Origin of the sequence: Pseudomonas sp. G34 (genome assembly GCF_031119625.1) — a bacterium.
GTDB lineage: Bacteria > Pseudomonadota > Gammaproteobacteria > Pseudomonadales > Pseudomonadaceae > Aquipseudomonas.
In genome coordinates this window covers 282951-395933 of the sequence record NZ_JAVHZV010000030.1, presented here as the reverse complement: position 1 = coordinate 395933, position 112983 = coordinate 282951, and the positions used below count along the sequence as shown (strand labels likewise).

The 112983-nt window shown below is 64.4% G+C and carries 107 protein-coding genes and 1 riboswitch (2 of these 108 running past the window's edge); of the genes, 50 read left to right on the top strand and 57 right to left on the bottom strand.

Going from position 1 to position 112983, the window contains the following annotated elements; translation table 11 throughout:
* From hemW to QYS36_RS23330, 10 genes are all read right to left on the bottom strand, one after another.
* On the bottom strand, positions 1-704 hold the 5' portion of the coding sequence (gene hemW, locus QYS36_RS23375; RefSeq protein WP_374990492.1) for a radical SAM family heme chaperone HemW. The gene continues 493 nt to the left of window position 1, outside the view; only the first 704 of its 1197 coding nucleotides appear in the window; the start codon lies at positions 702-704; its stop codon lies beyond the left edge, outside the window.
* Between the two features lie 229 nt (positions 705-933).
* Complete coding sequence (rdgB, locus tag QYS36_RS23370; RefSeq protein ID WP_308841744.1) at positions 934-1527, bottom strand: RdgB/HAM1 family non-canonical purine NTP pyrophosphatase; 594 nt, start codon at positions 1525-1527, stop codon at positions 934-936.
* Positions 1524-1928: a DUF4426 domain-containing protein gene (locus QYS36_RS23365; RefSeq protein WP_308841743.1), complete on the bottom strand. Its 405-nt coding sequence runs from the start codon at positions 1926-1928 to the stop codon at positions 1524-1526. The genes rdgB and QYS36_RS23365 overlap by 4 nt, the downstream gene beginning before the upstream one ends.
* An 8-nt stretch (positions 1929-1936) precedes the next feature.
* Entirely contained in the window at positions 1937-2557 is a 621-nt protein-coding gene (gene metW, locus QYS36_RS23360) for a methionine biosynthesis protein MetW (protein ID WP_308841742.1), read from the bottom strand.
* Between the two features lie 2 nt (positions 2558-2559).
* Positions 2560-3699 (bottom strand): homoserine O-acetyltransferase, encoded by a 1140-nt coding sequence (locus tag QYS36_RS23355; RefSeq protein ID WP_308841741.1) that lies wholly within the window; start codon positions 3697-3699, stop codon positions 2560-2562.
* 121 nt (positions 3700-3820) lie between these two features.
* Positions 3821-5803, bottom strand: coding sequence for a dynamin-like GTPase family protein (locus QYS36_RS23350; protein WP_308841740.1), 1983 nt, complete (start codon positions 5801-5803; stop codon positions 3821-3823).
* 108 nt (positions 5804-5911) lie between these two features.
* Complete coding sequence (locus QYS36_RS23345) at positions 5912-6208, bottom strand: DUF167 domain-containing protein (protein ID WP_308841739.1); 297 nt, start codon at positions 6206-6208, stop codon at positions 5912-5914.
* A gap of 4 nt (positions 6209-6212) precedes the next feature.
* A complete protein-coding gene (locus tag QYS36_RS23340; protein WP_111461365.1) occupies positions 6213-6803 on the bottom strand; it encodes a YggT family protein in 591 nt (196 codons plus the stop codon).
* An 11-nt stretch (positions 6804-6814) separates the two neighbouring features.
* Positions 6815-7633, bottom strand: coding sequence for a pyrroline-5-carboxylate reductase (proC, locus tag QYS36_RS23335; RefSeq protein WP_308841738.1), 819 nt, complete (start codon positions 7631-7633; stop codon positions 6815-6817).
* A 36-nt stretch (positions 7634-7669) separates the two neighbouring features.
* Entirely contained in the window at positions 7670-8356 is a 687-nt protein-coding gene (locus QYS36_RS23330) for a YggS family pyridoxal phosphate-dependent enzyme (RefSeq protein ID WP_308841737.1), read from the bottom strand.
* A gap of 135 nt (positions 8357-8491) precedes the next feature.
* Between QYS36_RS23330 and QYS36_RS23325 the strand changes: the two genes are divergently transcribed.
* Entirely contained in the window at positions 8492-9526 is a 1035-nt protein-coding gene (locus QYS36_RS23325) for a type IV pilus twitching motility protein PilT (RefSeq protein ID WP_070885862.1), read from the top strand.
* Positions 9527-9590: 64 nt separating this feature from the next.
* Positions 9591-10736 (top strand): PilT/PilU family type 4a pilus ATPase, encoded by a 1146-nt coding sequence (locus QYS36_RS23320; protein WP_308841736.1) that lies wholly within the window; start codon positions 9591-9593, stop codon positions 10734-10736.
* Between the two features lie 90 nt (positions 10737-10826).
* Here the strand turns inward: QYS36_RS23320 and QYS36_RS23315 are convergent, their stop codons facing one another.
* Positions 10827-11684: a TIGR03915 family putative DNA repair protein gene (locus tag QYS36_RS23315; RefSeq protein WP_308841735.1), complete on the bottom strand. Its 858-nt coding sequence runs from the start codon at positions 11682-11684 to the stop codon at positions 10827-10829.
* On the bottom strand, positions 11684-12895 hold the full coding sequence (locus QYS36_RS23310; protein WP_308841734.1) for a putative DNA modification/repair radical SAM protein: 1212 nt from the start codon (positions 12893-12895) through the stop codon (positions 11684-11686). The genes QYS36_RS23315 and QYS36_RS23310 overlap by 1 nt, the downstream gene beginning before the upstream one ends.
* Positions 12896-13031: 136 nt before the next feature.
* Here QYS36_RS23310 and QYS36_RS23305 point away from each other — a divergent pair, with 136 nt between their 5' ends.
* Complete coding sequence (locus QYS36_RS23305) at positions 13032-13433, top strand: TM2 domain-containing protein (RefSeq protein ID WP_308841829.1); 402 nt, start codon at positions 13032-13034, stop codon at positions 13431-13433.
* 115 nt (positions 13434-13548) lie between these two features.
* Here QYS36_RS23305 and QYS36_RS23300 read toward each other — a convergent pair whose 3' ends face one another.
* From QYS36_RS23300 to gshB, 7 genes are all read right to left on the bottom strand, one after another.
* Positions 13549-14820, bottom strand: coding sequence for a dihydroorotase (locus QYS36_RS23300; protein ID WP_308841733.1), 1272 nt, complete (start codon positions 14818-14820; stop codon positions 13549-13551).
* Positions 14820-15827 (bottom strand): aspartate carbamoyltransferase catalytic subunit, encoded by a 1008-nt coding sequence (locus tag QYS36_RS23295; RefSeq protein ID WP_308841732.1) that lies wholly within the window; start codon positions 15825-15827, stop codon positions 14820-14822. The genes QYS36_RS23300 and QYS36_RS23295 overlap by 1 nt, the downstream gene beginning before the upstream one ends.
* Positions 15824-16345, bottom strand: a complete 522-nt coding sequence (gene pyrR / locus QYS36_RS23290; protein ID WP_308841731.1) for a bifunctional pyr operon transcriptional regulator/uracil phosphoribosyltransferase PyrR — start codon at positions 16343-16345, stop codon at positions 15824-15826. The genes QYS36_RS23295 and pyrR overlap by 4 nt, the downstream gene beginning before the upstream one ends.
* A gap of 21 nt (positions 16346-16366) precedes the next feature.
* Positions 16367-16810 (bottom strand): Holliday junction resolvase RuvX, encoded by a 444-nt coding sequence (ruvX, locus tag QYS36_RS23285; protein ID WP_308841730.1) that lies wholly within the window; start codon positions 16808-16810, stop codon positions 16367-16369.
* A complete protein-coding gene (locus tag QYS36_RS23280) occupies positions 16810-17379 on the bottom strand; it encodes a YqgE/AlgH family protein (protein WP_308841729.1) in 570 nt (189 codons plus the stop codon). The genes ruvX and QYS36_RS23280 overlap by 1 nt, the downstream gene beginning before the upstream one ends.
* 91 nt (positions 17380-17470) lie before the next feature.
* The gene (locus QYS36_RS23275) at positions 17471-18367 is read right to left on the bottom strand and encodes an energy transducer TonB (protein ID WP_308841728.1); all 897 of its coding nucleotides are present in this window, start codon (positions 18365-18367) and stop codon (positions 17471-17473) included.
* 101 nt (positions 18368-18468) lie between these two features.
* Positions 18469-19431 carry a glutathione synthase gene (gene gshB, locus QYS36_RS23270; RefSeq protein ID WP_308841727.1) on the bottom strand — a complete coding sequence of 321 codons (963 nt, stop codon included), beginning with the start codon at positions 19429-19431 and terminating at the stop codon, positions 18469-18471.
* Between the two features lie 228 nt (positions 19432-19659).
* Here gshB and pilG point away from each other — a divergent pair, with 228 nt between their 5' ends.
* From pilG to QYS36_RS23225, 9 genes are all read left to right on the top strand, one after another.
* Complete coding sequence (pilG, locus tag QYS36_RS23265; RefSeq protein ID WP_111461352.1) at positions 19660-20067, top strand: twitching motility response regulator PilG; 408 nt, start codon at positions 19660-19662, stop codon at positions 20065-20067.
* A 48-nt stretch (positions 20068-20115) separates the two neighbouring features.
* The gene (pilH, locus tag QYS36_RS23260; RefSeq protein WP_013789448.1) at positions 20116-20481 is read left to right on the top strand and encodes a twitching motility response regulator PilH; all 366 of its coding nucleotides are present in this window, start codon (positions 20116-20118) and stop codon (positions 20479-20481) included.
* A gap of 44 nt (positions 20482-20525) precedes the next feature.
* Entirely contained in the window at positions 20526-21065 is a 540-nt protein-coding gene (locus QYS36_RS23255) for a chemotaxis protein CheW (RefSeq protein ID WP_308841726.1), read from the top strand.
* Between the two features lie 82 nt (positions 21066-21147).
* The gene (locus QYS36_RS23250) at positions 21148-23196 is read left to right on the top strand and encodes a methyl-accepting chemotaxis protein (RefSeq protein ID WP_308841725.1); all 2049 of its coding nucleotides are present in this window, start codon (positions 21148-21150) and stop codon (positions 23194-23196) included.
* Positions 23197-23264: 68 nt separating this feature from the next.
* Positions 23265-24113: a protein-glutamate O-methyltransferase CheR gene (locus tag QYS36_RS23245; RefSeq protein WP_225606261.1), complete on the top strand. Its 849-nt coding sequence runs from the start codon at positions 23265-23267 to the stop codon at positions 24111-24113.
* A 14-nt stretch (positions 24114-24127) separates the two neighbouring features.
* Positions 24128-31597, top strand: a complete 7470-nt coding sequence (locus QYS36_RS23240; protein ID WP_308841724.1) for an Hpt domain-containing protein — start codon at positions 24128-24130, stop codon at positions 31595-31597.
* A complete protein-coding gene (locus tag QYS36_RS23235) occupies positions 31594-32652 on the top strand; it encodes a chemotaxis protein CheB (protein WP_308841723.1) in 1059 nt (352 codons plus the stop codon). Before QYS36_RS23240 ends, QYS36_RS23235 begins: the two co-directional genes overlap by 4 nt.
* A gap of 12 nt (positions 32653-32664) precedes the next feature.
* Positions 32665-33135 (top strand): chemotaxis protein CheW, encoded by a 471-nt coding sequence (locus QYS36_RS23230; RefSeq protein ID WP_308841722.1) that lies wholly within the window; start codon positions 32665-32667, stop codon positions 33133-33135.
* Between the two features lie 126 nt (positions 33136-33261).
* Positions 33262-33792 (top strand): ferritin-like domain-containing protein, encoded by a 531-nt coding sequence (locus QYS36_RS23225; protein WP_308841721.1) that lies wholly within the window; start codon positions 33262-33264, stop codon positions 33790-33792.
* 37 nt (positions 33793-33829) lie between these two features.
* Here the strand turns inward: QYS36_RS23225 and QYS36_RS23220 are convergent, their stop codons facing one another.
* From QYS36_RS23220 to QYS36_RS23210, 3 genes are all read right to left on the bottom strand, one after another.
* Positions 33830-34351, bottom strand: coding sequence for a cytochrome b/b6 domain-containing protein (locus QYS36_RS23220; RefSeq protein ID WP_308841720.1), 522 nt, complete (start codon positions 34349-34351; stop codon positions 33830-33832).
* A 125-nt stretch (positions 34352-34476) separates the two neighbouring features.
* The gene (locus QYS36_RS23215; RefSeq protein ID WP_308841719.1) at positions 34477-35196 is read right to left on the bottom strand and encodes a 16S rRNA (uracil(1498)-N(3))-methyltransferase; all 720 of its coding nucleotides are present in this window, start codon (positions 35194-35196) and stop codon (positions 34477-34479) included.
* An 83-nt stretch (positions 35197-35279) separates the two neighbouring features.
* Complete coding sequence (locus QYS36_RS23210) at positions 35280-36683, bottom strand: adenosylmethionine--8-amino-7-oxononanoate transaminase (protein WP_308841718.1); 1404 nt, start codon at positions 36681-36683, stop codon at positions 35280-35282.
* Between the two features lie 347 nt (positions 36684-37030).
* Between QYS36_RS23210 and QYS36_RS23205 the strand changes: the two genes are divergently transcribed.
* A complete protein-coding gene (locus QYS36_RS23205) occupies positions 37031-38338 on the top strand; it encodes a hypothetical protein (RefSeq protein ID WP_308841717.1) in 1308 nt (435 codons plus the stop codon).
* 144 nt (positions 38339-38482) lie between these two features.
* On the opposite strand, the gene QYS36_RS23200 is transcribed toward QYS36_RS23205, so the two are convergent.
* Positions 38483-39115: a nitroreductase family protein gene (locus QYS36_RS23200; RefSeq protein ID WP_308841716.1), complete on the bottom strand. Its 633-nt coding sequence runs from the start codon at positions 39113-39115 to the stop codon at positions 38483-38485.
* A 146-nt stretch (positions 39116-39261) separates the two neighbouring features.
* Positions 39262-40242: a sterol desaturase family protein gene (locus QYS36_RS23195; protein WP_308841715.1), complete on the bottom strand. Its 981-nt coding sequence runs from the start codon at positions 40240-40242 to the stop codon at positions 39262-39264.
* A gap of 617 nt (positions 40243-40859) precedes the next feature.
* Between QYS36_RS23195 and QYS36_RS23190 the strand changes: the two genes are divergently transcribed.
* A complete protein-coding gene (locus QYS36_RS23190; protein WP_308841714.1) occupies positions 40860-41405 on the top strand; it encodes a cytochrome b in 546 nt (181 codons plus the stop codon).
* 63 nt (positions 41406-41468) lie between these two features.
* On the top strand, positions 41469-42047 hold the full coding sequence (locus tag QYS36_RS23185) for a YceI family protein (RefSeq protein WP_308841713.1): 579 nt from the start codon (positions 41469-41471) through the stop codon (positions 42045-42047).
* Between the two features lie 98 nt (positions 42048-42145).
* Here QYS36_RS23185 and QYS36_RS23180 read toward each other — a convergent pair whose 3' ends face one another.
* From QYS36_RS23180 to ahcY, 5 genes are all read right to left on the bottom strand, one after another.
* Entirely contained in the window at positions 42146-43987 is a 1842-nt protein-coding gene (locus QYS36_RS23180; protein ID WP_308841712.1) for a DEAD/DEAH box helicase, read from the bottom strand.
* A gap of 246 nt (positions 43988-44233) precedes the next feature.
* Positions 44234-44980, bottom strand: coding sequence for a siderophore-interacting protein (locus tag QYS36_RS23175; protein WP_308841711.1), 747 nt, complete (start codon positions 44978-44980; stop codon positions 44234-44236).
* Positions 44981-45044: 64 nt separating this feature from the next.
* Positions 45045-46418, bottom strand: coding sequence for a nucleotide 5'-monophosphate nucleosidase PpnN (gene ppnN, locus QYS36_RS23170; protein WP_308841710.1), 1374 nt, complete (start codon positions 46416-46418; stop codon positions 45045-45047).
* A gap of 254 nt (positions 46419-46672) precedes the next feature.
* Positions 46673-47515 (bottom strand): methylenetetrahydrofolate reductase [NAD(P)H], encoded by an 843-nt coding sequence (gene metF, locus QYS36_RS23165; protein ID WP_308841709.1) that lies wholly within the window; start codon positions 47513-47515, stop codon positions 46673-46675.
* Positions 47516-47572: 57 nt separating this feature from the next.
* Complete coding sequence (gene ahcY / locus QYS36_RS23160; RefSeq protein WP_308841708.1) at positions 47573-48967, bottom strand: adenosylhomocysteinase; 1395 nt, start codon at positions 48965-48967, stop codon at positions 47573-47575.
* Positions 48968-49055: 88 nt separating this feature from the next.
* A riboswitch (S-adenosyl-L-homocysteine riboswitch) is annotated at positions 49056-49207 on the bottom strand.
* Positions 49208-49475: 268 nt separating this feature from the next.
* On the opposite strand from ahcY, the gene QYS36_RS23155 reads away from it, so the two are divergent.
* Positions 49476-49865, top strand: coding sequence for a hotdog domain-containing protein (locus QYS36_RS23155; protein ID WP_308841707.1), 390 nt, complete (start codon positions 49476-49478; stop codon positions 49863-49865).
* A gap of 17 nt (positions 49866-49882) precedes the next feature.
* On the opposite strand, the gene ligB is transcribed toward QYS36_RS23155, so the two are convergent.
* Positions 49883-51556 (bottom strand): NAD-dependent DNA ligase LigB, encoded by a 1674-nt coding sequence (gene ligB, locus QYS36_RS23150; RefSeq protein ID WP_308841706.1) that lies wholly within the window; start codon positions 51554-51556, stop codon positions 49883-49885.
* Positions 51557-51756: 200 nt separating this feature from the next.
* Between ligB and QYS36_RS23145 the strand changes: the two genes are divergently transcribed.
* Entirely contained in the window at positions 51757-52083 is a 327-nt protein-coding gene (locus QYS36_RS23145) for a hypothetical protein (protein ID WP_308841705.1), read from the top strand.
* 118 nt (positions 52084-52201) lie between these two features.
* Here the strand turns inward: QYS36_RS23145 and metK are convergent, their stop codons facing one another.
* Together metK and QYS36_RS23135 are read right to left on the bottom strand one after the other, a co-directional pair.
* A complete protein-coding gene (gene metK, locus QYS36_RS23140) occupies positions 52202-53392 on the bottom strand; it encodes a methionine adenosyltransferase (protein WP_308841704.1) in 1191 nt (396 codons plus the stop codon).
* The gene (locus QYS36_RS23135) at positions 53389-54417 is read right to left on the bottom strand and encodes a metalloregulator ArsR/SmtB family transcription factor (RefSeq protein WP_308841703.1); all 1029 of its coding nucleotides are present in this window, start codon (positions 54415-54417) and stop codon (positions 53389-53391) included. The genes metK and QYS36_RS23135 overlap by 4 nt, the downstream gene beginning before the upstream one ends.
* 236 nt (positions 54418-54653) lie before the next feature.
* Between QYS36_RS23135 and tkt the strand changes: the two genes are divergently transcribed.
* The 9 genes from tkt (at position 54654) to QYS36_RS23090 (ending at position 63163) form a co-directional block, all read left to right on the top strand.
* Positions 54654-56654, top strand: a complete 2001-nt coding sequence (gene tkt, locus QYS36_RS23130) for a transketolase (RefSeq protein WP_308841702.1) — start codon at positions 54654-54656, stop codon at positions 56652-56654.
* A gap of 120 nt (positions 56655-56774) precedes the next feature.
* Positions 56775-57839 (top strand): erythrose-4-phosphate dehydrogenase, encoded by a 1065-nt coding sequence (gene epd / locus QYS36_RS23125; RefSeq protein ID WP_308841701.1) that lies wholly within the window; start codon positions 56775-56777, stop codon positions 57837-57839.
* 10 nt (positions 57840-57849) lie between these two features.
* Complete coding sequence (locus QYS36_RS23120) at positions 57850-59013, top strand: phosphoglycerate kinase (protein WP_308841828.1); 1164 nt, start codon at positions 57850-57852, stop codon at positions 59011-59013.
* Between the two features lie 124 nt (positions 59014-59137).
* Positions 59138-59332 carry a hypothetical protein gene (locus tag QYS36_RS23115; RefSeq protein ID WP_308841700.1) on the top strand — a complete coding sequence of 65 codons (195 nt, stop codon included), beginning with the start codon at positions 59138-59140 and terminating at the stop codon, positions 59330-59332.
* Between the two features lie 15 nt (positions 59333-59347).
* Positions 59348-59677 (top strand): MliC family protein, encoded by a 330-nt coding sequence (locus QYS36_RS23110; RefSeq protein WP_374990491.1) that lies wholly within the window; start codon positions 59348-59350, stop codon positions 59675-59677.
* 100 nt (positions 59678-59777) lie between these two features.
* Entirely contained in the window at positions 59778-60842 is a 1065-nt protein-coding gene (fba, locus tag QYS36_RS23105) for a class II fructose-bisphosphate aldolase (RefSeq protein WP_288356403.1), read from the top strand.
* Positions 60843-61051: 209 nt separating this feature from the next.
* The gene (locus tag QYS36_RS23100) at positions 61052-61495 is read left to right on the top strand and encodes a hypothetical protein (protein WP_308841699.1); all 444 of its coding nucleotides are present in this window, start codon (positions 61052-61054) and stop codon (positions 61493-61495) included.
* A 26-nt stretch (positions 61496-61521) separates the two neighbouring features.
* A complete protein-coding gene (locus QYS36_RS23095; protein WP_308841698.1) occupies positions 61522-62610 on the top strand; it encodes a PQQ-dependent sugar dehydrogenase in 1089 nt (362 codons plus the stop codon).
* Between the two features lie 46 nt (positions 62611-62656).
* Positions 62657-63163, top strand: a complete 507-nt coding sequence (locus QYS36_RS23090) for a M48 family metallopeptidase (protein ID WP_308841826.1) — start codon at positions 62657-62659, stop codon at positions 63161-63163.
* A gap of 15 nt (positions 63164-63178) precedes the next feature.
* Here the strand turns inward: QYS36_RS23090 and QYS36_RS23085 are convergent, their stop codons facing one another.
* Together QYS36_RS23085 and yccS are read right to left on the bottom strand one after the other, a co-directional pair.
* Positions 63179-63661, bottom strand: a complete 483-nt coding sequence (locus tag QYS36_RS23085) for a transcription elongation factor GreAB (RefSeq protein ID WP_308841697.1) — start codon at positions 63659-63661, stop codon at positions 63179-63181.
* The gene (gene yccS / locus QYS36_RS23080; protein ID WP_308841696.1) at positions 63661-65844 is read right to left on the bottom strand and encodes a YccS family putative transporter; all 2184 of its coding nucleotides are present in this window, start codon (positions 65842-65844) and stop codon (positions 63661-63663) included. The genes QYS36_RS23085 and yccS overlap by 1 nt, the downstream gene beginning before the upstream one ends.
* A 230-nt stretch (positions 65845-66074) precedes the next feature.
* Here yccS and QYS36_RS23075 point away from each other — a divergent pair, with 230 nt between their 5' ends.
* Positions 66075-66752 carry a glutathione S-transferase N-terminal domain-containing protein gene (locus tag QYS36_RS23075; protein ID WP_308841695.1) on the top strand — a complete coding sequence of 226 codons (678 nt, stop codon included), beginning with the start codon at positions 66075-66077 and terminating at the stop codon, positions 66750-66752.
* Positions 66753-66776: 24 nt separating this feature from the next.
* Here the strand turns inward: QYS36_RS23075 and QYS36_RS23070 are convergent, their stop codons facing one another.
* Complete coding sequence (locus QYS36_RS23070) at positions 66777-69038, bottom strand: EAL domain-containing protein (protein ID WP_308841694.1); 2262 nt, start codon at positions 69036-69038, stop codon at positions 66777-66779.
* A gap of 163 nt (positions 69039-69201) precedes the next feature.
* Between QYS36_RS23070 and desA the strand changes: the two genes are divergently transcribed.
* The 3 genes from desA to QYS36_RS23055 all read left to right on the top strand — a co-directional run bounded on the left by desA (position 69202) and on the right by QYS36_RS23055 (position 73309).
* Complete coding sequence (gene desA / locus QYS36_RS23065; protein WP_308841693.1) at positions 69202-70386, top strand: delta-9 fatty acid desaturase DesA; 1185 nt, start codon at positions 69202-69204, stop codon at positions 70384-70386.
* A gap of 157 nt (positions 70387-70543) precedes the next feature.
* The gene (locus QYS36_RS23060) at positions 70544-71509 is read left to right on the top strand and encodes a sensor domain-containing diguanylate cyclase (protein ID WP_308841692.1); all 966 of its coding nucleotides are present in this window, start codon (positions 70544-70546) and stop codon (positions 71507-71509) included.
* A gap of 429 nt (positions 71510-71938) precedes the next feature.
* Positions 71939-73309 (top strand): OprD family porin, encoded by a 1371-nt coding sequence (locus QYS36_RS23055; RefSeq protein ID WP_308841691.1) that lies wholly within the window; start codon positions 71939-71941, stop codon positions 73307-73309.
* Between the two features lie 99 nt (positions 73310-73408).
* Here QYS36_RS23055 and aguA read toward each other — a convergent pair whose 3' ends face one another.
* The 6 genes from aguA to QYS36_RS23025 all read right to left on the bottom strand — a co-directional run bounded on the left by aguA (position 73409) and on the right by QYS36_RS23025 (position 79205).
* Positions 73409-74512: an agmatine deiminase gene (gene aguA, locus QYS36_RS23050; protein WP_308841690.1), complete on the bottom strand. Its 1104-nt coding sequence runs from the start codon at positions 74510-74512 to the stop codon at positions 73409-73411.
* Positions 74513-74543: 31 nt separating this feature from the next.
* Positions 74544-75422, bottom strand: coding sequence for an N-carbamoylputrescine amidase (aguB, locus tag QYS36_RS23045; RefSeq protein WP_308841689.1), 879 nt, complete (start codon positions 75420-75422; stop codon positions 74544-74546).
* Between the two features lie 251 nt (positions 75423-75673).
* Positions 75674-76297: a TetR/AcrR family transcriptional regulator gene (locus tag QYS36_RS23040; RefSeq protein ID WP_308841688.1), complete on the bottom strand. Its 624-nt coding sequence runs from the start codon at positions 76295-76297 to the stop codon at positions 75674-75676.
* Positions 76298-77359, bottom strand: coding sequence for a polyamine ABC transporter substrate-binding protein (locus QYS36_RS23035; protein ID WP_308841687.1), 1062 nt, complete (start codon positions 77357-77359; stop codon positions 76298-76300). It abuts the gene before it with no gap.
* A 112-nt stretch (positions 77360-77471) separates the two neighbouring features.
* Complete coding sequence (locus QYS36_RS23030) at positions 77472-78851, bottom strand: glutamine synthetase family protein (protein ID WP_308841686.1); 1380 nt, start codon at positions 78849-78851, stop codon at positions 77472-77474.
* A 132-nt stretch (positions 78852-78983) separates the two neighbouring features.
* Positions 78984-79205, bottom strand: a complete 222-nt coding sequence (locus QYS36_RS23025) for a hypothetical protein (protein WP_308841685.1) — start codon at positions 79203-79205, stop codon at positions 78984-78986.
* Positions 79206-79667: 462 nt separating this feature from the next.
* Here QYS36_RS23025 and QYS36_RS23020 point away from each other — a divergent pair, with 462 nt between their 5' ends.
* The 7 genes from QYS36_RS23020 (at position 79668) to QYS36_RS22990 (ending at position 88014) form a co-directional block, all read left to right on the top strand.
* Positions 79668-81026, top strand: coding sequence for a glutamine synthetase family protein (locus QYS36_RS23020; RefSeq protein ID WP_308841684.1), 1359 nt, complete (start codon positions 79668-79670; stop codon positions 81024-81026).
* 55 nt (positions 81027-81081) lie between these two features.
* Positions 81082-82449: an aspartate aminotransferase family protein gene (locus QYS36_RS23015; protein ID WP_374990490.1), complete on the top strand. Its 1368-nt coding sequence runs from the start codon at positions 81082-81084 to the stop codon at positions 82447-82449.
* Positions 82450-82619: 170 nt separating this feature from the next.
* Complete coding sequence (locus QYS36_RS23010) at positions 82620-83720, top strand: polyamine ABC transporter substrate-binding protein (RefSeq protein WP_308841682.1); 1101 nt, start codon at positions 82620-82622, stop codon at positions 83718-83720.
* A gap of 170 nt (positions 83721-83890) precedes the next feature.
* Positions 83891-84964: a polyamine ABC transporter substrate-binding protein gene (locus QYS36_RS23005; protein ID WP_308841825.1), complete on the top strand. Its 1074-nt coding sequence runs from the start codon at positions 83891-83893 to the stop codon at positions 84962-84964.
* Between the two features lie 118 nt (positions 84965-85082).
* A complete protein-coding gene (gene potA, locus QYS36_RS23000) occupies positions 85083-86237 on the top strand; it encodes a polyamine ABC transporter ATP-binding protein (protein WP_308841681.1) in 1155 nt (384 codons plus the stop codon).
* A 23-nt stretch (positions 86238-86260) separates the two neighbouring features.
* Positions 86261-87142, top strand: coding sequence for an ABC transporter permease subunit (locus QYS36_RS22995; RefSeq protein ID WP_308841824.1), 882 nt, complete (start codon positions 86261-86263; stop codon positions 87140-87142).
* Complete coding sequence (locus QYS36_RS22990; protein WP_308841680.1) at positions 87139-88014, top strand: ABC transporter permease subunit; 876 nt, start codon at positions 87139-87141, stop codon at positions 88012-88014. Before QYS36_RS22995 ends, QYS36_RS22990 begins: the two co-directional genes overlap by 4 nt.
* 207 nt (positions 88015-88221) lie before the next feature.
* Here QYS36_RS22990 and QYS36_RS22985 read toward each other — a convergent pair whose 3' ends face one another.
* The 3 genes from QYS36_RS22985 to QYS36_RS22975 all read right to left on the bottom strand — a co-directional run bounded on the left by QYS36_RS22985 (position 88222) and on the right by QYS36_RS22975 (position 92205).
* Complete coding sequence (locus QYS36_RS22985) at positions 88222-90195, bottom strand: choline BCCT transporter BetT (RefSeq protein WP_308841679.1); 1974 nt, start codon at positions 90193-90195, stop codon at positions 88222-88224.
* Positions 90196-90407: 212 nt separating this feature from the next.
* Positions 90408-91898 (bottom strand): YifB family Mg chelatase-like AAA ATPase, encoded by a 1491-nt coding sequence (locus QYS36_RS22980; RefSeq protein ID WP_308841678.1) that lies wholly within the window; start codon positions 91896-91898, stop codon positions 90408-90410.
* A gap of 34 nt (positions 91899-91932) precedes the next feature.
* On the bottom strand, positions 91933-92205 hold the full coding sequence (locus QYS36_RS22975; protein WP_308841677.1) for an accessory factor UbiK family protein: 273 nt from the start codon (positions 92203-92205) through the stop codon (positions 91933-91935).
* Between the two features lie 391 nt (positions 92206-92596).
* Between QYS36_RS22975 and glnK the strand changes: the two genes are divergently transcribed.
* From glnK to sutA, 5 genes are all read left to right on the top strand, one after another.
* Positions 92597-92935 carry a P-II family nitrogen regulator gene (gene glnK / locus QYS36_RS22970; RefSeq protein WP_003096476.1) on the top strand — a complete coding sequence of 113 codons (339 nt, stop codon included), beginning with the start codon at positions 92597-92599 and terminating at the stop codon, positions 92933-92935.
* Positions 92936-92974: 39 nt separating this feature from the next.
* Positions 92975-94291 carry an ammonium transporter gene (locus tag QYS36_RS22965; protein WP_308841676.1) on the top strand — a complete coding sequence of 439 codons (1317 nt, stop codon included), beginning with the start codon at positions 92975-92977 and terminating at the stop codon, positions 94289-94291.
* A 119-nt stretch (positions 94292-94410) separates the two neighbouring features.
* Positions 94411-95664 carry an ammonium transporter gene (locus tag QYS36_RS22960; protein ID WP_308841675.1) on the top strand — a complete coding sequence of 418 codons (1254 nt, stop codon included), beginning with the start codon at positions 94411-94413 and terminating at the stop codon, positions 95662-95664.
* A 130-nt stretch (positions 95665-95794) separates the two neighbouring features.
* Positions 95795-96220: a secondary thiamine-phosphate synthase enzyme YjbQ gene (locus QYS36_RS22955; RefSeq protein WP_308841823.1), complete on the top strand. Its 426-nt coding sequence runs from the start codon at positions 95795-95797 to the stop codon at positions 96218-96220.
* A gap of 76 nt (positions 96221-96296) precedes the next feature.
* Positions 96297-96617 (top strand): transcriptional regulator SutA, encoded by a 321-nt coding sequence (gene sutA / locus QYS36_RS22950; protein ID WP_308841674.1) that lies wholly within the window; start codon positions 96297-96299, stop codon positions 96615-96617.
* Between the two features lie 152 nt (positions 96618-96769).
* Here sutA and QYS36_RS22945 read toward each other — a convergent pair whose 3' ends face one another.
* Genes QYS36_RS22945 through QYS36_RS22920 form a run of 6 tightly spaced genes read right to left on the bottom strand, consistent with a single transcriptional unit; the run spans position 96770 to position 101332 of the window.
* Positions 96770-97465 carry an HAD family hydrolase gene (locus QYS36_RS22945; protein WP_308841673.1) on the bottom strand — a complete coding sequence of 232 codons (696 nt, stop codon included), beginning with the start codon at positions 97463-97465 and terminating at the stop codon, positions 96770-96772.
* Positions 97462-98364, bottom strand: coding sequence for a tyrosine recombinase XerC (gene xerC, locus QYS36_RS22940; RefSeq protein ID WP_308841672.1), 903 nt, complete (start codon positions 98362-98364; stop codon positions 97462-97464). Before xerC ends, QYS36_RS22945 begins: the two co-directional genes overlap by 4 nt.
* 57 nt (positions 98365-98421) lie before the next feature.
* Positions 98422-99117 (bottom strand): DUF484 family protein, encoded by a 696-nt coding sequence (locus QYS36_RS22935; protein ID WP_308841671.1) that lies wholly within the window; start codon positions 99115-99117, stop codon positions 98422-98424.
* Positions 99114-99944: a diaminopimelate epimerase gene (gene dapF / locus QYS36_RS22930; protein ID WP_308841670.1), complete on the bottom strand. Its 831-nt coding sequence runs from the start codon at positions 99942-99944 to the stop codon at positions 99114-99116. Before dapF ends, QYS36_RS22935 begins: the two co-directional genes overlap by 4 nt.
* A 5-nt stretch (positions 99945-99949) precedes the next feature.
* On the bottom strand, positions 99950-101197 hold the full coding sequence (gene lysA, locus QYS36_RS22925) for a diaminopimelate decarboxylase (RefSeq protein ID WP_308841669.1): 1248 nt from the start codon (positions 101195-101197) through the stop codon (positions 99950-99952).
* Positions 101198-101206: 9 nt separating this feature from the next.
* On the bottom strand, positions 101207-101332 hold the full coding sequence (locus QYS36_RS22920; RefSeq protein ID WP_308841668.1) for a lipoprotein: 126 nt from the start codon (positions 101330-101332) through the stop codon (positions 101207-101209).
* A 180-nt stretch (positions 101333-101512) separates the two neighbouring features.
* Here QYS36_RS22920 and cyaY point away from each other — a divergent pair, with 180 nt between their 5' ends.
* The 3 genes from cyaY to rnk all read left to right on the top strand — a co-directional run bounded on the left by cyaY (position 101513) and on the right by rnk (position 102581).
* Positions 101513-101845 carry an iron donor protein CyaY gene (cyaY, locus tag QYS36_RS22915; RefSeq protein ID WP_308841667.1) on the top strand — a complete coding sequence of 111 codons (333 nt, stop codon included), beginning with the start codon at positions 101513-101515 and terminating at the stop codon, positions 101843-101845.
* On the top strand, positions 101835-102041 hold the full coding sequence (locus QYS36_RS22910) for a DUF1289 domain-containing protein (RefSeq protein ID WP_308841666.1): 207 nt from the start codon (positions 101835-101837) through the stop codon (positions 102039-102041). The genes cyaY and QYS36_RS22910 overlap by 11 nt, the downstream gene beginning before the upstream one ends.
* A gap of 132 nt (positions 102042-102173) precedes the next feature.
* Positions 102174-102581: a nucleoside diphosphate kinase regulator gene (gene rnk, locus QYS36_RS22905; RefSeq protein WP_308841665.1), complete on the top strand. Its 408-nt coding sequence runs from the start codon at positions 102174-102176 to the stop codon at positions 102579-102581.
* A gap of 94 nt (positions 102582-102675) precedes the next feature.
* On the opposite strand, the gene QYS36_RS22900 is transcribed toward rnk, so the two are convergent.
* The 3 genes from QYS36_RS22900 to QYS36_RS22890 form a co-directional block, all read right to left on the bottom strand.
* On the bottom strand, positions 102676-105516 hold the full coding sequence (locus QYS36_RS22900) for a class I adenylate cyclase (RefSeq protein ID WP_308841664.1): 2841 nt from the start codon (positions 105514-105516) through the stop codon (positions 102676-102678).
* 104 nt (positions 105517-105620) lie between these two features.
* Entirely contained in the window at positions 105621-105866 is a 246-nt protein-coding gene (locus QYS36_RS22895; protein WP_308841663.1) for a TIGR02647 family protein, read from the bottom strand.
* A gap of 99 nt (positions 105867-105965) precedes the next feature.
* The gene (locus QYS36_RS22890) at positions 105966-106241 is read right to left on the bottom strand and encodes a hypothetical protein (RefSeq protein ID WP_308841662.1); all 276 of its coding nucleotides are present in this window, start codon (positions 106239-106241) and stop codon (positions 105966-105968) included.
* A 161-nt stretch (positions 106242-106402) separates the two neighbouring features.
* Here QYS36_RS22890 and QYS36_RS22885 point away from each other — a divergent pair, with 161 nt between their 5' ends.
* Entirely contained in the window at positions 106403-107164 is a 762-nt protein-coding gene (locus tag QYS36_RS22885; RefSeq protein WP_308841661.1) for an IclR family transcriptional regulator, read from the top strand.
* Positions 107165-107224: 60 nt separating this feature from the next.
* On the top strand, positions 107225-107848 hold the full coding sequence (locus QYS36_RS22880) for a 2-dehydro-3-deoxy-6-phosphogalactonate aldolase (protein WP_308841660.1): 624 nt from the start codon (positions 107225-107227) through the stop codon (positions 107846-107848).
* 27 nt (positions 107849-107875) lie between these two features.
* Here QYS36_RS22880 and QYS36_RS22875 read toward each other — a convergent pair whose 3' ends face one another.
* Positions 107876-108118: a DUF4282 domain-containing protein gene (locus tag QYS36_RS22875; RefSeq protein WP_308841659.1), complete on the bottom strand. Its 243-nt coding sequence runs from the start codon at positions 108116-108118 to the stop codon at positions 107876-107878.
* 202 nt (positions 108119-108320) lie between these two features.
* Between QYS36_RS22875 and QYS36_RS22870 the strand changes: the two genes are divergently transcribed.
* Entirely contained in the window at positions 108321-108986 is a 666-nt protein-coding gene (locus tag QYS36_RS22870; RefSeq protein WP_308841658.1) for a glutathione S-transferase, read from the top strand.
* On the opposite strand, the gene QYS36_RS22865 is transcribed toward QYS36_RS22870, so the two are convergent.
* The 3 genes from QYS36_RS22865 to argH are packed head-to-tail and all read right to left on the bottom strand — an operon-like array spanning position 108987 to position 111156.
* Positions 108987-109466, bottom strand: a complete 480-nt coding sequence (locus tag QYS36_RS22865; RefSeq protein WP_308841657.1) for a GNAT family N-acetyltransferase — start codon at positions 109464-109466, stop codon at positions 108987-108989.
* 44 nt (positions 109467-109510) lie between these two features.
* Positions 109511-109726, bottom strand: a complete 216-nt coding sequence (locus QYS36_RS22860; protein ID WP_308841656.1) for a hypothetical protein — start codon at positions 109724-109726, stop codon at positions 109511-109513.
* 35 nt (positions 109727-109761) lie between these two features.
* The gene (gene argH / locus QYS36_RS22855) at positions 109762-111156 is read right to left on the bottom strand and encodes an argininosuccinate lyase (RefSeq protein ID WP_308841655.1); all 1395 of its coding nucleotides are present in this window, start codon (positions 111154-111156) and stop codon (positions 109762-109764) included.
* A 219-nt stretch (positions 111157-111375) separates the two neighbouring features.
* Between argH and QYS36_RS22850 the strand changes: the two genes are divergently transcribed.
* Positions 111376-112452: a sensor histidine kinase gene (locus tag QYS36_RS22850; protein ID WP_308841654.1), complete on the top strand. Its 1077-nt coding sequence runs from the start codon at positions 111376-111378 to the stop codon at positions 112450-112452.
* Positions 112449-112983, top strand: the 5' portion of a protein-coding gene (locus QYS36_RS22845) for a LytTR family DNA-binding domain-containing protein (RefSeq protein WP_308841653.1). 212 nt of this gene lie beyond the right edge of the window; the window shows 535 of its 747 coding nt (coding positions 1-535); it begins with the start codon at positions 112449-112451; its stop codon lies beyond the right edge, outside the window. The genes QYS36_RS22850 and QYS36_RS22845 overlap by 4 nt, the downstream gene beginning before the upstream one ends.

Here is a 112983-nt window from a genome sequence, read left to right as displayed (position 1 = left end):
GTGTCGTCTTCGGGCAGCACCGGTGGCTGGTTCCAGAACACCGTGTTCGGCTCCACCGTCAGCTGATACCAGGACAGGTGCGTCGGCGCCTGGGCGATGGCGATACGCAGGTCGCCCAAGGCGTCATCCAGGGACTGATCCGGCAGGCCGTGCATCAGGTCCAAGTTGAAATTATCGAAGCCGGCGGCGCGGGCCATGTCGGCGGCGCGAATCGCTTCATCGCCATCGTGGATGCGGCCGAGGGCCTTGAGTTTTTCCGCCTGGAAGCTCTGCACGCCGATCGACAGCCGGTTGATGCCCAGGCGCCGGTACGCGGCGAACTTCTCCTGCTCGAAGGTGCCCGGGTTGGCTTCCAGGGTGATCTCGATATCGCCGGCAAACCGGATGCGTCGCTCCACGCCCTCCAACAGGCGCCCGAGGGCCTTGGCGGAAAACAGGCTGGGCGTGCCGCCACCAAAGAAGATCGAGGTCAGCGGGCGGCCATGAGCCTGCTGCCGATCACTGTCGAGATCGGCGAGCAGCGCGTCGACATAGGCCTCTTCCGGCAGGTTGGGGCCGGCGGCGTGGGAGTTGAAGTCGCAGTAAGGGCACTTGCGCACGCACCAGGGGATATGGACGTACAGGGCCAAAGGGGGCAGCTGGAACACGGGCGTCTGGTCACGGCAGGGTGGTTGCGGGGCGCTATCGTGGCACGAGTTGGGCAAACTGCCAAAGCGCGTGGACGAAACACCCCATTTGGAACCGCTTAGAGCCTGTTCAAAGTCTCGCGAGCTAGAGCAATGCAAGGCCTAGGCGGCCCCGCAAAAACAGGCGAGGACCGGTCGGAGTCGCGCCCGACTTTACGAGCTGTAAATGAGCAGTCCGACTGGGCTGGCAATCCGAGCCTGTTTTTAACGCCACAGTGCCGACGCGCAGCAGGCTTTGAACAGGTTCTTATAATCCCAGACGGTGCTTGAGCAACTGCATGGCAATGGCGCGATGGCTGAGCTGGTTCTTGTCGGCGGGGGATAGCTCGGCGCTGGAGCACTGGCGTTCCTCGACCCAGAACAGCGGATCGTAGCCAAAGCCGTGCTCGCCGCGGGCCTCATGGAGGATGCGGCCGTGCCACAGGCCTTCGCAGAGGATCGGCAGCGGGTCGTCGGCATGCCGTACCAGGGCCAGGCAGCAGACGAACTGGGCGCCGCGTTCGGCATCCGGCACATCCTTGAGGGCGGCCAGCAGCTTGGCGTTGTTGGCCGCATCGCCCTGGCCATCGGCGTAGCGGGCCGAGTAGATGCCCGGGGCGCCACCGAGAAAGTCCACCGCCAGGCCGGAGTCGTCGGCCAGCGCCGGCAGGCCGGACAGACGGGACGCGTTGCGGGCCTTGAGGATGGCGTTCTCGACGAACGACAGGCCGGTTTCCTCCGGCTCCACCTGGCTGAATTCACCGACCGAGCGCAGGCGCACGCGGTCGCCCAGCATGGCTTGCAGTTCCTTGAGTTTGCCGGCGTTGTGGCTGGCGAGGACGAGTTCTGGGAAAGGCATCATGGCTCCGCAAAGAGTTCCTGGTTGAAGTCCAGGCGCTGGCCGTTCACCTGCAGGTTGAACAGCAGCACCTCACGCGATTCGAGGGGAAACTGCGCCAGGTAGGAGACGAACTCACCCTCGCGCTGCTCGATAAAGGTTAGTTTCTGGCCGTGGCCCAATACCGTCTTCACTTCACCGCTGACCGTGGCCGGGCTCGACTTGCCGGCGCGCAGTACGCTGATGTTCAGCACCCCCAGCTTCGCGCTGCGCACCAGGCCGCTGGCCTCGGCGATCTGCGGCTGCAGGTAGTTGGCATTGAAGGCGCTGTAATGCACCTGCAGATCGCCGAGGCGCTGCATGCGTTCAGCGCCAGTGGCAGAAAGGCTCACAGTCAGCGCGATCAGCAGGGCGAATAGACGCATGGGCCGGCCTAGTTGGCGATGCGCAGGTCATGCGCGTTGTGGCCGCTGATGCGGTAGATGCCGATTTCGCCGAACAGGTTCGGCCAACTGCGGCTGGCCCAGCCATGCCGGTGCTCGCGGTCCACGGCCAGACGTTCGAGCACCCGGGCGCTCTGCTGATGGCACAGGCGCTCGAAGTCCTCGAAGGTGCAGAAGTGGATGTTCGGCGTGTTGTACCAGGTGTAGGGCAGGAAGTCCGACACCGGCATGCGGCCCTTGCTGGCCAGGTACCAGCGGCAGCGCCAGTGGCCGAAGTTGGGGAAGGTGATGATGCAGGTCTTGCCGACGCGCAGCATCTCGGCCAGCACCTTGTCGGGAAAGTGCAGCGCCTGCAGCGATTGGGTCATGACCACCACATCGAAGCTGTCGCTGGCGAAGTTGCCCAGGCCTTCGTCGAGGTTCTGCTCGATCACGTTGACGCCCTTGCCGATGCACTGGGCGATCTTGTCCGGGTCGATTTCCAGGCCATAACCGCTGACCTGTTTGTTGGCACTCAGCCAGGCGAGCAGCTCGCCGTCGCCGCAGCCCAGGTCGAGGATGCGGCTGCCGGCGGGAATCCACTCCTGGATGATCTCTAGGTCGGCTCGCATGCTTACACCTCGATCCGTTGCATGTAGCTGGCAAAACCCTGCAGGTAGCGGGGAATCGGCAGGAGGAAGGCATCGTGGCCCTGGGGCGCGTCGATTTCCAGGTAGCAGACGTTCTTGCGGGCGGCGAGCAGGGCGTCGACGATCTCCCGCGAACGGGCCGGCGAGAAGCGCCAGTCGGTGGTGAACGACATCACGCAGAAGTCCGCCTTGGCCTTGGCCAGGGTCTTGGCCAGGTCGCCATCGTGCTCGGCAGCCGGATCGAAGTAATCCAGCGCCTTGGTCATCAGCAGATAGGTATTGGCATCGAAGCGCCCGGAGAACTCTTCGCCCTGGTAACGCAGGTAGCTCTCGACCTGAAATTCCACGCTGTGGAAGTCGTAGTTGAGCTTTTCGTTCTTCAGGCCACGGCCGAATTTCTCGCCCATGGCGTCATCGGACAGGTAGGTGATGTGGCCGACCATGCGCGCCAGCATCAGGCCGCGCTTGGGGATCACGCCCTGCTCCTGAAAATGCCCACCGTGGAATTCCGGGTCGGTGAGAATCGCCTGGCGCGCCACTTCGTTGAAGGCGATGTTCTGCGCCGACAGCTTGGGGGCCGAGGCGATGGCCAGGCAATGGCGCACGCGATCGGGGTAGCTGATCGTCCACTGCATGGCCTGCATGCCGCCGAGGCTGCCACCGACTACCGCGGCCCACTGATGGATGCCCAGCAGGTCGGCCAGGCGCGCCTGGCTGTTGACCCAGTCTTCCACGGTCATCACCGGGAAATCGGCGCCGAACGGCTTGCCGGTCGCCGGGTTGATGTCCGACGGGCCGGTCGAGCCGTTGCAGCCGCCCAGGTTGTTGAGGCTGACGACGAAGAAGCGCTTGGTGTCCAGCGGCTTGCCGGGGCCGATGCAGCTGTCCCACCAGCCCGGCTTGCGGTCGTCCACGCTGTGGTAGCCGGCGGCGTGATGATGGCCGGACAGCGCGTGGCAGATCAGCACCGCGTTGCTGGCACTGGCGTTGAGCTCGCCGTAGGTTTCGTAGGTCAGCTGGTAATCGGCCAGGCTGCGCCCGCAGGCCAGCGCCAGTGGCTCGGCGAACCTGGCAATCTGCGGCGTTACCAGGCCAACGGAGTCTTGAGGAAAAACAGTCGACATCGACGCTGCTCGGCTAGGGAAAGGTCGGGAAGTGCAGCAGTCTAAAGAGCGCGCCTGTCAGCGGCAAGGACACGGCTGGCCGCGCTGGCCGAGCCCGCTGGCGCGGCGTTGCACCTGGGGGCTACTCGGCGTTGCCGATCGGCCGCGGCATGCCCTTGAGCGTGACCACCTTGGCCTGGCGCTGGATGGGCGCCGGGCGGCGCATGACGCGCAGCATGTCGCCGGCCTGGGCCAGCTGCCCCTTGAGCTCCTCGGCATACTGGGCCAGCTGCTGGTGGCGCTGGCGACCGTGCTGGGTGTCCTGGGCCAGCGACTTGAGGCGCAGCATATGGCCCTCCAGCAACTGCTTGTGCTCCAGGGTGTGCTGCATCAGCGGCATCAGCGCCTCGTCGGCCCAGCGCTCGGCATCGCGGCGCAGGCGGCGGTGCAGGCCGATGACTTCCTGCACCAGGGTGGCGAAGAAGCGTCGGCTGAGGCTGCGCTGCTCGGTCAGCACCGTCTTGAGGCCCAGGCGGAAACGGTCGCCCTTCTTCTGCAGATGGCGCAGCTCGCGCACGTAGTCGGTCAGCTCGAAGCGTGGCGCATCGACCGCCTGCAGCGGGTTTTCCTCATTGTGCCGGCGGTAGATGGCCTCGACCATGCGGTTGGCCATGTCGGCGTCGTGGGACAGGCTGTGCAGGTCGTCCTCGACGGCAGTGAAGAAATTCAGGATCGACTGGTTGATGCCCAGCGTCGTCCATGCGCCATTGAGCTGGCGCCGCAACTGGGCCAGGTGCGCCTCGAGTTTTTCCGCCTGGGCGGAGGTCTTCAGGCGTTCGCCCTGGTTGCGCAGCAAGCGCTGATTGGTGCGCAGCGCCACCAGGCGCTTGTGGTGCAGGGTGTGGTCGTCCTTGGTACGGCTGGTCAGCTCCATGAGCATCTGGCCGTTGTCCTGGCGGCGCCCGTCGAGCAGCTGCAACTGCTCGTTGACCTTGGCCAGGCGCAGACCGAGCACGTGCTGGCTGTTGTTGAGCATGGCCAGCACCTGGCGCACCACGCGTTCCTCGAGCAGCTGTTCCTTTTGCGCCACGATGCGCTCGCAGAGCAGCGTCTCGAGCTCGGCCATCTGGCTGCGCGCCAGCAGCGCCGGATCCTTGCGCACCTTGGCGAGCAGCGCCTGTTTGGCCGACAGCGGCAGAATGTCCCGGGCAGCGATGCCCAGGTGGCGGGCTGCCTGCATGCGCACCCGCTCGATGGCATTGGCGACGAAGGTCTCGCCGGCCAGGTCGTCCCACAGCACGTCGATCTTGTTCAGCACCGCATACAGGCAGCCCTGGCGCTCTTCGTCGAGCGGCTGCACGTGTTGCTGCCAGATATCCAGGTCACTGGCGGTGACCCCCGTATCGGCGGACAGCAGGAAGATCACCGCCTGGGCGCTGGGCAGCATCGACAGGGTCAGCTCCGGCTCGCAGCCCAGGGCGTTGAGGCCCGGCGTGTCGAGAATGCGCAGGCCCTGGCGCAGTAGCGGGTGATCGAAGTTGACGATAGCGTGGCGCCAGGCTGGCACCAGCACCTGGCCGGATTTGTCGGTGCTTTCCAGGTTGTCCGGGTGAAAGCCCAGGGCGATGGCCTTCTCCACCGGCATGGCCTTGCTGGCGGCGACCTGGGCGAAGGCCTTGGCCATGCTGTCCGGGTCGCGGGTGTCCAGGGCGATATTCACCCAGTGGCGCGGCGTGCGCTTGAACTGCGCCACGCTGGCTTCGGCGATGCGCGTTTCGATCGGCAGCAGGCGAATGTACGGCTGCTCGGCGCCGGGGTCGTAGAGAATTTCCGTCGGGCACATGGTGGTGCGCCCGGCCTGGGAGGGCAGCAGACGCTGGCCATATTCGGAGAAGAACAGGCTGTTGATCAGCTCGGTCTTGCCGCGGGAGAACTCGCCGACGAAAGCCAGGGTGATGTGATCGGTGCGCAGCAAGCGCAATGCCCGCTCCAGGCGCGCCTCGACGCCCTCGCTGCTCAGCCGGTTATGGGCCAGCCAACTGCGGTAGCGGGTGATCTCGCGGACCAGTTCGCGCTTCCAGGCGACGTAGGCATCGACCTGTTCACTGAGACGTTCCATGCTCATTGGTGGGTTCCCTGACAGGGCATCGGCGTTGATGCGGGCTGCCGAGCATTATGCGAGGGCACGGGGCCACGTCAATGGCACTGTGTCGCAATGGCACCTGATGGTCGTTCAGCTAGGGCGAGCGGTCAGGCCCAGCTCGGCGGGCAATGATCTCGGGGCCTCGATGCGTACCCGCTTCTGGCGGCTTTGCTGGCCGCTCAGCAGGCTGACCTGGCTCTTGGCGACGCCGAAGGCCTCGGCCAGAAAGGCCAGCAGGTGCGCATTGGCCTTGCCGTCCACCGGTGGGGCGGTGAGGCGAATCTTCAGGCGTTCACCGTGCAGCCCGGCGAAGGCATCGGCGCTCGCCTTGGGCTGCAGGTGGCAATCGAGAATCAGCGCATCGCCGTCCCAGCGGTAGAACGCCACCGCCTCAGATCGCCAGGCTCAGGCCGCTGAACATACCGGTGCTGATCGCCAGGTTGCGGATCACCAGCATGTCGATCAGGTTGAGGATCAGGAACGCGACGATCGGCGACAGATCCAGGCCGCCGAGGTTGGGCAGGATGCGGCGGATCGGTGCCAGCAGCGGCTCGCAGATCTGGTTGACCAGCAGGGCCGCCGGGTTGTGCGTGCCCTGGGCGACCCAGGAGAGGATCACGCTGATGATCAGGGCGAAGAAGAACACCTTGAGCAGCAGGGCAGTGACGCCAATGATCGACCACACCAGGATCAGCAGCGGATCGCCGACGCCGACGCCCATCAGCATCAGGGTCAGGGCCATCAGCACGAACTGCACGATCAGCGCCAGCACCAGCGAGGCCAGGTCGAGGCCGCCGATGCTCGGGATGATACGGCGCAGCGGCTTGAGCAGTGGGTGGGTGGCGCGCACGATGAACTGGCTGAGCGGGTTGTAGAAGTCCGCGCGGACCAGTTGCAGGATGAAGCGCAGCAGCACGATCAGCAGGTAGAAGCTGCCGATGGTCTGCAGGATGTAAACGGCTGCGGTGTTCAGACCGATCATTGATTGTCTCCTTATTGACCCAGTTGTTCGGCCAGCTCGGCCGAGCGCTGGTCGGCGGCCTTGACGGCCTGCTCGACCAGGGCTGCGAAGCCGCCAGCCTGGAATGTGTTGATCGCCGCTTCGGTGGTGCCGGCCGGCGAGGTGACGCGGCGCCGCAACTCGGCGGCGTCGACATCGCTGTTCAAAGCCATCTGCGCAGCGCCCAGGGCGGTCTGCAGGGTCAGCTTGGCGGCAACCTCACGGGGCAGGCCGAGCTTCTCGCCGCTGGCGGTCATCGCCTCGATCAGCAGGAAGAAATAGGCCGGGCCGCTGCCGGAGACCGCCGTCACTGCGTCGATCAGTTTTTCCTCGTCCAACCACACCGCGATGCCGACAGCGCTGAGCAACTGCTCGGCCTGTTGGCGTTGTTCGCTGCTGACTCGCGCATTGGCATACAGGCCGCTGGCGCCCAGGCGCAGCAGCGACGGGGTGTTGGGCATGCAGCGCACGATGGCGCGCGGGCCGAGCCAGTTCTCCAGGCTGGTGCTGGTGATCCCGGCGGCGATGGAGACGATCAACTGGCCCGTCTGCAGGTGGGGCGCCAGGTCCAGGCACACGTCCTTCATGACCTGCGGCTTGACCGCCAGGACGATCACGTCAGCGTCACGGCAGGCCTCGGCATTGCTGGCCACCACGTCGATACCGTGTTCGCCGGCGATCTTCTCGCGTTGCTCGGCGCCACGGTCGCTGGCGCGGATGGCGCCCGCCGGCAGGCCCTGGGCGAGCAGCCCGCCGATCAGGCTGGCAGCCATGTTGCCGGCGCCAATGAAGGCGATGCGGGGAGTGGTCATGGTGAGGTTCCTATCTAGAGAGTCGAGATCGGTGGTTCAGGCCTTGCCGTAGTCGCGTTCGCCAAACAGCGCGGTGCCGATGCGCACCCAGGTCGCGCCTTCGGCAATGGCCGCTTCGAGGTCGTGGCTCATGCCCATGGACAGGGTGTCGAGCCCCAGGTTCAGGCCGTCCCGCAGGGCGCGCAGGCGAGCGAAGGCAGCCCGCTGGGCGGTGGCGTCATCGGTGGGCTCGGGAATTGTCATCAATCCGCGCAGGCGCAGGTTGGGCAGTTGTGTAACCGCCTGTGCCAGCGCCGCGAGCTCGTCAGGCTGGCAGCCGGACTTGCTGGCCTCACCACTGACGTTGACCTGCAGGCAGATGTTCAGCGGCGGCAGCTCGGCCGGGCGCTGGGCACTCAGGCGTTCGGCGATCTTCAGGCGATCCACCGAATGCACCCAGGCGAAGTGCTCGGCGATGGGGCGGGTCTTGTTGGACTGGATGGGGCCGATGAAATGCCAGGTCAGCGGCAGATCGGCGAGCAGCGTCTGCTTGTCCAGCGCTTCCTGCAGATAGTTCTCGCCAAAATCGTGCAGGCCGGCCCCGTGGGCTTCGCGAATGGCCTCGGCGGGCTTGGTCTTGCTCACGGCAAGCAGGCCAATGGATGAAAAATCTCGCTGCGAGGCTTGCGCCGCCTCACGGATCCGCACACCGACCTTTGCAATATTCTCTGCTATCGTGGACATTACCTGCGCCTGCCGCCTGAGCGTTTCTGCGGGCTTGACGGTGGTCTGCCAAGGGCGTGCTCGCGCAGCCGCCTGGTGATCCCTCAAGGCCCCTATCCTGAGTTACGCGGCATTCTACCGTCATTAGGGAGTCCCATGGATATCACCGAGCTGCTGGCCTTCAGCGCCAAGCAAGGCGCGTCGGACCTGCACCTTTCCGCAGGCTTGCCGCCGATGATCCGGGTCGACGGCGATGTCCGCCGGATCAACCTGCCTGCCCTCGATCACAAGCAGGTGCACGCGCTGATCTACGACATCATGAACGACAAGCAGCGCAAGGATTTCGAAGAATTCCTCGAGACCGACTTCTCGTTCGAAGTGCCGGGCGTGGCGCGCTTCCGGGTCAACGCCTTCAACCAGAACCGCGGTAGCGGTGCGGTATTCCGGACCATTCCCTCGAAAGTGCTGAGCATGGAAGACCTCGGCATGGGCGAGATCTTCAAGAAGATCTCCGACGTGCCGCGTGGGCTGGTGCTGGTGACCGGGCCGACCGGTTCGGGTAAATCCACCACCCTGGCGGCAATGCTCGACTACATCAACAGCAACAAGTACCACCACATCCTTACCGTCGAGGATCCGATCGAATTCGTTCACGAATCGAAGAAGTGCCTGATCAACCAGCGTGAAGTGCACCGCGACACCCACGGCTTCTCCGAAGCCCTGCGCTCGGCGCTGCGTGAAGACCCGGACATCATCCTGGTCGGCGAAATGCGCGACCTGGAAACCATCCGCCTGGCGCTGACCGCCGCGGAAACCGGCCATCTGGTGTTCGGCACCCTGCACACCACCTCCGCTGCCAAGACCATCGACCGGGTGGTCGACGTGTTCCCGGCCGAAGAGAAATCCATGGTGCGCTCCATGCTGTCAGAATCGCTGCAGGCGGTGATCTCCCAGACCCTGCTGAAAAAGATTGGCGGTGGTCGGGTGGCGGCCCACGAAATCATGATCGGCACCCCGGCGATCCGTAACCTGATCCGCGAAGACAAGGTGGCGCAGATGTACTCGGCCATCCAGACCGGCGGTGCGCTGGGTATGGAAACCCTCGATGCGTGCCTGAAAAGGCTGGTCTCCAAAGGCCTGGTCAGCCGCGAAAGCGCTAGAGAAAAAGCTAAAACCCCGGAAAACTTCTAAGCCTTGCCGGCGGACTCGCTCCGCCGCACAGGAACATCGCGCCAGCGCATTTAGGTAAGCATCCATGGAATTCGAGAAACTGTTGCGCCTGATGGTCGAGAAGGGCGGCTCCGACCTGTTCATCACCGCGGGCGTGCCGCCGTCGATGAAGGTCAATGGCAAGATCATGCCGGTGACCAAGACCCCGCTGTCGCCGGAAATGACCCGTGAAACCGTGCACGGGGTGATGAACGAGCAGCAGCGCCGCGACTTCGCCGAAAACCATGAATGCAACTTCGCGATCAGCGCCCGCGGCATTGGCCGCTTCCGGGTCAGCGCCTTCTACCAGCGCAACCTGGCTGGCATGGTGCTGCGCCGTATCGAGACCAACATCCCCACGCTCGATGACCTCAAGTTGCCGGAAATCCTCAAGAAGCTGGCGCTGACCAAGCGCGGCCTGGTGCTGTTCGTCGGCGCCACCGGTACCGGCAAATCCACCTCCCTGGCGGCGATGATCGGCTACCGCAACAAGAACAGCAGCGGCCACATCATTTCCATCGAAGACCCGATCGAGTACATCCACCAGCACCAGAACTGCATCGTCACCCAGCGCGAAGTGGGCATCGACACCGACTCCTTCGAAATCGCGCTGAAGAACACCCTGCGCCAGGCGCCGGACGTGATCCTCATCGGTGAGGTGCGCACCCGCGAGACCATGGACCACGCCGTGGCCTTTGCCGAGACCGGCCACCTGTGCCTGGCCACCCTGCACGCCAACAACGCCAACCAGGCGCTGGACCGGATCATCAACTTCTTCCCGGCGGACCGACAGAACCAGGTATGGATGGATCTGTCGCTGAACCTCAAGGCTATCGTCGCCCAGCAACTGATCCCCACGCCCGACGGCAAGGGCCGCCGCGCGGTGATCGAGGTGCTGATCAACACCCCGCTGGCGGCTGACCTGATCCGCAAGGGCGAAGTGCACGAGCTCAAGGCGCTGATGAAGCGTTCCACCGAGCACGGCATGCAGACCTTCGACCAGGCGCTCTACAACCTCTACAGCCAGGGCGAGATCACCTACGAAGACGCCTTGCTGTACGCCGACTCGGCGAACGACCTGCGCCTGATGATCAAGCTCGGCTCGGAAACCGATGGCGAGCACCTGACCAGTGTTTCCCAGGGGCTGTCATTGGAAATCAGCGACGAAGATCAGGGCCGGCGCTTCCGCTGAGCTGTCTGTTGCCTGGATGGCAGTACAGAGAAACCCGCTTCGGCGGGTTTTTTGTTGCCTTGCTGATAGCGCGCAGCAGCCGGGTGCGGCTCACTGCCGTACCGGCAGCACTTTCTCTGCATCCGCGCTGATACGCTTTCCAGGCCGGGCTGCCACCGCCTCGGCCTGGCCATCGACCTGGGCGCCTGCGCGGGCCTGGCTCATCAGGCGGGGAATCAGCGGGCCTTCGGGCAGGTTGCGCCAGAAACGTACCGGCATATTGGTTTCCAGCACGCTGCGATTGAGCCGCGCCGGGTTGAAGGTGCTGCCGTAGTAGGCCAGCCACATCGCTTCGTTGCGGTCGTCGGTGCCCTGGGCCAGTTGTTGCCACTCTGGTGGGCAGGGGGTGGCGTGCTGCAGCTTCTCACCGTCCCAGTACACGCCATCGTCCGGCGTGGCGATCAGCCAGGTCTGCCGGCCGAGGCGCTCGGCGAAGTGGCCCGAGGCGCTGGCCAGAATATCGTGGGCCGGTTCATGCCAGGCCACCAGTTGCGGCCCGCCGGCGCTGGCATCCCGCGGCTTGAAGCGCAGAAAAGCATGCAGGTGATGGGCTTCGCGACGCACCGCCTTGAGGCGGGCATGCAACTCGCTGCCATCGATATCGCCAGCCAGCATGGCCGCCTGGTCGCCATTGGCGACGCGCCAGAGGATGCGGTACAGCAGCGCCCAGCGCTGGGCGCAGCGGAATCGCGAGGCGCTTTCCAACTGTTCGATCAGGGCGCGCGGCACGCGCACCGGGCGATCAGCCGCCACGGCCGGTGGTGGTTCGTCCAGTTGGCCGAACAGGTCGTGATGTTCCTGGCTGTCCTGTACCCAGCTCAGCTGATGGGGAGCCATGCCGCGGCGCAACTGCGTTCTGGCCGCTTCTCGCCAGCCGGCGAAGCTGCCGTCGAAACACACCGAGTACATCACCACAGCCCCATCTGTTGTGGCGCTTCGCTCAGTTGCTGGCGCAGTACCAGGGATTCGCGGGTCGCCTGAGCCGGGCGGTAGTCCTGGGTGACGATAAACGGCTTGGCCTTTTCCAGCGCACAACGCAGGCGGCCAACGTCTGCAAAGCGGATGCGCTTCTGCCGACGTAGGGCGACCAGGCGCTGGGCGCTGAGCACGCCGATACCGGGGATGCGGGCGATCATGGTGACGTCCGCGCGATTGAGGTCGACCGGAAAGTGCTGGCGGTTGTTCAGCGCCCAGGCCAGCTTGGGGTCGATATCCAGGGCCAGGTTGCCGGGGCCGTCGAGCAGTTCGGTGGCTTTGAAGCCGTAGCCGCGCATCAGGAAGTCCGCCTGGTACAGGCGGTGTTCGCGCAGCAGCGGCGGCGCCTCGAAGGGCACGCTCTTGGGGCTCTGCGGAATCGGGCTGAACGCCGAGTAATAGACGCGCTTGAGACGAAAGTCGCCGTACAGCGACTGGGCGGTGTGCAGGATGGTGCTGTCGTCGGTGGCATCGGCGCCAACGATCATCTGCGTGCTTTGCCCGGCCGGCGCGAAGGCCGGTGCGCGTTTCTCGCTGTCGGCTTCCTCCACGCCGTCACGAATGGTGCCCATGGCCTGCTTGATCGGTGCCACGCTCTTTTCCGGCGCCAGGCGAATCAGGCTGCTCTCGGTGGGCAGCTCGATATTCACGCTGAGGCGATCGGCGTAGCGGCCGGCTTCGGCGATCAGCTCCGGCGAAGCATCTGGGATGGTCTTGAGGTGGATATAGCCGCGAAACTCGTGCTCTTCGCGCAGCAGCTTGGCGACCCGATTGAGCTGCTCCATGGTGTAGTCCGCCGAGCGAATGATGCCGGAGCTGAGAAACAGCCCGCTGATGCAGTTGCGGCGGTAGAAATCCAGGGTCAGGGTGACCACTTCCTCGGGGGTGAAGCGCGCGCGGGGCACGTCGCTGGAGCGGCGGTTGACGCAATACTGGCAGTCGTACAGGCAGAAATTGGTCAGCAGGATCTTCAGCAGCGCGACACAGCGCCCGTCCGGTGTGAAACTGTGGCAGATGCCCATGCCGTCGGTGGCACCCATGCCGCTCTGGCCTTTCGAGCTGCGCTTGGGGGCGCCGCTGCTGGCGCAGGACACATCGTATTTGGCGGCGTCGGCGAGTACCGTGAGCTTTTCGATCAATTCCATGGGTACGATTCGATAGCTGTATTTATATACAGTATCGAGTAAGCCCCCGAGCCCCGCAAGGTCGTCTCGTCGGTGAAAGGCGAAACCTGTACCGCCTGCATGGATCGAAGCGAATCAACCTATCTGTCTGGAGAGTCTGATGCAGCGTCCTGATACCCATAGCAAGATCATCGGCTACCTGCTGTGGATCTTCGGCTTCCTCGGTGCGCACCGCTTCTATTACGGCAAGCCGGTGACCGGCACCATCTGGTTCTTCACCCTGGGCTTGTTGTTCATTGGCTGGATCATCGACCTGTTCCTGATCCCGGCGATGGATCGGGAGGCGGACTTGCGCTTTACCGCAGGCAGCACCGATTTCAACGTCGCCTGGATCCTGCTGACATTTCTCGGCGTCTTCGGCGTGCACCGCATGTACCAGGGAAAATGGATCACCGGCATCATCTACCTGTGCACCGGTGGCCTGTTTCTGGTCGGCGTGCTGTACGACTTCTGGACGCTGAACACCCAGGTGTCGATCAAGAATGCGCGTGAGGGGTAAGGTTGCTGGAAGGTGAGGCCAGGCGTCGCTGCCGGCCCTTGTGGGCGACAGGGATGCCTGGTTGATGCGGATTATTTCGCGGGCATGGCCCGCTCCCACATGGGCCGGTGGGTGATCAGCGTTGGAAGCTGATATGCCCGTCTACCAGGGTGTAACGCACCTGCCCCGGCAGGCAGTGGCCGAGGAACGGGCTGTTACGGCCTTTCGAGTACCAGCTTTCGCCAGCCACGGTGGAAGCTTGCGGATCGAACAGCAGGATATCCGCAGCATGACCTGCTTTGAGCTGGCCGGCCGGCAGGCGTAGCGCCTGCGCCGGGCCGCTGCTCAGGCGCGCCAGCAGGGTCGGCAAGTCCAGCAGGCCATCCTGCACCAGGGTCATGGCCAGTGGCAGCAGCAGCTGCACACCACTCATACCAGGCTCGGTTTCACCGAACGGCGCCAGTTTGGCGTCGAGCTCGTGGGGCTGGTGATGGCTGGAGATGGCGCTGATCACGCCGCTCTTCACCGCCTCGCGCAGACCGTCGCGGTCGGCGCGAGTGCGCAGCGGCGGCTGCACGTGATAGAGGCTGGAGAAGTCGATCAGCGCTTCGTCGGTAAGGATCAGCTGGTACAGCGCCACGTCGGCCGTGACTGGCAGGCCGCGGGCCTGGGCATCGGCGATCAGCCCGGCGCCCCGGGCACTGGTCAGCTGGCTGAAATGGGCGCGTACGCCGCTCTGCTCGACCAGCAGCAGGTCGCGCGCCAGGGCCACGGTTTCGGCGGTTTCCGGGATGCCCGACAAACCGAGGAAGCTGGCGGTGGCACCTTCATGGGCCAGGCCGCCTTCGGCGAGGTCATGGTCCTGGGAATGGAAGATCACCGTGAGGTCGAAGGTGGCGGCGTATTCCAGGGCGCGGCGCAGGGTGCGCGCGTTGCGGAAGTTGTTCAGGCCGTTGCCGAACGCCACGCAGCCGGCATCGCGCAGGGCGACCAGTTCGGCGAGTTGTTCGCCATCGAGCCCCTTGCTCAGGGCGCCAATGGGAAACACCTTGGCATGACCGGCCTCGCGGGCGCGGTCGAGGATCAGCTCGGCAACCGCCGAGGTGTCCAGTACCGGTTTGGTGATCGGCGGGCAGCACAGGCTGGTCACGCCGCCGGCAGCGGCGGCCAGGGTTTCGCTGGCAATGTTGCCCTTGCGGCTGTAGCCGGGCTCGCGCAGGGCGACGGAGAGGTCGACCAGGCCGGGCGCAGCGACCAGGCCGCTGGCATCCAGCGTCTGGTCGGCGGCGAAACCGGCCGGGGCCTGGCCAATGGCGCTCAGCTTGCCACCTTCTATATACAGATCGGCGACCTGATCGAGGCCGCTGCTCGGGTCGATGACGCGGGCGCCGAGGATACGGGTACGCATCAGTTGTGCTCCTCAGCGTTGAGTTGGCGTTGCGCGTTCTGGCCGCTCATGGCCATGGACAGCACGGCCATGCGGATGGCGATGCCGTAGGTGACCTGGTTGAGGATCACCGATTGCGGGCCGTCGGCGACCGCCGACTCGATCTCCACGCCGCGGTTGATCGGCCCCGGGTGCATGACCAGGGCATCGGGCTTGGCCAGCTTGAGGCGCTGCTCGGTGAGGCCGAACAGGCGGTAGAACTCGCCCTCGCTGGGCAGCAGGCCGCCGGTCATGCGCTCGCGCTGCAGGCGCAGCATGATCACCACGTCGACATCCTTGAGGCCTTGGTTGGCGTCGCTGAACACCCGCACGCCGTAGCTTTCTTCCAGGCCGATGGGCAGCAGGGTCTTCGGCGCGATCACGCGGATGTCCGGGCAGCCGAGGGTTTTCAGCGCCAGCATGTTGGAGCGCGCCACCCGCGAATGCAGGATGTCGCCAACGATGGCCACCGAGAGGTTCTCGAAGCTGCCCTTGTGCCGGCGGATGGTCAGCATGTCGAGCATGCCCTGGGTCGGGTGCGCATGGCGGCCGTCGCCACCGTTGATGATCGCCAGGTTCGGGCACACGTGCTCGGCGATGAAGTGCGCGGCACCGGAGGCGGCATGGCGCACCACGAAGATGTCGGCGGCCATGGCTTCGAGGTTGCGCAGGGTGTCGAACAGCGTTTCGCCCTTGCTGGTCGAGCTGGTCGACACATTGAGGCTGATCACGTCGGCGGACAGGCGCTGGGCGGCCAGTTCGAAGGTGGTGCGGGTACGCGTGGAGTTCTCGAAGAACACGTTGCACACGGTCTTGCCGCGCAGCAGCGGAACCTTCTTGACGGCGCGGGCGCCGACTTCCAGAAAGGAGTCGGCGGTGTCGAGGATTTCCGTCAGCAGCTCGCGGGGCAGGCCGTCGAGGGACAGGAAGTGGCGCAGCTGGCCCTGGTCGTTCAGTTGCAGCGGGCGCTTGGCATCGAGTGCGGTCATTGCGGACGGCCTTGGTCGGAAAGCGTCTGGAGTTCGAGGGTGAAGGGCGCGGGGCCGGACAATTTTACCCGCTGATCGGCGGCCAGCGACAGCGTCGCACCGACCACATCCGGGCGGATCGGCAGCTCGCGGGCGTCCAGGTCGAGCAGGCTGACCAGGGTCACGCTGGCGGGGCGGCCGTAGTCGAACAGCTCGTTCAGCGCGGCGCGGACGGTACGGCCACTCATCAGCACGTCGTCGATCAGTACCAGGTGCTGGCCTTCGATCTCGAACGGCAGCTCGGACGGCTGCACCTGCGGATGCAGGCCGTTCTGGGTGAAGTCGTCGCGGTAGAAGGACACGTCGAGCACGCCCAGCGGCTCGTCGCGGCCCAGTTGCTCGAGCAGCGCCTGGGCCACCCACACGCCGCCGGTGCGGATGCCGATGAAGCGTGGCGTGGCGATCTGCCGGCGGTTCAGGTGGCTGGTCAGCGAGGACGCCATCTGCGGCAGCAGTTCGGCGGGGTTGGGTAGGCTCATCGAAAGCTCCTTGTGGCCGGGTCAGGCCGGGCTGTTTTCTTCCAGCCAGCCCTGCAGCAGCAGGGCGGCGGCCAGGGCGTCGACCGGGCGCTGGCGGTAGCCGCCAGTCTGGCCCTGCTGCAGGCGCTCGCCCTTGGCGGCATAAGTGGTCAGGCGTTCGTCATGGGTGAAGACCGGCAGGTTGAAGCGGCCATTCAGACGGCGAGCGAACTTCTCGGCGCGCTCGCTCATGTCGCTGGGCGTGCCGTCCATGTTCAGCGGCAGGCCAACGACCATTGCATCGGGCTGCCATTCCTTGATCAGCGCTTCGACCTTCTGCCAGTCCGGCACGCCGTTCTGCGCCTTGAGGATGCACAACTCGCGTGCCGAACCGGTGATCGGCTGGCCGACGGCAACGCCAATCTGCTTGCTGCCGTAGTCGAAGCCCAGCAGCAGGCGCAGCGGTTTATCTCCAACTGCGGCCATCAGGCGTGCCCCGCCTGAGCGGTGAGCAGGTTGAGGTCGATGCCGAGCAGCTTGGCGGCAGCGCCCAGGCGCTGATCGTAGGGGGTTTCGAAAAGGATCGCCTGATCCGCCGGGCAGGTCAGCCAGGCGTTTTCGGCCAACTCGGCTTCCAGCTGGCCGGCGCCCCAGCCGGCATAGCCGAGGGCGATCAGGTGGCTGGTGGGGCCGTGGCCTTCGGCGATGGCGAACAACACGTCCTGGGAGGTCGACAGGCTCAGTTCACCGAGGTCCACGGTGACCTGAAAGTATCGGCCTTTGGGATGCAGCACAAAGCCGCGGTCGGTCTGCACCGGGCCGCCGCTGAAGATCGGCAGGCTCTGGCAGAGCACCGACGGGTCAGTGTCCGGGCGTAGCTGCTCGAGCACGTCGGCCAGGTTCAGGCCGTGGGGGCGATTGATCACCAACCCCATGGCGCCCTGATCGTTGTGGTCGATCAGGTAGATAACCGTGTGCGCGAAATTCGGATCGTCCATGTGCGGCATGGCGATCAGAAAGTGGTCTTTGAGAATGCTCGGGCTGGCGTCTTTCATGGCCGCTAGTTTGAAGCTGCAAGGCGCAAGCTACAAGCTGCACATGAGCCTGAAATGCGGTGGCTATGCGAAGCGCTCGCAGAGGCTGCCGTCAGTTACTCGACAGGCGGTCACCACGCTCGAAGCGCCAGGTGCGGATGATTTCCAGGCGATCGATGTCGGCCAGGTCGCCGGTGAACGGCGCGTACGGCGCGGCCAGGCGCACGATGCGCATGGCGGCCTGGTCGAGCACCTGCTCGCCGGAGGACTCCAGCACCATCACTTCGTACAGGCTGCCGTCGCGGTTGATCGACACCAAAAGGCGCAGGCTGCCGTGGATCTGCCGGCGCCGTGCGTCGTCCGGGTAGTTGAGGTTGCCGATACGCTCGACCTTCTTGCGCCACTCGTCCTTGTACCAGGCGCCCTTGTCGCGCATGGTCGAGGCGGCATTGAGGCGATGGATCTTCGGTCGCTTGGCATACTGCTGTACTTCGTTGGACAGCTCGGCTTCCAGGCTGGCGATTTCCGCCGACAGCTGTGCGCTGTCGAATGATGGCGCTTCCTGGCTCGGCGGTGTTGGCTTGGTTTCTTCGCGCTTGGCCGGCGCCTTTTGCTGTTGCGGGGCGCGAGTGGTTACCGCGGCTTTCGGTGCCTCGGGCTTCACCGCAGGCGGTGGCGGTGCGGCGGCGGGCGTTACCTTGCGCACTTCGGTGTCCTGGAAGGGCGCCTGTTCGGTGGTGGTCGGCGCCGCCTTCTTCTCCAGGGTGCCGCTGCCCTGCTGGTTGTCCTGGGCGAGGAAGTCCGCCTCCTTGGGCTTTTCATCGCTCTTGAAGGTGGACAGGGTGATTTCCAGGGTCTTGCTGATCTGCCCGGGCTCGGCGAAGGTGAAACCGACGCCGAGAATCAGTGCGATGTGCAGCACCGCCGCCAGGAACAGGGTAAACCCCAGCCGATCCGCCGGGCGAACGCCGGAGGGGGGGAGATCGGGTGGGGTGGCTGTCGCGGTCATCACTATCTGTCGTCAGGGCCTGTCAACGGTTCGGCGGGGCGTGCTGAAACCTCAGCAGGCCCCAGGTTGCCGCGCAGTCTGCCGAGGCGATGGGCAAAAGTCTATGAAGCACTCCGCGCATTGAGCTTTTCGGCAATCCTGTCCATCAACTGTTCGCCAATACGGGTATCGAAGGCTGCATCGATCTCGCGAATGCAGGTCGGGCTGGTGACGTTGATCTCGGTGAGGCGGTCGCCGATCACGTCCAGGCCGACGAACAACAGGCCGCGTTCGCGCAGGCTCGGGCCTACTGCTGCAGCGATCTCGCGATCGCGTTCGCTGAGCGGGCGGGCTTCGCCACGGCCGCCGGCGGCCAGGTTGCCGCGGGTCTCGCCGCTGGCCGGAATGCGCGCCAGGCAGTAGGGCACCGGTTCACCGTCTATCATCAGAATACGCTTGTCGCCGTCGAGGATGGCCGGCAGGTAGCGCTGCGCCATGATCTGCTGGCTGCCATGGGCGGTAAGGGCTTCGAGGATCACCGAGAGGTTCGGATCGCCCTCGCGGTGACGAAAGATCATCGATCCGCCCATTCCATCGAGGGGTTTGAGAATGATGTCACGGTGCTGTCGCGCAAAATCGCGCAGAATGTCGGGTCTACGGCTGACGATGGTTTCCGGCGTGAACTGCGGAAAGCGTGTGGCGAAGAACTTCTCGTTGCAGTCGCGCAGGCTCTGCGGTCGGTTGACCACCAGGGTGCCGGCTTCCTCGGCCTGTTCGAGCAGGTAGGTTGAATAGACGAATTCGTTATCGAAGGGTGGATCCTTGCGCATCAGGATCACGTCGAGTTCGGCCAGGGGCATGTCCTGCTCATCGCCGAATTCGAACCACCGCTGGGGGTCGGCGAACACCTTGAGCGGGCGGGTGCGGCCGCGGGCGACTCCAGCGGCCTGGTAGAGATCCTTCTGCTCCATATAGAAGAGGCTCCAGCCGCGCGCCTGGGCCGCCAGAAGCATGGCCAGCGAGCTGTCCTTCTTGTAGGAAATCTGCGCGATGGGGTCCATGACGATGCCGAGCCGAACGCTCATTGGGGTATCTCCGTAGAGGGCGGTGCGAAGCAGCCGCGAAGGTAGCAGGGATGGGCGCCAAGGGTGGCGCTGACGGGGCTGGTGGTCAAGGGCGACCAGGCCGATGGCTTGCATGTGGAGAGTGTGCTAAAAAGGCCCAGCGATGGGCCGGGCCCATTGGTTTCAGGGCCTCCGGCGCACTGGATATGGCGTAATACAACGACTCACCGAAGTGGTGGCAGGGCAGACATGGAACAGCATTCGGAAGGCTTGAGGGTGATGGTGATCGACGACTCGAAGACGATTCGTCGTACAGCGGAAACCCTGCTGAAAAAGGTGGGCTGTGATGTGATCACCGCTGTGGATGGCTTCGATGCCCTGGCGAAGATCGCCGACACCCATCCGAATATCATCTTCGTCGACATCATGATGCCGCGTCTCGACGGCTATCAGACCTGCGCGTTGATCAAGAACAACAGTGCCTTCAAGTCCACGCCCGTTATCATGCTGTCGTCCAAGGACGGCCTGTTCGACAAGGCCAAGGGGCGTATCGTCGGCTCTGATCAATACCTGACCAAGCCATTCAGCAAGGAAGAGCTGCTCGGCGCGATCAAGGCCCACGTGCCGGAGTTCTCTCCGGTCGAGCAAGCGTCCTGACGCCCGGCTGTCGCTACAACCGCCTCTCTTCATGTATTGGGAAACATCATGGCTCGAATTCTGATTGTTGATGACTCGCCGACCGAAATGTACAAGCTGACCGCCATGCTGGAAAAACATGGCCATCAGGTACTCAAGGCCGAAAACGGCGCCGATGGCGTCGCCCTGGCACGCCAGGAAAAACCCGATGTGGTGTTGATGGACATCGTCATGCCCGGGCTCAATGGCTTCCAGGCCACCCGCCAGCTGACCAAGGATGCCGAAACCAGCCACATCCCGGTGATCATCGTCACCACCAAGGATCAGGAAACCGACAAGGTCTGGGGCAAGCGCCAGGGCGCCAAGGACTACCTGACCAAGCCGGTGGACGAAGCTACGCTGCTGAAAACACTGAACGCGGTGCTCGCAGGCTAAGGCCGCGCAGCGCGACACAACAAGAGAAGAAGGTCACGACAGGCATGTCAGAGACACGCACCCCCTTTCAGATCCTTCTCGGCATCGAGCAGCGTTGCCGTGCGTTGGCAGCGGGCTTGCCTTCGCAGCAGGTGGCGGTGCAGACCTGGAGTGGCATTGGCTTTCGCATGGGCGAGCGGTTTTTCGTCGCACCGATGGGTGAGGTCGGTGAAGTGCTGCACGAGCCACGGCATACCTTGCTGCCCGGCGTGAAGAGCTGGGTCAAGGGCGTGGCCAACGTGCGTGGACGATTGCTGCCGGTCATGGACCTGTGCGGCTTTTTCGGCGGCGAGCTGTCGCCCCTGCGCAAGCAGCGGCGGGTGCTGGTGGTCGATCATCAGGACATCTTCGCGGGCCTGACGGTCGACGAGGTGTTCGGCATGCAGCATTTTGCGGTGGATACCTTTTCCGAGCAGTTGCCGGCGCTCGAGGCATCCATCCAGCCATTCATTCATGGTTTGTTCCAGCGCGAGCAGCCCTGGTTGGTGTTCAGCCCTCATGCGCTGGCCCAGGCTCCAGAGTTTATCGACGTGGCATACAGATAGCTTTTCGGTGGGGGCGGCGCAGCCAGCCTTCTGACGTTAGATGGAATTCGAAGTGCGGTAGGGTCCAGGCGGGGGCCAGATAATGAAAAAAGTAATCTCCAACAACGTACTGGCGGGGACACGGGTCGGCGCACTCGTGGCGGGGCTGTTCGTCGTCCTGATCGTTTCGATCGTGATGCTGTTCGCCAACTTTGCCTACATGAACACGCAGGCAAACTACGACACCGAGTACCTCGGCCATGCGGGCGAGCTGCGCGTACTGTCCCAGCGTATCGCCAAGGACGCCACCGAATCCGCCGCGGGCAAGGCCGAAGCCTTCGCCCTGTTGCGCGATGCCCGCAACGATTTCCAGAAGCGTTGGGCCTACCTGACCGACGGTGATGCGCAGACCGGCCTGCCCGCTGCGCCTGCCGCCGTGCAGACGCAGATGGCTGCCGTGCAGCAGGATTGGGATGCCCTGCGCCAGAACGCCGACGCCATCCTGGCCAGCGAGCAGACCGTTCTGTCGCTGCACCAGGTGGCCGCCACCCTGGCCGAAACCATTCCGCAGCTGCAGGTCGAGTACGAAGAAGTGGTCGACATCCTGCTGGAAAGCGGTGCGCCCGCTGCCCAGGTATCGGTTGCCCAGCGTCAGTCGCTGCTGGCCGAGCGGATTCTCGGCTCGGTGAACAAGGTGCTCGCCGGTGACCAGGACTCGGTGCAGGCCGCCGACATGTTCGGTCGCGACGCCAGCCTGTTCGGCCGCGTACTGAGCGCCATGCAGGAAGGCAACGCGGCCATGGAAATCACCAAGGTCAGCGACCAGGAAGCCCTGGAGCGTCTGGCGGAGATTTCCGAGCTGTTCGAATTCATTTCCGGCTCCGTGGACGAGATTCTCGAAACCTCACCTGAGCTGTTCCAGGTTCGTGAGTCCGCCAACACCATCTTCACCGTCTCGCAGACCCTGCTCGACAAGGCCTCGGCGTTGTCCGAAGGCTTCGAAGGCCTGGCCTCCGGTCGTTCGCTGAACACCATCGCCGGTTACGTGCTGGGCGCCCTGGCGCTGGGTTCGATTCTGATCATCGGCCTGGTGATGGTGCAGGAGACCAACCGTCGACTGGCCGAAACCGCCGAGAAGAACGAACGTAACCAGACCGCGATTCTGCGTCTGCTCGATGAGATCGCCGACCTCGCCGACGGTGACCTGACGGTGGCGGCGACGGTAACCGAAGACTTTACCGGGGCCATCGCCGACTCCATCAACTACTCCATCGACCAGCTGCGTGAGCTGGTCGCGACGATCAACATGACCGCCGTGCAGGTGGCTGGCGCCGCCCAGGAAACCCAGGCCACCGCCATGCACCTGGCCGAGGCTTCCGAGCACCAGGCCCAGGAAATCGCCGGGGCTTCGGCGGCGATCAACGAAATGGCCGTGTCGATTGACCAGGTATCGGCGAACGCCTCGGAGTCCTCCGCGGTAGCGGAGCGTTCCGTAGCCATCGCCAACAAGGGCAACGAAGTCGTACACAACACCATCACCGGCATGGATAACATCCGTGAGCAGATCCAGGACACCTCGAAGCGAATCAAGCGCCTCGGTGAATCGTCCCAGGAGATCGGTGACATCGTAAGCCTCATCAACGACATTGCCGACCAGACCAACATCCTGGCACTGAACGCCGCGATCCAGGCCTCCATGGCTGGTGACGCAGGCCGCGGCTTCGCCGTGGTAGCGGACGAGGTACAGCGTCTTGCAGAGCGCTCCTCGGGGGCGACCAAGCAGATCGAGGCACTGGTGAAGACCATTCAGACCGACACCAACGAAGCGGTTATCTCCATGGAGCAGACCACGTCCGAGGTGGTGCGTGGTGCCCGCCTGGCGCAGGACGCCGGTGTGGCCCTGGAAGAGATCGAGAAGGTATCCAAGACCCTCGCCGCACTCATCCAGAACATTTCCAACGCGGCGCGCCAGCAGGCCTCGTCTGCCGGCCACATCTCCAACACCATGAACGTGATTCAGGAGATCACCTCGCAGACCTCGTCGGGTACCACCGCGACCGCCAAGAGCATTGGTAACCTGGCCAAGATGGCCAGTGAAATGCGTAACTCGGTGTCTGGTTTCAACCTGCCAAACGACGGCGAGCAGGCGTGATCGCCTGCCGCCTGGCGCATTGAACGATGCACCAGGCGGCGGTCGCGTGCTCGAGCGAGGGTTTCATCATGCAGTCAGGCGTCTGGGCCTTGCAGCCAGTGGCGGACATGTCCGCCACGGAGTTCCGCGACTGGCAGCAGTTGCTGGAATCGCGCCTGGGCATGGTGATCAACGAGCAGCGCCGGGTATTCCTGCAGACCAACCTGAGCACGCGCATGCGCGAACTGGGCATCGCCGACTACGCCAGCTACTACCGGCAGGTCACCGATGGCCCGCGCGGTGCCGTGGAATGGGCGAACCTGCTGGATCGACTGACCGTACAGGAAACCCGTTTCTACCGGCATCCGGCGTCGTTCGAGGTGTACCAGGCCTACGTCGCCCGGCGCGGCGAGCAGGGCCTGGACAGACCCCTGGCGATCTGGAGCGTGGGTTGCTCCAGCGGTGAGGAGGCTTATTCGCTGGCCATCGGTGCCAGTGAAGCGCTGGGGCCGCAGGGCCGGTTCGGTGTCACCGGCACCGATATCAGCCGCAGCGCCCTGGCCAAGGCCCGGGAAGGCCTGTACGACGGACGCCGGCTGCAACCGCTGGATGAAGACCTGCGCGCGCGCTATTTCACGCGTCAGGGGGATGAACGCTTCAAGGTTTTGCCGGAACTGGCCGCACGGGTGTGCTGCGCCAGGCTCAACGTGCTGGAATTGGACAAGGCGCCAATGACCGGCATGGACGTTATTTTTTGTCAGAACTTGCTGATCTATTTTCGCCGCTGGCGACGCCGCGAGATCCTCAACCGCCTGGCCGAGTGCCTGGCGCCGGGTGGCTTGCTGGTGATCGGGGTGGGCGAGGTGGTCGGCTGGCAGCACCCGGACATGCTTCCGGTGGCCGATGAGCGAGTGCTGGCGTATACCCGCAAGGGCTAAGAGACGGAGTGTGTATGGGTGATCGGCACGACTATGTCGCCCTGGAGTGGGTCAAGGGCGAAATCGCGGAAACCCTGAAGCAGGCGCGACAGGCACTGGAGGCGTTCGTCGAGAATCCGCAGGATTCGACGCGCATGCGGTTCTGCCAGACCTATGTGCATCAGGTTCACGGCACCCTGCAGATGGTCGAGTTCTTCGGTGCGGCCTTGCTCGCCGAGGAGATGGAGCACCTGTCCCAGGCGCTGATCGACGGGCGTGTAGCCAACCAGGGCGAAGCCCTGGAAGTGCTGATGCAGGCCATCCTGCAACTGCCGATCTACCTGGACCGCATCCAGACCGCACGCCGCGACCTGCCCATGGTGGTGCTGCCGCTGCTCAACGACCTGCGCGCCGCGCGGGGCGAGAAGCTGCTGTCGGAAACCAGCCTGTTCTCCCCGGATCTGTCGGCCCGCCCCGCGGCGCTGTCGCCCGAGTCGCTGACCCAGCTGCGCACCGCCGAATTGCCGGCGCTGCTGCGCAAATTGCGGCAGATGCTGCAGGTGGCGCTGGTCGGCGTCATTCGCCAGCAGGACATGGATACCAACCTCGGTTACATGGCGCGGGTGTTCGCGCGCCTGGAAACCCTGTGCAAGAGCTCGCCGCTGGAGTCGCTGTGGCAGATCGCCTCCGGCGTCGTCGAAGGGCTGTCCAACGGCAGCATCGCCAACGGCACCTCCATACGCACGCTGCTGCGCCAGGTCGACAAGGAGCTCAAGCGCCTGACCGAACAGGGCGCCGACGGCCTCAACCAGCGCGCTCCGGACGAACTCACCAAGAACCTGCTGTTCTACGTCGCCAAGGCCTCGCCGCAGTCGCCGCGCAACCAGGTGCTGCGCGAGCGCTACAACCTCGACGAAGCGCTGCCCGATCATGACGTGGTCGACGAAGAGCGGGCGCGTTTGGCCGGCCCTGATCGCGATGCCATGCGCTCGGTGGTGGGCGCCCTCTGTGAAGAGCTGGTGCGGGTCAAGGACAGCCTCGACCTGTTCGTGCGCAGTGATCGCTCTCAGGTCAGTGAGCTGCAGGCCCTCTCGGTGCCGCTCAAGCAGATCGCCGATACCCTGGCGGTGCTTGGCTTCGCCCAGCCGCGCAAGGTCATCGTCGACCAGCTCGACGTGGTACGCGCCCTCACCGAAGGCACCCAGTCGCCAAGCGACGCGGTGTTGATGGACATAGCCGGCGCGCTGCTCTATGTCGAAGCGACGCTGACCGGCATGGTCGGCCAGAGCGACGGCAACAAGCGCGAAGAAAGCCACCTGCCCACCACCGATGTCGGGCAGATCCACCAACTGGTGATCAAGGAAGCGCGTACCGGCCTGGAACAGGCCAAGGACGCGATCATCGAGTTCATCGCCTCGCAGTGGAATCACGACCACCTGGCCCGCGTGCCGGAACTGCTGACCCAGGTGCGTGGCGGTCTGGCGATGATTCCATTGGAACGTGCCGCCGCGCTGCTCAATGCCTGCAACCGCTACATCCAGGAACAGCTGCTGGCCCGCAAGGCCGTGCCGAACTGGCAGAACCTCGACACCCTGGCCGATGCCATCACCAGCGTCGAGTACTACCTGGAGCGTCTGTCCGAAGACCACGCCACCCAGGGCGACCTGATCCTCGATGTGGCCGAGGAAAGCCTCGGTGCGTTGGGTTATCCGCTGCAGGAAAAACCGTCGATCCTCGACGCCCCCGCCGAGGAAGAACCGGCGCCACTGGATGATCCGCTGCACGATATCGACGTGCTGGCCGCGCCGGCTGTCGACAACGCCCGGCACGACGCACCGACGGAACCCGCCGCGGATGAGCTACCCGTGCTGGACGAGCCGGCTTTCGAACAGCCGGAGCCGCTTGGCGAGGCTGTCACCGATGTGGCCGACAGCCACTGGCCGCAGGATGAGCAGCTGTCGGCGCCGCAGGCTTGCGAGCCTGCCGATCTGCCTGAGCTGCCCGGCGAGGTCATCGAGCCCGGCGAGCAGGCCACCGAGACGCTGGTTGCCACTGACCAGACGGACAGCTGGTCGCCAGCCGCCGAGCAACCCCAGGCGCTGACGCCTGAGCAAGCCGACGAAGCAACTGACCCCTACGGCATCGACCTGGGCGAACTCGGCGACGACCCCTATGCCGATGCCAAGGCCGCCGTGGCCGATGACGCCTGGGCGCTGGATGACCGCGAGTTGGACGACGCGGCCGGCGCAGGCCGGGATGAATCCTTCCTGCTGTCCGCCGAGCCGCTGGAGCTTGGCGAGCCAGAAATCCTGCCGGTAGCCGAGCCGCCTGCTTCGCTCGCCGATGACAGCTGGTCCTTCGACCTCGACGAGCAGCCGGCCACCGCGCCCGAGCAGCACGGCCGCGCCGAGGACGAGCTGTGGTCGCTGGACGAACTGCAAAGCGATCTCGAGCCCAGTGCTGCCGAGCCCACCGCCGCCGAGTTGCCGCTCCTGGATCTGCCCACCCAGGGTTTCGAAGAGCAGCCGCTGGAGCTCGAATCTCTGGAGCTGGAGGCGAGCGACGAACCGCAGTGGAACGAGGTCGACCTGGACGACCTGCAACTGCCGGAAGTCGAGCTGCCCGGTATGCCCGAGGCGCCGGCAGTCGAGGAGCCACAAGGCGAAAAGCCGCTGTCCATGGCCGATGTGATGGCCGCACCGGTCCAGGCGATCAACCCGCCTGCGCTGGACGTGCCGCCAAGCCTGCTGCCGCCGCCTGCCGATGAAGAGCCCATCGACGAAGAGCTGCGTGAGGTGTTTATCGAGGAAGCCGGTGAGGTGCTGGAAACCATCGGCGAATTCCTGCCGCGCTGGTGCGCCGATACCGAAGACCGCGAGGCACTGAGCGAGATCCGCCGGGCTTTCCACACCCTCAAGGGCAGTGGCCGCATGGTGCGTGCGCTGGTCATCGGCGAGCTGGCCTGGTCGATCGAGAACCTGCTCAACCGCGTGCTCGACCGCAGCATCCAGCCGGGTGCCGAGGTCAAGCAGGTGATCAACCAGGTCGTCGCGCTGACCCCCGAGCTGGTCGACGAGTTCGCCGCCCAGGCCCAGCGCCAGCGCGACGATGTCGACCGCCTGGCAGCCGACGCCCATGCCCTGGCCAAAGGGCTGAGCCTCCCAAAGCATGACGCCCCGGCTGCTGCGGTAGCCGAGCCCGTGGGCGAGATCGAGGCTGCCGCACCGGCGCATGACGAACATGCCGGGCTGGACCCGCAATTGCTGGAAATCTTCCGCAACGAGGCGGAAACCCACCTCGACACCCTGGCCGCCTTTCTCGACGACTGCGCCCGTGAAATGCCGCAGCCGGTGACCGATGACCTGCAGCGTGCCCTGCACACCCTCAAGGGCAGCGCCTACATGGCGGGCATCCTGCCGATGGCGGAAGTGGCCGCGCCGTTGGAGAAGATGGTCAAGGACTTCAAGGTCAATCTGGTGCCGCTGGACCTGGCCGAAGCCGAGGTGCTGGTCGAGGCCCAGGCGCTGTTCCGTCAGGGCCTGGCCCAGCTGGAAAGCGACCCCCTGCGCCCGATCCCGGGTACCGAGGAATTTCTGCAGCGGGTTCAGCAGTTGCATCAGCAACGCCTCGAACACGCCCAGAGCCAGCGTCAGGGCGAGCACGGCGAGAGTCGTGATCCGCAACTGATCAGCATCTTCCTGGCCGAGGGCATGGACATCCTGCTGGATGCCGAAGACGTGCTGCGCCGCTGGCGCGCCCAGCCGTCCGAGCGCCAGGAGCTCAATACCCTGCTCGAAGAGCTGACCACCCTGGGGCGCGGCGCGGAAATGGCCGAACTGCCGCAGATCGACGAACTGTGCGAAGCGTTGCTGGATGTCTATGGCGCCGTGGAAGACGGCAGCCTGGCGGTCAGCGAGCGCTTCTTCGACGAGGCCGAACAGGCCCACGAAGCGCTGGTCAGCATGATGGACCAGGTGGCCGCCGGCCTCGAAGTCAGCGCCTGCCCCGAGCGCGTAGCCGCCTTGCGTGCGCTGTTCGACGAAGCGCTGGACCCTGCCAAGCTGGCACTGCTGTCCGGCGATGTGCCGGGCCTGCAGGTGGTCGAGCTGGAAGAGGCAACCCGCGCACTGCACGCTTCGGACGTTGCTGAGCAGCCGCTCGGCGAGCCGGCCGACGCCGCCGAAGCAGACGACAACGAGCTGGAGTCGATCTTCCTCGAAGAGGCGGTGGACATTCTCGACAGCGCCGCCGGCAATCTGCAGCGCTGGCTGGCAGAGCCGGACAACCGCACGCTGTTGTCGTCGTTGCAGCGCGACATGCACACCCTCAAGGGCGGTGCCAACATGGCCGGCGTGACGCCGATCAGCGAGCTGGCCCACGAGCTGGAAGCCCTTTACGAAGGTTTGGTGGATCGCCGCTACGGTGTATCCCCGTTCGCCACCGATAGCGTGCAGCAGGGCCATGGGCTGCTCGGTGGCATGCTCGCCAGCTTGCAGGCACGCCAGCCGGCGCAGCCGGCCGACGAGCTGGTCGAAGCCATTCGCCAGTTCCGCCAGCGCGGTGGCCAGGATCAACAGCACGCCGAGCTCGAAGCACCGGCCCTACCCGAGGCGCTCGAGCCCGCGGATGAGCCGCAACCCGAAGCGCCCGTCGCCGAGCCCCTGGTAGCGCCAGCCGAGCCGCCGGTGGTGCGCGCCGAGCCGGCGCCGCAAGCCGCGGTGCACAGCGAGCGCGACCCCGAGCTGGTGGAAATCTTTCTCGAGGAAGGTTTCGACATCATCGACAGCGCCGGTGCGGCCCTGACCCACTGGATGGATGACGTCGACAACAGCCTCGATCTGGAGTCCCTGCAGCGTGACCTGCACACCCTCAAGGGTGGTGCGCGGATGGCCGAGATCCGCGAGATCGGCGACCTGGCCCACGAACTGGAGTTTCTCTACGAGGACCTCGGCAACGGCCGCCTGCGCCCCAGCCCGATGCTGTTCGAGCTGCTGCATGCCTGCCACGACCGCCTCGCCGAAATGCTCGACGCCGTGCGCTCGCACCGTCAGGTGCCCGATGGTGACGAGCTGATCGAGACCATTCGCCGCCTGCGCGCCAACCCGGACGAGCAGCTCAGCATACCGCGCGCGGTGCCCCTGAGCGCCGCGCCGCAGGAATCCTTCGATGCCGATGGCGACGAAATCCTCGATATCTTTCTCGAGGAAGCCGACGAACTGCTCGAAGCCATGGAAGCCGGCATCGGCCGCTGGGAAGAGCGGCGTGACGACGCCAGCCGTATCGACGAGCTGCTGCGTATCCTGCACACCCTCAAGGGCGGTGCGCGGCTGGCCGGGCAGAAGCAGCTGGGGGATCAGAGCCACGATCTCGAGCAGCACCTGACCGAAGCCCAGGCCCAGGGTGCGCCCTGGCCGGACAGCCTGTTCCTTGACGTGCAGTCCGGCTTCGAAGGCCTGCAGAAGAGCCTCGACGAGCTGCGCGCGCGCCTGCAGCAGCAACCCCAGGACGAGCGCCCGGCCGAGCCGGAGCAGCCGGTGGCGCGGGCGGTGACCTCCATCGTTGCCGCCAGCGAGTTGCCGGCGGTCGCGGTGCAGAACCGCGTGCTGCCGTTTGTGCAACGCGCCGAAGTGGCCGCCGAGGAGGCCGCCGCACGGCGTGCCCCGCAGGAGCTGGTCAAGGTGCCCGCCGATCTGCTCGAAGGGCTGGTCAACCTGGCCGGTGAAACCTCGATCTTCCGTGGCCGTGTCGAGCAGCAGGTCAGCGATTTCGGCTTCACCCTCAGCGAGATGGAAGCCACCATCGACCGCGTGCGTGATCAGCTGCGCCGCCTGGATACCGAAACCCAGGCGCAGATCCTCAGCCGTTACCAGGCCGAAGCCGAGCGCGCCGGCTACGAGGAGTTCGACCCGCTGGAAATGGACCGCCACTCGCAGCTGCAGCAGCTGTCGCGGGCGTTGTTCGAATCGGCCTCCGACTTGCTGGATCTCAAGGAAACCCTGGCCTCGCGTAACCGCGACGCGGAAACCCTGTTGCTGCAGCAAGCGCGGGTCAACACCGAGCTGCAGGAAGGCCTGATGCGCACGCGCATGGTGCCCTTCGACCGCCTGGTGCCGCGCCTGCGGCGGATCGTGCGGCAGGTCGCCAGCGAGCTGGGCAAGCAGGTCGAATTCACCGTTGGCAACGCCGATGGCGAGATGGACCGCACGGTGCTCGAGCGCATCGTCGCACCGCTGGAACACATGCTGCGCAACGCCGTCGACCACGGCATCGAAGGCGCTGCCGTGCGTAGCAAGGCCGGCAAGCCGGAGCAGGGCAGCATTCGCCTGGACCTGGGCCGTGAGGGCGGCGACATCGTGCTGACGCTCAGCGATGACGGTGCCGGCATCAACCTCGATGCGGTGCGCCGCAAGGCCATCGAGCGCGGCCTGATGGACGCTGGTGCCGACCTCGGCGAGCACGAGATCCTGCAGTTCATTCTCGAAGCGGGTTTCTCCACTGCCGAGAAGGTCACGCAGATTTCCGGGCGCGGCGTCGGCATGGACGTGGTCAACGCCGAGGTCAAGCAGCTCGGCGGCTCGATGAGCATCGACTCGGTCAGCGGCGAAGGCACCACCTTCCGTATTCGCCTGCCGTTCACCGTATCGGTCAACCGCGCGCTGATGGTGCTGTCCGGTGAAGACCTGTACGCCATTCCGCTCAACACCATCGAAGGTATCGTGCGCGTTTCGCCGTACGAGCTGGAAAGCTATTACGGCCCCGATGCCCCCCGTTTCGAATACGCCGGGCAAGCCTACGAGCTGCGTTACCTGGGCGACCTGCTCAACAATGGCCAGCACCCCAAACTGGTCGGCCAGAGCCTGCCGCTGCCGGTGATCCTGGTGCGCTCGAGCGAACACGCGGTGGCCGTGCAGGTGGATTCCCTGGCCGGCTCGCGGGAGATCGTGGTGAAGAGCCTCGGCCCGCAGTTCGCCACGGTGCCGGGCATTTCCGGGGCGACCATCCTCGGTGATGGCCGCGTGGTGGTGATTCTCGACCTGCTGGCGACCATCCGCGAGCTGCACGCCCACCTGCAGTATCAGGTACGCCCGCGGCTGTCGGCCGAGGCCAGCGCCGCGGCGGAAGCCGAGGTGGAACGCCCGACCCTGGTCATGGTGGTGGACGACTCGGTCACCGTGCGCAAGGTCACCAGCCGCCTGCTGGAACGCAACGGCATGAACGTGCTGACCGCCAAGGACGGGGTCGACGCCATCGCCCAGCTGCAGGAGCATCGCCCCGACATCATGTTGCTGGACATCGAAATGCCGCGCATGGACGGCTTCGAGGTCGCCAACCTGATTCGCCACGACGAAGGCCTCAAGGACCTGCCGATCATCATGATCACCTCGCGTACCGGTGAGAAGCACCGCGAGCGGGCGATGAGCATCGGCGTCAACGAGTACCTCGGCAAGCCTTACCAGGAGTCGCTGCTGCTCGACTCCATCGAGAAGTGGACCAAGCGATCATGAGCCAATCCTGTGCGGCCCGTATTGCCGTGATCGCCGACACCTCGTTGCAACGCCATGTGCTGCAGCAGGCCCTGAGCAGCAACGGTTACCAGGTGGTGCTCAACAGCGACCCGGGGCGCCTCGACGAGGCGGCGCTGCAGGGCTGTGAAGCCGACCTGTGGCTGGTCGACCTGATGCAGTCCGATGAACTGCCGCTGATCGACGCCCTGATGGCCGGCGCCGAGGTGCCGGTGCTGTTCGGCGAGGGCCACGCGCCCGAGCGCAGCTCCGAACATTACCCGCGCTGGGAGCGCCGCCTGGTCGGCAAGCTGAAGAAACTGGTCGGCGATCCTGCCCTGGCCACTGCCGGTGGCGGCCTGGACAGCTTGCTGGCCGAGGCGCAGCGGCCTGAACGCATCGATTTGCCAGCGGTGCTGGCCGATACCCCGCTGCAGGCCGGCGAGCCGGCGCGGCAAGTCTGGCTGCTGGCGGCTTCGCTGGGCGGGCCGGCGGCGGTGAAGGCGTTTCTCGATGCGCTGCCGGGCGGCCTGCCGGTGGCCTTCCTGTATGCCCAGCATATCGACCCCAGCTTCGAGACCACGCTGCCCCAGGCCGTTGGCCGCCACAGCCAGTGGCGGGTCGGCACGGTGCGCGATGGCGATACCCTGCGCTGTGGCGAGGTGGTGGTGGTGCCGATCAGCAGCGAGCTGACCTTTGCCGATGACGGCGTGATGCGGGTCGCCAATCGTCCCTGGCCGGAGCCCTACAGCCCGTCGATCGACCAGATGATGCTCAACCTGGCGCAGCGCTACGCTGCCAACAGTGGGGTGATCGCCTTCAGCGGCATGGGCAGCGATGGCAGTGCCGCCGCCGCCTACGTGAAACGCCAGGGCGGGCTGATCTGGACGCAGCGGGCCGACAGTTGCGCCTGCTCGAGCATGCCCGACAGCTTGCGCGAGGGCGGCTACAGCAGCTTTACCGCCGACCCGCGAGAACTGGCGGCGGCCCTCGTCGAGCACCTCGCCGAGCAGTGCGCCAGTGGCCGGCACGCTCTTCCTACCTCATTCGCTGTCTAACAGGATGTTTTCATGAGCCAAGCCGTCGCTACCCAGAACAGCGTCAGCAGCCTGACCGGTCTGGTCGTGCCGCTGGCCGATCGCACCCTGCTGCTGCCCAACGTGGCGGTGGCCGAGCTGATTCCCTACCGGGCACCGCCGGCCATGGCCGGCATGCCGGGCTGGTTTCTCGGCCAGGTGGCCTGGCGTGACCTGAGCCTGCCGCTGCTCAGTTTCGAGGCCGCCAGTGGCGCTCAGCCGGTGGTGGGCAGCGGCGCCCGGATCGCCATTCTCAACGCCCTGGGCGGTCGCGCCAACGTCAAGTTCATCGCCCTGCTGGTGCAGGGTATTCCGCGCTCCCTGCGCATCACCGAGGACCTGCCGCGTGCCGATGCCGAGCTGGCGCCGCTGGAACTGGCGGCGGTCAGGGTGGACGATAGCGTGCTGCGGATTCCCGATCTCGAAGGCCTCGAGCAGCTACTCGCCGATGCCGAGTTGATCTGAGGTACAAGCGAAACGGCGGTAACATCCAGAAACAGGTCAAACTTTTCTTCTTCGCAGCGACTCACACACGAGTGACGCCAGCCAGCAGAGCCAGCGCACTCAACCGTAAGCCGATGGAGAAAAGTCATGAGCGCCACCCCTCTCACCGATATCAGCATTCTGCGCCAGCGTGCCCGCCAGCACCTCGAATCCGGGGCGATCACCGAAGGCTACACGGCCGACCGCGAAACCGTGCTGCGCCTGCTCAACGAGTCGCTGGCCACCGAGCTGGTCTGCTATCTGCGCTACAAGCGCCACTACCACATGGCCAGCGGCCTCAAGGCCAGCGTGGCGGCTGCCGAGTTTCTCGAGCATGCCCAGCAGGAACTGGAACACTCCGACAGGCTGGCCGAGCGCATCACCCAGCTCGGTGGCGAGCCGGACTTCAACCCGGCCACCCTGACGGCGCGCTCCCATGCCGAGTACGTCGCCGGTAGCTCGCTCAAGGAGATGGTCACCGAGAACCTGGTGGCCGAGCGCATCGCGATCGACAGCTACCGCGAAATCATCGCCTACCTGGGCAATGACGACCCCACCACGCGGCGCATCTTCGAAGACATCCTCGCCCAGGAAGAAGAGCACGCCGACGACATGTCGGACATTCTCGACGACCTCTGATCCAGGCTGCAGGGCGCACGCCGCGCCCCGGCCGGCATCAGCGCCGCGGCAGCATCGTCCTGAGTACGCCATCGCGCAGCCGATAATGGTGCCAGAGCGCCATGCAGGCGTGGCCCAGGATCAACGCGAATAACAGGTACTTGGCCGTCAGGTGAAATTGGCGAGCCAGGGCGCGGGTGGTATCGGAAACCGGCAGCGGATCGATCGTCAGCAGCCAGAACAGCTCCACCGGCCGCTTGCCGAACAGCAGGCCGCTCAACGGCATCGCGAGCAACAGCAGGTACAGGGCGGCATGGCCCAGCTTGGCCGCCAGGCGCTGCCAGCTGGCGCTGTCGACCAGCCGTTGCGGTGTGCCGTGCCGGGCACGTAGCAGCAGACGCAGCACGGTCAGCAGCAGAATGCTCAGGCCCAGGGATTTGTGCAGGGTGAACACGTCGCCGCTGCCGCCGAGCAGGTCGGCCAGCAGATCCTGGGCGTAGGGCAGTGACAGGGTGCAGATGACCAGCACGGCGCTGAGCCAGTGCAGCACGATCTGGGGGCCCGAATAGCGCTCATTCATGGTCGGCTCTCATCATGTCCGCTACGCGGGTGCTGTAGTGATGATAGTCAATCGGCGCTGATTTTCTTGCGGCCTTACTGGCGCTGCCAGGGGCTGCCTGGCCGACGAGTTCGTTGCCGGAAAACCTAGAAATCGCCCCACAGGTGCTGGGCCAGGGCGAGGCCGGCAACCGGCGCGGTTTCGGTGCGCAGTACCCGTGGCCCCAGGCGCGCGGCGTGGAAGCCCGCGCTTTTCGCCTGCTCCACCTCGGCATCGGCGAGACCGCCCTCGGGGCCGATCAGAAAGGCCAGCGTCGCCGGCTTGGCATGGCTGCTCAGCGGTTCGGCAACCGGGTGCAGCACCAGCTTGAGGTCCGCCTCGGTTTGCTGCAGCCAGTCGCCGAGGGCGATGGGCGGGTGGATCAGCGGAATCACTGAGCGACCGCATTGCTCGCAGGCGCTGATCGCCACCTGGCGCCAGTGGGCCATGCGCTTGTCGGTGCGTTCATCCTTCAGGCGTACCTCGCAGCGCGCACTGATGATCGGGCTGATTACCTGGGCGCCGAGTTCGGTGGCCTTCTGGATTGCCCAGTCCATGCGCTCGCCGCGCGACAGCCCCTGGCCCAGGTGGATGTGCAGCGGCGACTCGGCCTGCCCGGCGAATTGCTCGCGCAACTCGACGCGCACGTTCTTCTTGCCCACCTCGATCAGCTCGCCGAGGAACTCCTGGCCGCTGCCATCGAACAGTTGCACCGCATCGCCCGCGGCATGGCGCAGCACCCGGCCGATGTAATGGGCCTGGGCTTCGGGCAACTGGTGTTGGCCGAGGGAGAGGGGAGCGTCGATGAAGAAACGGGAAAGGCGCATAAGGGCAGCTACAGGCGGCGAGTCGAAGCGCCAAGTTTAAAGCACCTGACGCCCCCGCTGTTACCAGAGACTTGCTGCGGCCTTTAGCCCGGGTCACGAAAGCCCGGGTAGCGGGTGTCGGCAACGGCCACGCTGAGCGAGGTGCGGGTGGCCAGGTCGATGCCTTCGCTGGCGACGTCGGCGAGAAAGTCGATCTGCTCCTCGCTGATCACATAGGGTGGCAGGAAGTACACCACGCTGCCCAGCGGGCGCAGCAAGGCGCCGCGGGTCAGGGCGTGCTCGTATACCTTGAGGCCGCGGCGTTCCTGCCAGGGGTAGGCGACCTTGCCGGCCTTGTCCTGGACCATCTCGATGGCCAGGGCCATGCCGGTCTGGCGTACCTCGGCGACATGCGGGTGCTCCGCCAGGTGCGCAGTGGCGCTGGCCATGCGGCTGGCCAGCTTCTTGTTGGCCTCGATCACGCCGTCCTCCGCGAAGATATCCAGGGTCGCCAGGGCCGCCGCGCAGGCCAGCGGGTTGCCGGTGTAGGTGTGCGAGTGCAGGAAGGCGCGCAGGGTGGCGTAGTCGTCGTAGAAAGCGGCGTAGACATCGTCGGTGGTCAGCACGGCGGCCATCGGCAGGTAGCCGCCGGTGAGCGCCTTGGAGAGCACCAGAAAGTCCGGGGTGATGCCGGCCTGCTCGCAGGCGAACATGGTGCCGGTGCGGCCGAAGCCGACGGCGATCTCGTCATGGATCAGGTGCACGCCGTAGCGGTCGCATGCCTCGCGCAGCAGCGTCAGGTAGATCGGGTGGTACATGCGCATGCCGCCGGCGCCCTGGATCAATGGCTCGACGATCACCGCCGCCACTTCGTGGTGGTGCTCGGCCAGGGTCTGCTCCATGGCGGCGAACATCGTCCGGGAATGCGCTTCCCAGCTCACCCCCTCGGGGCGCAGATAGCAGTCGGGGCTCGGCACCTTGAGGGTGTCGAGCAACAGCGCCTTGTAGGTGTCGGTGAACAGCGCGACGTCGCCCACCGACATCGCCGCCACGGTTTCGCCGTGGTAGCTGTTGGTCAGGGTCACGAAGCGTTTTTTCGCCGGTTGGCCGCTGTTGAGCCAGTAGTGGAAGCTCATCTTCAGCGCCACTTCGATGCCGGAAGAGCCATTGTCGGCGTAGAACACCCGGTTCAGGCCTTCCGGGGTGATGCGCACCAGGCGTTCGGACAGCTCCACCACCGGCTGGTGGCTGAAACCGGCCAGCATCACGTGCTCGAGCTGATCGACCTGCTGCTTGATGCGCTCGCCGATGCGCGGGTTGGCATGGCCAAACACGTTGACCCACCAGGAGCTCACCGCATCCAGGTAGCGTTTGCCCTCGAAGTCTTCCAGCCACACGCCTTCGCCGCGGCGGATCGGAATCAGCGGCAGGCGCTCGTGGTCCTTCATCTGTGTACAGGGGTGCCAGAGGACGTCCAGGTCACGCTGCATCCAGTGTTGGTTGCTCATCGAGTCGCTCTCCCAATTGTCAGCGGGCAAGCCTATCAGAAGGTTCGGCTTCATCGGGGCATGTGCAGGGCATTTACCGCAGCAGCCCATAGGCGCTGACCGAAACGTTTCATGTTCGCTGCGCGCGGCGCGGCCCCGCCGGTTACCTGGATAGCGGCCAGGCGGTTTTTCCGGCAAGTACGGCCATGTGCCAATTTGGGCTACGGATGCAGGTGAGCTTGCTCCTATGCTAGGGCTGACCGGTCAACCTGATCCGGGGGCACGCGGATCCTGATCTCGGGCGCATAAGTCGAGCAACGGGCCAAGCGCCGTATCCGCAATGCCGTCACGAGCGGCAGGGGCGTGAAATGGATGAGTTGCAGGACGTGGGCGAGGAGCATCGGCTCGCTGCCCACGCACAACGAATTTTCAACAGTGGGCTGCTCGGCAAATCGCGGCGGATGATTCGCCTGTTCGAGTTTCTCCTCGAACGATCCCTGACGGCGACCGCAACCAAGGAGATCGAGATTGCCCGCGTGGTGTTTGGCCGTGCCAGCGATGCGGATCTTGCGGTCGATGCCACGGTGCGCGTGCATATTCACCGGCTGCGAAAGAAACTGGATGCGGCGCCAGCAGATGAACGGGGTGAGCGGCTCGTTCTACCCCGTGGCGAATATCGCCTGGTGGTGGTCGCGCCAGACGAAACCGATGAACGCCTCGAGCATTCGTGGCGAAGCTCCCCTGGTTGGCGGTATCTCGCAGGGCTGGCGCTTTTGCTGGTGTTCGGTGGCGGGGGCTGGCTTTGGTTGGCGGCAAAATCTCCCGATGATCCGCGCAGCGAAAGCATTCTGTGGCGTGGCCTGGCAGACAGCCGCGCGCCGGTGATGATCGTTTCCGGTGATTTTTATGTGTTTGGCCAGCGCGCTGCTGACGGCTCGGTAAGGCGCATGATTGCCGACCCCGGCATAGCGTCCAGCGAACAGCTCAATCAGTTCATGCAGAGGGCGCCCGAGGGCCAGGGCTATGTCGACATGAATGCCTATCACTTGCCGAGTGGGCTGGCACCGGCCCTGGTTTCGGTGGCGCCAATCGTGGCCGCGGCAACGGGGGCAGGTGCAAGGCCGATCAGGCACGTGACGACGTCACGGTTCACCAACGAGATGCTGAGCAATCAGGATATCGTTTATGTCGGCTTGCTCGACACCCTTGGCGATTTGCAGGAGCCGTTTTTCGATATTTCCGGTTTTTCGCTGTCGGCGAGTGGCGACACGCTTGTCGACAAGGCGAGCGGGGAGCGCTTCCAGGCCGATTGGGACGAGCCTTCCAGCCAGGGAATCATGCGCCGTGATTACGCATACCTTGCCCGTTTTCCGGGGCCTGCAGGCAATCACGTCGTCGTGGTTGCGGGGGTAATGGATCCCGCGCTCGTCGAGGCCGGGCATATTGCTGCCGATGGCGACGAACTCGGTCGTTTGCAAGCCCGCCTGGGTGGCAGCGAGGCCTTCGAGGCCCTTTACGAGGTGCGCACATTTGGTCCGTCGAATGTATCGGGCAAATTGCTGATCGCCCGCCCGCTTGACGTCGCTCGGATGTGGCGGGCGAACGGGGCGCCGCCTGGCGCGGCTGCGCCCAAGGCGCGAGAGGTTGATGAGGCCGCCCTGCGACGCGGCAACTGATCAGGCCTGTGGTTGCAGAGGGCGCCGCCTATCCCGGGGCTTGCAGGTGTCGGATAGCCGATGCACCGCGCCTGCACGAGCTGCTCGGCAGTGGCTGTCGAGCTGCCCAGCTCAGGCCGGCACATTCAGCCTTTTGGGGGCAGGCTATTTGATCTCCACGAACAGCTCCTGCTTGGTGCGGCGAACCTTCTCGAGCTTTGCCAGCCAGTCGCTTTCGACATCCCGATAGCCAAGGGTCATCAGCACGGCGCTGGCCAGGCCCTGTTCGGGAAGATCCAGCAGTGCATCCAGCGCCTGGTTGTCGAAGCCTTCCATGGGCGTGGCATCCACGCGACGTTCGGCAGCTGCCAGCAGTGCGAACCCCAGGGCGATGTAGCACTGTTTGGCTGCGTGAAAATACTGCTGCTCCCGGCTCATGCTGGCGAACGAATCGAGTAGCGACAGCCGGTAGTCATCGGTAACGCTTGCCGGCAGATTGCGGATGCCGTTGCTGTAGGCAAAAAAATCGTTGATCCGCTCAGGCGTGTAGGCGTCCCAGGCAGCGAAAACCAACAGATGAGAGGATTGGCCAATCTGTTGCTGATTGGCGCAGATCGGCTGCAACCGTGCTTTCAAGGCGCCGTCGCTGATCACCAATACCTTGAAAGGCTGCAGCCCCGAGCTGCTCGGGGCCAGGCGGATGGCGTCGAGAATCGAGTCGACGTTCTCTGGCTCCACCTTGTGGCCGTTATAGCTCTTTGTGGCGTAGCGCCAATGGAGTTGGTCTTGCAATGCCATGTCGGATTTCCTTCTTGGACGTTTCATTAGCCGCTGCTGGGTTGGAAACAGGCTCGGAGAGCGCACGCGCGTCCCCTTGGCTGTCTCGGCTGGCCCTCGGCTATCGAGGGAGGCCAGCCGGCCCGGGTTCAAGGTGCGCGAGCCCGCTATGGGTTGGGGCTCTTGCCTTCTCTGAGGTGCCGCCAGAGCGTGACGAATGGGTCGAGATAGAAGCCCTTCAGGGTGTTGTGCGGATTGTTCGGTCCGTATTCGTCGTCGTTGCAGCCCCAGCGCCAGGTTTCACCTTTCTTGGGCAGGTAGAGGGTTCCGAACATCCAGTCCCAGAGCGTCAGGATGACGGCATTGTTCTTGTCCCAGTGCTGGGGCTCCATGCTGTGATGAAGGTTATGCATCACCGGCGCCAGAACGATCCTGTTCAACCACCCGTAGGAGATCGGCATATGCACGTGGGAGAACACATCGATAACGAAGAAGGCGATATAGGCCGTCGTGGCCACCGCCGCCACCATGCCGGGGTGCACCTGGCTGCCCGTGGCATAGAGCACCACGCCGGTGAAGGCCCCGCCGACGACCGCCGGGATGATGTTCAGGCCGAAGAACTCGATGGGGTGCTGGCGGAACAGCGTCCAGGGCGTCAGGGTCTCGGCGGTATGGTGAGGCTTGTGCAGGTGCCAGAGATGGGCGTTGGTATGACACCAGCGATGTACCCAGTACCCCACGAAGTCGACGCTCATGAAATACACCAGGAACTGGACGGTGACGAGCAGCCAGGTGGAGGTGATCAGCGGCTCTCGGGCGCCCCACTCGGCATTGAAATACGCCCCTAGGTTGTCGGCAATGGCGATGCCATTGATGGCGATGACGCCAACCATGGGAAAGCCGATCAGCAACAGGATGATGCCGTTCCACATGTCCACCCGTGATGAGGGGTGTTGATATTGCGCCTTGGGAAAGGCCGCGTTGGCCAGAGAAGCCAGGGTCAGGGGGCCCTGCCACTTTTGCGAGAGAATGAACATCACCGCGATGACGGTCACGAAAAGAGGAAGTCCGAGGGCCCATAAGCTCACTATTTCAAGCGTTGGCTCATAGAAGGCGACAATGGATTCCCAGATGCTATGCATCGTCATAGTTAGTACCTCGCCATTTCTTGTCTTGTTATTGTTTTGAGGCCATGGATAGCCTCGCTTCTTTTTCTCCTTGCAGGCCCGCTCGGACGGCTTGTTGCAACGGGCGGTCTCGATGCTGCTCGGCGGGCTTACCCCGGACAAGTTGGATAACGGTTAATTAACGGTACGTAACAGGTTCTCGGCAGCCGGGCGCCGCGCAGAAAAGCCATTCGAATCAGTGAGATGGTAGTTGGGTGAGTTCGGGCCTGGGCGTTCGCCCGTGGCCCGGATATCGGTCGCCGAAGAGGCCAATGGGCGGGTGAGTCGAACGTTCAGCGGTGCTCCTGTGCCCTGTAGGGCTCGGATCACCGACCTGTAACGCTGCTGTTGACGTGTGAAGTGAGCCGGCCGGGCAGCGACATTGCTGCGTTGGGAGCGCGTTCGAGTGGCAAGGCGAGCGGCGGGCGCGGTAAGGAAATCCACCACCTCATCGTCACCAGGGCGGTGTTGATACTATTCTCCAGCCGACGCACGGGCCCGAATATCGCCTGTCTCGATCGGTGATAGCGAAACTTTCCGCTTTAAATCGATAGGTTTGCCGCTACTCTCTGTTGGATCTTGAATTAGGGAAGCCTGCCATGCAGTGGCGCAATTCTACGTTCCGTTACGGTCTCATCAGCGTTGCCCTGCACTGGCTGGTGGCCATTGCGGTGTTCGGTCTGTTCGCACTTGGCTTCTGGATGGTCGGCCTTAGCTACTACAGTGGCTGGTATCAGACGGCGCCGAACATCCACAAGAGCATCGGCATCCTGCTGTTCATCGTCATGCTGGCTCGCCTGCTGTGGCGCCTGGCCAGCCCGCCACCGCCAGCGTTGCCCGAACACGGTCGGCTGACGCGGGTGGCCAGCAAGCTGGGGCACGGCTTTCTGTATCTGGGACTGTTCGTGCTGATGACTTCCGGCTACCTGATCTCCACCGCCGATGGCCGCGGTATCAGCGTGTTCGGTTGGTTCGAGGTGCCGGCGAGCGTGACCAGCATTCCCAATCAGGGCGATGTGGCCGGGCTGATCCACGAGTACCTGGCCTGGGCTATCGTGATCTTTGCGGTTCTGCACGGTCTGGCGGCACTGAAACACCACGTTATCGACCGTGATCGCACGCTGCTGCGCATCTTTGGGCGCTGATTCTCTGCTGTTTCTTCGGCATTGCCTTGCAATGCCGTTACTTTCGTCTCACAAGGAGTTCTCATGTTGAAGAAGACTTTCGCTGCACTGGCACTGGGCACCGCACTGCTGGGCGCAGGCCAGGCAATGGCCGCTGATTACGCCATCGATAAAGAAGGCCAGCATGCCTTCGTCAATTTCAAGATCAGCCACCTGGGCTACAGCTGGCTGTACGGCACCTTCAAGGATTTCGACGGCTCCTTCACCTTCGACGAGAAGAACCCGGAAGCCAGCAAGGTCAACGTGACCCTGAAGACCGAGAGCGTCGACACCAACCACGCCGAGCGCGACAAGCACATCCGCAGTGCCGACTTCCTCAACGTCAGCAAGAACCCGACGGCGACCTTCAAGTCCACTTCGGTCAAGTCGACCGGCAAGGACAGCGCCGACATCACCGGTGACCTGACCCTCAACGGCGTGACCAAGCCGGTGGTGATCGCTGCCAAGTTCATTGGCCAGGGCGACGACCCATGGGGCGGCTACCGCGCCGGTTTCGAGGGCAGCACCAAGCTGAAGCTGAAAGACTTCAACATCGAGAAGGATCTGGGCCCGGCTTCGCAAGAAGTCGAGCTGATCATCTCGGTGGAAGGCGTGCGCCAGTAAGCCTGGCCTGACGCTAGAAACAAAAACGCCGGCTTTGAGCCGGCGTTTTTTTGAGCGGTTGAATACCCAGGCCGCAGGCCCGGGTATTCAATCAGCCATCACTCGCTGTCGCGGTTGCGGGTCAGCAGGGCGGGCTTCTCGCCACGTGGGCGGCTGCTTGGCAGCTGATCGAGCTGTTCGGCGGTCGGCAGGCGATCACTGCGCGACGCCTTGTGCATGATGATCGGCTGCTTCTCGGGCGTGTCCCGGCGCGGGCCTTCACGACGTGGCAACTCATCGCGATTCAGCGATGTGGTGACGTTGTCACGTGCGCCACGGCCACGGTTGTCGCCGCCGCGGTTGCGACCGCCGCCTTGACCCTGGCCCTGACGTTTGCCACCGCCATTGGCACCTGCGCCGCCGGTACGCGGGCCTTTGCCCTGGGCACGTGGAGCCTGGCCGCCGGCATTCTGCCCGGCGCCTGGACGGCGGCCACGGCCTTGCGGCTTCTCCTGGGTCGGTACGTAATCAGCGCGGTTACCGAAGTTGTCGATCTCGTCATCGCGGAATTCGTCCGGCGCGCGATCCGGCGGCAGCGCCGGGGCACCTGCAACAGGCGCTGGGCGTGCCTGGCTACGTGGCTGCTGGCCGCGAGCTGGCTTGGCTTTGGCCTGGGGCTGAGTTTTCGCTCGGCCGCCATCCTTGCCTTTGTCGCGGCGGCCGCCATTCTGGCGCTCGCCTTCCGGCTTGGCACCACGCGGCTGGCGCGGCTTCTGCGGCTCGCGCACTTCCGGGCGCTCGGCCTCGACCTTGCTGGCATCGAAGCCCATCAGGTCGCCGTCCGGGATCTTCTGCTTGGTCATCCGCTCGATGCCCTTGAGCAGCTTCTCTTCGTCCGGCGCGACCAGGGAGATCGCCTCACCGCTACGACCGGCACGACCGGTACGGCCGATACGGTGCACGTAATCTTCCTCGACGTTGGGCAGCTCGAAGTTGACCACGTGAGGCAACTGGTCGATGTCCAGGCCGCGGGCGGCGATATCGGTAGCGACCAGGATGCGCACCTTGTTGGCCTTGAAGTCGGCCAGGGCTTTGGTGCGGGCGTTCTGGCTCTTGTTGCCGTGAATCGCCACGGCCGGCAGGCCGTGTTTGTCCAGGTACTCGGCCAGGCGGTTGGCGCCATGCTTGGTACGGGTGAACACCAGCACCTGTTCCCAGGCGCCTGCGGTGATCAGGTGAGCGAGCAGGGCGCGTTTATGGCTGGCAGCCAGGCGGAATGCGCGCTGCTCGATACGTTCGACCGTGGTGTTCGGCGGCGTGACTTCGATGCGCTCCGGATTGTGCAGGAGCTTGCCAGCCAGGTCGGTGATGTCCTTCGAGAAGGTCGCCGAGAACAGCAGGTTCTGACGCTTGGCCGGCAGGCGGGCGAGGACTTTCTTCACATCGTGAATGAAGCCCATGTCGAGCATGCGGTCGGCTTCGTCCAGCACGAGGATTTCCACGTGGGACAGATCGACGCTGCCTTGCCCGGCGAGGTCGAGCAGGCGACCCGGGCAGGCGACCAGGACGTCGACGCCCTTGGCCAGTGCCTGAACCTGCGGGTTCATGCCAACACCACCAAAGATGCAGGTGCTGACGAATTTCAGATCACGGGCATACAGCTTGAAGCTGTCGTGCACCTGGGCGGCCAGCTCGCGAGTGGGGGTGAGCACCAGCACGCGGGGCTGTTTCGGGCCGTGGCGTTGTTCGCGATCCGGGTGACCGTTGGGGAACAGTCGCTCGAGGATCGGCAGCGCGAAACCGCCTGTCTTACCTGTACCCGTCTGGGCTGCAACCATCAGGTCGCGACCTTGCAACGCGGCGGGGATGGCCCGCTGTTGCACCGGAGTGGGCTGGGTGTAGCCGGCGGCTTCGACCGCACGGACTAAAGCCTCGGAGAGACCGAGGGAGGCAAAGGACATGTGAAATCCTGTCTGGTGAGGGCGTGGCCCTATAGGTGTCGTGCCTGGCTTGAATCACGCGTGGGGCGCGCAATCCCGACCGGTACTGCTGACCACTGGGGGCTAGCATCCGGGCGCAAGCCTGGCGGGAAGGCCCGAGTGTAACAGGATTGCAGAGGATCGGCACAACTTGCCGCCGACTGGCACTGCGCTACCTGCGGGCCCGTGTAGTTTTCATGGATCACCAGGGGTACCTGGCAAAACCTCTCAATCGCCCTGGGCGTCGGCATCTTCGCGTTTGACGGCCTTATGCTGATCTTCGCTGCTGCCCAGTTTCCAGTAGCTGGAGATATACAGATCCTGGCGGTCGACCTGGCGCTCCTGCTTGAGGTGCTGGCGCAGCGCGCGCATGCCGCTGAATTCGCAGGCGGCCCAGATGCTCGGGCGGCCCGCGAGCCACTCAAGCTTTCGTACATGATCGACCAGCAGCTGGCTGTTTTCACCCGGGTGCGGGTTGATCAGCCAGTGCAGTTCGATGCCGGCAGGGTGGCGCAGTGGCTGGATATCGCGCTCGTCGATCACCTCGATGATTGCATGGCCTCTGGCGTCGACAGGCATCTGCTCCAGGTTGACGCTGATCGCCGGCAGGGCGGTCATGTCGCCGATCAGCAGAAACCAGTCGGCGCTGTTGTCGACCAGCTTCTTCGGGCCCGGCCCGCCAATCACGATGCTGTCGCCGGGCTTGGCAGCCCTGGCCCATTGCGAGGCCGGGCCGGCATCTTCGTGCAGCACGAAGTCGACGTCGAACTGGTCGGCGCGCTGCTGGCGCACGGTGTAGGTACGCACCAGCTCCTTGTCGCTGCCAGGGGCCGGCAACATCAGCTTGATATAGGCGCTTTGCTGGTCGTCGGGGAAGCTGCCGATCTCCTCGCCACCCAGGGTCACGCGCAGCATGTGCGGCGTGACGAAGTGCGACGAAATGACCTGCAGCGTGCGGGGAGCGGGACGTGCCATGGTGATCTCCAGAGCAGGTAAATGATCGTGCAGCGAGGGCTCGGCGCCCTCGCGCGGGTGCCGCTTAGCTGACCACCCGGTAGCACGGCTCGTAGGCCGAACCGCCCGGCAGCTTCATGCGATGCTGCTCGACGAAGGCCTGCAGCAGGCGATCCAGGGGCTGCATGATGCTCTTGTCGCCGCGCAGCTCGTAGGGGCCGTGTTCTTCGATCAACTGGATGCCGTGGGCCTTGACGTTGCCGGCAACGATGCCGGAGAAGGCGCGGCGCAGGTTGGCGGCCAGCTCGTGGGTGGGCTGCTCGCGGGTCAGGTTGAGGCTCGCCATGGCTTCGTGGGTCGGCTCGAACGGATACTGGAAGCTCTCGTCGATCTTCAACAGCCAGTTGAAGTGGAAGGCGTCGTTGCGCTCGCGGCGGAACTGCTTGACCGCCTTGATACCGGCCGCCATATGGCGCGCCACGGCAGCCGGGTCGTTGGGGATCAGTACGTAGCGGTTCTGCGCCTCGCGGCCCAGGGTGGCGCCGATGAAGTCATGCAGTTGCTGCAGATACGGCTCGGCACTCAGGGGGCCGGTGAGCACCAGCGGGAAGGGCAGCTCGGCGTTGTCCGGGTGCATGAGGATGCCCAGCAGGTAGAGGAACTCCTCCGCCGTACCGGCGCCACCCGGAAAGATGATGATGCCGTGGCCGATGCGCACGAAGGCTTCCAGGCGCTTTTCGATATCCGGCAGGATCACCAGCTCGTTGACGATCGGGTTCGGCGCCTCGGCGGCGATGATGCCCGGCTCGGTCAGGCCCAGGTAGCGGGCGCCGACGATGCGCTGCTTGGCGTGGGAGATGGTCGCGCCCTTCATCGGGCCTTTCATCACGCCCGGGCCGCAGCCGGTGCACACATCCAGGGCACGCAGGCCCAGTTCATGACCGACTTTCTTGGTGTATTTGTATTCTTCGGTGCTGATCGAGTGGCCACCCCAGCACACCACCATCTTCGGCTCGGCGCCGGCGCGCAGGGTGCGGGCGTTGCGCAGCAGGTGGAACACGTAGTCGGTCAGGCCGCTGGAGCTGTCCACGTCGACGCGCTTGTTCTCCAACTCGCTCTGCGTGTAGACGATGTCGCGCAGGGCGCTGAACAGCATCTCCCGGGTGCTGGCGATCATTTCGCCATCGACGAAGGCGTCGGCCGGCGCGTTGATCAGTTCCAGGCGAATGCCGCGATCCTGCTGGTGGATCTTCACTTCGAAGTCCGGGTAGGCCTCGAGGATGGTCTTGGCGTTGTCGCTGTGCGAGCCGGTGTTGAGAATCGCCAGGGCACACTGGCGGAACAGTGCATACACGCTACCCGAGCCGGTTTCGCGCAATTGCTGGACTTCACGCTGGGAGAGGGTTTCCAGGCTGCCCTTGGGCGAGACCGAGGCGTTGATTTTGTGGCGAGTGAGCATGCAGGCATCCCGTGATAACGCGACAACTCGAGCCAATCCTGGCTGATCGCGCGATGAAGAGTTCAGTCCCGGCAAGGCGACCCAAGGTGGTGCGTCCGGGCAATGGCGCTGTACTGTCGACCAGCAAAGGGGGCTCGGTCAACAGGCCACGCAGGTAGGAAACAGGCAGGCCGCGAAAGTTCTCTCTTTCGCGGCGTGGGGTCTGTTGTCATTTCATCGCAAGCCGTGCGTGAAACGTCAACAGACCCCGTCACTCAGCCTTGCAGGTTCTTCCACACCGCCAGGCTGGGGGTGGCCTGGTTGAGGGTGTAGAAGTGCAGGCTCGGGGCACCACCGTCGAGCAGGCGTCGGCACATGTCGGTGATCATCTCTTCACCGAAGCGCTGAATGCTCTGGGTATCGTCGCCGTAGGCCTCCAGCTGCTTGCGTACCCAGCGTGGCAGCTCGGCGCCGCAGGCGTCGGAGAAGCGCGCCAGCTTGCTGTAGTTGGTGATCGGCATGATGCCCGGGATCACCGGGATATCGACGCCCATCCTGCGCACCCGCTCGACGAAGTAGAAGTAACAGTCGGCGTTGAAGAAGTACTGGGTGATCGCGCTGTTGGCGCCAGCCTTGGCCTTGCGCACGAAATTGGCGATATCGTCTTCGAAATTGCGCGCCTGCGGATGCATCTCCGGGTAGGCGGCGACTTCGATGTGGAAATGATCACCGGTTTCCTGGCGAATCAGCTCGACCAGGTCATTGGCGTGGCGCAGCTCGCCGCTGGACATGCCCATGCCCGACGGCAGGTCGCCGCGCAGGGCGACGATGCGGGTGATGCCCTTGCTTTTGTACAGGTTGAGCAGTTCGATCAGCTCGGCCTTGCTGTCGCCCACGCAGGACAGGTGCGGTGCGGTCGGCACCTTCACTTCGCCGTCGAGCTGCAGCACGGTATTGAGCGTACGGTCGCGGGTGGAACCACCGGCGCCATAGGTGCAGGAGAAGAAGTCCGGGTTGTAGCCGGCCAGTTCCCGTGCGGTGTTCAGCAGTTTTTCGTGGCCGGCATCGGTCTTCGTCGGGAAGAACTCGAAACTGACGTTTGCACGTTTCTGAGACATGAGAGTTCCTTGAGGCTGCACACCGCAGGCAGCGAGCCGGCGGCGTGCACGACCCAATCAGTAGCGGTAGCTGTCCGGCTTGAACGGGCCTTCGACCGGAACACCGATGTAATCGGCCTGTGGTTTGGTCAGTTGAGTGACCACCCCACCAAAGCCTTTCACCATTTCCAGGGCGACTTCTTCGTCCAGCTTCTTCGGCAGCACTTCGACGGTCAGGCGCTCGGCCTTCTTCTCGGCGGAGAGGGTGGCGAACTTCTGCTCGAACAGGAAGATCTGCGCCAGCACCTGGTTGGCGAAGGAGCCGTCCATGATGCGGCTCGGGTGACCGGTGGCGTTGCCCAGGTTCACCAGACGGCCTTCGGCCAGCAGGATCAGGTAGTCGTCGTTGCGCGGGTCGAACTGGCCAGCGCCGGTGCGGTGGATCTTGTGCACCTGCGGCTTGACCTCTTCCCAGGCCCAGTTCTTGCGCATGAAGGCAGTGTCGATCTCGTTGTCGAAGTGACCGATGTTGCAGACCACGGCGCGGGCTTTCAGCGCCTTGAGCATACCGGCGTCACAGACGTTGGCGTTGCCGGTGGTGGTGACGATCAGATCGATCTTGCCCAGCAGCGCCTTGTCGATGCAGGCGTCGGTGCCGTCATTGCGGCCGTCGATGTACGGCGAAACCAGTTCGTAGCCGTCCATGCAGGCCTGCATGGCGCAGATCGGGTCGATTTCGGAAACCTTGACGATCATGCCTTCTTGGCGCAGCGAAGCGGCCGAGCCCTTGCCCACGTCGCCATAGCCGATGACCAGCGCCTGCTTGCCCGACAGCAGATGGTCGGTGCCGCGCTTGATGGCGTCGTTGAGGCTGTGACGGCAGCCGTATTTGTTGTCGTTCTTGCTCTTGGTGACCGCGTCGTTGACGTTGATCGCCGGGACTTTCAGGGTGCCGGCCTTGAGCATGTCGAGCAGGCGGTGCACGCCGGTGGTGGTTTCCTCGGTCACGCCGTGGACGTTCTCCAGCACCTGCGGGTACTTGTCGTGCAGGATCTGGGTCAGGTCACCGCCGTCGTCGAGCACCATGTTGGCGTCCCACGGCTTGCCGTCCTTGAGGATGGTCTGCTCGATGCACCACTCGTACTCGGCTTCGGTCTCGCCCTTCCAGGCGAATACCGGGATGCCGGCGGCGGCGATGGCGGCAGCGGCCTGATCCTGGGTCGAGAAGATGTTGCACGACGACCAGCGCACTTCGGCGCCCAGGGCGGTCAGCGTCTCGATCAGCACGCCGGTCTGGATGGTCATGTGGATGCAGCCGAGAATCTTCGCGCCTTTCAGCGGTTGGCTGGCGGCGTACTTGCGACGCAGGCCCATCAGTGCCGGCATCTCGGACTCGGCGATGATCAGCTCGCGACGGCCCCAGTCGGCCAGGGAAATATCGGCGACCTTGTAATCGTTGAAAGCAGCGCTCATGCAGTAACTCTCCGTTAGGTTGTCTGCTGTCGAACGGGCAAAACCCACAGCGCTCGGCTCACGGAGCCTGGCGGTGGTTTGCACGCGGTTCGATTGGGCGCCGTTGATGCGTTTGATAAACGCCCCATCCGAGCCTGACAGGCTGCAAGGCTGATTCGAATCTGCCGCGAGGCATCGTTGGATGCCGGGCTTGGCGACTCGAAACAGATCTTTCAGGCTGCTGCAGCGCCCCTCGGACAGGTGGCGGGAACACCCGGTACTCCCGGTGTTTACAACGGCACGATTATAGCCGCGCCGGCGTGCGAGCCCAAGGCTTTCCATCGCGGCAATGGTTGATTTGCCGCGCATGCTGACGAACCGGGCGGGTGCTTATCCTGAAGCCCGTCAGGAGGGCTGCTGAACCACGCCGGACAGGTTGTGTCGATAACCATTATCGATAGCGCGGTAATGATCCAGTCGCCGATCCTTGCGATCATCGCTGTCGAACCGAACACGCACAGGAGGGCGCATGAACTTTCATACACGCAAATGGGTAAAGCCCGAAGACCTCAACCCCAACGGCACGCTGTTCGGCGGCAGCCTGCTGAAATGGATCGACGAGGAGGCGGCGATCTACGCGATCATTCAGCTGGGCAGCCAGCGCGTGGTGACCAAGCTGATTTCCGAGATCAACTTCGTCGCCTCGGCGCGGCAGAGCGACATCATCGAGTTGGGCATCACCGCCAGCGAGTTCGGCCGCACCTCGATCACCCTGCGTTGTGAGGTGCGCAACAAGATCACCCGCAAGAGCATCCTGACCATCGCCAAGATGGTCTTCGTCAATCTTGGCGAGGACGGCCAGCCAGCGCCCCACGGCAAGACCGAAATCTCCTATATCAAGGACCAGTTCAAGGACTGAGCCGGTTCCAGGTGCGCTTATCGAGCCTGGAAGCCGGCCACCCCGGCCTTGCCCAACTGATCGGCGAGCGCCAGCATTTCCTCGTGCTGGAAGAACGCCTGCAGCTGGGCGGCGCGGGTCGGGCCGATGCCGGGCAGCGCCTGCCAGTCGGCAAGGCTGCGCTGCTGCATTGCCATCCAGTTGTCGGCCGCCAGGTTGGCTGGGTTGATCGGCACGCCCAGCGCCTGCAACCAGTCTGGAAACGGCCGCTGCCGGGCTTCGGCGAAACGTTGGCTCAGGGTCGTGGCGCCGTGTAGGCCAATGCCGGGCACCGCCAGCAGCTGTTCTTCGTCCAGGTGCAGCCAGTCGAGCAGGCCATCGAGCTGCTGCGCCTCCAGCAGTTTCTCCCAGGTGCCGGCACCGATGCCTTGCAGGTTCAGCGCCTGCTTGCCGCTGAGCCAGGTGAGGCGGGCGTGGAACTGGCTGGCGCAACCCGGCGAGGCGCGCAGGCAGCTCAGGGCGTGGTAGTGATCGCGGTGCGGGATGGCCAGGTGTGCGCGGGTTGCGGTGCGCAGTACCACGCTTTGCAGTTGGGGAATGGTTTGCCCGGCCAGGCGAATGGCGACCTGGTCGCCCGGGCCTATATCCAGCTGTTGCCAGCGCTCCAGCGAGCCGACGCTGACCACCCGAATGGTGCGGTCGTCGAGTTTCACCGGTTGCAGGCGCAGCAAGGGTGTTATGCGCCCGGTGCGGCCAACGTTGAAGTCGACCGCCACGACCAGCGCCAGGGCCTCGCTGGCCGGGTACTTCCAGGCTGTCGCCCAATGCGGTGGCTCGGCCCGCCAACGCTCGCCGCCGGGGCGTTGGCCCTGGCGCAGCACCACGCCATCGGTGGCGAAGGGCAGCGGGCTGCGGTACCAGCGTTCTCGCCAGCGACCGGCATCGCTCGGCTTGGCAACGGGCTGGCTATACGTTCGGCTGTCCTGGAAACCCAGTTGCGCCAGGCGATCGAGGCGCCCTTGCATGTCGGCCGGGCCATTGGGCCAGTCCCACACGAACAGGCCGATGCTGGCGGCCTGCTTCTCTTGCAGCGCCTGGCGGGCCAGCAAGCCCGCTACCGTGCTCCGTGCCGCGGCGCTGCCTTCGCTGGCCTGCACATGGCCCGGGCGCTTCAGGTAGAGCTCGCCTTGCAAAATCAGCGTGCCCTGTCTGTGCAGTTGCTTGGGAATGGCGGCGATGTGTGCGGCCTGTGGCGTCCAGTCCTGGCCAGTATTGCCGTCGCCACGGCTGATCACCTGCTGCAGGTGCCCGCCGCGGTAGAGCAGGGTGACTGCCACGCCGTCGACCTTGGGCTGGATCCACAGGTCGTCGCGGCTCGCCATCCATTGCACGACGGCGCGTTCGTCAGCCAGTTTGCGCAGCCCGGTCTGCGCCACCGGGTGGCGGATGGGGCCTTGCGCGCTGCTCAGGGGATTGGCCGTGGGTAATTCGCTGCAGCGTTGCCAGTGCTCAAGGCGAGCGCGGGCCTGGTCATAGAGTGCGTCGCTGACGTGTGAGCGGCCCTGGCGGTGATAGGCCTCGTCCCAGCGGGCGACCTGATCGGCAAGCTCGGCGAGTTGGCGGCTATGGGCTGCTGTCCGCTGTGGGCATTCCTCGGCTTTGGCGTGAGTGGGCAGCAGAACGAAAAGGGCAGCGGCGATCCAGGCTTTCATGGGCGGAGCATCCTTGCTCGGGCATCGAGTTTTTCAGGCTAGTTGCTGATCGGCAAAAAGTGGGTGCTGGCCGACATTTCCTGACGGTGGATGTTTGTTACCGTAAATGTCCGGTGCTAAAGTTCGCGCCCCGCACACCAAACGGATTTGCCCGGCGGCGGGGGTATTGCCGGGCCTCATCTCTGGAGGTCTAGAGTCTCATGCGTATTTCTGTTCTGTTGTGCTCAGCTGCCCTGGTTGCTGCCAGTTCTTTCGCTCATGCGGCCGAAGATACTCAGCTCAAGTGTCAGCAGAAGATGTCGGCCAACGCCGAGAAAATTGCTCAGGTCAAACAGCTGGCTGGCCTGCTTGGCAACCAGCAGGCCAGCGATGCCATCACACAGGTCGAGGGCGGTTGTGATCAGCTCGGCGCCAACGCTGCAGCTTCCAACGAGACCGTGGCGCAAACCCAGGGCGATGGCAAAGCCGAGAACATTGCTGCTGCCGCCGAAACCCTGAAAAGCCTGGGTTCGCTGTTCGGTAAGTGATGTGCCGCCCGCTTAGCGGGCATGAAAAAGCCTCCGTGGGTTCGACGCCCACGGAGGCTTTTTTGCATCTGCCGCCGAGGCAGCCCGAAGAGCTACCCCGTGACGGCTTGCCCAGGATTTACAGGCCGGCAGCGGCGCGCAGGTCGGCGGCCTTGTCGGTCTTTTCCCAGGTGAAGCTGGTGAAGCTGTCGTCGCCGACGGTCAGTTGCTGCGGCTCGCGGCCGAAGTGGCCGTAGGCGGCGGTCGGCTGGTACATCGGGTGCAGCAGATCGAGCATCTTGGTGATGGCGTATGGACGCAGGTCGAATACGTCGCGCACCAGCTTGATGATGGTCTCGTCCGCCACCTTGTTGGTGCCGAAGGTATTGATCGAGATGGAGGTCGGCTGGGCCACGCCGATGGCGTAGGACACCTGGATCTCGCAGCGCTCGGCCAGGCCGGCGGCGACGATGTTCTTGGCCACGTAACGGCCGGCGTAGGCAGCCGAGCGGTCGACCTTGGACGGGTCCTTGCCGGAGAACGCGCCGCCACCATGGCGAGCCATGCCGCCGTAGCTGTCGACGATGATCTTGCGCCCGGTCAGGCCGCAGTCGCCCACCGGGCCGCCGATCACGAAGTTGCCGGTCGGGTTGATGTGGTACTGGGTGTCCTTGTGCAGCAGTTCGGCCGGCAGGCTGTGCTTGATCACCAGCTCCATCACCGCTTCACGCAGGTCGCTCAGCGACACGTCCGGGTTGTGCTGGGTGGACAGCACCACGGCGTCGATGCCGACCACCTTGCCGTTTTCATAGCGGCAGGTGACCTGGGATTTCGCATCCGGACGCAGCCACGGCAGCAGGCCGGACTTGCGCGCTTCGGCCTGGCGCTCGACCAGCGCGTGGGAGAAGCGGATCGGCGCCGGCATCAGCACGTCGGTTTCGTTGCTGGCATAGCCGAACATCAGGCCCTGGTCGCCCGCGCCCTGATCTTCCGGCTTGGCGCGGTCGACGCCCTGGTTGATGTCCGGGGACTGCTTGCCAATGATGTTCATCACGCCACAGGTGGCGCCGTCGAAGCCGACGTCGGAGCTGGTGTAGCCAATGTTGCAGATCACGTCGCGAACGATCTGCTCGAGGTCGACCCAGGCGCTGGTGGTGACTTCGCCGGCGATGATCGCCACGCCGGTCTTGACCAGGGTTTCGACGGCCACGCGGGCGTGCTTGTCTTCGCTGATGATGGCGTCGAGTACGGCATCGGAAATCTGGTCGGCGATCTTGTCCGGGTGCCCTTCGGACACGGACTCGGAGGTAAACAGGGAGTATTCGCTCATCTATCGGTTGTCCTGGCGAGTAGGGGCCTCTCGGCCGCGTGCGTGAGTGGAAGGGTGCGCTGGAAATGCCGCACCTGAATTTGGAAACCATTGCGCAGGCCGACATACAGGCTTTCACCTGGGCTCAGGCCGGCGGCGATTGCCCAGTGGGCGAGATCGTCCTGTTCGAAGCCTAGCCAGAGATCGCCGCAGGCGTCGCGGGCCCAGCTCTGGTCATGGCTGCACAGTTCAGTGATCAGCAGGCTGCCGCCCGGGTTCACTTGTTCGGCCAGCTTGCGCAGGGCCTGGGCCGGTGCGGCGAAATGGTGCAGCACCATGTTCAGTACCACGCAGTCGGCGCCTGGGTAGGCGTCCTGGAGGGCATCGGCCAGGTGCAGTTGTACATTGTCCAGGCCCTCCTGCTGGCAGCGCTGGCGGGCGAGTTCGAGCATCGCCTCGCTGTTGTCCAGGGCGGTCACGCTGGCGAAGCGGCGCGCCAACTCCGGCAGAAAGCCGCCGTCACCAGGGCCGATTTCCAGCGCGCTGGCGTGCGCCGGCAAATCCAGCGAGTCGAGCAGCGCCAGCACGCTGTCGCGGTATTGCGGCAGGCCGGCGATCAGGTCCTGCTGGGCCTGGAAGCGCTCGGCGCTACGGGCGAAGAAGTCGCGGCTGGCAGCGGCACGCTGCTGGTGTACCTGGGCGATACGCTGGCGCACCTCGGCGGGCAGCAGCAGGTTGTCGACTTCCTGCAGCAGCGCGGCATGCAGGGTGCCGCCGGGCCCCTCGGCATGGGCCAGGGCGCGGCGGTAGAAGATCGCGTTGCCTTCGCGGCGCGTCGCCACCAGGCCGGCCTGGGCCAGTACCTTGAGGTGGTGGCTCATGCCCGACTGGCCGATGGCGAAGATCTGCGCCAGCTCCAGCACGCCGAACGAGTCATTGCTCAGGGCGCGCAGAACGTTCAGGCGCAACCCGTCGCCCGCGGCCTTGCACAGGGCGGACAGCAGGTCGGTGGGCTCGAAGTCGAGGGCAGGCGCGCGCTGGGTCATGGGGCGCAGTCTAGTCGGTCATTTTTCAGCCATCAACCGCAATATCAAAAAGTTTTGATATTGCCCTCGCGGTTTTCTCGGCGGCTTTTTGCCGGTCACGGGCGCTGCGCGGATAAAAAGCGCTGCAATATTGCCGCGGAAAGACCATCTGTCATTGCCCCGACGGTGCTCAGTGGGCGAAAATGGGCGCCTTTTTCGTCCAAGCTGCTTCGGCAGCCACCCGCAGGAGATAAGCGATGCCCAGCCGTCGTGAGCGTGCCAATGCCATTCGTGCCCTCAGCATGGATGCTGTGCAAAAAGCCAACAGCGGCCACCCCGGTGCCCCCATGGGCATGGCGGATATCGCCGAAGTGCTGTGGCGCGACTACCTGAAACACAACCCGGCCAACCCGAAATTCGCCGACCGTGACCGCTTCGTGCTGTCCAACGGCCACGGTTCGATGCTGATCTATTCGCTGCTGCACCTGACCGGCTACGACCTGTCGATCGATGACCTGAAGAACTTCCGTCAGCTGCACAGCAAGACCCCGGGCCACCCGGAATACGGCTACGCGCCCGGCGTCGAGACCACCACGGGGCCGCTCGGCCAGGGCATCGCCAACGCCGTGGGCTTCGCCCTGGCGGAAAAGATCATGGCGGCGCAGTTCAACCGTGACGGCCACGCCATCGTCGACCATTACACCTACGCCTTCCTGGGCGACGGTTGCATGATGGAAGGCATCAGCCATGAAGTCTGCTCCCTGGCCGGCACCCTGGGCCTCGGCAAGCTGATCGCCTTCTACGACGACAACGGCATCTCCATCGATGGCGAAGTGCACGGCTGGTTCACCGACGACACCCCGGCGCGCTTCGAAGCCTACGGCTGGCAGGTGATCCGCAACGTCGACGGCCACGATGCCGAAGAAATCAAGATGGCCATCGACACCGCGCGCAAAACCAGCGACCGGCCGACGCTGATCTGCTGCAAGACCATCATCGGCTTCGGCTCGCCGAACAAGCAGGGCAAGGAAGAATCCCACGGCGCCGCCCTGGGCCATGACGAAATCGCCCTGACCCGCGCTGCCCTGAACTGGAACCACGCGCCGTTCGACGTTCCGGCCGACATCTATGCCGAGTGGGATGCCAAGGAAGCCGGTCTGGCTGCCGAAGCCGAGTGGGATCAGCGCTTCGCTGCCTATTCCGCCGCTTACCCGGAGCTGGCCAACGAATTCATCCGCCGCATGGCCGGCGAGCTGCCCGCCGACTTCTCCGCCAAGGCCAGCGAGTTCATTCGCGCCGTCGCCGAGAAAGGCGAAACCATCGCCAGCCGCAAGGCCAGCCAGAACTGCCTGAACGCCTTCGGCCCGCTGCTGCCGGAACTGCTTGGCGGCTCGGCCGACCTGGCCGGTTCCAACCTGACCCTGTGGAAGGGCTGCAAGCCGGTGGTTGCCGAGGATGCCTCGGGCAACTACATGTACTACGGCGTGCGCGAATTCGGCATGAGCGCGATCATGAACGGCGTCGCCCTGCACGGCGGCCTGATTCCCTACGGCGCGACCTTCCTGATGTTCATGGAATACGCCCGCAACGCGGTGCGCATGTCGGCGCTGATGAAGCTGCGCGTGCTCTACGTGTTCACCCACGACTCCATCGGCCTCGGTGAAGACGGCCCGACCCACCAGCCGGTCGAGCAGCTGACCAGCCTGCGCACCACGCCGAACCTGGACACCTGGCGCCCGGCGGACACCGTCGAGGCCGCAGTGGCCTGGAAACATTCGGTCGAGCGCAAGGACGGCCCGAGCGCGCTGATCTTCTCGCGCCAGAACCTGCCGCATAACCTGCGTGACCATGAAACCGAAGCGGCCATCAGCCGTGGCGGTTACGTGCTGAAAGACTGCGCCGGCGAGCCGGAACTGATCCTGATCGCCACCGGTTCGGAAGTCGGCCTGGCCATTCAGGCGGCTGACCAGCTGAGCGAGCAGGGCCGCAAGGTTCGCGTGGTGTCGATGCCGTCGACCAACGTCTTCGACCAGCAGGACGCCGGCTACAAGCAGTCCGTGCTGCCGCTGCAGGTCACCGCGCGGATCGCCATCGAAGCCGCCCACGCCGACTTCTGGTACAAGTACGTCGGCCTCGAAGGTCGGGTGATCGGCATGGAAACCTACGGTGAGTCGGCGCCTGCCGGCCAGCTGTTCGAGCACTTCGGCTTCACCGTCGAGAACATCATCGGCACCGCCGAAGAGCTGCTCGACGCCTGAGTGAGAATGACGCTGTAACAGTGGATCGGGGCGCGCCGCCGACGCGTTTCCAGCCACCGTTACAGCGCCCGGTGGATCGATAAAGCGCGATCCACCCTACGGGTTCATCCGAGATCTCCGATGTCCTATCGCCCTTACCGCGTTGCCCTGAATGGCTACGGCCGCATCGGCCGTTGCGTGCTGCGCGCCTTGCATGAGCGAGCAGGCGACGCCCGGCTGGATATCGTCGCGCTCAATGACCTGGCCGACCAGGCCAGCATCGAATACCTGACCCGTTTCGACTCCACCCACGGGCGTTTCCCCGGTGAGGTAAAGGTCGCGGGTGACCATCTGCATATCAACGGCAAGCCGGTGCGGGTGCTGCGTCAGCGCGAGCCCGAGGGCGTCGACTGGCGTGCGCTGGGCATCGACCTGTTGCTCGAGTGCTCAGGCCAATACACCAGCCGTGAGCAGGCCGAGCGCTTTCTGCAGGCTGGTGCGCCGCGGCTGTTGCTGTCGCAGCCGATGGCCAGCGAAAGCGATGTCGACGCCACGGTGGTGTACGGCGTCAATCAGCAGTGCCTGACGGGCAGCGAGCGTCTGGTATCCAACGCCTCGTGCACCACCAACTGCGGCGTGCCGCTGCTCAAGCTGCTCAACGAGGCGGTGGGGCTGGACTACATCTCCATCACCACCATCCACTCGGCGATGAACGACCAGCCGGTGATCGATGCCTATCACGACGAAGACCTGCGCCGTACGCGCTCGGCCTTCCAGTCGGTGATTCCGGTGTCTACCGGGTTGGCGCGCGGCATCGAGCGGTTGCTGCCGGAACTTGCCGGGCGAATCCAGGCCAAAGCCATTCGGGTGCCGACGGTCAACGTGTCCTGCCTGGATATCACCTTGCAGACCGCCCGTGACACCAGTGCCGAGGAGATCAACCGGATCCTGCGCCAGGCCGCCGAACACGGGCCACTGCAGGGTCTGCTGGCGTACACCGAGTTGCCACACGCCAGTTGCGATTTCAACCATGATCCGCATTCGGCCATCGTCGACGGCAGTCAGACGCGGGTATCCGGGCCACGCCTGGTCAACCTGCTGGCCTGGTTCGACAACGAATGGGGTTTCGCCAATCGTATGCTCGACATGGCTGTGCATTATCTCGATGCCGCCGCTCATTTATCACCAGCCCCCGTTAAGGACTGATTCAATGACCCTGAACATCGCGAAAATGACCGACCTTGATCTGCAAGGTAAGCGCGTGCTGATCCGTGAAGACCTCAACGTGCCGGTCAAGGACGGCGTTGTGAAGAGTGATGCGCGGATTCTCGCCGCGCTGCCGACCATCAAGCTGGCCCTGGAAAAAGGCGCTGCGGTGATGGTCTGCTCGCACCTGGGTCGCCCGACCGAAGGCGAATTCAGCGAAGAGAACAGCCTGGCGCCGGTGGCGGCCTACCTGAGCAAGGCCCTGGGCCGCGACGTGCCGCTGGTCAAGGATTACCTGAACGGCGTTGAGCTCAAGGCCGGCGACCTGGTGCTGTTCGAGAACGTGCGTTTCAACAAGGGCGAGAAGAAGAACGCCGACGAGCTGGCCCAGCAATACGCCGCCCTGTGCGACGTGTTCGTGATGGACGCCTTCGGCACCGCGCACCGCGCCGAAGGCTCGACCCATGGCGTGGCCAAGTTCGCCAAGGTCGCTGCGGCCGGCCCGCTGCTGGCGGCTGAGCTGGACGCCCTGGGCAAGGCCCTCGGTGCGCCGGCCCAGCCGATGGCGGCGATCGTCGCCGGCTCCAAGGTGTCGACCAAACTGGACGTGCTGAACAGCCTGAGCAGCATCTGCGATCAGCTGATCGTCGGTGGCGGCATCGCCAACACCTTTCTGGCCGCGGCCGGTTATCCGGTCGGCAAGTCGCTGTACGAAGCCGACCTGGTCGACACCGCCAAGGCCATCGCTGCCAAGGTCAGCGTGCCGCTGCCGGTCGATGTGGTGGTCGGCAAGGAGTTTTCCGAGTCCGCTGCTGCGACCGTCAAGGCCGTCGCCGATGTGGCTGACGATGACATGATCCTCGACATCGGCCCGCAGACCGCCGCGCAGTTCGCCGAGCTGCTCAAGGCCTCGAAGACCATCCTGTGGAACGGCCCGGTCGGCGTGTTCGAGTTCGACCAGTTCGGTGAAGGCACCAAGGCCCTGGCCCTGGCCATTGCCGAAAGCCCGGCGTTCTCCATCGCCGGTGGCGGTGACACCCTGGCAGCCATCGACAAGTATGATGTGGCTGAGCGCATTTCCTATATCTCCACTGGCGGCGGTGCCTTCCTCGAGTTCGTCGAGGGCAAGGTGCTGCCAGCGGTGGAGATTCTCCAGAAGCGTGCAGCCGAGTAACGGCGATACCAGGGCGCGGGTCGGTATGCAGCGCCATAGTGGCGGTTTCGTACAGACCCTAAACCTTGGCGGGCGGCGGTGGTCATTACCCTTGTAGGGAAAATCAGCCAGCAAGGAGTGACCGATGCGTAACCTGATCATGCTATTGAGCTTGAGTGTCGTCCTGGGCGGTTGTGCCGCGGGCGGATCGCCACGCGATGAGGCTTGCCGTGTATTGAGTCCGGCGGAAATCGATCTGCCGACCACCCGCGAGGAGCAGCGCATCGAAGGGCAGAGTACCGGTGACTCGACGCCGCCCGTAGGCGAGCAGAACTGCTAGAGCAAGGAGAAGGCGATGAACCGTTATAAATATGCTGCTGCGTTGCTGGCACTGGCCATGCTTGCCGGCTGTGCCGGCAAGGACTACGCCGACAGCCAGCCATGGAACCGCTGGGTATGTGACAGCCAGGCCGAAGTGTTCTGGCGCTACGCCGACCCGGCCCACGAACAGGTCGATGTGCGCATGGGCGGTAGCGATGTCGTCCATCGCTTGAGCCTGGAGCCTTCCGGTTCCGGCGAGTTGTACAGCGACGGTACGCTGTCCTTCCATGCCAAGGGTGAGGAAGGCCTGGTCTACCGCACCGCCAATGATGATTTGCTCGGGCGCGGCTGCAAGGCGCCCTGAATGACCTGCGAGCGGCATGCCCGCTCGCGCAAACTTGAATAGCGCCTGCCACTGCGGCAGGCTTGCACGATCAACGAGCCCTATCGGGAGATAGCAAAACATGGCACTTATCAGCATGCGCCAGATGCTCGACCACGCCGCCGAATTCGGCTACGGCGTGCCGGCCTTCAACGTCAACAACCTCGAGCAGATGCGCGCCATCATGGAAGCCGCCGACAAGACCGATTCGCCGGTCATCGTCCAGGCCTCTGCGGGTGCCCGCAAGTACGCCGGCGCGCCGTTCCTGCGCCACCTGATCCTTGCTGCGATCGAAGAATTCCCGCATATCCCGGTGTGCATGCACCAGGATCACGGCACCAGCCCTGATGTGTGCCAGCGCTCCATCCAGCTGGGTTTCAGCTCGGTGATGATGGACGGCTCGCTGAAAGAAGACGGCAAGACCCCGGCCGATTACGACTACAACGTGCGCGTCACTCAGCAGACCGTTGCCTTTGCCCACGCCTGCGGCGTTTCGGTCGAGGGTGAGCTGGGCTGCCTGGGCAGCCTGGAAACCGGCATGGCCGGTGAAGAAGACGGCGTCGGCGCCGAGGGCGTGCTCGATCACAGCCAACTGCTGACCGACCCGGAAGAAGCGGCCGACTTCGTCAAGAAAACCCAGGTCGACGCCCTGGCCATCGCCATCGGCACCAGCCACGGCGCCTACAAGTTCACCAAGCCGCCTACCGGCGACGTGCTGTCGATCGAGCGCATCAAGGAAATCCACAAGCGCATCCCCAATACCCACCTGGTGATGCACGGCTCCAGCTCGGTGCCGCAGGACTGGCTGGCGATCATCAACGAGTACGGTGGCGACATCAAGGAAACCTACGGCGTGCCGGTCGAGGAGATCGTCGAAGGCATCAAGTACGGCGTGCGCAAGGTCAACATCGACACCGACCTGCGCCTGGCCTCCACTGGCGCAATTCGTCGCTTCATGGCGCAGAACCCCGCCGAGTTCGATCCGCGCAAATACTTCGCCAAGACCGTGGAAGCCATGCGTGACGTGTGCATCGCCCGCTACGAAGCCTTCGGCACCGCCGGCAATGCCTCGAAGATCAAGCCGATCTCCCTGGAAGGCATGTTCCAGCGTTACGCCAAGGGTGAGCTGGCCGCCAAGATCAACTGATCGCAGCGTTCATGGCGTAGCCTGAAAGCCGCCTGCCCGTGAAGGGCCGGCGGCTTTGCTGTATCTGGCCTGGGCTGTTTTCAGCATGAGCAGTGTGCCGCCACGGCGGGCATTCCCCGGTTCACGAAAAACCATGTAAAACTCCTGTCCCGCTGCCCCCCGGGCGCTGCGCCATACTGCCGACACGCGTTTCAGGATGTCGGCTCCCCATGCCTCAAAACTCTCGCCTGTGGCTGCCATTCGGCTTGGCCGTGCTCGTTGCCACCGTGCTCGGCAGCATCGTTCAGACCCAGTTCAATCTTGCCGCCCTGCAGCAGCTGGGCGCCTACATTCCCCCAGGCATTCGCCTGCAGGCCACGACCCACGACCTGCTGGGGTTCAGCCCGACCTTTGCTGCCCTGGTGATCGCCGCCTTCATCGTTGCCCTGCCGCTGACCGCCCGGCTGGCACCTGCCCAGGGCGTGCTGCGCTGGCTGGCATTTCTGCTAGCCGGCGCCCTGGCGGTGTGGCTGGCGTTGACCGCGGCCAATGCCGTAGCGCCGATGCCGACGCTGATCGGCGCCAATCGCACGCTGTCCGGCACCCTGGCGCTGATGCTCTGTGGCAGCCTGGGGAGCCTGGTGTTCGCACGTTTCAGCGCCGCTGCGCGCTGATGGTTTTTTCTCTGCTCAAGGATGTGATGTTGAAAGCCGTCTTGCTGGCAGTAGCGCTGTGCGCGGGCGCGCTGGCCCATGCCGATTACCGTATCGAAACCGTCACCGGCGGCCTGGCCCATCCCTGGTCCATGGCGTTCCTGCCCGATGGCCGCATGCTGGTCACCGAGCGCACCGGGCAGCTGCGCCTGATCGATGCCCAGGGCAAGCTGCAGGCCGCGCCGGTCGGCGGCCTGCCGGCGCCCTTCGTGGCCACCCAGGCAGGGTTGATGGAAGTGGCGCTGGACCCCCACTTCGCCAGCGACCCGTGGCTCTACCTGAGCTACGCCCATGGCGAGCTCGACGCCAATAACACGCGGCTGGCCCGCGCCCGGCTGGTCGACGGCGAGCTGCGCGATTTCCAGGTGCTGTTCACCGCCCAGCCGGCCAAGGCAGGCGCCTCGCACTATGGTGGGCGGATTGCCTTTCTGCCCGACGACACCCTGGTGCTGACCCTTGGCGATGGCTTCGACTGGCGCGAGCAGGCGCAGAACCCTGCCAATCACCTGGGCAAGACGGTGCGCCTGAACCGCGACGGCAGCATCCCACAGGACAACCCGCTGCGCGGCCAGCCCGGCGCCGCCGAGGAAATCTACAGCCTGGGGCACCGCAACGTGCAGGGCATCGTCTACGACCGCCAGCGCAAGCGCCTGTACAGCCACGAGCACGGCCCCAAGGGCGGCGACGAGCTGAACCTGCTGCAGCCCGGTGGCAACTACGGCTGGCCGCTGGCCTCCTTTGGCGTCGACTACACGGGGGCGATGGTCACGCCCTTTACCGAGCTGCCCGGTTACCTGGCGCCGGAGCTGCACTGGACGCCTTCGGTGGCGCCCTCCGGGCTGGCGCTGTATACCGGCGATCGCTTCCCGCACTGGAAAGGCGACCTGTTCGTATCCACCCTGGCGGAAAAGAGCGTGCGCCGGGTGCGGCTCGACAAGGGCCGGCTGGCCGGTGAAGACGTTCTTTTCCAGGAGCTGGAGGAGCGCATCCGCGCTGTGTACGACGGCCCGGACGGTGCCCTCTACCTGCTCACCGACAGTGCCGAAGGCCGCCTGCTCCGGGTGGTGCCGCTGTAGCCCAGGTGCGGCATAATTGGCCGCCAGCCATACCCGCCGTATCGCCATGACGCCGCTCAAATACCTCCAGGGTTACTCCGCCTCGCTCCAGGAACAGGTGCGCCAGATGATCGCCGGCGAGCGCCTGGGTGATTACCTGGCGCAGCGCTATGGGGGCCGCCACGCGGTGCAGAGCGACAAGGCGCTGTATGCCTATGTAATGGCACTCAAGCAGGAGCATTTGAAGAATGCGCCGGCCATCGACAAGGTGCTGTTCGACAATCGCCTCGACCTCACCCACCGTGCCCTTGGCCTGCACACCAGCATTTCCCGGGTGCAGGGCGGCAAGCTCAAGGCCAAGAAGGAGATCCGTGTCGCCTCGCTGTTTCGCGAGGCGGCGCCGCAGTTCCTGCAGATGATCGTGGTGCACGAGCTGGCGCACCTCAAGGAAAGCGATCACAACAAGGCGTTCTACAAGCTTTGCGAATACATGCTGCCCGATTACGCGCAGTTGGAATTCGACCTGCGCCTGTACCTGACCTGGCGTGACCTGCAGTCGATTGCTCCCGCGTGATGCCGCCGGCGTCGTTCAGTGCGCCTCGATGATCTGGTGATGCTGTACGCGGCCGGCGATCTTCAATTCGATTTCATCGCCGGGCTGACGGCCCAGCAGGCGCTGGCCGAGCGGCGCGTGGGGGCTGAGCACGAGAATTTCCCGCTGCAGGGCCTGCACCTTGATCGCCGCGCCATCCGGGCCGAGGAACAGCCATTGCTCGTGGTCGTTTTCGTCAGCCAGCAATACCAGCGCGGTGAGGCGGATGCCCAGGACTGCATCGAAAGGGCGTAGTTGCAGCTGCCGCCAGGCCCGTAGCGTCAGGCCGATTTCCTCTACGCGGCGTGCCTGGCCGGCAGCCAGGTAGGCCGCTTCCAGGCCCAGGGTGTCGTATTTGTTCTCGGCGATGTTCTCTTCGTGGGTCGCCGTCTCATGGGCGACCCGCGCGGCCTGCTCGGCGGCAGACAGGTCGCCGGCCAGGTGCTCGATCACCTGTTGGACGATGGCTTGCTTGTCCATCAACGGGTCGCCTTGGCGCGGTTTTTCAGGAGGTGAGCGGCCAGCGTGCGTAGCGGCCCGAGCTGCCGGGCAATCAGCGAGAGCTGGGTCTGCACCAGGCGCTGCGCATCGTCGAGCTCTTCGGGTATCTGCTCCAGGACGCCGGCGAGTTGCTCTTCGCTGTCGCTCTGGATAGCTACCGGGCTCAGCTCGTTCAAGCCGCGGGCGATCTCGTCGAGGCTATCGGCCAGGCGCTGGGCACTGGCCGGCAGCTCGCCTTGTTCATCGGCCAGCAACGCCTCGCCGCGATGCGCGCCCAGGCCCGACAGATAGCTGAGCAGGGTGTGCGAGAGCACCAGGAAGCGAAAGCCGATATCCGCCTCCTTACGGAAGTGCCCGGGCTCCATCAGCATGTTGCCCAGGGTGGTCGACAGCGCGGCGTCGGCGTTGTGGGCGTTGCGCCGGGCCAAGCGGTAGGCGAGGTCGTCGCGTTTGCCTTCGGTGTACTGGCGCATGATCTGCCGCAGGTAGGTGCTGTTGCAGCTCAGGGTGTTGGCCACCACGCGATTGAGCCGGCGGCCCTGCCAGTCCGGCAGGATCAGGAACACCGCCAGGCCGGCGATCAGGCTGCCGAGCAGGGTGTCGAACAGGCGCGGCAGGATCAGCCCATAGCCATCGCCCACCTGGTTGAAGCAGAACAGCACCAGCAGGGTGATCGCCGCCGTGGCCACGGTGTAGCGGCTGGAGCGGGTGGCGAAGAACACCACGCCGGCTGCCACGGCGAAAAAGGCCTGGATCAGCTGTGCCGGGAACAGGTCGATCAGCGCCCAGCCCAGCAGCAGCCCGAGTACGGTGCCGATGATGCGCTGCACCAGCTTTATGCGCGTGGCGCCGTAGTTGGGCTGGCAGACGAACAGGGTGGTGAGCAGAATCCAATAGCCCTGGGTCGGGTGGATCCAGTGCAGCACGCCGTAACCGGCGGCCAGGGCGATGGACAGGCGCAGGGCATGGCGGAACAGCAGCGAGGTCGGGGTGAGCTGCAGGCGGATGCGCTCCCATACGTCGCGCAGCGATTGCGGCTCGCGGTCGAGCAGCGAGCTGTCCTGCTCTTCGGCCAGGGCATCGGGGTTGCTGGCGCTGCTCAGCAGGCGGTCGAGGGTGCCGAGGTTGCCGGCCAGGGCACCAAGCGAACGCAGCAGGTGTTTCCAGGCCGGGTTGCTCTGGATGCGCAGGTGCTCCAGAGACGCCTGCAGATCGGCTTGGGCCTGGCTGTAGTGCTCGCCGTATTCGAACGGCTGGCGCAGTTCGATGGCCTGGGCCAGGGCGTGACAGGCCTTGCCGTGCAGGCGCAGCAGGCGCTGGCAGCGGAACATCACGTCGCTGTGGAAGAAAGCGTCGGCCAGGGCGTTGTAGGGATAGTGCGAGGAGCTGGCGCGCTCGTGGATGTCCTGGGCGAGGAAATACAGCTTCAGGTAGCGGCTGACCTTCGGGCCAGGGCGGCCATTGCCGACCCGGTGCAGGATGATTTCCTTGGTCGCGTTGAGCGCCGCCACCACCCGGCCATTCTGCTTGGCCAGATCCAGGCGACGGGTTTCCACGTCCAGCTGGCGCAGCGGTTCGAACAGTGCGGCCTTGAGCTTGAGGTACAGCCCCAGTTCCCGAAACAGCCGAGCCAGGCTCTGTTGCACCGGTTGGTGGGCGAACAAGGCATGCCAGAGCACCGACAGCGCACCGTACCAGGCGGCACCCGCCACCAGCAGCAGCGGCTCGAGCCACAGCCCGGCAACGCCGCCGCGCTGCTCCACGCCGATCATGCTGTACACCGCCAGAATCAGCGTGGCCGAGCCGAGCGTGGCAAAGCGTTCGCCCAGGGCGCCGAGCATGGTCAGGGTAAAGGCCGATAGCGCCAGGGCACTGACGAACAGCCAGGGGTAGGGGAACAGGAATTCGACCGCATAGGCCGCGGCGCTGAAGCAGCCCAGGGTGACCAGCAGTGCGGCGAGCCGCCCCTGCCAGCTATCGTCGGTTTCCGCCAGGGCGCTGGCGATCACGCCGAGAAACAGCGGGATCAGGCTGTGCATCCAGCCCTGGTGCCAACACAGCGCCAGGCTGCCGCCCAGGGCGATGAACACCCGCAGGCTGTAGCTGAACTTGTCCAGCGCCCAGAGGCGGCGCAGCGAGTGGCGCAAGGAGGAAGACGGCATCCGGATCGCGACCTTTAGCGGGAAAGAAGACTGACACGCCGTTCAGCGCGGCGTTTCGATTGTGCCTTGCCTGCATCGTTCAGTGCGAGAGGCGCTTTGCTTGCCGGCGCACGGATGCCGCCGCGCTGCGGGTCAGCGCAGCTGAACTCTGTGCGCCGCGCCTGGCTCCAAGATTTACCCATTGCCCAGCGGCGCCGGCAGGCAGGCCGCCATCATCGACAGGAGCGCCCATGATCGACCTCCATTACTGGACAACCCCCAATGGCCACAAGATCAGCATCTTTCTCGAAGAGAGCGGGCTGGAGTACAACGTGCACCCGGTCAATATCGGCGCCGGCCAGCAGTTCGAACCGGCGTTCCTGAAAATCTCGCCGAACAACCGGATTCCGGCCATCGTCGACAACAACCCCAGCGACGGCGGCGAGCCGATCTCGGTGTTCGAATCCGGGGCGATTCTCGAATACCTGGCCGACAAGATCGGTCGCTTCATGCCACTGCAGCCACGCCTGCGCGTGCAGGTGCAGCAATGGCTGCACTGGCAGATGGGCGGCCTGGGCCCGATGGCCGGGCAGAATCATCACTTCGTGCGTTTCGCGCCGGAGCAGATTCCCTATGCCATCGATCGCTACGTGAAGGAAACCGCGCGCCTGTACGGCGTGCTGGACCGCCAGCTCGAGGGGCGCGAGTACGTGGCCGGTGACTATTCGATTGCCGACATGGCCATTTACCCCTGGGCCAAGGGCTGGGAGCTGCAGCGCCAGCGCCTCGAGGACTTCCCCAACATGGCGGCCTGGCTGGCACGTATGGGCAAGCGTTCTGCGGTGCAGCGTGCTTACCAGGTTGCCGAAGCCGTTGGCCAGCGTCCTGACGAAGTGCTGAGCAGCGAAGCGCGCAAGGCGTTGTTCTGAGGTGGGCCCCTGGCGTGGCACCGGTCACGCCAGTTTCAGATCCTGGGCCGGCACCGGCCGGCCAATGAAATAACCCTGGGCGTAGTCGCAGCCCAGCTGGCGCAGGCGCTGCAACTGCTCGTCACGCTCCACGCCCTCGGCGAGCACCTTCATCTCCATGCTGTGGGCCAGGGCGATGACCGCCCGGGTGATCGCCAGGTCGTCGTTATCGTGGGGCAGGCCGGCGACAAAGCTCTGGTCGAGCTTGAGCTTGTGCACCGGCAAGCGTTTCAGGCGCGCCAGCGAGCTGTAGCCGGTGCCGAAGTCGTCGATCGCCAGGCGTACCCCCAGGTTGCGCAACCGTACGAGCAGGGCCTGGGCCTGATCCGGGTCATCCATCACCGCGCTTTCCGTCACCTCCAGCTCCAGGCAGCCTGCCGGCAGGCCGCTGCTGGCCAATACCTGGGCGACGCGCTGATCCAGCTCGCCGCGGCTGAACAGGCGGCTGGAAATGTTCACGGCCACGAATTGCAGGCGGTGTCCGGCGCTGCGCCAGGCCACCATCTGCTGGCATGCCTGTTCGAGTACCCAGGCGTCGATGGCGCTGATCAGGCCGCTGTCTTCGGCAATCGGGATGAATTCGCCAGGTGGCACCAGTCCCCGTTGCGGATGTTGCCAGCGTACCAGCGCCTCGACGCCGATCAGGCAGTTGTCGGCGAGGCTGTGCAGCGGCTGGTAATGCACCCGTAGTTCGCCATTGTCGATGGCATGGCGCATGCCGGCGATCAACTCCACGCGCTGGCGGGCATACTCGGTCTGCGCCTGGTCGTAGAAGGCGAAGCCTTCACGGCCACTGCTCTTGGCCTTGAACAGCGCCGAGTCGACGTTGCGCAGCGCCTCGTCGACGGTCTTTGCGTTTTCCGGATACAGGCAGATACCGACGCTGGCCGAGATGAACAGCTCCTGTCCGTCGAGCAGAAAGGGGGCGTTCAGGCAGTCGATCAAGGTCTGCGCCAGGTGCGCTGCCTGTTCTGCCTGGGGGCAGTCCTCGCAGAGCACGGCGAATTCATCGCCACCCAGGCGCGCCAGGGTGCTGGCGCTGCCGAGCCGGCTGGCCAGCCGCTCGCCAGCGGCTTTCAGCAGCAGGTCGCCGACGTTGTGGCCGAGGCTTTCGTTGATGTGCTTGAAGTGATCCAGGTCCACCACCAGTACGGCGCCACGCTCCCCATCGCGCTGGGCGCGCTGCAGGGCATGCTCGACGCGCTCGCCGAACAGCAGGCGGTTGGGCAGGCCGCTCAGCGGATCATGGTGGGCGAGGTGATCGAGCTCCTGCTGGGAGTGCTTGAGCAGGCTGATGTCGGAAAACACCGCAACGTAATGGCTGGGTTGGCCGTGGTCACCGCGCACGGTGCGAATGCACTGCCATTGCGGGTAGATTTCACCATCCTTGCGGCGGTTCCACACCTCGCCGCTCCAGGTGCCCTGGGTCTGCAGGCGGTGCCAGAGATGCTGGTAGAACGCGGCGTCGTGGCGGCCGGATTTCAGCAGCCTGGTGTGCTTGCCGAGGATCTCCGCTTCGCTGTAGCCGGTGATGCGGCTGAACGCCGGGTTGATGTGCACGATGGTCTGCTGCGCATCGGTGACCAGCACGCCTTCCTGGGTCGACTCGAATACCGCTGCCGCCTGGCGCAGGCTGTCGGCGTCGGCGCGACGCTGGGTGATGTCCTTGACCGTGCCGATGAAACGCGCCGGTCGCCCCAGGCCATCGAGTTGCAGACGCCCGCGCGACAGCACCCAGCGGTAGCTGCCGTCACGGTGGCGCAGGCGGTAGCTGTTCTCGTAGGCGGTGTCTTCGCTCGCCTGCAGCACTTCGTCGAGGGCGCGCTGGTAGGCCGGGCGATCCTCGGGATGCAGCAATTGCTGCCACTGCTCACGGTCGCTGCCCAGCTCGCCATCGTTCAGGCCCAGTAGCGTGTGATACCCAGGCGAGTAATACAGGCGCTGGTGGTGCAGATCCCAGTCCCAGAGACCGTCTTCGGTGGCCGACAGGGCCAGGCTGAGGCGCTCCTCGCTGGCGCGCAGCGCCGCGCCGATCTGCGCCTGGCGGTGCAACTGACGGTTGAGCACCAGGTACAGCAGGCTACTGGTCAGCAGCACGAATACCAGGCCCTTCCAGACCTGAAGCTGCTCCGTCTGTCGGGCCGTTAGATCGAGGGAGGCCAGCAGCAGGTCGCTGAGCACGATCCACAGACCGGCGCTTATCAAGTAGGTGAAAGTCAGGCGCAGCGCGCCTTGGCGAGTGCTCATGGGTGGCGAGTGGCTTCGTTGGCGCAGAAAAAGATCATCCGTGGGGGCGTCTTTGTAACATTCTTAGCCAAAAGACCAAGTGGTTTTCCCGCAGCTGATGTTGATAATGGAAGCGCGGCACATTGTTCGCATCGCTTTTTCTCTGCAAGAGGTACCCCTGCCCATGTGGTACAACGGTTTTCTCGATCTGCCGGTCTGGCAGCTCATAGTCGTCACCCTGGTGATGACGCACATCACCATCGTGGCCGTAACGGTCTATCTGCATCGTTACTCTGCCCACCGCTCCCTGGAGCTGAATCCGCTACTCAAGCACTTCTTCCGGTTCTGGCTGTGGATGACCACAGGCATGAACACCCGCGAGTGGACGGCCATCCACCGCAAGCACCACGCCAAATGTGAAACCGCCGACGACCCGCACAGCCCGGTAGTGAAAGGGCTCGGTACGGTGATGCGCAAAGGCGCCGAACTGTATGCCGACGAGGCGAAGAACGAGGACACCCTGCGCATCTACGGCAAGAATTGCCCCGATGACTGGATCGAGCGCAACGTCTACTCGCGCTTCCCGCTTGGCGGTGTGTCGCTGATGCTGATCATCGACGTGCTGCTGTTCGGCGCACTGGGCCTCACCGTGTGGGCCGTGCAGATGATCTGGATTCCCTTCTGGGCGGCCGGGGTCATCAACGGCCTGGGTCACGCCGTCGGTTATCGCAACTTCGAATGCCGCGACGCGGCCACCAACCTGGTGCCCTGGGGCATCATCATTGGCGGCGAGGAGCTGCACAACAATCACCACACCTATCCCAACTCCGCCAAGCTGTCGGTCAAGCCCTGGGAGTTCGACATGGGCTGGGCGTGGATCCGCCTGTTCAGTTTTCTGCGCCTGGCCAAGGTTCAGCGCGTTGCGCCAATCGCTCATCGGGTACCGGGCAAGGGGATTCTGGACATGGACACCGCCATGGCCATTCTCAACAACCGCTTCCAGATCATGGCCCAGTACCGCAAGCTGGTGATCGCACCGCTGGTCACCCAGGAACTGGCCAAGGCCGATGAGTCGGTTCGCCACCAGTTCCGCCGCGCCAAGCGCCTGCTCTCGCGTGAGCCGAGCCTGCTGCAGGACAAGCAACAGGTGCATATCGACGCCATGCTGGCGCACAGCCAGGCGCTCAAGGTGATCTACGAGAAGCGCCTGGCGCTGCAGTTGATCTGGGCGCGTACCAGTGCCAATGGTCACGACATGCTCGAGGCCATCAAGCAGTGGGTACACGATGCCGAGGCGAGTGGCATTCAGTCCCTGCGTGACTTCGCCGAGCAGTTGAAGACCTACTCGTTGCGGCCCGTCGCAGCGTGACGTAGCGCACAAAGCTGAGTGGGCGGTGAACCGCCCACTGCCGGCATGGTCATAGCTGTGACCTGGTTGCCACATAGAAGCCCGCCATTCGGCGGGCTTTTTCGATCCCGTTGGCGGCCCCCACCGCAATCTAAAGGCCAATGCTCTGGATCGGTATATGGATGAACTCGCTGCTATCGACCTGGAAGAGCTGACCCTGGCTTTGCTGCACAGCCGTGCCGAGAGCACCCGGCTGCGCGAGCGCGAGCAGCTGTTCAGTACGCTGTTGGGAAGTGTCAACGCCGTACTCTGGGCCTTCGACTGGGAGGCCCAGCAGATCATCTATGTCAGCCCGGCCTACGAGCTGGTTTTCGGCCGCTCGGCCGGCTTGTTGCTGGCCGACTATGGCGAGTGGCGCAACAGCATCTATCCGGATGACCTGGAGTACGCCGCCGAGAGCATGGCCAAGGTACTGGAGACCGGTGCCGTGGAGGCCCGGGAGTATCGGATCATCCGCGCCGATGGCGAAATCCGCTGGCTCAGTGACAAATGCTTTATCGGCCGGCAGAGCGAGAGCCACGCCTCGCCCATCATCTTTGGCATCGCCGAAGACATCACCGAGAAGAAGCAGCTCGAAGGCGAACTGCATCGCCTGGCGACCACCGACGTGTTGACCCAGAGCAGCAACCGTCGGCACTTTTTCGAGTGCGCGCAAAGCGAGTTCGAGCTGGCGCGTGCCCATGGGCAGCCGCTGGCCTTTCTGCTTCTGGATCTGGACGACTTCAAGCACATCAATGATACCCACGGCCATCAGGTCGGTGACCAGGTGCTGCAACAACTGGCCAACTGTGCCAGCGCGGTGCTGCGCCGGGGTGATCTGTTCGGGCGCATTGGTGGTGAAGAATTCGCGGCGCTGTTCCCAGGCTGTGAGCCGGAACTGGCGTCGCAGATCGCCCAGCGTCTGCAACGGGAGATCCAGCGCCTGTCGTTCACCCATGAAGGCACGACCTTTGGCGTCACGGTCAGCCAGGGGCTGACATCCCTGCGCGGTGGCGACCCAGGGCTCGACGTGCTCTATGCACGCGCCGACGCGGCCATGTACCAGGCCAAACGGCAGGGCAAGAATCAGATCGTGACCAGCTGAGCTGGCGGAAAACCGCCTGTTTGGCGGCTTTCATAGGCAATTAATTGCCCATTCCCTGTGGATGGGCACTGCCCCACGATCGGCCTTTTTCGATAACATATTGAATTGTTAGCTGTTATGCGACTTTAGTCGTCCATGGCATGTAACCTGCTGTGCTAAATTCATACAGCAGCGGCCATTGAGGGCCGGACAATAAGAATGCCGAGAATTGAACGATGCCTGTTTTCTGCCAATGCGGTAGCCGCAGCAACCTGATTCACCTTTACCCCTGAACGTATTTCGTACTGTCGTCCGTGTATCTGCGGCGCCTTCCGGCTGCCTGGCACTCGACGGCCGTACATGAATTCGGCTGGCTGCTCGCCATGAAGGCGGCGCCTTGCGGGCCGATATGCTGCACCAATAAAAGAACAGAACACTGGAGAGATCACGATGAAAAAAGCTTCCCTGGCGCTCGCTGTAGCCGCCGGTACTCTGGGTCTGACCCTGAGCCATGTGGCCAACGCTGCCTTTATCGAAGACAGCAAGGCCAAGCTGGACCTGCGTAACTTCTACTTCGACAACGACAACCGTGAGAGCCAAGGCGATGTTGGTGTTGGCACCGCTCACAGCGGTCAGGTTCGCGAATGGGGCCAGGCATTTCAGCTGAACCTGCAGTCGGGCTTCACCGAAGGCACCATCGGTGTTGGTGTTGACGCTATCGGTTTGCTGGGTGTACGCCTGGACGGTGGCGGCCGTACTGGCAAAGCCGGGCAAGATCGTACGCCTAGTGCGCTGTTCCCACTGGAAAGTGATGGCACTGCTCGCGACGAGTTCAGCAGCATGGGCCTGACCGGCAAGATCCGTTTCTCCAAGACCGTCGCTCACGTAGGCACTCTGCAGCCGAAACTGCCGGTCGTGACCTTCAACGATGGTCGTCTGGTTCCGCAGACCTTCGAAGGCGCGCAGATCACCTCCAACGAAATCGACAACCTGACCCTGGTTGCCGGTCAGTTGGAACACGCCAAGGGCCGTGCATCTTCCAATGCCGATTCGCTGGCTATCGCTGGTGCCGGTGCTGGCGCCGACAGCAACAAGTTCTACTACGGTGGTGCCGACTACAAGATCAACAAGGATCTGCTGGTTCAGTACTACTACGGCAACCTGGATGACTTCTACAAGCAGCACTTCCTGGGCCTGACCCATACCCTGGCGCTGGGTGCCGGCTCCCTGAAGTCCGATCTGCGTTACTTCGACACCAGCTCCGACGGCAAGAACAGCAGTGCTGCCGGTCGTGCCGATGGCTACATCGGTAGCGGCTATTGGAATGGTGGTCGTGCCAACTCCGATTTCGGCGAGGTCGACAACCGCACCTGGAGCGCATTCTTCACCTACAGCCTGGAAGGCCATGCCCTGAGCGCTGGTTACCAGCAGGTATCGGGCGACAGCCAGTTCATCCAGCTGAACCAGGGTTCGATTCCTGGCCAGGGTGGTGCAACTACCTACCTGATCACCGACCGTCAGATCACCAACTTCGCCCGTGCTGGCGAGCGTACCTGGATCACCCAGTACGGCTACGACTTCGGCAAGATCGGTGTGCCTGGCCTGACCGCCAACGTGCTGTACATGAAAGGCGACAACATCAAGTCGGCTGACGGCGATCTGAAAGAGTGGGAGCGTGACCTGACCGTCAGCTACGTGGTTCAGGACGGCGCTGCCAAAGGCCTGGGTTTCGCCTGGCGTAACGCTTCCCTGCGCAGCGAAGCTGCTGCTGATACCGATCAGAACCGTCTGATCGTCAGCTACAGCATCCCGCTGATGTAAGCACCGCACCGAGCCGCTCTCTGCGGCGGCTCCTGCATGCGCAAAAGCCCGGACTGGTTCCGGGCTTTTGCTTGTCTGGCGTCCGGGTTATCGCTCAGTTCACTGCCGGATCGCCGGCTGCTGCTGGGTGATGCAGTGAATGTTGCCGCCACCGAGCAGGATCTCCCGGCCCGGCACCATCACCACGCGGTGTTCGGGAAACAGGCGCTCGAGAATGGCCTTGGCTTCCGGGTCCTTGGGGTCGTCGAAGCTGGGCGCGACGATGCCGCCGTTGACGATCAGGAAGTTCACGTAGGAGCCGGCCAGGCGGACCTCCGGGCTACGCTCCTGGCTGCCGAGCACGCGGTCGACGCCGGCGCATTCTTCCTCGCTGGCATGCAGGGGCCCCGGGATCGGCATCTTGTGCACGGTCAGCGTGCGGCCTTTGGCGTCGCGGGCGTTTTCCAGCACCGCCATGGCCTCCTGGCAGCGGCTGTAGTTGGGGTTCTGCGGATCGTCCGTCCAGGCCAGCAGCACTTCGCCCGGGCGCACGTAGCAGCAGAAGTTGTCGACGTGGCCGTCGGTCTCGTCGTTGTACAAGCCATGGGGCAGCCAGATCACGGTATCGATGGCCAGGTGATCGGCCAGCACGGCTTCGATCTGCTCGCGGCTCAGGTGCGGGTTGCGGTTGTGGTTGAGCAGGCATTCTTCGGTGGTGATCAGGGTGCCTTCACCGTCGACGTGGATCGAGCCGCCCTCGAGCACGAAACCCTCGGTGCGGTAACGGTGGCAGCCCTCGATGTTGAGGATCTTGCTGGCCACCTGGTCGTCACGCAGCCACGGGAAGTACAGGCCGCCTTCGAAACCGCCCCAGGCATTGAAGCCCCAGTCGACGCCGCGCAGTTCGCCCTGAGCACTGGTCACGAAGGTCGGGCCGGTGTCGCGCACCCAGGCGTCGTCGGTGCTCATTTCCACTACCCGAATCTGCGCGTGCTGCAGGTGCGCACAGGCATTCTCGTATTGCCCGGCCGATACGCAGACCGTCACCGGTTCGAACTCGGCAATGGCTCGGGCCACGGCGGTGAAGGCCTGCTGAGCAGGTTTGCCACCCAGGCGCCAGTTGTCCGGCCGTTCCGGCCATACCATCCAGGTCTGGCTATGGGGTTCCCATTCGGCCGGCATGCGAAAGCCGTCAGCGCGGGGTGTCGAGGTCAGCGTGGTCATGGGCGTGCTCCGTTGCGCAAGGTCTGTGGGGTCAGGAGGCAGGTGTGCCGTCCGGGGTTGTCAATGGCGTATACAGGTCGGGGCGGCGATCGCCGCATGTGCCCCAGGCGCCGCGCACCTGCTCGAGCTTGGCGAGGTCGAAGCTGTGTACCCGCACGCCGGCTTCGCGCTCGCCGAGTTCTTCGACCTTTTCGCCGAACTGGTTGGCGATGAAGGATGCACCATGGAAGTTGGTGGCGTAACCGTGCTGCTGTTCCACGCCAAGGCGGTTGCTGGCCATCAGCGGTATCAGGTTGGCGCCAGCGTGGCCCTGTAGCACCCGTTGCCAATGGTCGCGCGCGAGGATGGCGGCGTCGTGGGGCTCGCTGCCGATGACGGTCGGGTAGCACAACAGCTCGGCACCCTGCAGGGCCATGGCACGGGCGCACTCGGGAAACCACTGATCCCAGCAGATGCCGACGCCGACGCGGGCGTAGCGGGTATCCCACACCTTGAAACCGGTGTCGCCAGGGTTGAAGTAGTACTTCTCGTGGTAGCCGGGACCCTCGGGGATGTGGCTCTTGCGATAGATGCCGAGGTTCCTGCCGTCGGCATCGATTACCGCCACGCTGCTGAAGCGCGCCTGCCCGGCCAGTTCGTAGAAGCTGATCGGCAAGACCACCTGCAGTTCTCTGGCCAGCGCCTGGAAATGCCTGATGGCCAGGTTGTCATCCACCCGGGTGGCCAATTGCAGGGAGTGCTGGTCGGGTTTCTGGCAGAAGTACGGCGTCTCGAACAGCGCTGGCAGCAGGATGATCTGCGCACCCCTGGCTGCCGCTTCGCGCACATGCTTTTCGGCATTGGCGATGTTCGTCGCGGTATCCGAGGCGCAGGCCATCTGAGTGGCCGCCACGCTGACGGTACGAGACATGCATAGCCTCCAGGGAATGGATCATGGCGCCGGCATCGGCAGCGCTATCGATTCAAGCGGGCGAGGACAAGAATGTCCACCCAAGGGTGATCTTATAGTCGATATATATCGAATTTAGAAGCTATAGAAAGCGACTGTTTATGTTTAATACCCATGCTTTGCAGATAAATATTTGTAATTCATGGGATTGTTCGGATCGTCGGTCAGCGCTCGAACGGGTGCCAGCGATAGCGCGCCGCAACGGGCAGCCATCAAGGCGCAGCGCGTTTGCGCAGGAAGGGGGGCAGGTATAGCCCCAGATAGGCTTCGAACACCCGCAGGCCTTCTTCGGCGTAGCGCGGCGTGATCTCGCCGTGCTGGTGAATCGAGCGGGCGTAAACGCGGTCACCCAGCTCCATGGCCAGTGCGAACACATCGATATCCTCCGGCAAGGCGGGCAACTCGAAATAGCGCTCGAACAGCGCGCGATTCTGCTGGCTGAGCTCGATATCGTGCTGGCGGTCGGCCTGGGTCACTTCGGCGAGGCCATGCTGGGCGAGGATCAGCTGCCGGGCCGCGGCATCACCGGCATAGATGCTCAGCATGCGCTGCTCGATAAGCCGCGCAAGGTCGCGCCAGCAGGATAACCGCTCGGCATCGATGGGCTCCTGCAGGCAGGCGCGGAAGGCGCGGTGCACATCGGCGGTAAGCGCCTGCAGCAGGGCGGGCACACTGGGAAAGAAGTGGTAGATCGACGAGGGTGCAATGGCGGCGCGCTCGGCCACGGTGTAGATCGAGAGCGCCGCCACGCCCTGCTCGGCCAGCAGGGTACGGGCGGCGCCGAGGATCTGTTCGATACGCGCCTGACTACTGGCCCGGGGTTTTCGGGTGGTCAATCAGGCGCCCTCACGAAAGCGCTTCCAGGCCGCGTCGCGAACCTCGGCCTGCTTGGCGGGAAGGGTTTCCAGCATATGCAGGCGGCGTTTCAGCTCGGCGTTGGGATACAGGGCGGGCTCGTTGCTCAGGCTGCTGTCGAGAAACTGCCTGGCGTCGGCATTGCCACTGGGGTACAGGGTCTCGCGGGTGATCTGGGCCGCCACCTCGGGTTGCATCAGGTAGTCGATGAAGCGGTGGGCCAGGTCCGCACGGGGCGCGCTGCTGGGAATCACCAGGTTGTCGATGAACAGCATCGAGCCCTCGTCGGGGATCACGAAGGTCACCGGCTGGCCCTTGCGGGCTGCGCCCAGGGCGTCACCCACCCAGGCAAGCGCCATGCACAGGCGGCCATTGTCGAGATCCTCGATGTAGCGCTCGCTGTCCACGTAGCGCAGGTTCGGTCGAACCTGCATCAGCAACTCACCCGCGCGCTTGATGCGCGCCGGGGCGGCGCGTGCCAGGCTGCGCCCCTGGTAGTTGAACAGCACCGACAGCACCTCCGCCGGCGCATCCAGGGAACTGATGCCGCAACTGGCCAGGCGCGCGCTCTGCGCCGGGTCGAAGAACAGGCTCCAACTATGCGGCAGTGGCCCGCCGTAGGCCGCTTCCGCCTTGGGCTGGTTGATCGCCAGGCCAACCGCGCCCCACAGGTAGGGAATGGCATGCCGGTTACCGGGATCAACGGCGGCGAGTTTTTTCAGCAGATCCTGATCCAGGTGCGCGCGATTGCTCAGTTTCGGCAGATCCAGGGGCTGCAATTTGCCGTCGCTGATCAGCTGAGGCAGCGTGTTGTGCGAGACCACCGCGATATCGATAGGCTCGCCGCTGGCCATTACCGCGTCGAGCTCTTCGGCTGTGCTGAAGGTGTGGTAGTCGACGCTGATTCCGGTGTCCTGCTGAAAGCGTTCCACCACTTCGGGGGCGATGTAGTCATTCCAGTTGTAGACCCGGATGCTATCGCCGGCTGCAGCCATTGCAGATGCCGGGGCGAGAGCTAGCAGAAGGGCGAGACGTCTGATCATGGCGGTCATCCTGATAGCGATGGTAACAATTAAGGTGCTGCGCCAGGCGCAGCTGGCCGAGGCAGGCCGGCCGCGCCTGTGAAAACGCCGGCTATTGCCGGCGTTTCAGGGGTTACACGGTGTGCAGGTACCAGTTGTATTCGAGATCGGAAATGGTCGTCTCGAACTCCTGCAGTTCGGCTTCCTTGCAGGCGACGAAGATGTCGATGTAGTCGGGGCTGATGTACTTGTTGAGCACCTCGCTGTCGTCGAGCTCACGCAGGGCGTCACGCAGGTTGTTGGGCAGGCTCTGCTCCAACTGCTCGTAGGAATTGCCCTCGATCGGCTCACCCGGATCCAGCTTGTTGGTCAGGCCGTGGTGAATGCCGGCGAGGATCGAGGCCATCATCAGGTACGGGTTGGCGTCGGCACCGGCCACGCGGTGCTCGATGCGGGTCGCGTCGCTGCTGCCGGTCGGTACGCGTACCGCCACGGTACGGTTGTCCAGGCCCCAGCTCGGCGCGTTCGGCACATAGAACTGCGCGCCGAAACGGCGGTAGGAGTTGACGTTCGGGCACAGGAAGGCCATCGACGCCGGCATGGTGTCGAGGATCCCGGCGATGGCATGGCGCAGCGGCGCGTGCTGCTCCGGATCGTCGGTGGCGAAGATGTTCTGCCCGGTTTTCTTGTCGAGCAGCGAGATGTGCACGTGCAGGCCGTTGCCCGCCTGGCCCGGATAGGGCTTGGCCATGAAGGTGGAATCCATCTCGTGGTCGTAGGCGATGTTCTTGATCAGGCGCTTGAGCAGCAGCGCGTGGTCGCAGGCCTTGATGGCATCCTTGGTGTGGTGCAGGTTGACCTCGAACTGCGCCGGGGCGCTTTCCTTGACGATGGCGTCGGCCGGCAGCGCCTGCTCCTTGGCGGCCTCGAGCATGTCCTGCAGGCAGTCGACGTATTCGTCGAGGTCGTCGATCAGGTAGACCTGGGTGGAGTGCGGGCGCTTGCCGGAGATCGGCGAGCGCGGCGGCTGCGGCCGACCGTTCACGTTTTCCTGATCGATCAGGTAGAACTCCAGTTCGAAGGCTGCGCAGATGGTCAGGCCGAGTTCGTCGAACTTCTGTACCACCTGGCGCAATACCTCTCGTGGGTCGGCAAAGAAGGGGCTGCCGTCCAGTTCGTGCATGGTCATCAACAGTTGCGCGGTGGGGCGCTTCTGCCAGGGTTCCTTGCACAGGGTATCGGGGATGGGGAAGCAGATACGGTCGGCATCGCCGATGTCCAGGCCCAGGCCTGTGCTTTCGACGGTGGCGCCATTGATGTCCAGGGCGAACAGCGAAGCCGGCAGATTGATGCCTTTTTCGTACACCTTATGGAGGCTGGCACGTTCGATGCGCTTGCCGCGCACGACACCATTCATATCTGCAATCAGAAGGTCGACGAACTGAACCTCAGGGTGTTCCTTGAGGAATGCGTTCGCTTCATTGAGCTGAACGGCACGCGGGGGTACCGACATGATGCAACACCTATGTTGTTAAAAATATCAATCAATTGCTGACACACCGCGAGTCAATCCCAAACGCCAGATGCTGTCAAGGCAGCTCGATGCTGCCCTAAAAAGGGGCTTGATGGCCATTTTCAGGGCGTTTCAGGGCATTTCCGGGAAAAAGCAGTGCACCGTTTCAGGTGTGTGTCGGGCGACACCGGCGAGCCGAGATGAACCGGTTGTATAAAAAAACGAACAAGGATAAGCTCGGCGAAAGCCCACATAATCCAACAATAAGGGTGTTTTCATGAGCTGCATGTCGCTATCCGGCGTCATTGCCAGTGCCACACAGTTCGCGGCCTCGCTGGCTGTAACCTGGGTCATGCGGTTCCTGCGCACGGCCGCTCGGCGCTGTTTTGCACAGCGTTTCCTCGCGCTGACGTCAGCCAGTCGATTCGCTCGAAAATCTGCACACCTCATCAGCTTCCTTCCGTTATCCCTGTCTATGCCGGGCCGTCGATCAGCATGGCTGCGTGCCTCTGCGCCCTGTGCCGTTGTCTGCCCCGTTCAAGCGTATCCAGCGATGCCTGGCAAAGGCGGCGCGCGCCTTGCAATGGCATCTGCCGCTGTCGAGTGCAACAAAGGTCGGTTACAGTCGAGGGCGATGTGGTGGTGCACCGCTGCGCGCACAAGGCTGTGTCTGGAGTGGCGGGTGGGCCACTGCTCGTGGCAACGTGAACACCCTGGATTATCCCGTACGCTGGTGGCTGGCCGCCAAGCCACCCGCCAGGTTCGGGGCATGTCGAGCCGGCCGAGGATGCCGGTTTCAAAAAACCTGAGGTCTCTATGAGCACCAAACTGGACCAGCTCTCCAGCTGGTTGAAAGAACGCAAGATCACCGAAGTCGAATGTCTGGTCAGCGACCTGACGGGGATTGCCCGGGGCAAGATCTCGCCGACCAACAAATTCCTCGATGAAAAAGGCATGCGCCTGCCCGAGAGCGTGCTGTTGCAGACGGTTACCGGCGATTACGTCGAAGACGATGTGTACTACGACCTGCTCGACCCGGCCGACATCGACATGATCTGCCGGCCGGACGAGAACGCCGTGTTCATCGTGCCCTGGGCCATCGAGCCCACCGCCCAGGTGATCCACGACACCTACGACAAGCAGGGCAATCCGATCGAGCTGTCGCCGCGCAACATCCTCAAGAAAGTGCTGCGCCTGTATGCCGACAAGGGCTGGCAGCCGATCGTGGCGCCGGAGATGGAGTTCTACCTGACCAAGCGCAACAGCGACCCGGACTTCCCGCTGGTGGCGCCGATGGGCCGCTCCGGGCGTCCGGAAACCGGCCGGCAGAGCTTCTCGATCGATGCGGCCAACGAATTCGACCCGCTGTTCGAGGACATGTACGACTGGTGCGAGCTGCAGGGCCTGGATCTGGACACCCTGATCCACGAAGAAGGCCCCGCGCAGATGGAGATCAACTTCCGTCACGGCGACGCGCTGCACCTGGCCGACCAGATCCTGGTGTTCAAGCGCACCATGCGCGAAGCGGCGCTCAAGCACGACGTGGCGGCGACCTTCATGGCCAAACCGATCACCGATGAGCCAGGCAGCGCCATGCACCTGCACCAGAGCATCATCGACGTGAAGACCGGCAAGAACATCTTCTCCAACGAAGACGGCTCGATGAGCCAGCTGTTCATGCACCACATCGGCGGGCTGCAGAAGTACATCCCGGAGCTGTTGCCGCTGTTCGCGCCCAACGTCAATTCGTTCCGCCGCTTCCTGCCCGATACCTCGGCGCCGGTGAACGTCGAGTGGGGCGAGGAAAACCGTACCGTCGGCCTGCGCGTGCCGGATGCCACGCCGCAGAACCGTCGGGTGGAAAACCGCCTGGCCGGCGCCGATGCCAACCCCTACCTGGCCCTGGCGGCCAGCCTGTTGTGCGGCTATATCGGCATGGTCGAAGGCATCGAGCCGAGCGCGCCGGTGGTGGGCCGTGGCTACGAGCGCCGCAACCTGCGCCTGCCACTGACCCTGGAGGCGGCACTGGAGCGCATGGAAACCTGCCAGGTGGTCGAGCAGTACCTGGGCCACAAGTTCGTCAGCGGCTATGTGGCGGTCAAGCGTGCCGAGCACGAGAACTTCAAGCGGGTGATCAGCTCCTGGGAGCGCGAGTTCCTGCTGCTCTCGGTCTGATCCAGCCGGCGGGCCGGCGCGGAGCCGCCCGGCCCGGCATTTATAAGAGGTGAATATGACGGCAAGCAACGCGAATACCCAGAAATGGCAGGCCATGAGCCGCGACCATCACCTGGCGCCTTTCAGTGATCTCAAGCAGCTGGCCGAGAAGGGCCCACGCATCATCACCCGCGGTGAAGGCGTGCACCTGTGGGACAGCGAAGGCAACAAGATCCTCGATGGCATGGCCGGGCTGTGGTGCCTCGCCATCGGCTATGGTCGTGAAGAACTGGTGCAGGCCGCCAGCAAGCAGATGCGCGAGCTGCCGTTCTACAACACCTTCTTCCAGACCGCCCACCCGCCGGTGCTGGAACTGGCCAAGGCGCTCGCCGAGGTGACCCCGGCCGGCATGAACCACGTGTTCTTTACCGGCTCGGGCTCGGAGGGCAACGACACCATGCTGCGCATGGTCCGCCATTACTGGGCGCTCAAGGGCAAGCCGAACAAGAAGGTAGTGATCGCCCGCGAGAACGGCTATCACGGCTCCACCGTCGCCGGCGCCAGCCTGGGCGGCATGAAAGGCATGCACGAACAGGGCGACCTGCCGATCCCGGGCATCGTCCATATCGCCCAGCCATACTGGTTCGGCGAGGGCGGCGAGATGACCCCGGAGGCCTTTGGCATCTGGGCCGCTGATGAGCTGGAAAAGAAGATTCTCGAGGTCGGCGAAGACCAGGTCGCGGCGTTCATCGCCGAGCCGATCCAGGGCGCCGGCGGGGTGATCATTCCCCCGGACAGCTACTGGCCGCGGGTGCGCGAGATTCTCGCCAAGTACGACATCCTGTTCGTCGCCGACGAGGTGATCTGTGGGTTCGGCCGTACCGGCGAGTGGTTCGGCAGCGACTATTACGGCAATACGCCGGACATGATGACCATCGCCAAGGGCCTGACCTCCGGCTACGTGCCGATGGGCGGCCTGGTGGTGCGTGACGAGATCGTCAAGGTGCTCAACGAGGGGGGCGATTTCAACCACGGCTTCACCTATTCAGGACACCCGGTGGCAGCAGCGGTGGCGCTGGAAAACATCCGGATTCTGCGCGAAGAAAAGATCATCGAGCAGGTCAGAGAGGAAACGGCACCGTATTTGCAGAAACGACTGCGCGAGCTGGCCGATCATCCGTTGGTCGGCGAGGTGCGCGGCGTGGGCATGCTGGGCGCCATCGAACTGGTGAAGGACAAAGCGACCCGCGCGCGTTATCCGAGCGACAAGGCGGTGGGGATGATCTGCCGCGGTCACTGCTTCGAGAACGGCCTGATCATGCGCGCCGTTGGCGACACCATGATCATTTCGCCGCCGCTGGTGATCAGCAAGAGCGAGATCGACGAGCTGGTGGACAAGGCCCGCAAATGCCTGGATCTCACCGCCCGTGCTTTACTGGCTTGACTGACGTTGCAACGCTTTTGCGGATGCAGCGCCAGTCGGGTGTAATCAATTGCCTGTCAGGGCTTGAGCGATGGGGTGGTTATCGCCAGACTTGCCGGCCAAAAAAAACGGGCCCAGCCGCGAAGAACGGCGGCCCGCTGAATCGACATCACATTAGGGAGCTGAACCGCATGATCAAGACTTTCGGCAAGACTCTGCTGGCGGTGACGCTGGCCGGCGCCGTGGCCGGTATGGCGCAGGCAGATGGCAAGGTACTGAACGTCTACAACTGGTCGGACTACATCGCCGCCGACACCGTAGCCAAGTTCACCAAGGAGACCGGCATCAAGGTCACCTACGACGTCTACGACTCCAACGAAACCCTGGAAGCCAAGCTGTTCGCGGGCCGGTCGGGCTACGACATCGTGGTGCCGTCCAACAACTTCCTGGCCAAGCACATCAAGGCCAAGGTCTACCTGCCGCTGGACAAGTCCAAGCTGTCCAACTGGGACAACCTGGACAAGAACCTGCTGAAAACCGTCGAGGTCAGCGACCCGGGCAACCAGTACGCCTTTCCCTACATGTGGGGCTCGATCGGCATCGGCTTCAACCCGGAAAAGGTCAAGGCCGTGCTGGGCGACAACGCCCCGGTGGATTCCTGGGACCTGCTGTTCAAGCCCGAGAACATTGAGAAGCTGAAGGCCTGCGGCGTATCCTTCCTCGACTCGCCAACCGAGATCCTGCCGATTGCACTGCAGTACCTGGGCTATGAGCCGACCAGCACCGATCCGAAAGAGCTCAAGGAAGCCGAGGCGCTGTTCCTGAAGATCCGCCCGTCGATCACCTATTTCCACTCCTCCAAGTACATCTCCGACCTGGCCAACGGCAACCTCTGCGTGGCCGTGGGTTACTCGGGTGACGTCTACCAGGCCAAGGCCCGGGCCGAAGAGGCGGGTGGCAAGGTCAAGGTGGCCTACAACATTCCGAAGGAAGGCGCCGGTACCTTCTTCGACATGGTGGCGATCCCCGCCGATGCGGAAAACGTCGAGTCGGCCTATGCCTTCATGAACTTCCTGCTGAAGCCGGAAATCATGGCCGAGATCACCAACGAAGTGCACTTCCCCAACGGCAATGCCAAGGCCACGCCACTGGTCGATGAAGCCATTCGCAACGACCCGGGCGTGTACCCGACGCAGGAGACCATGGGCAAGTTGTACGCCTTCCCGGACGTGCCGCCGGCCGCCCAGCGCGCCATGACCCGCAGCTGGACGAAGATCAAGTCCGGTCGCTGATGCCTGATGACCGCGGTGCCTGGCGCCGCGGTCTGCGTTTGTAGGCAAGGGCGGATCGCCGCCCGTCGAGTGCCGCGCTGTTGCCGTGGCGCTCTCCCGAATCGCGATGCATCACCTGCCGGTGATGAGCCACAAGAAGAGGACGACCTGTGCATTTTCCCCTGGGCAAGATTCTGACCACGACCGCGCTTTCGGTTGGCTTGGCAACCCTGGCACACGCCGACGGTACCGTGCATATCTACAACTGGAGCGACTACATCGGCGAGGACACCCTGGCCGCGTTCCAGAAAGACACGGGCATCAAACCGGTCTACGACGTCTTCGACTCCAACGAAACCCTGGAAGGCAAATTGCTCGCTGGCCGTAGCGGCTACGACGTGGTGGTGCCGTCCAATCATTTTCTCGGCAAGCAGATCAAGGCGGGCGCGTTCCAGAAGCTCGATCGGAGCAAGCTGCCGAACTGGAACAACCTCGACCCGGCGCTGCTCAAGCAGCTGGAAACCAACGACCCGGGCAATCAGTACGCGGTGCCTTATCTGTGGGGCACCAACGGCATCGGTTACAACGTTGCCAAGGTCAAGGAAGTGCTGGGTGTCGACAAGATCGACTCCTGGGCCGTGCTGTTCGAACCGCAGAACATGAAGAAGCTCGCCAGCTGCGGCGTGTCCTTCATGGATTCGGCCGACGAGATGATCCCCTCGGTGCTCAACTACCTGGGCCTGGATCCGAACAGCCAGAGCGCCGATGACTACGCCAAGGCCGAGGCCAAGCTGCTGGAAGTGCGCCCCTACGTGAGCTACTTCCACTCCTCGAAATACATTTCCGACCTGGCCAACGGCAACATCTGCGTGGCGTTCGGCTACTCCGGTGACGTGTTGCAGGCATCGGACCGTGCCGCGGAGGCCGGAAAGGGCATCGAAATCGCCTATGCGATTCCCAAGGAGGGCGCCAACCTGTGGTTCGACATGCTCGCCATCCCCAAGGATGCCGGCAATGTCGAGCAGGCCCATGCCTTCATCAACTACCTGCTCGATCCACAGGTGATCGCCGGGGTCAGTGACTATGTCGGCTATGCCAACCCCAACGTCAAGGCGGGGGAGCTGATGGACCAGGACATTCGCCAGGACGAGTCGGTGTACCCACCGCAGGCCGTGCTGGACAAGTTGTACGTGATGGCCGAACTGCCGCCCAAGGCGCAGCGCCTGATGACGCGAAGCTGGACCAAGATCAAGTCCGGAAGATAAACCCATGAGCAGGCCGTCGAGTAGCTACCCTCGTTGCCGCTGCTGTGGCCACGTTTCTCAACGGCCTGCCTAACGCCCGGTCCTCGCCGGGTGACATTTCTACTGCGGGAGTTTGGTAATGGCAGTTGCTTCCAGTACTTATAAGAAGGTCATCGAGGGCAGCCAGCAACCCAAAGAGGTGCTGGTCAGGATCGAGCGGGTAACCAAGAAGTTCGACGAAACCGTCGCGGTCGACGATGTCTCGCTGACCATCAACAAGGGCGAGATCTTCGCCCTGCTGGGTGGCTCCGGCTCGGGCAAGTCGACCCTGCTGCGCATGCTCGCCGGGTTCGAGCGGCCCACCGAAGGGCGCATCTTCCTCGATGGCCAGGACATTACCGACCTGCCGCCCTATGATCGACCGATCAACATGATGTTCCAGTCCTACGCGCTGTTCCCGCACATGAGCGTGGCTGACAACATCGCCTTCGGCCTCAAGCAGGACAAGATGTCCAAGGCCGAGATCGACGGGCGCGTGGCCGAGATGCTCAAGCTGGTGCACATGACCCAATATGCCAAGCGCAAGCCCCATCAGCTCTCCGGGGGCCAGCGCCAGCGCGTGGCGCTGGCCCGCTCGCTGGCCAAGCGCCCCAAGCTTTTGCTGCTCGACGAGCCCATGGGCGCGCTGGACAAGAAGCTGCGCTCGCAGATGCAACTCGAACTGGTGGAGATCATCGAGCGCGTCGGCGTGACCTGCGTGATGGTTACCCACGACCAGGAAGAGGCCATGACCATGGCCCAGCGCATCGCCATCATGCACCTGGGCTGGATCGCCCAGATCGGCAGCCCCATCGATATCTACGAGACGCCGGCCAGCCGCCTGGTCTGCGAATTCATCGGCAACGTCAACCTGTTCGACGGGCAACTCGTCCACGACGATACCGACCATGCGGTGATCGATTGCCCACAGCTGGACAAGCCGATCTACATCGGTCATGGCATCAGCACCCGCGCCCAGGAGACGCAGGTCACCTATGCCCTGCGCCCGGAAAAGCTGCTGATGGCCACCCAGCTGCCGGCCGACCACGAGCACCCGGAGTACAACTGGAGCCATGGCAGCGTGCACGACATCGCCTACCTGGGCGGGCACTCGGTGTACTACGTCAAGCTGACCTCCGGGCAGATCGTGCAGTGCTTCATCGCCAACGCCGAGCGCCGTGGCAAACGGCCGACCTGGGATGACCCGGTGGTGGTGTTCTGGGAAGACGACAGCGGCGTGGTGTTGCAATCATGAAAATGAGCAGCTTGACCAAGCGTATGCCTAACGGCCGACACCTGGTGATCGGCATTCCATTTTTCTGGCTGTTCCTGTTCTTCCTGCTGCCGTTCATCATCGTGCTGAAAATCAGCTTCGCCGAAGCCGATGTGGCGATCCCGCCGTACACGGAAATCTACACCTGGGCCGACAACACCCTGCAGGTGGTGCTGAACCTGGGCAACTACATCTTCCTCACCGAGGATGCGTTGTACCTGGCCGCCTACCTGGGGTCGCTGAAGATCGCCTTTTTCAGCACCCTGGCCTGTCTGCTGATCGGCTACCCCATGGCCTACGCCATCGCCCGTGCCAACAAGGAAACCCAGACGGTCCTGCTGCTGCTGGTGATGATGCCGACCTGGACGGCGATCCTGATCCGCGTCTACGCCTGGATGGGCATCCTCAGCAACAACGGTCTGCTCAACAGCCTGCTGCAGAGCATCGGCCTGATCGATGCGCCGCTGCAGATCCTCAATACCAATACCGCGGTGTACATCGGTATCGTCTATTCGTACCTGCCGTTCATGATCCTGCCGCTGTTCGCCAACCTGGTGAAGCATGACCAGAGCCTGCTCGAAGCCGCCTCGGATCTGGGCTCGAGCAACTTCAACAGCTTCTGGAAGATCACCGTGCCGCTGTCCAAGAACGGCATCATCGCCGGCTGCATGCTGGTGTTCATTCCGGTAGTGGGCGAGTTCGTGATCCCCGAGCTGCTCGGCGGCCCGGAAACCCTGATGATCGGCAAGGTGCTGTGGCAGGAGTTCTTCAACAACCGCGACTGGCCGGTGGCCTCGGCGCTGGCGGTGGTGATGCTGGCGATCCTGTTGGTACCGATCATTCTGTTCAACCGTAACCAAGCTAAAGAGCTGGAGGGACGCGTATGAAGAGTTTCCGTTTCTCCACGCTGATGCTGTGGGTCGGCCTGGCCTTCATCTACCTGCCGATGGTCATCCTGGTGATCTACTCGTTCAACGCCTCGCGGCTGGTGACGGTGTGGGGCGGCTGGTCGACCAAGTGGTACTGGAGCCTGCTCGACGACCGCCAACTGATGGGCGCCGTCTGGCGTTCCCTGGAGATCGCCTGCTACACGGCGATCGCGGCGGTGGCGTTGGGCACCCTGGCGGCCTTCGTGCTGACCCGCATCAGCCGCTTCAAGGGCCGCACCCTGTTCGGTGGCCTGGTCACCGCACCGCTGGTGATGCCGGAAGTGATCACCGGTCTGTCGCTGCTGCTGCTGTTCGTGGCCATGGCGCAACTGATCGGCTGGCCGGCAGAGCGCGGCATGATGACCATCTGGATCGCCCACACCACCTTCTGCTCGGCCTATGTGGCCGTGGTGGTGTCGGCGCGCCTGCGCGAGCTGGACCTGTCCATCGAAGAAGCCGCCATGGACCTTGGCGCGCGGCCGTGGAAGGTGTTCTTCCTGATCACCATCCCGATGATCGCGCCCTCGCTGATGGCGGGCGGCATGATGTCCTTCGCGCTGTCGCTCGATGACCTGGTACTGGCCAGCTTCGTGTCCGGGCCTGGTGCGACCACGCTGCCCATGGAGGTGTTCTCCAAGGTGCGCCTGGGCGTGACCCCGGCGATCAACGCGATTGCCAGCCTGATCCTGCTGGCGGTGTCGCTCGCCACCTTCCTGGTGTGGTTCTTCACTCATCGGGCCGAGGAGCGCCGTCGCAAGGCGATCCAGCAGGTCATGGAGGAAAGCCAGAACGCCATCGGTGCCCGTCCAGAGGTCAAGCCGGCTCACTGAAGCAGCTGCCCAACGACAATGCCCGCCGGCTGCGCAAGCAGGGCGGGCATTGTTTTGTGTGCTGGATAGCGGGTTGCGCGTGGGTAAGTCCGCGGCAGCGACGTGGTTGCCCGGCTGACCGCTGGGCTTCGGTCGAGTATTCAGGCTGGGCCACCAACAACAACGCCCGGGCTATCACGGCCCGGGCGTTGTTGTTGACGCAGAGGCTTAGCGCGTCAGGTGCAGGAAGTGCATGTGACGTTCGTACTGGTCGAGGATGTCGCCGATCACTTCCTCGCGGTTCCAGCCCATCACGTCGTAGTCCTGGCCGCCTTCGTTGAGGTGCACCTCGGCGCGGAAGTACTTGCGCTCCTCGTTGGAGTCATCGCGCGTGTCACGCAGGGCGAAGCTTGGCTGGATCAGCGCGCGCGGGCGAACCTGATACTGGAAGTCGGCTTCGGCGCCATGGCTGACCGACAGCGTGACACGGCCGTCGTCGCCACTCTCGACCTGTGCCTCGCGGCCCTGCTTGCGCATTTCCTCGGCCACCTGCTGGCAGGCGGGCAGCACCGTTTCGACGATGAAGCGGTTGACGTGGGAACGGCGTGGCAGCATCACCATGCTGCGCAGGCGACGTTGCCAGCCGCCAGTGCTCGAAGCACCCCGGGGGCTGAGCGACACCTGGTCACGCAGGTTGCGCTTGGCGGCATCGATCTGCAGGGCGCGCAGCAGGCCCCACATCGAGGCCATCAGGGCGATCACGAAGGGCAGGGCGCTGGCGATGGTCGCGGTTTGCAAGGCCTTGAGGCCGTCTGCCAGCAGCAGCGAGGCGGCCACCACGCCCATCAGTACGGCCCAGAAAATACGCTGCCATACCGGCGTGCGGTCCTGGCCCCCGGAGGCGAGCATGTCCACCACCATGGCGCCGGAGTCGGCGGAGGTGACGAAGAACACCACCACCATCAACACCGCGATCTGCGACAGGATCGCTGACATCGGGAAGTGTTCGAGAAACGCGAACAATGCCAGGGAGCTGTCCTTGTCCACCGCAGCGGCCAGGTCGGTAACGCCGTCGACCAGGATCATGTGGATCGCGGTATCGCCGAACACGGTCATCCATAGCAGGGTGAAGCCGGCGGGAACTACCAGCACGCCGCCGATGAACTGGCGAATGGTGCGGCCGCGGGAAATACGCGCGATGAACAGGCCCACGAACGGCGACCAGGACAACCACCAGCCCCAGTAGAACAGGGTCCAGCCGCCGATCCAGTCGGTCGGCTCGTAGGCGTAGAGGTTGAAGGTCTTGCTGACGATTTCCGACAGGTACTGGCCAGTGTTCTGCACGAAGGTCTGCAACACGAACACCGTCGGCCCGAGCACCAGCACGAACAGCATCAGGCACACGGCAAGCAGCATGTTCAGCTCGGAGAGTCGCCGGATGCCCTTGTCCAGGCCGCTGACCACGGAGATGGTGGCCAGGCCCATCGTCCCGGCCAGCAGCAGGAGCTGCATCGTGGTCGTGGTCGGCATGCCGTACAGGTGGTTGAAGCCGGTGTTGATCTGCATCACGCCGTAGCCCAGCGAGGTGGCCACGCCGAGCACGGTACCAATCACCGCGAAGATGTCCACGGCATGGCCGATAGGCCCATAGATGCGGTCGCCAATCAGCGGATAGAGCGCCGAGCGCAGGGTCAGCGGCAGATTATGGCGGAAACTGAAGTACGCCAGGATCAGCGCGACGATGGCGTAGATGGCCCAGGCGTGCAGGCCCCAGTGGAAGAAGGTGACGTTCATCGCCTGTTTGGCGGCTGCGACCGTACCGCCCTCACCCACGGGGGGCGCGATGAAGTGCATCACCGGCTCGGCGACGCCGAAGAACATCAGGCCGATGCCCATGCCGGCACAGAACAGCATGGAGAACCAGGTGCGGTTGTTGTAGTCGGGCTCGCTATGATCGGGGCCGAGCTTGATGTCGCCATAGCGGCTCATGGCGAGGAACACGACGAACAGCAGGATCAACGCAACGGCAAGGATATAGACCCAGCTGGCGTTTTCGATGATCCAGGCCTGGGTTGCGCCGAACACGCTCTGGGCGCTGTCCTTGAACACCGTGCTGTAGATCACCAGGCACGCAATGATCAGGGTGGAGCCGAAGAAAACCGGCGGATTGAGGGTTGAGCGGGAAGACAGAGGTGCCTCCATTGAGCTAGCTCTCCTTGGTCAGAGTCTTTCCTGGGCTTACTCAGCCAATCACCTGGTCTGGGCCGGGAGGGCTGGATAGCAAAGCGACTCGGTTTTTCGGATGGCCGCCAAAAGCGGAGGCCCGCGATTGTAGCATCACCGATAGTCGGATTCTGGGTAACGCCTGCTATCGATAAGCCATTAGCCGTTTCGTTCAGCTTATTTGTGGCGCCTCACAGGTTGGTGCGGTACTGCAGCGCCTCGGCCAGGTGCTGGCGGCTGATCCGCTCCTCGCCCTGCAGATCCGCCAGCGTGCGTGCCACTTTCAGCACACGGTGCGCCGAGCGCAGCGACAGCGTGAGGCGCTCGCAGGCGTGCTCCAGCCACTGGCGGTCCGCCTCGGCCAGGTGGCAATGGGCACGCAGCCCTGGCAGGTCGAGAAAGGCGTTGGCGATGCCCTGGCGGTGCAGCTGGATATCCCGCGCTGCCGCGACGCGGCTGGCGGCGGACGCGCTGGTCTCGCCGTCATCGGCTGGGACGTCGAGCTGGGTGCTCTCGCGGGCCACGGTGATGTGCAGGTCGATGCGGTCGAGCAGCGGCCCGGAGAGCTTGCCGCGGTAGCGCTGGATCTGCTCAGGGCTGCAGCGACAGCGCCCGCTGGCGTCGCCTAGAAACCCGCAGGGGCAGGGGTTCATGGCGGCGACCAACTGGAAACGGGCCGGAAAGGCGACCTTGTCCCGGGCCCGAGCGATGACGATCTGGCCACTTTCCAACGGCTCGCGCAGCACTTCGAGCACGCGGCGGTCGAATTCGGGCAGTTCATCGAGAAACAGCACGCCGTGGTGGGCCAGGGTGATTTCTCCCGGCTGCGGACGGCTGCCGCCGCCCACCAGGGCCGGGCCGGAGGCGCTGTGGTGCGGGTGCCTGAACGGTCGTTGCGGCCAGCTCTGCAGCGGCGTATGGCTGGCCACCGAGCGAATCGCGGCAACCTGCAGGGCTTCTTCCTCGGTCAGCGGCGGCAGCAGGCCGGGCAGGCGGCTGGCCAGCAGGGTTTTACCGGTACCTGGCGGCCCGCTCAGCAGCAGGTTGTGGCCGCCGGCGGCGGCAACCAGCAGGGCGCGTTTGGCGGCGATCTGGCCCTGCACCTCGGCAAGATCCGGATAGGGCTGGGTATGACGCAGCAGGCCCTGGGCCTCATAGGGCGCCAGCGGTGTCTGGCCGTTAAGGTGCGCCACCAGCTCCAGCAGGTGCTCGACGGCCAGTACGGTGAGGCCGCTGGCCAGGCTGGCTTCCTCGGCGTTTTCCCTGGGCACCACCAGGGTGCGGCCTGCATGCCGGGCGGCCAGTGCGGCGGGCAGCACGCCCTGCACCGGGCGTATGGTGCCTGACAGGGCGAGCTCGCCGAGGCATTCGAGGTTGCTCAGCGATTCAGCAGGCAACTGGCCGCTGGCCGCGAGGATGCCAAGGGCGATCGCCAGGTCGAAGCGACCGCCATCCTTCGGCAGATCGGCCGGCGCCAGGTTCAGGGTGATGCGCCGGGGCGGGAAGTCGAGGGCGCAGTTGAGGATGGCGCTGCGCACGCGATCCTTGGATTCCTTGACCGCGGTCTCCGGCAGCCCGACCAGCGCCAGGGAAGGCAGGCCGTTGGCCAGGTGTGCCTCGACGGTCACGCTGGGTGCATCGACGCCGACCTGGGCGCGGCTATGGACGATGGCCAATGACATTGATCGCTCCTTGATCGTCTGCCGGCCGAGCAGGCTACTCGGCCGGTGCGTGCTGCGTCGCTGCGGTGCGGCTTTCCAGCTCGGCAACCTTGGCTTCCAGGGCCTCGAGGCGCGCGCGGGTGCGGGCCAGCACGACCATCTGGCTATCGAATTCTTCGCGGCTGACCAGGTCCAGCTTGCTGAAGCTGCTCTGCAGCAGCGCCTTGAGCTGGCTTTCGATTTCACTGCGCGGCAATGGAGTGTCACCGCTGAGCAGGCGACTCGCCTGGCTGCTGAGGGCATCGAGCAACGCTTTGGGTGGCAGCATGGGAACCTTCCAGAATGAGTTGGCGGCAGTGTAGCACGGTGGGTTTTCACGGCCGGCGATGCGGGCGCGCACCAATATTGCGCACAGTGCTGTGCGGATTGGCGCCCTTCTGGTGCGAAGAGCTTGGCGTGACATCGATCACAATCGCCGGCAGGCCCGTAAGCTCCTGAAAAGCGGCGTTTTGCCGGTATTGGCAAGCTTTCTGCTTAGAGGCTCATGACCCATGCACCGATGCGGTTCGGTTTGTAGCGAACGGGCGGGGAGGGTTCACCGCGAGCAGTTGGTCAGCCCGTCTTGGCAACCGATGCATACAAAAGCCAGACACTGAGCTTAGACTTGGGCCGGGGTAACAATTCCTGGGGCAAGTCCACCTTACACGGGAGAGAGTTTCATGAAACTAGTCACTGCCATCATCAAGCCGTTCAAGCTGGACGATGTCCGCGAATCACTGTCGGAAATCGGCGTGCAAGGCATCACCGTCACCGAAGTGAAAGGCTTCGGCCGCCAGAAGGGCCACACCGAGCTTTACCGCGGCGCTGAATATGTCGTCGATTTCCTGCCCAAGGTGAAGATCGACGTGGCGATCGCTGACGATCAGCTGGACCGCGTCATCGAGGCCATCACCAAGGCTGCCAACACCGGCAAGATCGGTGACGGCAAGATTTTCGTTGTAAACCTGGAACAGGCGATCCGCATCCGTACCGGCGAAACCGATACCGACGCGATCTAAAGCTCCGCCCCCACCCCCAATCGTCCCAGGAGTTAAATCATGACTCTGCGAAAAATCGCAGGGCTTGGAGCCCTTTTGTCCCTGTTTTTCCCAAGCCTGGTTCTGGCTCAGGAAAAAACGCTGAATTCCGGTGATACGGCCTGGATGATGACCGCCACCGCCCTGGTGCTGTTCATGACCATTCCAGGCCTGGCGCTGTTCTATGCGGGCATGGTGCGTTCCAAGAACGTCCTGTCGGTGATGATGCAGTGCTTCGCCATCACCGCGCTGATGAGCCTCCTGTGGTTCGCCTATGGCTACAGCCTGGCGTTCGACACCACCGGGATGGAAGCCGGGGTGACCAACTTCAGTTCCTTCGTGGGTGGTCTGGGCAACATGTTCCTCGGCAACCTGACCAAGGAATCGCTGACCGCGGCCTTTCCGGAAAGTGTATTCATCACCTTCCAGATGACCTTCGCCATCATCACCCCGGCGCTGATCGTCGGTGCCTTCGCCGAGCGCATGAAGTTCTCCGCGATGCTGGTGTTCATGACGGTGTGGTTCACCCTGGTCTATGCGCCGATCGCGCACATGGTCTGGGGCGGCGATGGGGCACTGATGTGGGACTGGGGCGTGCTCGATTTTGCTGGTGGCACCGTGGTGCACATCAACGCCGGTATCGCAGGCCTGGTGGCGTGCATCGTGCTCGGCAAGCGCAAGGGCTATCCGAGCGTGGCCATGGCACCGCACAACCTGGGCTATACCCTGATCGGTGCGGCAATGCTGTGGGTTGGCTGGTTCGGCTTCAACGCCGGCTCCGCGGCCGCTGCTGACCAGACCGCCGGCATGGCCATGTTGGTTACCCAGATCGCCACCGCCGCCGCTGCCCTGGGCTGGATGTTCGCCGAGTGGATCACCCACGGCAAACCCAGCGCACTGGGCATTGCCTCGGGTGTGGTTGCCGGCCTGATCGGTATCACCCCGGCTGCCGGTACCGTCGGCCCGATGGGGGCGATGATCATCGGCCTGTCGGCGGGCGTGATCTGCTTCTTCTGCGCCACCAGCCTCAAGCGCAAGCTCGGCTACGACGACTCGCTGGACGTGTTCGGCGTACACGGCGTGGGCGGCATCGTCGGCGCGCTGCTGACCGGCGTGTTCGCGGCACCTGCCCTGGGCGGCTTCGGTGAGGTCGAGAACATCGGCCTGCAGCTGTGGATCCAGTTCAAGGGCGTCGCCTTTACCGTGATCTACACCGGCATCGTCACCTTCGTGATCCTCAAGGTCATCGATGGCGTGATGGGCCTGCGGGTCAGCGACGAAGACGAGTCGGTCGGCCTCGACCTGGCTCAGCACAACGAGCGTGGCTACATCCTGTAAGTACCCGTGGCCCGCTTTCTGTGGCGGGCCGACAGCACACGGAGTGCGCCCGGAGCCAACCCCGGGCGCCTCGACCGCACAGCGCATCCTAGTGCGCAACGGCCAGAGGTGAATAAATAATGGACAACACAGCATTGACTGCTTTGCAGTACGGTTTCGATACCTTCTACTTCCTGATTTGCGGCGCCTTGGTGATGTGGATGGCCGCGGGTTTCGCCATGCTCGAAGCGGGCCTGGTGCGTGCCAAGAACACCACCGAGATCCTCACCAAGAACGTGGCGCTGTTTGCCATCGCCTGCATCATGTATCTGCTGATCGGCTACCACATCATGTATTCCAGCCCCGAGGGCGGCTTCCTGCCGAGCCTGGGCTGGCTGATCGGTGATGAACACAGCGTCGAGTCCGTGCTGGCCGGTGGCGAAGACGCGCCTTATTACGCCGCGCGCTCGGATTTCTTCTTCCAGATCGTGTTCGCTGCTACCTGCATGTCGATCGTTTCCGGTGCCGTCGCCGAGCGCATGAAGCTCTGGTCGTTCATCGCGTTTGCGGTGGTGATGACCGCCTTCATCTACCCGGTGCAGGGCTTCTGGAAATGGGGCGGTGGTTTCCTCGATGCAGCGGGTTTCCTCGACTTCGCCGGTTCCAGTGTCGTCCATATGGCCGGTGCTGCCGCTGCCCTGGCCGGAGTGATGCTGCTCGGCGCGCGCAAGGGTAAATACGGCGCCAATGGCCAGATCAACGCCATCCCCGGTGCCAATCTGCCGCTGGCAGCGTTGGGCATGTTCATCCTGTGGATGGGCTGGTTCGGCTTCAATGGTGGTTCGCAGTTGAAGATGAGCACCATCGAGGATGCCAACGCCGTCGCTCAGGTGTTCGTCAACACCAACATGGCAGCCGCTGGCGGTCTGATCGCCGCGCTGATCGTGGCACGCATCCTGTTCGGCAAGGCCGACCTGACCATGGCCATCAACGGTGCGCTGGCCGGTCTGGTGTCGATCACCGCCGAGCCGCTGACCCCAGGCGCGTTGCAGGCCACCCTGATCGGCGGCGTAGGCGGCGTGCTGGTGGTGTTCGCCATTCTCGCCTTCGACAAGATCAGGATCGATGACCCTGTCGGTGCCATCTCCGTGCACGGCGTGGCGGGTATCTGGGGCACCCTGGCGGTTTGCCTGACCAACCCGGAAGCCAGCCTGGGGGCGCAACTGCTCGGTATCGCCAGCATCTTCGCCTGGGTGTTCATCGCCAGCCTGATCATCTGGAGCCTTATCAAGGCGGTCATCGGCCTGCGGGTTTCCGAGGAAGAAGAGTACGACGGCGTGGATCAGGTCGAGTGCGGCATGGAAGCCTACCCCGAGTTCACCAGCAAGAAGTGATGGCTGCGGGCGATAGCCCGATGCGTCATCACTAAAAATGATGCCGAACAACAGCAAAGGGCGCTCAGGCGCCCTTTGCTTTTTTGTCCGGCACGCTAGAATGCGCGCGTTGAAAAACGAGGCGACGAGCATGTGGCAGCAACGGCTGATCACCCTGCGCCCACGGGCGCGAGGCTTTCATCTGGTGACCGATGAATTGCTGGATGCATTACCGGAACTGGCGAGCTACAGGGTGGGTCTGTTACACCTGTGGCTGCAGCATACGTCGGCGTCTCTGACCGTCAACGAGAATGCCGACCCTGCGGTGCGCCGCGACTTCGAGCGCTTCTTCCGCCGTCTCGTCCCCGAGGACGCGACCGGTTACGAGCACTGTGATGAAGGCCCGGACGATCTGCCGGCGCACTTCAAGGCGAGCCTGCTCGGTGTTCAGTTGCAGCTGCCCGTGAGTAATGGACGCTTGGCGCTGGGTACCTGGCAGGGGATCTATCTGGGCGAACACCGCGAACACGGTGGTGCCCGACGTGTGCTGGCAACCTTGCAAGGTGCGGCAAATTGAATTTTTTCCAGCCGTTCGGCAACGTCGAACGACTGGGCTATAACTAACCTGCTTTTCGCAAGTCATGAGGCTGAACATGAGCGACGAAGAACTGGAACAAGACGAGCTGGAAGGCGCAGACGAGGACGACGGCGAGGAGCTGGCGGCCGCTGATGGTGATGTTGCCGATGACGACAGCGAATCCGATAGCCCTACGCCTGCCAAGGGCAAGGCCAAGAAGGCTGTTGAAGTCGAAGAGCTGCCGAGCATAGAAGCCAAGCAGAAGGAGCGCGATGCCCTGGCCCGCGCCATGGAAGAGTTCCTGTCGCGCGGTGGCAAGGTTCAGGAAGTGGAGCCCAACGTGGTTTCCGATCCGCCCAAGAAGCCTGACAGCAAGTACGGCAGTCGCCCCATCTGACGCGAACGCTGGATTTGAACGCCAAAGCCCGCCTGAGAAGGCGGGCTTTTGCGTATTGGCGTATGCAGCGTTCGGGGGTGCAAACATGATTGGGTGGGCTGAAGCCTACCCTGCGACCCGTCACCTGTAGGGTGGGCTTCAGCCCACCGACGCTATGCCCAGCGCTGCAGCAGCGCCGGCAGTTCGCCCAGGCTGCGGATCTGCGCGTCGGCTTGTCTCTCGCCAGTCCACGCTTTGCCCTCCGGGTTGAACCACACGGCGCGCCAGCCGGCTGCCTGGGCACCGGCGATATCGTCGCCGGGGTGATCGCCGATATGCACGGCCTGCTCGGCACTCATCCCCGAGCGGGCAAGTGCTTCCCGGAACGGCTTGGCGTCAGGTTTGCCGACGCCCAGTTCCTCGGCGCAGAGAATCAAGCTGAAGTAGTCCGCCAGGCCGAGGCGGCGCACATCGGCATTGCCGTTGGTGATCACCCCCAGGCTGTACTGGTTGGCCAACAGCTCCAGGGTGGTGACCGTGTCGCTGAAGAAGGTGATGGCGTGGCGCGCTTCGAGCATCGCCTGGAAGGCGCCTTCGGCCAGTTGCGCGGCTTCTTCGGGGCCGTGGCCGACGCCTTCCAGCGCATGGCGAAGGGTGCGTCGGCGTAGCTCGCTGAGACGGTATTTGAGGCCCGGTTCGGCCTCCAGCAGGCGGCCGCGAACCTGGCCCAGATGATCCACCGGCTGGCTGGCCAGGCGTGGCGCATGCTGGCCTATCCAGTCACGCATCGCGGTTTCGGCGCCAAGAATCACCGGGCGGTTGTCCCACAGGGTGTCATCGAGGTCGAAGGTGATCAGGCGGATGCTCATGAATCCTGTTCCTTGCGGCGCTTGGCCCTTGGGTGAGCGCTGTCGTAGACCTTGCTCAGGTGCTGGAAATCCAGGTGGGTGTAGACCTGCGTGGTGGCGATATCGGCATGCCCGAGCAGCTCCTGCACGGCGCGCAGGTCCTGGGACGACTCGAGCATATGGCTGGCGAACGAGTGGCGCAGCATATGCGGGTGAATATGCTGGCCCAGCTCGCTGATGCCGGCCTGGCGCACCCGCAGCTGCACCGCACGGGCGCCGATGCGCCGGCCCTGGCGGCTGATGAACAGCGCACCATCGGCCGGGTTGGCCAGGGCGCGCATTGGCAGCCATTGCTGCATGGCTTCACGGGCCTTGCTGCCCACCGGCAACTCGCGCACCTTGTTGCCCTTGCCGTTGACGCGCACCAGGCCGGCCGGCAGATCGAGGCCGTCGAGGTTCAGCGCGACCAGCTCCGACAGACGCAGGCCCGAGGAGTAGAACAGCTCGAGCATGGCGTGATCGCGGCGGGCAATGAAGTCATCTTCCTGGGCGCCGTCGAGTAGTTGGGTGGCGCGATCCACATCCAGCACCTTGGGCAGCCTGCGCTCGCCCTTGGGCGGCGTCAGGCCGGTTGCCGGGTCGTGTCGGCAATGACCTTCGCGGATCAGGTAGCGGTACAGGCCGCGGGTGGCCGAGAGCAGGCGGGCAAGGCTGCGCGCCGACTGGCCCTGCTTGTGCAGGCGCGCGACCTGGCGGCGCAGGCGGGCAATGTCGAGCGCCGCCCAGTCGGCCAGGCCTTCCTGCTCACAGTAGGCGAGCAGCTTGTGGAGGTCGCGGCGATAGCCATCCAGGGTGTGGGCCGACACCTGCCGTTCGCTGCGCAGGTGTTCGAGGTAGGCATCCAGGTGGGCGGCGAGCATCAAAGGGGCGGCTCCATGGCAAGAGGGCGCAACGCCTGCGCCCTTATGGACGGCGCGTTACCTGACCGAGCGCAGCGGCGCGGAGAAACGCGGCAGTACCCGCGACAGCACTTCGGCGATATAGCCGAGGAACAGCGTGCCCAGCGAACTCTTGTAATGCTGCGCGTCGGCGCTGCCGATCGCCAGTACGCCGTGCAGGCCCTGATAAGACAGGCCCACCACTGCCGCCGAGCCGACGTCGGCGCCGGCCTCACCGAACAGGAAGTTCAGCTCGTGCTCGCGCAGTACGCCACAGATGGTCTTGCCGCCCGCCAGCAGGCCACCGATGGCCTGGTGAGCCTCGGCGCTGCTGACGCTACGGCCAACCGGCAGCGGCGTGTCGCTGAACAGGATCAGGCCCACGAACGGCACCTGGAATTCCCGGCGCAGGCTGTCTTCCACGCAACTGACCACTTCCTCGAGGCTGCTGGCATCCATCAGGTCGAGCACCAGGCGGCGGGTCTTGTCGAACAGCCGGTCGTTGTCGCGGGCCACGTCCATCAGGTGCGCCAGGCGCTGGCGCATCTCGATGTTGCGCTCGCGCAGCAGTTTGACCTGGCGCTCGACCAGCGACACGGTATCGCCGCGCTGGTGCGGAATGCGCAGCTCGGGGATCAGCTCGTCGTGGTCGATAAAGAACTCGGGGTGCAGGCGCAGGTAGGCAGCGACCGTTTCCGAGTCCAGGGGCTTGGGCGAATCCTGCTGGTCAGTCATAGGCGAACCTGTCCTTCGTACACGCGCACGGCGGGGCCGGTCATCATAACGGGCTGGCCAGGGCCTGCCCACTCGATGTGCAGCTTGCCGCCCGGCAGCTCCAACTGTACGGGCGAATCCATCCAGCCCTGGCGAATGGCCGCGACGGCTGCGGCGCAGGCGCCGGTGCCGCAGGCCTGGGTTTCCCCGGCACCGCGCTCCCAGACGCGCAGGCGCGCGCGCTGGCGGTCGATAACCTGCAGGAAGCCGACATTGACCCGCTGCGGGAAGCGCGGGTGATGTTCCAGCTTCGCGCCCAGCTGATGCACCGGCGCGCTGTCGACATCATCGACGCGCAGCACCGCATGGGGGTTGCCCATGGACACCGCAGCCAGCTCATGGCTCTGGCCATCGACGTCGACGGCGTAGCTCAACGCTTCGGCATCGGCCTGGAAGGGGATCTGCTCGGGCGCCAGGCGCGGTGCGCCCATGTCCACGGTGATCAGCCCATCGGCGCGCACGTTGAGCTCGATGATGCCGCCCTTGGTTTCCACACGGATGTGCTTCTTTACCGTCAGGCGCTTGTCCAGCACGAAGCGGGCGAAGCAGCGCGCGCCGTTGCCGCACTGCTCCACTTCGCTGCCGTCGGCGTTGAAGATGCGGTAGCGGAAATCCACGTCCGGGTGCTGCGGTGGTTCCACCAGCAACAGCTGGTCGAAACCGACACCGGTGTGGCGGTCGCCCCACTGCTTGGCGTGCTTGGGCTGGATGTGGGCATGCTGGCTGACCAGGTCGAGAACCATGAAGTCGTTGCCCAGGCCATGCATCTTGGTAAAGCGCAATAACATGGGCATCACTCCGGCAGGCGGCTTTCGCCCGCGAAGAGCTCGTCCAGGGTTTCGCGGCGACGCACTTCGAAGGCTTGCTCGCCGTCTACCATCACCTCGGCGGCGCGGCCACGGGTGTTGTAGTTGGAACTCATCACGAAGCCGTAGGCGCCGGCCGAACGTACGGCCAGCAGGTCGCCTTCTTCCAGCACCAGCTGACGATCCTTGGCCAGGAAATCACCGGTCTCGCAGATCGGGCCGACCAGGTCGTAGTTGCGCGCTTTGCCTTCACGGGGCTGCACTGGCGACACGTCCATCCAGGCCTGGTACAGGGCCGGGCGGATCAGGTCGTTCATCGCCGCATCGATGATGGCGAAGTCCTTGTGCTCGGTGTGCTTGAGGTATTCCACCTGGGTCAGCAGCACGCCGCCATTGGCGACGATGAAGCGCCCCGGCTCGAACACCAGGGCCAGGTCACGGCCTGCTAGGCGTTTGCGCACGGCGGCGATGTAGTCGCCGACCTGCGGCGGTTGCTCGTCGCGGTACTGCACGCCGAGGCCGCCGCCCAGGTCCAGGTGCTTGATGACGATGCCGCGCGCGGCCAGCTTGTCGATCAGCAGCAGCAGGCGATCCAGGGCATCGAGGAAGGGGGCCAGCGCGGTCAGCTGCGAGCCGATATGGCAATCGACGCCGATCACTTCGATGTTCGGCAACTCGGCTGCGCGGGCGTAGACCGCCTCGGCCTGCTCGATGTCGATGCCGAACTTGTTTTCCTTGAGGCCGGTGGAGATGTACGGGTGGGTACCGGCATCCACGTCCGGGTTGACCCGCAGCGAGACCGGCGCCTTGACGTCCATTGCGGCGGCGACCTTCTGCAGGCGCTCCAGCTCCACGCCCGACTCGACGTTGAAGCAGTGCACGCCGACTTCCAGGGCCCGGCGCATGTCGTCACGGCTCTTGCCGACGCCGGAGAACACGATGCGGCTCGGTTCGCCACCGGCGGCGAGCACGCGCTCCAGCTCACCGCTGGAGACGATGTCGAAGCCCGCGCCGAGGCGTGCCAGCACGTTCAGCACGCCAATGTTGGAGTTGGCCTTGACCGCGAAGCAGACCAGGTGCGGCGTGCCCGCCAGGGCATCGGCATAGCCGCGGTACTGCGCCTCGATGTGCGCACGCGAGTAGACGTAGGTGGGCGTGCCGAAGCGCTGGGCAATGGCGGACAACGCCACACCTTCCGCGAACAGCGAACCGTCGCGGTATTCGAAGGTGTTCATGGGCGGCCCTTATCTGTCTTGCGAAGAGGCGGACTGGTTATCATCCGGCAGGTACAGAGGGCCTTTCTGGCCGCAGCCGCCGAGCAGGGTGGCAACGGCGACGAGCGCGATGAGGGCAGTGAACAGCCGCTTCATGGTCAAATCCTTGTAATAAAGCATAATTGCCCCCGAGTATACCGACCCCCCGGCATGTTGCCTATGCGCCGGGGTTCCCGTCCGGCGGGGCTTTGCCCTGGCCCGTTGGTGCGTGCCGGCAATGGCGTGCGCGCATTTTGCGGCGGTTCGATGCAGCTGAATTTTTATGAGGTAAGTGCAATGAGTTTGAGCGAAGCCCGTTTCCACGATCTGGTCGATGCACTGCAGCAGGCGCTCGAAGACATCTTCGACGACAGCGACCTGGACATCGACCTGGAGAACTCCGCGGGCGTGCTGACGGTGCGCTTCGACAATGGCTCGCAATTGATCTTCAGCCGCCAGCCGGCGCTGCGTCAGCTGTGGCTGGCGGCCCGCTCCGGTGGTTTCCACTTCGACTACGACGAGGACAACCAGCGCTGGATCTGTGACAGCAGCGATGAGCTGCTCAGCGAAATGCTCGAGCGCATCGTTGCCGAGCAGTCGGGCGCCAGCCTCGAGTTCGATGACATCTGAAGTAGCTGGCGCTGAGCCGCGCCAGGCTGGCGCGCTTGTCGCCTCGCCCTGTCGGCGGCGTTGCTGCCTGAACGAGGCCGAGCGCTGCCTGGGCTGTGGGCGCCTGCTGGCGGAAATCCTCGAATGGGGCCAGGCCAGCGATGAGCGCCGGCGGGTTATTCGCGCCCTGGCCGAGCAGCGTCTGGCGCTCGGCTGAGCCGGCTCTTGTTTATTTGGGTGGCTGTGGTACGGTCAGCCCAGCTTCTACAAAAAGAGCTTCTGCAAAAACCCCGTCTTCTCGATGGGGTTTTGCTTTTTTGGCGTCCAGCAAAGGAGATATGCCCGCACCATGGCCAGTACAACGTCCATCACCATTACCCGCCTCGATCTGCAGCGCCTGGAGCAGTTGCTCGACGGCCTCGATGATTTCGGGCCGACCGCCGAGGCCTTGCAGGCCGAGCTGGATCGCGCCGAGGTGGTCGGCCACGACCAGATTCCGGCCGGGGTGGTGACCATGAATTCGCGCGTGCATTGCCGCGAGGAAGGAAGTGGCAAGGACTACCACCTGACCCTGGTCTACCCCCAGGACGCCGGCGGTGAAGGCAAGGTATCGATCCTTGCGCCGGTGGGTGCGGCTCTGCTGGGCCTCAGCGTTGGCCAGCATATCGACTGGCCGGTACCTGGCGGCAAGGTGCTCAAGCTGACCCTGCTGGCAGTCGAATACCAACCGGAGGCCGCTGGCGAATACACTCGCTGAGGCTGTTTGCGGTACCTGGCTCGGCCCCCTGCCGAGCCAGTCGTCTGTCATCGGGCCAAGCGTGGCGGCCCGCCGTCTTGCACCCGGCAAGCGGTTACAGGGTACGCAGTGCGCTGTTCAGCGCCTCTTCAAGGCTGGTCTTGTAGCGCAGGTAATGCACCACCGAGGGCTGTCGCCCGCCGAGCAGTGCGGACAGATCCAGGTCGGTGATGTAGCAGGGGTAGGGCTGCTCTTCGCGGCGTTGGGCGAGGATGTGCCTGGCCACGCTGGCGAACAGGTTTTCACCGTACTCGAGCTCGGAAAACTCCCGATGATTGCAGAACAGGCTGACGTAGGCGCGTGCGCCGCCCCCCGGCTCGACGATGGCCTGCACGTCATAGAACGGCTGGCTCACATCGTGCAGCGGTGCCGGGCGCGATTCCACGCGTTGCGCGCGTAGCGGTGCCGCGGGCAGCAGCTGGTAGTAGAAGATCTCCAGTGGCTGCTGCGCGGCTTCGAACGCCTGGGCGGCGTCGCGCCGATACAGCAGCGATTGCAGAAAACGGTGCAGTGGCGTCAGCAGGCTGCTTTCGTTGTGGAACGGCGCCTGGCTGCGCCACAGCGCGCCACATTCGTCCAGTACGCTGATCTGCGCCTGGCCGTCCGCTTCATCGAGGCGGTAGAACACCTGGATGCACGCCGGGCGCCCGGCCGCGAGGATCAGCGCCAGGTCTTCACCTTCCAGGGCGTGGCGGTCCAGGCGCAGCGGGCTGTACTCGGCGCGATCCTGAGCCAGGTGTTCGAGCAGCGCAGGCAGATCGTCGAGCATGCTGTGGCGGACGTTGCCGGGCGCCAGGTCGAGCAGGTGATAGCGGCGGGCGATCTGCAGTAGATAACGCTGTCGCTCGCCGCTATCGAGCGATTTGGTCAGCTCGCTCAGCAGGCTTTCGACCCGTTCGGCGATGGTCACGGCGCGGTTGCGGCAAAAGCACAGCACCCGCCGGTTGGCGCGCTCGCCGCGGGCCGGCAGCGCGTTGAGCACAGCGCGCAGGCAGTCGAGCAGGGCGGTGGGGCCGTCGTAGCGCTCGACCAGCAGTTCGTTCCAGCTGTTGAGGGTGATCCGCTCCAGCGTCAGCACCAGGTTGTCGCGCACGCCCGAATAGCCCAGCGGGTCGGTGCGTTCGCTGGTCATGTGCAGGTTCATCTGGCTGTGCTGCTTGAGCGGATCGACGCCGACGTTGATCAGCAGTAGTTCCTCGACCGGCCGCCGTGGGCGCGCCAGGGCGGCCTCGGGCACGCTTGCCAGTGGCATCGGCAGGGCTTGCGCCAGGCAGCCGAGCAACTGGCTGAGCTCGAACTCGCCGAGGTCGCTGTCGCCCGGGTGCAGCGACAGGTGCGTGCCACTGTCGATCACACCGTTGCGGTGGCTCCAGGCGAGCAGCTCGATCAGGCTGCGGGCCTGGCGCAGGGGCGCGAAATCCTGCCATTCCTGTGCGCCGAGGCTGCCGTTGTACAGGGCCCAGCGCTCACCTTTGGGCGCGGGGTTATGCACCAGGGTCAGGGTGTCTTCGCCGAGATCCGGGGCGATGCCCGGGTTGATGAATTCCACCTTGCCGGCCCGCCGTTCGAAGGCGGCATACAGGCGCCGGCCCAGCACGGCCAGGTCACGGTTACTGGCCGCCACGCCCTCGGGACGATGGCGGGCGAACCGCGACAGGAAGCGGTAGCTGTAATTGAGTTCGTTGACCAGTGCCTGGCGCTCGGTACTGACCTGGCGAACCTTCCACTGGCTGCGGCTGTCGAGCAGGATCAGCTGGCGTTCGCCCCAGCCCCACTCGCCAGTGAGGCGCTCGAGCAGCAGGCGCTGCCAGCTCTTTTCGCGGTGCCGCGGCGGCTTGCTGATCTTCTTGTTGACCTTCAGGTACAGGCAGCGCCTGACCAGTTCCAGGCGCTCGCTTTCGCCGCGCGCCTGCAGGTATTCCTCCAGGCGGCGGTAGATCAGCACGTAGGGGTCCAGCTCGTCGAGGTCGAGCAAACCGTCGTAGACCGCCTGCTTGAAACGCAGCGACAGGCAGCGCACCTCGGGGTGTTCGCTGGCGTAGACCTCGGTGAGCAGCAGCTTGAGCGCCGATTTGTAGGGCGATTCGATGCCCTTGAACAGCTGCCACATGCCGGCGCCGAGAAACTCGCCGGCCGGTACCCGGGCCAGGTGGCCAAGGTCGAGCACGTCCTCGCCACGGATGAAACGCTTGCTCAGCAAGGCCTCGGTGACATGGGCATAGCGATGCTCGTCGCGAGCCGGCACCAGCCACCACAGCGGCGTACGCCCGGCCAGCCAGATCGCCGTGCGGTAGAACTCGTCGAGGAGCAGGACATGCTGGGTGGTGCCGCAGTCGTCCGAGGTCAGCCGCGCGTCCCGTGCGCCGCTGCGAAAGCGCTCGGGGTCGATCAGGAAGAAGTGCGCCTCGGCGCCCTGGCTGGCCGCCCAGCTCTGCAGCAGGTCGCACTTGCGGCGCAGGGCTTCGCGCTCGCCCTCGTCGAGTTCGCTGGCGTGGCAGACCCACAGGTCCATGTCGCTCTGCTCGGCCTGGGCCAGGGTACCCAGGCTGCCCATCAGAAACAGGCCGTGGATGGGCGTCGGCGCTGGCGCGCGCGGCGGCTTGTAGGCGAAGGAGCGGGTCAGCCGCTGGGCTTCGGCCAGCAGTTCGGCAGTTGGTTCGAAATGGGCCAGCCCGGCCGGCGCCTGCGCCGACACGTAGCCTGGCAGCAACGGATGATTGACGTGAAGCAGCAGCGGCAACAGCGTCAGCACCCGTTGCTGGCGACTCGACAGCGCCTGCATGGCGCGCTGCAGACGGCCGTGGTTGATGCGCATGAAGCGCGCGCGCAGTTGCGTCAGCACCTTGCGGTCGATGCCGTCATCGATATCGGGTCGCAGGGGAAGGTGGCGCGTCATGCTCGGACTCGGCCGGGTGATGAGCAAGCCTACAGGCGCCGCACGCCCGCTCGCAATGGCCGCCGAGAGGCCTGCCGCCTGATGCGGCAGGCACGATCAGGCGTTCAGCGTGGCTGGGCGGTGGTGAGAATGGTTTTCAGGCTTTGTGCGTGCTCGGCGGCTTCATGGCCGAGGCGGGTCAGATAGCCGCCATCGGGAAGGGTGATCAACGCTTTCTCGTGCAGGCGCCCGGCAGCGGCGACCGCGGACGAGGCGGCGTCGTGGTGAATCTTCAGGCCCTCCTGGCCATTGTCCAGGTTGAACAGCAAAAGAATTTCCAGTTCGGCGACCAGATCGGCATTAAAGACCATGGTGACTCCTGCCTGTTGTTGTGGTGTACGGCGTGGGCCGTGGCTCGCGGGGTCATCCCGCAGACCCAGTGTAGTCAAACGGGCGGCAGTTCGCCGCGGTCAGTCTTCCTCGGGCAGCGTCGGCAAGGCGCGGAGCAGTTGCTCGTAGCGCTCGGCATCGAACGGGCGATCCTCGCGCAGCATGGCATCCACTTCGTGAGCCAGCACCATGGCCATCATCTCCACGCTCTCCTCCCGCTCATGGCCGATCAGCGTCAGCTTGTTCAGCACCGCCTGGGCAAACGCCGGCTCGCCGGATTCCAGCTGGTTCTCGATGGCCTGCACCAGGGTGTTCTCGGTGAAGCTGTCGTCGTCATGCTCGTCGGCGGTACTCATGGGGCAGTCCAGGGTCGGTGGAAAGTGGCCAGTGTAGACAGGGCAGCCGGGTGCTGGCCATGCACAATTGCCGCACGGCGTAGCTCCCGAAATATGGGAGTCTGTTTCTCATGTTGAGAATTGCCCGCGGCGCGGCTACAGTCACTGGCCTGGAGAACGCCATGCTAGAACCTTACGACAAGCCGGCACCCGCGGGGGCCCAGGCACTGTTTCGCGGACTCGCCGTCCTCGATGCCGTGGCCCAGGGTGCCAGCAGCCTGGCCGACATCGGCGCGACCATCGGCTGTACACGCAGCACCACCCATCGACTGATCGCCGCCCTGGTGCAGGCCGGTTATCTGCGCGCCCTGGGCGGCAGCAGCGGCGGCTATCAGCTCGGCCCCAGGCTCATCGAGCTCGGCTACCAGGCTCGCGCGCAGATGCCGCTGGCGAAGCGGGCACATCCGCACCTCGAACACCTGGCGCGGCACACCCAGGATACCGTGCACCTGGGCGTGCGTGACGGCGCCGAGGTGTTGTACATCGACAAGTTGCCGGGCAGCCGTGGCCTGGAAATGCGCTCGCGTATCGGCCTGCGCATGCCGCTGGCGCTGACCGGTATCGGCAAGTCGCTGATGCTCGACCTGTCGGAAAGCGAATGGCTGGCGCTCTACCAGCAGGCCGATGGCCTGTCCTGGACGCGCTTCCGCGAGCAGATGAGTGATTACGCCCGGGGTGGCTTCAGCGTCGATCTCGAGGAGAACGAGCTGGGCATTCGCTGCGTCGCCGCGCCGATACGGGAAGCCGGTGGGCAGATCGTCGCGGCCCTGAGCGTCGCCAGCGCCGTGCCCTACATGCCGGAAGTTCGCGTACAGGCCCTGGGACCCGCAGTGGTTGCCTGTGCGCACGCCATCTCGGCCGAACTGGGCTGGCGATCATCATGACCTGAACGGTCTGGCGATGCCTGTCACCAGGACACCATCACGCCCCGAGGAGGGCCAACAATGTCCGATTCATACCTGCAGCAGCTGCCGCTGATCGCCATCCTGCGTGGCGTAACCCCCCAGGAAATCGTGCCCGTGGGGCGGGCGCTCTACGAGGCCGGTTTTCGAGCCATCGAGATTCCGCTGAACTCGCCCGAGCCGCTGCACAGCATCAGCCTGCTGGCGGCCGAGTTGGGTGATCGTGCACTGATCGGTGCGGGCACGGTGCTCAGTGTTCAGCAGGTCGAGGAAGTGGCCCAGGCCGGTGGTCGGCTGATCGTCTCGCCGAACTGCAATGCGCAGGTGATTCAGGCGAGCCGCAAGCTGGGGGTGTTCAGCGCACCGGGGGTGGCAACGCCAAGTGAAGGCTTCGCTGCGCTGGAAGCGGGCGCCCATGTGCTCAAGCTGTTTCCGGCCGAGCAGTTCAGCCCGCAGATCGTCAAGGCCTGGCGCGCGGTGTTCGCCAGGGACATCGCGTTGTTGCCGGTGGGCGGCATCACGCCGACTAACATGGCGCCCTACATGGATGCTGGCGCCAGTGGCTTCGGGCTGGGCTCGGCGCTGTACAAGCCCGGCATGGGGGCCGCCGAGGTGGCGCGCAATGCGGCCGCCTTCGTCAGCGCCTGGCAGGCGATCCAGCGCTGAACCGAGTCGCCTGAGCTGCGCCAGGGGTCAGGGGCGGTTGGCGATCTTCTGCAGGTTCTCGTGGATCTTGAACAGCACGATCATCAGCTCGCAGCCGATGCGCGCGCCGATGGCGCCGCCGATCAGGGTGCCCAGGCCGCCGAGGAAACTGCCATAGGCGCCGAACATCATGGTCACGCTGCTCACCACCACGCTGAGCAGCATCAGCCAGTAGACGAAGGTGATGATTTTCGGGGTGAGCATCGCGTCGAAGAAGAACAGGTTCTTCATGGGGTAACTCCATTCCGTGGGTTGGCAAATGCCCGGCCGTTCGCGCCTGCCAGGCGCAACCCGAGGCGCCGGGCGGGCGCAGGGTAGCAGCCGCCACGGGCTGCGGCCAGTTGTCCGAAATGCCCCTGGCGAGGCCGGGCGAATGCCGCTAGCGTGTAGCCTCTGGCCGATAGCCCGGCCTGCCTATCAGAGGGGAAAATCCATGCTCAGGCTCCATGGCTTCGGCGTCAGCAACTATTACAACATGGTCAAATTCGCCCTGCTGGAAAAGGGCCTGCCGTTCGAGGAAGTGCAGGTTTTCAGCTCCCGCGACGAGGCCTTTCTGGCGATCAGCCCGCGTGGCAAGGTGCCGGTGCTGCAGTGCGAGCACGGCTACATCAGCGAGACGTCGGCGATTCTCGAATACCTCGAGGCGCTCGGCCAGGGGCCGGCGCTGCTGCCCAGTGGCGCCTACGAGCAGGCGCGGGTGCGTGAACTGGCCAAGCACATCGAGCTGTACATCGAGCTGCCGGCCCGCGCCTGCTATGCCCAGGCGTTCTTCGGCCTGCAGGTCGACCCGGCGATTCAGGCCAAGAGCCGTGAGGAGCTGTTGGCCGGTATCGACTCGCTCAAGCGCCTGGGCAGGTTCTCGCCCTATGTGGCGGGCGATAGCCTGAGCCTGGCCGACCTGTATTTCCTGTACAGCCTCGATCTCGCCGCTGCCGTGGCGCACAAGGTGTTCGCCATCGACCTGCTGGGCGATTTCCCAAAAGCCAAGGCGCTACTCGAGCATTTCGCCGCGAACCCCAATGTGCAGCGCATCGCGGCCGACAAGGAGGCGCTGATGGAGCCGTTCCTGGCCCACATGAAGGCGCGCTTCGGCAACTGATCAGCCGGCGGCGAAGCTCGTCAGGGCTTCGCCGGTCAGGCGGTAGCCGATCCACTCGTTCTGTGGCTTGGCGCCGATCGATTCGTAGAACTCGATGGCCGGGGTGTTCCAGTCCAGTACCGACCACTCGAAGCGCCCGCAACCGCGCGCTACCGCCAGCTTGGCCAGGTGGCGCAGCAGCGCCTTGCCGGCGCCGACGCCGCGTTGCTGCGGGGTGACATAGAGGTCTTCCAGGTACAGGCCGTGCTTGCCCAGCCAGGTCGAGTAGTTGAAGAAATACACCGCGTAGCCGATCGGCTCGCCATCCAGTTCGCAGATCAGGCCATGGGCGGTGCCGCCCTCGGCGAACAGGCTGCTCTCGATGCCGGCGACATCGGTCTTCACCTCGTGCTCGGCCTTCTCGTAGATGGCCAGGTCGGTGATGAAACGCAGGATCAGGGCGGCGTCTTCGCGTACGGCAGGGCGGATGGTTAAGAGCATGCAGATGTCTCTTGGCAGTGTTCAGCTATAAGTGACGAGCCACGTCAGGGGCAGGCCGACCAGGCAAACAAGCCGAAAGCCGCGACCCAGGCGCTGCGCGTACCCATTGGGTCATCTATGCGTAACGGCAGGTTCGGGTAGCGGCCCAGGGTCAGCAGCCTGAGTGCCAGCCAACCGCTGGTGTAGAAGACGTAGCCGATGAGGATTTCAAGCGCGAACTCGGCAAATAGCGCCAAGCCGCGCAGCAGCAATTCGGGCATGGGAACTCCTTTTCCCGTGTCTCGCCGAGGCGTACTTAGCGGCCAGCCAGCAGCTCCCGACCGCGAGCCACCGCCGCACGCACCTGAGCCGGTGCGGTGCCGCCGATATGGTTGCGGGCATTCACCGAGCCTTCCAGGGTCAGCACGGCGAACACATCCTGCTCGATCTGCTCGCTGAACTGGCGCAGTTCGTCGAGGCTCATCTCGGCCAGGTCCTTGCCGCTGTCCACGCCGTATTTCACCGCGTGGCCGACGATCTCGTGGCAGTCACGGAACGGCAGGCCCTTGCGCACCAGGTAGTCAGCCAGGTCGGTGGCGGTGGAGAAGCCGCGCAGCGCCGCTTCACGCATGATCGCGTGCTTGGGCTTGAGCGCCGGAATCATGTCGGCGAAGGCGCGCAGCGAATCGCGCAGCGTATCGGCGGCGTCGAACAGCGGTTCCTTGTCTTCCTGGTTGTCCTTGTTGTAGGCCAGCGGCTGGCCTTTCATCAGGGTCAGCAGGCCGGTCAGGGCGCCGAACACGCGGCCGGTCTTGCCACGTACCAGCTCGGGCACGTCGGGGTTCTTCTTCTGCGGCATGATCGAGCTGCCGGTGCAGAAACGATCCGGCAGGTCGATGAACTGGAACTGCGCGCTGGTCCATAGCACCAGCTCTTCGGAGAAGCGCGACAGGTGCATCATGGCGATGGAGGCGGCGGCGCAGAATTCGATGGCGAAGTCGCGATCCGACACGCCGTCCAGGGAGTTGCCGCCCACCGCGTCGAAGCCCAGCAGCTCGGCGGTGATTTCACGCTGGATCGGGTAGGTGGTGCCGGCCAGTGCAGCGCTGCCCAGGGGCATGCGGTTGGTGCGCTTGCGACAGTCGACCAGGCGCTCATGGTCGCGGCTGAGCATCTCGAACCAGGCCAGCAGGTGATGCCCGAAGGTCACCGGCTGGGCGGTCTGCAGGTGGGTGAAACCGGGCATGATGGTCTCGGCTTCACGCTCGGCCTGCTCCAGTAGGCCCTGCTGCAGGCGGGTGATCTCGGCGAGGATCAGGTCGATCTCGTCACGCAGCCACAGGCGGATGTCGGTGGCCACCTGGTCGTTGCGCGAGCGGCCGGTGTGCAGCTTCTTGCCGGTTACGCCGATGCGGTCGGTCAGGCGTGCCTCGATGTTCATGTGCACGTCTTCGAGGTCGACACGCCAGTCGAATTGACCGGCTTCGATCTCGCTCTGGATCTGCGTGAGGCCGTCGATGATCGCGTCGCGCTCAGCATCGGTGAGCACACCGACCTTGGCCAGCATGCTGGCATGGGCGATGGAGCCCATGATGTCGTGGCGGTACAGGCGCTTGTCGAATTCCACCGAGGCAGTGAAGCGGGCGACGAAGGCGTCGACGGGCTCGCTGAAGCGGCCGCCCCAGGACTGGTTGGTTTTCTCTTGGCTCATGAATAGGACTCGGCTGTAGGCGTATTCGGACGGGGCAAGGCGGCCCGTCATGGCGGAAAAGTGTGCCGATGATAACAGACCCGGCACCCTGCGCAGCGGCCGGTGCGAGTGTCGCCTGGGTCACAGTTTCACCCCTTGGCCATGGGTTTGCGCGGCTTATTTCGCCTGTGCGCCATGGCCTCTCTTGCTGGTTGCGCAGCGCCCGCCGAAACTGCAGCGATGAACGACCAACGCAAGACCTCGACCCCTGCGGCGCCGAACGATTTCTTCGTGCCCGAACTGTGCCAGCCCGAAGCGCTGCTCAGCACCGTGCTGCTCGCCGAACTGCTGGTGCTGGTACTGGTGCTCGCCGAGCCGATGCTGCCCGGTTTCGACTGGGTACGCCTGGCGCTGACCTCGCTGTTCGTGCAGTGGATCGTGCTGCTCTCGTCGGCGCTGCTGTGCCGCCTGCGGCCGCTGCTCGCGCGGCTGCCGGCGATGTGGGCGGGCGCGGCCTGCTGCGCCCTGGTGGTGGGGCTGACCCTGGGCTGCACGGCGGTGGCCGACTACTACGACCTGGGTGGCCCGCTGCCCCACGAGGGCGAGGTCAACCTGTACCTGCGCCATGCGCTGATCAGCCTGATCATGTCGGCGCTGCTGCTGCGCTATTTCTATCTGCAGAGCCAGTGGCGGCGTCAGGAGCAGGCCGAGCTGCGCGCGCGCATCGAATCGCTGCAGGCACGTATCCGCCCGCACTTCCTGTTCAACAGTTTGAACAGCATCGCGAGCCTGGTTGTCACAGATTCTGCCAGGGCGGAACAGGCGGTGCTGGATCTCTCCGACCTGTTCCGGGCAAGCCTGGCCAAGCCCGGTAGCCTCGTCAGTTGGAGCGAGGAACTGGAACTGGCACGGCGGTACCTGTCGATCGAGCAATACCGGCTTGGCGAACGGCTACAGTTGCAGTGGGATGTCGACGATGTGCCTGCTGACCTGCCGATTCCCCAGCTGACGCTGCAGCCTTTGCTGGAGAACGCTCTGATCTACGGTATCCAGCCACGTATCGAGGGGGGACTGGTGCAGATATCAGCCACATACAACGATGGTGTATTCCATCTCAGCGTCTGCAATCCCTATGAGGAAGGCGGCGCGCCCATGGCCTCGCGCGGCACGCACCAGGCACTGGCCAACATCGATGCACGGCTTGCGGCGATTTTCGGCCCGCAGGCCAATCTCAGCGTGGAGCGCCGTGATGGCCTTCACTACACCCGTCTACGCTACCCATGTGCAAGACCCATGCAGGAAGCCAGATCATTATGAATGTCTTGATCGTTGATGACGAACCCCTCGCCCGTGAGCGCCTGAGCCGAATGGTGGCCGCGCTGGATGGCTATCATGTGGTCGAGCCCTCTGCGAGCAATGGCGAGGAGGCCTTGGCGCTCGTCGAGAGCCTCAAGCCCGACGTCGTGTTGCTCGATATCCGCATGCCAGGCCTCGATGGCCTGCAGGCCGCTGCCAAGCTCTGCGAGCGCGATGCGCCGCCAGCGGTGATCTTCTGCACCGCCCACGACGAGTTCGCGGTGGAGGCGTTCCAGGTCAGCGCGGTGGGCTATCTGGTCAAGCCCGTGCGCCCTGAACACCTCGAGGACGCGCTGAAGAAAGCCGAGCGTCTCAATCGCGTGCAACTGGCCGCGCTGACCCGGCCGGCAGCGGAAAGTGGCGTTGGCCCGCGCAGTCATATCAGCGCGCGGACTCGCAAGGGCATCGAGCTGATTCCCCTGGACGACGTGATCTATTTCATCGCCGATCATAAATACGTGACCCTGCGTCACGACGGTGGCGAGGTACTGC

Bases quoted from the DNA above. Each gene is read 5' to 3' on its own strand.
- QYS36_RS23245 (WP_225606261.1), top strand. From the start codon at position 23,265: ATGCAGTCAGGCGTCTGGGCCTTGCAGCCAGTGGCGGACATGTCCGCC.
- QYS36_RS22865 (WP_308841657.1), bottom strand. From the start codon at position 109,466: ATGCTCTTAACCATCCGCCCTGCCGTACGCGAAGACGCCGCCCTGATC.
- potA (WP_308841681.1), top strand. From the start codon at position 85,083: ATGGCAGTTGCTTCCAGTACTTATAAGAAGGTCATCGAGGGCAGCCAG.
- argH (WP_308841655.1), bottom strand. From the start codon at position 111,156: ATGAGCCAAGAGAAAACCAACCAGTCCTGGGGCGGCCGCTTCAGCGAG.
- QYS36_RS23315 (WP_308841735.1), bottom strand. From the start codon at position 11,684: ATGTACTCGGTGTGTTTCGACGGCAGCTTCGCCGGCTGGCGAGAAGCG.
- QYS36_RS23025 (WP_308841685.1), bottom strand. From the start codon at position 79,205: ATGACCCAGGTTACAGCCAGCGAGGCCGCGAACTGTGTGGCACTGGCA.
- QYS36_RS22880 (WP_308841660.1), top strand. From the start codon at position 107,225: ATGTCCGATTCATACCTGCAGCAGCTGCCGCTGATCGCCATCCTGCGT.
- QYS36_RS22920 (WP_308841668.1), bottom strand. From the start codon at position 101,332: ATGAAGCGGCTGTTCACTGCCCTCATCGCGCTCGTCGCCGTTGCCACC.
- QYS36_RS23070 (WP_308841694.1), bottom strand. From the start codon at position 69,038: ATGAGCACTCGCCAAGGCGCGCTGCGCCTGACTTTCACCTACTTGATA.
- QYS36_RS23085 (WP_308841697.1), bottom strand. From the start codon at position 63,661: ATGGACAAGCAAGCCATCGTCCAACAGGTGATCGAGCACCTGGCCGGC.
- QYS36_RS23190 (WP_308841714.1), top strand. From the start codon at position 40,860: ATGCAGTGGCGCAATTCTACGTTCCGTTACGGTCTCATCAGCGTTGCC.
- QYS36_RS23225 (WP_308841721.1), top strand. From the start codon at position 33,262: ATGAGCGCCACCCCTCTCACCGATATCAGCATTCTGCGCCAGCGTGCC.
- QYS36_RS23010 (WP_308841682.1), top strand. From the start codon at position 82,620: ATGATCAAGACTTTCGGCAAGACTCTGCTGGCGGTGACGCTGGCCGGC.
- pilH (WP_013789448.1), top strand. From the start codon at position 20,116: ATGGCTCGAATTCTGATTGTTGATGACTCGCCGACCGAAATGTACAAG.
- pyrR (WP_308841731.1), bottom strand. From the start codon at position 16,345: ATGAGCCTACCCAACCCCGCCGAACTGCTGCCGCAGATGGCGTCCTCG.
- fba (WP_288356403.1), top strand. From the start codon at position 59,778: ATGGCACTTATCAGCATGCGCCAGATGCTCGACCACGCCGCCGAATTC.
- QYS36_RS22980 (WP_308841678.1), bottom strand. From the start codon at position 91,898: ATGTCATTGGCCATCGTCCATAGCCGCGCCCAGGTCGGCGTCGATGCA.
- QYS36_RS23330 (WP_308841737.1), bottom strand. From the start codon at position 8,356: ATGTCCACGATAGCAGAGAATATTGCAAAGGTCGGTGTGCGGATCCGT.
- lysA (WP_308841669.1), bottom strand. From the start codon at position 101,197: ATGAACACCTTCGAATACCGCGACGGTTCGCTGTTCGCGGAAGGTGTG.
- ligB (WP_308841706.1), bottom strand. From the start codon at position 51,556: ATGAAAGCCTGGATCGCCGCTGCCCTTTTCGTTCTGCTGCCCACTCAC.
- metW (WP_308841742.1), bottom strand. From the start codon at position 2,557: ATGCGAGCCGACCTAGAGATCATCCAGGAGTGGATTCCCGCCGGCAGC.
- QYS36_RS23100 (WP_308841699.1), top strand. From the start codon at position 61,052: ATGCCTCAAAACTCTCGCCTGTGGCTGCCATTCGGCTTGGCCGTGCTC.
- metK (WP_308841704.1), bottom strand. From the start codon at position 53,392: ATGAGCGAATACTCCCTGTTTACCTCCGAGTCCGTGTCCGAAGGGCAC.
- ppnN (WP_308841710.1), bottom strand. From the start codon at position 46,418: ATGCTCACTCGCCACAAAATCAACGCCTCGGTCTCGCCCAAGGGCAGC.
- QYS36_RS23200 (WP_308841716.1), bottom strand. From the start codon at position 39,115: ATGGCATTGCAAGACCAACTCCATTGGCGCTACGCCACAAAGAGCTAT.
- ahcY (WP_308841708.1), bottom strand. From the start codon at position 48,967: ATGAGCGCTGCTTTCAACGATTACAAGGTCGCCGATATTTCCCTGGCC.
- QYS36_RS23230 (WP_308841722.1), top strand. From the start codon at position 32,665: ATGAGCCAAGCCGTCGCTACCCAGAACAGCGTCAGCAGCCTGACCGGT.
- QYS36_RS23075 (WP_308841695.1), top strand. From the start codon at position 66,075: ATGATCGACCTCCATTACTGGACAACCCCCAATGGCCACAAGATCAGC.
- QYS36_RS22960 (WP_308841675.1), top strand. From the start codon at position 94,411: ATGGACAACACAGCATTGACTGCTTTGCAGTACGGTTTCGATACCTTC.
- QYS36_RS22900 (WP_308841664.1), bottom strand. From the start codon at position 105,516: ATGACGCGCCACCTTCCCCTGCGACCCGATATCGATGACGGCATCGAC.
- QYS36_RS23220 (WP_308841720.1), bottom strand. From the start codon at position 34,351: ATGAATGAGCGCTATTCGGGCCCCCAGATCGTGCTGCACTGGCTCAGC.
- QYS36_RS22895 (WP_308841663.1), bottom strand. From the start codon at position 105,866: ATGGTCTTTAATGCCGATCTGGTCGCCGAACTGGAAATTCTTTTGCTG.
- QYS36_RS23055 (WP_308841691.1), top strand. From the start codon at position 71,939: ATGAAAAAAGCTTCCCTGGCGCTCGCTGTAGCCGCCGGTACTCTGGGT.
- QYS36_RS22860 (WP_308841656.1), bottom strand. From the start codon at position 109,726: ATGCCCGAATTGCTGCTGCGCGGCTTGGCGCTATTTGCCGAGTTCGCG.
- QYS36_RS22985 (WP_308841679.1), bottom strand. From the start codon at position 90,195: ATGGAGGCACCTCTGTCTTCCCGCTCAACCCTCAATCCGCCGGTTTTC.
- QYS36_RS22935 (WP_308841671.1), bottom strand. From the start codon at position 99,117: ATGACTGACCAGCAGGATTCGCCCAAGCCCCTGGACTCGGAAACGGTC.
- QYS36_RS23355 (WP_308841741.1), bottom strand. From the start codon at position 3,699: ATGTCGACTGTTTTTCCTCAAGACTCCGTTGGCCTGGTAACGCCGCAG.
- QYS36_RS23205 (WP_308841717.1), top strand. From the start codon at position 37,031: ATGGATGAGTTGCAGGACGTGGGCGAGGAGCATCGGCTCGCTGCCCAC.
- QYS36_RS23365 (WP_308841743.1), bottom strand. From the start codon at position 1,928: ATGCGTCTATTCGCCCTGCTGATCGCGCTGACTGTGAGCCTTTCTGCC.
- QYS36_RS23035 (WP_308841687.1), bottom strand. From the start codon at position 77,359: ATGATCAGACGTCTCGCCCTTCTGCTAGCTCTCGCCCCGGCATCTGCA.
- cyaY (WP_308841667.1), top strand. From the start codon at position 101,513: ATGAGTTTGAGCGAAGCCCGTTTCCACGATCTGGTCGATGCACTGCAG.
- glnK (WP_003096476.1), top strand. From the start codon at position 92,597: ATGAAACTAGTCACTGCCATCATCAAGCCGTTCAAGCTGGACGATGTC.
- QYS36_RS23195 (WP_308841715.1), bottom strand. From the start codon at position 40,242: ATGACGATGCATAGCATCTGGGAATCCATTGTCGCCTTCTATGAGCCA.
- QYS36_RS23155 (WP_308841707.1), top strand. From the start codon at position 49,476: ATGAACTTTCATACACGCAAATGGGTAAAGCCCGAAGACCTCAACCCC.
- QYS36_RS23095 (WP_308841698.1), top strand. From the start codon at position 61,522: ATGTTGAAAGCCGTCTTGCTGGCAGTAGCGCTGTGCGCGGGCGCGCTG.
- QYS36_RS22990 (WP_308841680.1), top strand. From the start codon at position 87,139: ATGAAGAGTTTCCGTTTCTCCACGCTGATGCTGTGGGTCGGCCTGGCC.
- QYS36_RS22995 (WP_308841824.1), top strand. From the start codon at position 86,261: ATGCCTAACGGCCGACACCTGGTGATCGGCATTCCATTTTTCTGGCTG.
- QYS36_RS23340 (WP_111461365.1), bottom strand. From the start codon at position 6,803: ATGATCGGTCTGAACACCGCAGCCGTTTACATCCTGCAGACCATCGGC.
- metF (WP_308841709.1), bottom strand. From the start codon at position 47,515: ATGTCTCAGAAACGTGCAAACGTCAGTTTCGAGTTCTTCCCGACGAAG.
- epd (WP_308841701.1), top strand. From the start codon at position 56,775: ATGTCCTATCGCCCTTACCGCGTTGCCCTGAATGGCTACGGCCGCATC.
- yccS (WP_308841696.1), bottom strand. From the start codon at position 65,844: ATGCCGTCTTCCTCCTTGCGCCACTCGCTGCGCCGCCTCTGGGCGCTG.
- QYS36_RS23275 (WP_308841728.1), bottom strand. From the start codon at position 18,367: ATGACCGCGACAGCCACCCCACCCGATCTCCCCCCCTCCGGCGTTCGC.
- QYS36_RS23185 (WP_308841713.1), top strand. From the start codon at position 41,469: ATGTTGAAGAAGACTTTCGCTGCACTGGCACTGGGCACCGCACTGCTG.
- QYS36_RS22850 (WP_308841654.1), top strand. From the start codon at position 111,376: ATGAACGACCAACGCAAGACCTCGACCCCTGCGGCGCCGAACGATTTC.
- QYS36_RS23210 (WP_308841718.1), bottom strand. From the start codon at position 36,683: ATGAGCAACCAACACTGGATGCAGCGTGACCTGGACGTCCTCTGGCAC.
- QYS36_RS23135 (WP_308841703.1), bottom strand. From the start codon at position 54,417: ATGACCCAGCGCGCGCCTGCCCTCGACTTCGAGCCCACCGACCTGCTG.
- QYS36_RS22955 (WP_308841823.1), top strand. From the start codon at position 95,795: ATGTGGCAGCAACGGCTGATCACCCTGCGCCCACGGGCGCGAGGCTTT.
- QYS36_RS22975 (WP_308841677.1), bottom strand. From the start codon at position 92,205: ATGCTGCCACCCAAAGCGTTGCTCGATGCCCTCAGCAGCCAGGCGAGT.
- sutA (WP_308841674.1), top strand. From the start codon at position 96,297: ATGAGCGACGAAGAACTGGAACAAGACGAGCTGGAAGGCGCAGACGAG.
- QYS36_RS23015 (WP_374990490.1), top strand. From the start codon at position 81,082: ATGACGGCAAGCAACGCGAATACCCAGAAATGGCAGGCCATGAGCCGC.
- QYS36_RS23060 (WP_308841692.1), top strand. From the start codon at position 70,544: ATGGATGAACTCGCTGCTATCGACCTGGAAGAGCTGACCCTGGCTTTG.
- ruvX (WP_308841730.1), bottom strand. From the start codon at position 16,810: ATGGCCGCAGTTGGAGATAAACCGCTGCGCCTGCTGCTGGGCTTCGAC.
- QYS36_RS23280 (WP_308841729.1), bottom strand. From the start codon at position 17,379: ATGAAAGACGCCAGCCCGAGCATTCTCAAAGACCACTTTCTGATCGCC.
- QYS36_RS23250 (WP_308841725.1), top strand. From the start codon at position 21,148: ATGAAAAAAGTAATCTCCAACAACGTACTGGCGGGGACACGGGTCGGC.
- QYS36_RS22875 (WP_308841659.1), bottom strand. From the start codon at position 108,118: ATGAAGAACCTGTTCTTCTTCGACGCGATGCTCACCCCGAAAATCATC.
- QYS36_RS23215 (WP_308841719.1), bottom strand. From the start codon at position 35,196: ATGCGCCTTTCCCGTTTCTTCATCGACGCTCCCCTCTCCCTCGGCCAA.
- QYS36_RS23320 (WP_308841736.1), top strand. From the start codon at position 9,591: ATGGAATTCGAGAAACTGTTGCGCCTGATGGTCGAGAAGGGCGGCTCC.
- QYS36_RS23235 (WP_308841723.1), top strand. From the start codon at position 31,594: ATGAGCCAATCCTGTGCGGCCCGTATTGCCGTGATCGCCGACACCTCG.
- tkt (WP_308841702.1), top strand. From the start codon at position 54,654: ATGCCCAGCCGTCGTGAGCGTGCCAATGCCATTCGTGCCCTCAGCATG.
- QYS36_RS22965 (WP_308841676.1), top strand. From the start codon at position 92,975: ATGACTCTGCGAAAAATCGCAGGGCTTGGAGCCCTTTTGTCCCTGTTT.
- pilG (WP_111461352.1), top strand. From the start codon at position 19,660: ATGGAACAGCATTCGGAAGGCTTGAGGGTGATGGTGATCGACGACTCG.
- QYS36_RS23110 (WP_374990491.1), top strand. From the start codon at position 59,348: ATGAACCGTTATAAATATGCTGCTGCGTTGCTGGCACTGGCCATGCTT.
- proC (WP_308841738.1), bottom strand. From the start codon at position 7,633: ATGACCACTCCCCGCATCGCCTTCATTGGCGCCGGCAACATGGCTGCC.
- QYS36_RS23240 (WP_308841724.1), top strand. From the start codon at position 24,128: ATGGGTGATCGGCACGACTATGTCGCCCTGGAGTGGGTCAAGGGCGAA.
- rdgB (WP_308841744.1), bottom strand. From the start codon at position 1,527: ATGATGCCTTTCCCAGAACTCGTCCTCGCCAGCCACAACGCCGGCAAA.
- QYS36_RS23175 (WP_308841711.1), bottom strand. From the start codon at position 44,980: ATGGCACGTCCCGCTCCCCGCACGCTGCAGGTCATTTCGTCGCACTTC.
- QYS36_RS23030 (WP_308841686.1), bottom strand. From the start codon at position 78,851: ATGTCGGTACCCCCGCGTGCCGTTCAGCTCAATGAAGCGAACGCATTC.
- dapF (WP_308841670.1), bottom strand. From the start codon at position 99,944: ATGTTATTGCGCTTTACCAAGATGCATGGCCTGGGCAACGACTTCATG.
- QYS36_RS23145 (WP_308841705.1), top strand. From the start codon at position 51,757: ATGCGTATTTCTGTTCTGTTGTGCTCAGCTGCCCTGGTTGCTGCCAGT.
- rnk (WP_308841665.1), top strand. From the start codon at position 102,174: ATGGCCAGTACAACGTCCATCACCATTACCCGCCTCGATCTGCAGCGC.
- QYS36_RS23090 (WP_308841826.1), top strand. From the start codon at position 62,657: ATGACGCCGCTCAAATACCTCCAGGGTTACTCCGCCTCGCTCCAGGAA.
- aguA (WP_308841690.1), bottom strand. From the start codon at position 74,512: ATGACCACGCTGACCTCGACACCCCGCGCTGACGGCTTTCGCATGCCG.
- QYS36_RS23180 (WP_308841712.1), bottom strand. From the start codon at position 43,987: ATGTCCTTTGCCTCCCTCGGTCTCTCCGAGGCTTTAGTCCGTGCGGTC.
- aguB (WP_308841689.1), bottom strand. From the start codon at position 75,422: ATGTCTCGTACCGTCAGCGTGGCGGCCACTCAGATGGCCTGCGCCTCG.
- QYS36_RS23350 (WP_308841740.1), bottom strand. From the start codon at position 5,803: ATGAGCATGGAACGTCTCAGTGAACAGGTCGATGCCTACGTCGCCTGG.
- QYS36_RS23020 (WP_308841684.1), top strand. From the start codon at position 79,668: ATGAGCACCAAACTGGACCAGCTCTCCAGCTGGTTGAAAGAACGCAAG.
- desA (WP_308841693.1), top strand. From the start codon at position 69,202: ATGTGGTACAACGGTTTTCTCGATCTGCCGGTCTGGCAGCTCATAGTC.
- QYS36_RS23295 (WP_308841732.1), bottom strand. From the start codon at position 15,827: ATGACCGCACTCGATGCCAAGCGCCCGCTGCAACTGAACGACCAGGGC.
- QYS36_RS22910 (WP_308841666.1), top strand. From the start codon at position 101,835: ATGACATCTGAAGTAGCTGGCGCTGAGCCGCGCCAGGCTGGCGCGCTT.
- gshB (WP_308841727.1), bottom strand. From the start codon at position 19,431: ATGAGCGTTCGGCTCGGCATCGTCATGGACCCCATCGCGCAGATTTCC.
- QYS36_RS23310 (WP_308841734.1), bottom strand. From the start codon at position 12,895: ATGGAATTGATCGAAAAGCTCACGGTACTCGCCGACGCCGCCAAATAC.
- QYS36_RS22885 (WP_308841661.1), top strand. From the start codon at position 106,403: ATGCTAGAACCTTACGACAAGCCGGCACCCGCGGGGGCCCAGGCACTG.
- QYS36_RS22945 (WP_308841673.1), bottom strand. From the start codon at position 97,465: ATGAGCATCCGCCTGATCACCTTCGACCTCGATGACACCCTGTGGGAC.
- QYS36_RS23255 (WP_308841726.1), top strand. From the start codon at position 20,526: ATGTCAGAGACACGCACCCCCTTTCAGATCCTTCTCGGCATCGAGCAG.
- QYS36_RS22870 (WP_308841658.1), top strand. From the start codon at position 108,321: ATGCTCAGGCTCCATGGCTTCGGCGTCAGCAACTATTACAACATGGTC.
- QYS36_RS23325 (WP_070885862.1), top strand. From the start codon at position 8,492: ATGGATATCACCGAGCTGCTGGCCTTCAGCGCCAAGCAAGGCGCGTCG.
- QYS36_RS22890 (WP_308841662.1), bottom strand. From the start codon at position 106,241: ATGAGTACCGCCGACGAGCATGACGACGACAGCTTCACCGAGAACACC.
- xerC (WP_308841672.1), bottom strand. From the start codon at position 98,364: ATGCTCGCCGCCCACCTGGATGCCTACCTCGAACACCTGCGCAGCGAA.
- QYS36_RS23300 (WP_308841733.1), bottom strand. From the start codon at position 14,820: ATGCGTACCCGTATCCTCGGCGCCCGCGTCATCGACCCGAGCAGCGGC.
- QYS36_RS23115 (WP_308841700.1), top strand. From the start codon at position 59,138: ATGCGTAACCTGATCATGCTATTGAGCTTGAGTGTCGTCCTGGGCGGT.